Raw genomic sequence first — 112,345 nt, forward strand, 5'->3', positions numbered from 1 at the left:
TGATCGAGCACGCCGGTGACGCACTGCACGGTGGTGGTGATGCCGAGAATGTTGCGCGTGCCGACGGTGCCGTCGGCGTTGCGATAACCCTCGAACGTGAAGCCTTCCAGCGGTGCCTGCGCATCCGGCACATCGGTGGACAGCGGCAAGCTGTCCAGCGGCGGCGCGGTCGGCATGCGCAGTTGATCTTCCTTGACCCAACTGCCGCGACGGATCGGCTGCAAGGCGTAGCCGATGATCTGCCCGTAACGAATCACCGGGCCGCCTTCGGGAATATCCTCCAAGGTGACCTTGTGGCTCTGCGGTACGAAATCCAGGGTGACCAGGCCATCGGCAAACTCGGTACCGGCCGGTACGCCCTGATCGTTGACCACCACTACAACGTTGTCCCGCTCGTGCAGGCGGATGTAGCGCGGAGAGTCGGAATGTTCAATCAACTGCATGACGCCGCTCCTCAGGAATGCGCTTGAGACAAATTGCCGGTGGCTTCATTGCCGCCCTTGGCTGGCGGCTCTTTCAACACCACACGCTTGATCGGGCCGACGATCACCAGATAGCTGAACACCGCGACCAGTGCGTTGGCGCCGACAAACACCAGCGCCCACTTGAACGAGCCAGTGGAGCTGATGATGTAGCCAATGACGATCGGCGTGGTGATCGAAGCGATGTTGCCAAAGGTGTTGAACAGGCCACCGCTCAGACCGGCGATCTGTTTCGGCGAGGTGTCGGAGACCACCGCCCAGCCCAGTGCGCCAACGCCTTTGCCGAAGAATGCCAGCGCCATGAAGCCCACGACCATCCATTCCACTTCAACATAGTTGCACGCGACGATGCTGCTCGAAACCAGCAGACCGGCGATGATCGGCGCCTTGCGAGCGAAAGTCAGCGAATGGCCCTTGCGCAGCAGGTAGTCGGAAATCACCCCGCCGAGCACGCCGCCGATAAAGCCGCAGATGGCCGGCAACGAAGCGATGAAACCGGCCTTGAGAATGGTCATGCCACGCTCTTGCACCAGATACACCGGGAACCAGGTCAGGAAGAAATAGGTGATGCCGTTGATGCAGTACTGGCCCAGATACACGCCAAGCATCATGCGGTTGGTCAGCAACTGACGGATGTAATCCCACTTCGGACCGTCGGACTTCTTGCCCTTCTGATCCATGTCGACCATGCCGCCGTTGTCAGCGATGTGCTTGAACTCGGCCTCGTTGACCCGTGGGTGCTCGCGCGGGCTGTAGATGACTTTCAGCCACACCAGCGAGAACACGATACCGAGGATACCCATGACGATGAACACGTGCTCCCAGCCGAAGCTGTAGACGATCCAGCCCATCAGCGGCGCGAACAACACGGTGGAAAAGTATTGCGCCGAGTTGAAGATCGCCGAAGCGGTGCCGCGTTCAGCGGTCGGAAACCACGCCGCCACGATGCGCGCGTTGCCGGGGAACGATGGCGCTTCCGCCAGGCCCACGAGGAAGCGCAGCATGAACAGCGCAACCACTGCCGTGGACATGCCGAATTCACCGACAAAGCCTTGCAGCACGGTGAACAGCGACCAGGTGAAAATGCTCAGGGCATAGACTTTTTTCGAGCCGAAGCGATCGAGCAGCCAGCCACCGGGAATTTGCCCGGCGACGTAGGCCCAACCGAATGCGGAGAAGATATAGCCGAGGGTGACGGCGTCAATGCCCAGGTCCTTTTGCAGGCTGGAACCGGCAATGGCGATCGTGGCACGGTCGGCGTAGTTGATCGTGGTCACCAGAAACAGCATGAGCAGGATCAAATAGCGGACGTGAGTCGGCTTGGAGGATTGCATGCAGATGTACTCCCACTGATTATTTTTATGCGGGTAAAACATTCTTTGGTCTTGTGCCGCGCAGGGCCTCAGGCGATGGCCCGGCGCGGATGCAGCGGGGTTACGATCCGATGTAACTGGTCTTCACGACCGTGTAGAACTCTTGTGCATAGCGGCCCTGCTCACGGGAGCCGTAGGACGAGCCTTTACGGCCACCGAACGGTACGTGGTAATCCACACCGGCGGTCGGCAGGTTGACCATCACCATCCCGGCTTGGGAGTGGCGCTTGAAGTGGTTGGCGTACTTCAGCGAGGTGGTCGCGATGCCGGCCGACAGGCCGAATTCGGTGTCGTTGGCCATTGCCAGCGCAGCTTCGTAATCGGCCACGCGAACAATGTTGGCCACCGGGCCGAAAATTTCTTCGCGGCTGATGCGCATCGACGCTTCACTGTCGGCAAACAAGGTTGGTGCGAGGAAGTAGCCTTCGGTATCGCAGGTCACCACACCACCGCCGCTGACCAAACGTGCACCTTCGGACTGGCCGATGTCGATGTACTTCATGTCCTGTTCAAGCTGCGCCTGGGAAACCACCGGACCTATGTCGGTGCCCGCTTTCAGCGCGTGGCCGACCTTGATCGACTTCATGCGCTCGGCCATCGCTTCAACGAACTTGTCGTGGATGCCAGCGGTGACGATCAGACGGCTCGACGCTGTGCAGCGCTGGCCGGTGGAGTAGAACGCGCTCTGCACCGACAGCTCGACCGCTTGCTTGAGGTCGGCGTCGTCGAGAATGATCTGCGGGTTCTTGCCGCCCATTTCCAGCTGCACCTTGGCCTGGCGCGAAACGCAGTTGACCGCGATCTGACGACCCACGCCCACCGAACCGGTGAAGCTGATGCCGTCGACTTTCGGGCTGTTGACCAACGCCTCGCCAACCACGCGACCGCTGCCCATTACCAGGTTGAACGCACCGGCCGGGAAGCCTGCGCGGGAGATGATTTCCGCCAGCGCCCAGGCGCAGCCCGGCACCAGATCGGCAGGTTTGAGCACGACGCAGTTGCCGTAGGCCAGGGCCGGAGCAATTTTCCACGCCGGGATGGCAATCGGGAAGTTCCACGGGGTGATCAGACCGACCACGCCCAGCGCTTCACGGGTGACTTCGACGTTGACGCCCGGGCGTACCGACGGCACATAGTCACCGGACAGACGCAGGCATTCACCGGCGAAGAACTTGAAAATGTTGCCGGCGCGGGTCACTTCACCGATCGCCTCCGGCAGGGTCTTGCCTTCTTCACGGGCCAGCAGCGTGCCGAGCTCTTCGCGACGGGCGAGGATCTCGCTGCCGACTTTATCCAGCGAATCGTGACGGGCCTGAATGCCCGAAGTGGAGTACGCCGGGAACGCTGCGCGGGCGGCGTCGATAGCGGCGTTGACCTGGGTCAGGTCAGCCTTGGCGTAGTCGCCGATGGTGTCGCTGAGTTCGGACGGGTTGATGTTGGCCGAGTAATCGGCACCGGCGACCCATTCGCCATTGATGTAGTTGTCGTAGCGTTTTGCAGTTGTCACAGGGCAGCCCTCAACTCTAAAAGCCTTCACGCAAAAAGCCGCTGATTGCTCAGCGGCCTCGCTTTTCTCGTTTACTGCGCGCCTTGCTTGTCGATCAGCGCGGCGAGCATTTCGTACTCTTCGCCGGTCAGGTCGGTCAGCGGCGCACGCACCGGACCTGCGTCATAGCCGGCGATTTTTGCACCTGCCTTGACGATGCTCACGGCGTAACCGGCCTTGCGGTTGCGGATGTCCAGGTACGGCAGGAAGAAGTCGTCGATGATCTTGCCGACGGTGGCGTGATCTTCGCGAGCGATCGCGTGGTAGAAGTCCATCGCGGTTTTCGGGATGAAGTTGAACACCGCCGAGGAGTACACCGGCACGCCCAACGCCTTGTAGGCAGCGGCGTAGACTTCAGCGGTCGGCAGACCACCCAGGTAGCTGAAGCGATCACCGAGGCGGCGACGGATCGACACCATCAACTCGATATCGCCCAGGCCATCCTTGTAGCCGATCAGGTTCGGGCAGCGCTCGGCCAGACGTTCCAGCAGCGGCGCGTTGAGGCGGCAAACGTTGCGGTTGTAGACGACCACGCCGATCTTTACCGATTTGCACACGGCTTCAACGTGGGCGGCAACACCGTCCTGGCTCGCTTCGGTCAGGTAGTGCGGCAGCAGCAACAGGCCTTTGGCGCCCAGACGCTCGGCTTCCTGAGCGTATTCGATGGCCTGGCGGGTCGAACCACCAACGCCGGCGAGGATTGGCACGCTGGTTGCGCAGGTGTCGACGGCAGTCTTGATGATTTCCGAGTATTCGCTGGCGGCCAGGGAGAAGAACTCACCGGTGCCGCCGGCGGCGAACAGAGCCGAAGCGCCATACGGAGCCAGCCATTCCAGGCGTTTGATGTAGCCCGCGCGGTTGAAATCGCCCTGCGCGTTGAAATCGGTCACCGGGAAAGACAGCAGGCCGGCAGAGAGGATGGACTTCAGTTCTTGTGGATTCATTATTCGAACACCCTGGTAGCAACGTTTTATTGTGAGTGGACCGTTCAGCCTTCGCCGAAGTTGTAGGTCATCGTACAACTTAAAAAATAACCGTCAACTGCATTTCATCGCTGGCAGGGCTTTTTTGTCGGACAAGATTGGCTTTTGCGCTTTATGAAATGGCTACAAGGCTCGTGCTTGACGCTTTCGAAGGCTGAAATATCCGGTCTGGATTCGTTTAATTCTGTGGAGACCAGCGGCTCGTAAAGTACGTCGACTGCCACGAAGGATCGTGGCGGACCACTCAAAGGAAGCCGCTATGTCGATGCATTTTCCCGCCCCCACCCTCACCCACGTCGCCCCTGCGCAAGACGATTGCGTGACGCTTCAGCTCTCGCAATTGCCGGACATCCTCACCGTGCAGGTCCCGGATTCCAGCGATTTCGCAGCAAACTGGAGCGTCTACGCGATCCTCGGCAGCGATGGAGAAGAACCCGAATGGGAAGGTGATGAGGTGGACACTGGCGCCTGGGACGACGCCGAGGATGAAATGGAAAAGCTGCTCGACATCGAGGTGCATCTGCCGAAAGAGGCGCTTCAACCGTACCTGAACCGCGAGGTGGAGCTGCGCTACAAATTTCGTGACGAGTCGAGCATGGAGCCGTATTCGCTGCCGCTGAGGTTGTGCATAGAGGCGTAACTCAGCTTCGCTGCGCCTGCGCCTCTTCATGGGCCTGGCGCAGTCTTTCGCGGCTGTTGGTCAGGTGCAACCGCATTGCGGCGCGGGCAGCATCGGAATCCTGACGGGCAATCGCGTCGTAGATTTCCTCGTGCTCGCGGCTCAGGCGGCTCATGTAGTGCTGCTGGTCATCATGAGCCAAACGCGCCGAGTTCAGCCGCGTACGTGGAATGATGCTGGTGCCCAGGTGCGTCATGATGTCGGTGAAATAGCGGTTACCGGTGGACAGGGCGATTTCCAGGTGGAAAGCGAAGTCCGACGACACCGCATCGCTGGCATGGGAGGCGCTTTCGTTCAAGGCGTCGAGCGCGGCGCGCATGGTTGCCAGTTGTTCGGGGCTGCGGCGTTGCGCGGCAAGGCCGGCGGATTCGACTTCGAGGCTGATGCGCAATTCGAGAATTGCCAGCACGTCACGCAGGGTGACAACGGTGGCCGGATCGATGCGGAAACCGCTCGGGCTCGGCGTATCGAGAACAAAGGTGCCGATGCCGTGGCGGGTTTCTACCTGGCCGGCGGCCTGCAGACGGGAAATTGCCTCGCGGACCACGGTGCGGCTGACGCCATGGGCTTCCATGATCGCCGACTCGGTGGGCAACTTGTCGCCACGCTTGAGCAGGCCATCGCGGATCTGCTCGCTCAACACCGTCACCAATTCCTGGGCGAGGCTGCGGCGCTTGCGGGGGAGGCGCGGGGTGTCGATCAGCTTTTCCATGGTCTGCATCTTGTCTCGAAAGTTCGGCTTGGCGCCATCATAGCTCAAGCGGGTTGTACGATCACCGGGCAGATCACATTGCCCCACTGTGGGAGCGAGCCTGCTCGCGAAAGCAGTGGTTCAGACGACAGATTCGTCGACCGATATGACCCCTTCGCGAGCAAGCTCGCTCCCACAGGTGGGTGTTCAGACAGTTATGGCCTGTTCGACCAGACGACCGCTGTCGATCCGCACATGCCGTGGATGGAATCGTTTCAAACTGCTTCGGTGACCGACGCTGACAATGCTCAGCCCCGGAATCTCGTCGATCAACGCCTGATACAACGTCGCCTCGTCCTCTTCATCCATCGCCGATGTAGCCTCGTCCATGTACAGCCATTGCGGTGCGTAGAGAAGCGCGCGGGCGAAGGCCAGGCGTTGCTGCTCACCCGGCGAGAGCATGCGTTGCCAGTGATTGGCTTCATCCAGCCGCCCAATCAAATGTGGCAGACGGCAGGTTTCCAGCACCTGTGCATAACGTTCCGGCGCGTAGGTGTCGCCCGGTTGTGGATAACTCAACGCTTCACGCAATGTGCCGATCGGCAGATAAGGCTTCTGCGGCAGGAACAGATAGCGCGCCGCTGGTAAACGAATATTGCCGTGCCCCGCCGGCCACAAATGCCCCATCGCCCGCAGCAATGTGGACTTGCCGCTGCCGGAACGGCCGCTGAGCATCACGCGCTCACCCGCTTCAACGGTCATGTCGGCGTCGGTCAGCAGGTGACGACCATCGGCCAGATCCAGGCCGAGGTTGTGCACCTGCAATTCGCGGCCCTGATTCTGCACATCGATGGCCGGGGTGCGCTGTTCGTTGTCGCTCATGGCTTGACGGAAACTCAGCAGACGATCACAGGTGGCGCGCCACTCGGCCAGATCCTGATAAGCGCTGATGAACCAACTGAAGTTCTCCTGCACATTGCCGAACGCCGAGTTGATTTGCATCAGCTCACCCAGCTCGATCTTGCCGCTGAAATACCGTGGTGCCGCAACAATGAACGGGAAAATGATCGCGATCTGCCCATAGCCCGAAGTAAAAAACGTCAGGCGCTTGGACACGCGCATGATGTCCCAGAAGTTATGCCAGACCAGCCCGAAGCGATTGCTCAAGCGCCGGTTTTCATTCGGCTCGCCGTTGTACAAAGCGATGCTTTCGGCATTCTCGCGGACCCGAACCATCGAGAAACGCAAGTCGGCTTCGAAACGCTGCTGGTTGTTGTTCAGGCCGATCAGGCGTCGGCCGATCAAATGCGTCAGCCAACTACCGACCGCCGCGTAGACCAATGCACACCAGAACATGTAGCCGGGAATCGTGAAACCGAACACTTCAATGCTGCCGGAAACGCCCCACAGGATGATCGAGAACGACACCAGACTGACCACCGTGCGGATCAAACCCAAGCCAAGGGCCAGCGTGGTCGCGGTGAATTTATTAAGGTCTTCGGAGATTCGCTGGTCAGGGTTATCGGTGTAACCGCCCTGCTCCAGCTGGTAGTAATTCTTGTGTTCAAGCCAACGAGTGAAGTGCTTTTCGGTCAGCCACGCCCGCCAGCGAATGGTCAGCATCTGCGTCAGGTACTGACGATAAACCGCAGCGAGAATCGCCACAGCGGCAATACCGCAGAAGTACAGGATCAACTGCCAGAACGCGGCTTCATCCTTTTTCTGCAGGGCGTTATAGAAATCCTTGTACCAACTGTTCAGCCACACGGCGATCCATACGCTGAACAGCGTCAGCGCAAACACGGCAATCAGCAACGTCCAGGCCTTGCCCTTCTCTTCGCTGCGCCAGTAAGGCGTGGTCATCGCCCAGACCTTGCGAAAAAACTGCCCGCGCACAGCATCGTTGACCGCGCAATATTCAGCGTTCTGATTCATGGATAAGGCTCGATAGTAAAAAGAACGGACACGCGCCGATCATAGATGATCGGCGCGATTTATCGCGAGGGCTGGCGATAGTCGTTCAGCGCAGGTTCAGCGACGCACCGGGCGCTTCTGCAGTTTGCGTTGCAGGGTGCGGCGGTGCATGCCCAGCGCGCGGGCCGTGGCGGAAATGTTGCCTTCGTGCTCGGTGAGCACACGCTGGATGTGCTCCCATTGCAGGCGATCGACCGACATCGGGTTTTCCGGCACCAGACTGTCGAGGTCGGCGTGCTCGGACAGCAGCGCGGCCAGCACGTCGTCGGCATCGGCGGGTTTGCACAGGTAGTTGCAGGCGCCACGCTTGATCGCCTCCACCGCTGTGGCAATGCTCGAATAACCGGTGAGGATCACCACGCGCATTTCCGGATCGAGTTCCAGCAGCTTGGGCAGCAGGACCAGACCGGAGTCGCCGTCCATTTTCAGGTCCAGCGCGGCGTAATCAGGCAGATCGGCCTGGGCGATGGTCAGGCCTTCTTCCGCAGAACCGGCGGTGCTGACGCGAAAGCCACGGCGGGCCATGGCGCGGGCCATGACGCGGGTGAAGGTCGCGTCGTCGTCGACCAGCAGCAGATGCGGCAGTTCTTCGCCTTCGACTTGGATTTCGTCACTCATGTTGGTCTCCTCGGGCGCCGTGGGGCAGGCGCAGCTCGGTGAGCGTGCCGCCTTCCTCATGACTATAGAGTTTCACTGAGCCGCCGGCGCGTGTCACGCTGGCCTTGCTCAAAAACAGGCCCAGGCCGAAACCTTTGCCCTTGGTGGTAAAAAACGGCTTGCCGATCTGCTCGGCGATGGCCAGCGGCACACCGGCGCCGTGATCGCGAATGCTGATGGTCAAAGTCTCTGCGTCCCAGTCCAGCGTCACCTGGAGGTTTTCCGGGCAGGCGTCGGCAGCGTTGTTGAGCAGATTCAGCAAAGCCTGGGTCAGATCCGGCGGCGGCGCCATGCGCGGCACCGCACCCTGGCCGAGACGCTGGAAGCGGTAACTGGCTTCCGGGCGCATCAGGTGCCAGCGGTTCAACGCCTCGTCGAGCCAGTCGGTAACGTCCTGCATCTCCACCGCCAGACGCCGATTGGCCTCAGCGGCGCGGACCAGTTGCTGCAAGGTTTCCTTGCACAGCTTGACCTGATCCTGCAGCACTTTCAGATCGTCCTGCAGCAACGCATCGGGGTGATCCTGCTGCATTTCCTTGAGCAACACGCTCATGGTCGCCAGCGGCGTACCCAGCTCATGCGCAGCACCCGCGGCCTGGGTCGCAACGGCGAGGAGCTGCTGATCACGCAGACCCTCTTCACGGCGGATCGCGCGCAACTCTTCCTGCCGGCGCAATTCTTCAGCCATGCGCGCGGCGAAGAAGGTAATCACCGCAGCAGCCAGGGCGAAGCTCAGCCACATGCCGTAGATCTGCAGATTCTCACGGGCGACCGGCAGGGTTTCCAGCGGATAGAAACGCGTCAGCATCAGCGTGTACAGCGCCAGCGCGATGCCCGACAGAATCACCGAATAACGCCACGGCAGCGTCACCGCCGCGATCGTCAGCGGCACCAGATAATAGGAAACGAAGGGGTTGGTCGAACCGCCGGAGAAATACAGCAGCGCACTGTGAATCACCAGATCGCAGGCCAGTTGCAGCGCGTATTCGAGCTCGGTCACCGGCCACGATGTGCGCAGGCGCACGGCAGTGAACACGCAGAGCAGAATCGAGCAGCCCAGGGTCATCGCCAATTGCACCCACGGCAACGGCAACAATTGCAGCCAGTAGGCCAGGCCCACGGATCCGGCCTGCGCGGCGAGCACCAGGGTGCGGATGAAAGTCAGCCGCCAGAGGTTCTGGCGAGTGGCGGAAGTCAGTTGTACGGGGGCGAGCATGAGCTCTCCTGATGAGCGCTCCAGGCGGATCGCACGGAGTATAACCAACGCGCGGGGTTCAAAGGCGAAAGTGCGGCAAACGACCACATGGCGGCGATGGAGAATTCATCTGAGTTGAAGAAGATGCCGAGGGCTATTGGAGATCAATTGTGGCGAGGGGATTTATCCCCGCTGGGTGGCGGAGCCGCCCCAAGTCATGCGACCTCATTTAACCAGACATACCGCATCAGCCGGATTTGCGACCGCTGCGCAGCCGAACGGGGATAAATCCCCTCGCCACAGAAGCACTCCCCACTGCGCGCAGGTATCTGTATAGAAGTTGTAACTGGGCGAACCGGATCATAGAAGTTAGAGTCTGATGGTTCACGCAGGCCGCGACCCATCACCTGCGCCTCATTCAAGGAGCCTTCATGCACACATTTCGCCGCAGCGCCGCCCTCCTCGCTCTGACCGTCGGCAGCGTCGCCAGCCTTCCGGCGCTGGCCGCCGATGAGCTGCACTACAACCAGATTTCCCTGCGCGCCGAAGTCAGCCAGGAAGTGGCCCGCGACCAGATGATCGTGACGCTCTATACCGAAGAGCAGAACACCGACCCGGCCAAACTCGCCGCCGCCATCAGCACCACCATGAACAAGGCCACCACCCAGGCCAAGCAAGTCAAAGACATCACCCTGCGTACGGGCAGCCGCAACAGCTACCCGATCTACGACACCAAAGGCCAGAAGATCACCGGCTGGCGCGAACGCGCCGAACTGCGCCTGGAAAGCACCGACTTCGCCGCCCTGTCCAAACTCACCGGCGAGTTGCTGACCGACCTGAAAATGGGCGGCATGGACTTCGCCATCGCCGACCCGACCCGCAAGGCCAGCGAAGACCAGTTGCTCAAAGAAGCCGTCACCGCCTTCAAGACCCGCGCCCAACTGGCCACCGATGCACTCGGCGGCAAGGGCTACAAAATCGTCAACCTGAACCTCAACAGCAACGGTTACCCACAACCGTACCTGCGCGCGCCGATGATGATGAAAGCCGCAGCCATGGATTCCGCGCCGGTGACGCCTGAAGTTGAAGCCGGCACCAGCCAGGTCAGCATGACCGCTGATGGCTCGATTGAAGTGCTGATGCAGTGATTTAAGCTTGGCTGAATGAAGGACCGGCAATCAGTAAATGGTTGCCGGTTTTTTTGTGCCCGGGTTTTGTAGTGAATGATCCACCGCTTTCGCGAGCAGGCTCGCTCCCACAGGTTGAACGCATTTGAATGTGGGAGCGAGCCTGCTCGCGAAGAACGATGACGCGGACTCAAGCGTGCGGATCAACCCGATCCAGCGCCCGATTCACCGCCAGCTCCGCCAGCATGATGATCTGCTGAATCGCCAGCGCCGTATTGCGCTGCGGACGACCGAGCTGATCGGCGAAATCGCTGGCCAGGGTGTTGGCTGAAGCGAGGGATTCGCAGGCGTGGGCAGCAGGCTTTCAGTGTCGATGTCGGGCCGGATCAAAAACATCGTGCCGGGTGGATGGGGTTTGCCGGGGGGCGGGCAGAGATAGAAATCGAGGGCACGCTTGATGGCTTCGCGGTTCTTCGCGAGATCGTCGGCGCGCAGCGCGGCTTCAAGGGGGGTTGCGGTTTCTTCGGGTGGGTCGGGGACTGGTTTGCTCATGCGCTTCACCTATGAGGTTGAGCCATCTCGATGCCGTTTCTCACACGGCGAAGAGGTGGCAGCTTTGTGCGGGGTGAGAAAACCGGTCATAGGCACCCGGCCGGACATAAGCCCGCCCGCACAGAGCCGCCATAACGCACTTGCAGGCAGCAAACTTGCTCGCGGCAATTATGCGGATCTGGGCACTGAATGACTATGAATGTCGGGTTCTCACACCCGATCGCTGAACAACCAGCGACGACCCAAGCCTAGAGAGCGCACGTCCGACGGACAACCTGAAAACCTTGTGGGAAGGTTCGGGTTATTTGGCATCGGAATTAAACAAACTCAAGCCCGCGGGAGCCTGGAGGTGCCTCATCGCGAGCAGGCTCACTCCTACAATTGGATCGAGCACAACCTCAAGAAACAGGTCGGCTGTCAGGCCGCCTTCGCGAGCAGGCTCGCTCCCACAGAAAGGCAAAGCAGCGCAGCTGCCCGCGGCGAAGCCGCCCCACTCCACAATGAGCGCAAGCTCGAGTACCGCTTTTGATCTTGATCCACCGGCGACGTCGGAAGGCTGAGTGGAGGGATTGATCCGGGTGTGGGAGCGCAGCGACCGTCTGGCGCAGCCAGACACAGCGGAAGGAGGTGCAGCGAAGCAAACCGGAGCCGCTGCGCCCGGATCAGTCCCGGAGCGAAGGAACCCGAGCCTGCGAGGGCCGAACGCAGGAGCAAGCCTTTTCGGTTACCTTTTTGGCGTTTGAAAAAGGTGACCCGCCGTAAGGGCGGAACCGCAATCCGCAACACCCGCAGAAAAGGATATACACCCAAAACCCAAGAGCCGGGTCGGCCCAAAGGCCGCCAAGGTGCCACCAATCGAAACACCCAGTTGCACCAAGTAAAACTCCCCAATCCCTGCCCCAATCCACCCCACCCTGAGCCACCCCAAAAACCCCTCAAGCCTGCCTATCCCCAAGGGTATAAATAAGTAACACCAAGCCCCACCCAAGCGCACCCGACACCTCAAGCGCACCATTTCAGTGCCCCGAATGCACCGCAAAAACCACCCGCAAACGGTCAAATGCGTCAAAAGTTATACGGATGCGACATTAAGGTACGTTCGTGCCACCGTTTAACGCCGCCGACCGCTCTGGATCTTGCATTGGGTATGGGGCCTGCATAAGTATCCGCAGGCACGACTCACGAGGTCGTACCTCACAACTAAAAAATGACAACAAATCATGAGGCCAACATGCTTAAACACGCGGTCATTCCGTTTCTAGTCGGCGCAGGCTTGTTAGCCTCCGCACCTTTCGCCACCGCTGCGACTAACCTGGTGTTCTGCTCCGAAGGGAGCCCGGCCGGTTTTGATCCAGGCCAGTACACCACCGGAACCGACTTCGACGCCTCAGCCGAAACCATGTTCAACCGCCTGACCCAGTTCGAGCGCGGCGGCACCGCCGTGATTCCTGGCCTGGCGACCAAGTGGGACATTTCCGACGATGGCCTGACCTACACCTTCCACCTGCGTGAAGGCGTCAAGTTCCACACCACCCCGTATTTCAAGCCGACTCGTGAATTCAACGCCGACGACGTGCTGTTTACGTTCAACCGCATGATCAACAAGGACGACCCGTTCCGTAAGGCGTACCCGACCGAATTCCCGTACTTCACCGACATGGGGATGGACACCAACATCACCAAGATCGATAAAGTCGACGACCACACCGTCAAGTTCACCCTGAAAGAAGTCGACGCCGCGTTCATCCAGAACATGGCCATGAGCTTCGCTTCCGTGCAGTCCGCCGAATATGCGGCCCAACTGCTCAAGGATGGCAAAGCCGCCGACATCAACCAGAAGCCGATAGGCACCGGCCCGTTCGTGTTCAAGAGCTACCAGAAAGACTCGAACATCCGTTACACCGGCAACAAGGATTACTGGAAGCCTGAAGACGTGAAGATCGACAACCTGATCTTCGCTATCACCACCGACCCGTCGGTACGTATCCAGAAGCTGAAAAAGAACGAGTGCCAGGTCACCCTGTTCCCGCGTCCGGCCGATCTGAAAGCGCTGAAAGAAGACAAGTCGCTGAAGATGCCGGATCAGGCTGGCTTCAACCTGGGCTACATCGCTTACAACGTGATGGACAAGGTCAAGGGCAGCAACGAGGCCAACCCGCTCGCTGACCTGCGCGTGCGTCAGGCGCTGGACATGGCCGTGAACAAGCCGCAGATCATCGATTCGGTTTACCAGGGCGCGGGCCAACTGGCGGTCAACGCCATGCCGCCGACCCAGTGGTCCTACGACACCACCATCAAGGATGCCAAGTACGACCCTGAGAAAGCCAAACAGCTGCTCAAGGAAGCCGGCGTCAAGGAAGGTACCGAGATCGTCCTGTGGGCGATGCCGGTGCAGCGTCCGTACAACCCGAACGCCAAACTGATGGCTGAAATGCTCCAGTCCGACTGGGCCAAGATCGGCTTGAAAGTGAAGATCACCAGCTACGAGTGGGGCGAGTACATCAAGCGTTCCAAAGGTGGCGAGAACCAGGCCATGATCATTGGCTGGAGCGGTGACAATGGTGATCCGGACAACTGGCTCAACGTTCTGTTTGGCTGCGACTCGCTGAGCGGCAACAACTTCTCCAAGTGGTGCGACAAGAAGTTCGACGGCCTGGTGAAAGAAGCCAAACGCACCACTGACCAGGGCAAGCGCACCGAGCTGTACAAACAGGCGCAACACGTCCTCAAAGATGCAGTTCCAATGACACCTATCGCTCACTCGACGGTGTATCAACCCATGCGCGCCAACGTGCAGGATTTCAAGATCAGCCCATTTGGCCTGAATTCCTTCTACGGCGTCAGCGTCAGCAAGTAAGACATTGCAACGGCGGCGTTTCTGACGTCGCCGTTGCTTTATCTACCGGGAAAAAAGGAAAAGGCCTACACCCAAATCCGCCGCAGATGATTGCTTCGGTATAGGTGCGTCGACTTTTCCTACGAGCATTAAGGCAATTACGTATTTACTGCCAGAGGCACGGTGCCTACCGTCGCGTACTGACCAGTGTCTGCGTGGGCCACCGGTTTTGCCGTACGTATTGGATTGAGCTCAATGCGACCAGAAAGTCCCGGGATAGGGACGCTGACGCATTGCACAACACTAAAAAGAGGGAGCGTCATGCGCCATACCTTGATTTTTTCCGCACTGTTGGGCGCCGGCCTGTTGGCCGCCACGTCTGCAAGCTACGCCGCCAGCGACAGCCTGGTGTTCTGCTCGGAAGGCAGCCCGGCGGGTTTCGATACCGCGCAGTACACGACGGCCACCGATAACGACGCCGCCGAGCCGCTGTACAACCGCCTCGTCGAGTTTGAAAAAGGCGCGACCAATGTCGTACCGGGCCTGGCGACCAAGTGGGACATTTCCGAAGATGGCCTGAAATACACCTTTCACCTGCGTGAAGGCGTGAAATTTCACACAACCCCTTACTTCAAGCCGAGCCGGGATTTCAACGCCGACGACGTGCTGTTCACGTTCAATCGCATGCTCGATGCGCAACAGCCGTTCCGCAAGGCCTATCCCACCGAGTTTCCGTACTTCAACGGGATGAGCCTGAACAAGAACATCGCCAAGGTCGAGAAGACCGGGCCGCTGACCGTGGAGTTCACGCTCAACAGTGTTGACGCCGCGTTCATCCAGAACATCGCCATGAGCTTCGCCGCCATTCTGTCTGCCGAATACGCCGACAAGCTGCTGGCCGACGGCAAGCCGAGCGACATCAACCAGAAGCCGATCGGCACCGGGCCGTTCGTATTCAAGAGCTACCAGAAAGACTCGAATATCCGTTACACCGGTAACCCGCAGTACTGGGATCCGAGCCGGGTCAAGCTGAAGAACCTGATTTTCGCGATCAACACCGACGCTTCGGTACGTGTGCAGAAGCTCAAGGCCAACGAGTGCCAGATCACCCTGCACCCGCGCCCTGCCGATGTTGAAGCGCTGAAGGCCGACCCGAAATTGCAACTGATTTCCAAGCCGGGCTTCAACCTCGGCTACATCGCCTACAACGTGCGCCACAAGCCGTTCGATCAACTGGAAGTGCGTCAGGCGCTGGACATGGCGGTGAATAAACAGGGAATTCTCAACGCTGTTTATCAAGGCGCCGGCCAACTGGCCGTCAACGCCATGCCACCGACACAGTGGTCCTACGACGACACCATCAAGGACGCCGCCTACAACCCGGAAAAAGCCAAGGAACTGCTCAAGGCCGCCGGCGTGAAAGAAGGCACCGAGATCACCCTGTGGGCGATGCCGGTGCAGCGTCCATACAACCCGAACGCCAAGCTGATGGCCGAAATGCTCCAGTCCGACTGGGCCAAGATCGGTCTGAAAGTGAAGATCGTCAGCTACGAATGGGGCGAGTACATCAAGCGCACCAAAAACGGCGAGCACGACGTCAGCCTGATCGGCTGGACCGGTGACAACGGGGACCCGGACAACTGGCTGGGCACGCTGTACAGCTGCGACGCCATCGGCGGCAACAACTACTCCATGTGGTGCGACCCGGCTTACGACAAGCTGATCAAACAGGCCAAGGTCGTCACCGACCGCGACCAGCGCACCGTGCTTTATAAACAGGCCCAGCAATTGCTTAAACAGCAAGTGCCGATCACGCCTGTCGCCCACTCGACGGTCAACCAGCCGTTAAGCACCCGGGTCGAAGGGTTCAAAGTCAGCCCGTCCGGCCGCAACGTGTTCTCGGGTGTCAGTATCGATTAAACCAACCGATTAGCCGCAATGCTGAGGGGAGCCGTCTACTCCCCTCACGCAAGCGCTTTGCCTAAATTCGCCAATCCGGCTTTTTGCAAACGTTTGCGATGTGTGAACGAGTTCTAAACCAATAACCGGCATACCAAAAAAAGCCGGGATAAAAAGAAAGTAAAGGAGCTTCACCCATGAAACTGAGCAGCACCGCGATCCTGGCTCTGGCCATCAGCAGCATCACTGCTACCGCGTACGCCGAACCTGCAAGTCAGGAGTTCGTCCCTACCACATTGGCCGGCAGCAGCGCCCAAAGCGAGGCCAAAGGCTTTATCGATGGACAAAGCCTGGGCGGTACAACCCGTAACTGGTACGCCAACGAACTGAAGCGTCGTGATGACCGTTTCAGCTACGTGAAAAACAGCGACAAGAATACTTCGCCATTGGTCAAGACGCCGACTGCGCGTCGCATCAACTGGGTGCAAGGCACCATCGTCAACTACACCTCGGGCTTCACCCAAGGCACCGTGGGCGTGAGCACCGAAGTCGCCGCTTACAACGCCATCGTGCTCGACCGTGATCGCAAGGACATCGCCGGCGGCTCCAACCGTACTCTGGCGGATTCCGACGGCGACGCCGTTGACCAGTGGAGCAAACTGGGTCTGGCCAACGTCAAGTTCCGCGTGTCGAACACTACCCTGACTGCCGGCCGCCAGAACTTCAGCACGCCGATTGTCGATGTCATCGGTAACCGTCCGCTGCCTTCGAGCTTTGAAGGTATTACCCTGCACAGCGAAGAGTTCAACAACCTGTCGTTCGACGCGGGTGGCTTCGACCGCGTTTCCCCTCGTACCGAGCAGAGCCTGTCGAAATTTCGCACCGAGTATTCAGCCACTGGCGTGGAGACCGACAAGGTTTACGTTGCCGGCGTCAACTACCAACCGTTCAAGAGCCTGAAAACCAGCTTTTACGGTTCCAACGTGGAAGACTTCTGGAACCAGTACTACTTCGGCGCAACCCACGAACTGGGTGACAGCCAGGTGCTGAGCCTGACCACCGGTCTGAACTACTACAAGACCGTCGACGAAGGCAAAAAGCTGATGGGCAACATCGACAACGATACCTACTCGCTGTCGCTGGGTCTGACTCACCAGGCCCATAGCCTGACGTTCTCGTACCAGGAAGTTAACGGTAACGAGTACTTCGACTACCTGCACGAAACCAACGGCATCTACCTGGCCAACTCCCTGCTGTCGGACTTCAACGGCCCGAACGAGAAGTCGTTTCAGATCGCCTACGGCATCAACATGGCCGAGTACGGTGTGCCAGGCCTGAAGTTCAACATCTACCAGGCACGCGGTTGGGGCATCGACGGTACTCACTACCGCGGCACCGCCTACACCGATCCGGGCGCCAAGCGCGGCGACCTGAGCCTGATGGATGGCGAGTCTCACTATGAATACGGTGTCGGGGCTTCCTACGCTGTGCAAAGCGGCCCGCTCAAAGCCACTGCGATTCGCGCGACGTACACCACGCACCGCGCCAGCGAGCATCAGGCTGACGGCAACATCAACGAGTTCCGTCTCGTGACCACCATCCCGTTCAACATTCTGTAAAAACGCCAACCGACGGCTGACTCATGATGAGTCGGCCGTTCGGTTTTCTGTCTTCAACCGATTGCAGAGGGTTATCGATGAAAATGCTTCCCCTACGTGCGGCCATCGCGGCTGCGTTGCTGAGTGTCGCTGTCGGCGCCTCGGCCAAACCCTTGGTGGTCTGCACCGAAGCCAGCCCGGAAGGCTTCGATATGGTCCAGTACACAACTGCAGTCACGGCGGACGCTGTGGCCGAAACCATCTTCAACCGCCTGGCCGATTTCAAGCCCGGCACCACCGACGTGATCCCGGCACTCGCCGAGTCTTGGGACATCAGCGAAGACGGCCTGACCTACACGTTCCACCTGCGCAAAGGCGTCAAGTTTCACACCACCGAATATTTCAAGCCGACCCGCGACATGAACGCCGACGACGTGGTCTGGAGCTTCCAGCGTCAGCTGGACCCGAATCACCCGTGGCACAAACTGTCGAGCGTGGGCTTCCCGTACTTTGAAAGCATGGGCTTCAAGGAACTGCTCAAAAGCGTAGAAAAAGTCGACGACAACACGGTCAAGTTCACCCTGACCCGTCGCGAAGCGCCGTTCCTGGCCGACATCGCCATGGCCTTCTCGTCGATCTACCCGGCCGAATACGCCGACCAGTTGCTTAAGGCCAACAAGACTGGCGATCTGAACAACAAGCCGATCGGTACCGGCCCGTTCATCTTCCAGCGCTACGCCAAGGATGCGCAGGTGCGCTTCAAGGCCAACCCGGATTATTTCCGTGGCAAGCCACCGGCCGACGCGTTGATCCTGGCGATCGCCACCGACAACAACGTGCGCCTGCAAAAGCTCAAGGCCAACGAGTGCCAGGTCGCGCTGTATCCGAAACCGGATGACATCCCGAGCATCAAGAAAGACAGCAAGCTGAAAGTCGACGAGCTGGACGCGATGACCGTTTCGTACATCGCCATGAACACCCAGCACAAGTACATGAGCGACGTACGCGTGCGCAAAGCCATCGACATCGCGTTCGACAAGGAAGCCTACGTCAACGCGCTGTTCGGCAAGGGCAACGCGTCGGTGGCGGTCAACCCGTACCCGCCGACCCTGCTCGGCTACAACCATGATCTGAAGAACCCGCCACGCGACCTCGACAAGGCACGCGCCCTGCTCAAGGAAGCCGGGGTTCCGGAAGGCACTACCTTCACCCTGTTCACCCGTAACGGCGGCGGTCCGACCAACCCCAACCCGATGCTCGGCGCGCAAATGATGCAGGCTGACCTGGCGAAAGTCGGGATCAAGATCGACATCCGCGTGATGGAATGGGGCGAGATGCTCAAGCGCGCCAAGGCCGGCGAGCACGACATGGTCTCGGCCGGATGGGCGGGCGACAACGGCGACCCGGATAACTTCCTGACGCCTATGCTCAGTTGCGAGGCCGCCAAGAACGGCGAAAACTACGCACGCTGGTGCAACGAGAAATTCCAGGCACTGCTGGATGAAGCGCGGGCTAAAGTAGATCCGGCCGAACGCGCCGCGCTCTACGAACAGGCCCAAGTGCTGTTTAATCAGGACCAGCCATGGATCAGCATGGCCCATACTCGGATGTTCACTGCAATGCGCAACAATGTAGAGGGCTACCACATCAGCCCTCTCACCACTAATAACTTCGCCACCACCCAGGTGAAGTAGATAAGAAACGCCCGGCGTCCCTTACCTGAGGGACGCCGGACACGCCTAACCGGCTGATGAGGTACCACACAAGATGTTTAGTTTTATTGCCCGCCGACTGGGGTTGTTGATCCCCACGTTTTTCGGCATCACCTTGCTGACTTTCGCGTTGATTCGCATGATTCCGGGCGACCCCGTGGAAGTGATGATGGGCGAACGTCGGGTCGACCCCGAAATGCACGCTCAGGCAATGGAACGCCTGGGGCTGAACAAGCCGCTGTATGCCCAGTATCTGGACTACATCGGCAAACTGGCCCAGGGCGATCTCGGTGAGTCGTTGCGTACCCGTGAAAGTGTGTGGACCGAGTTCACCTCTCTTTTCCCGGCGACCCTGGAACTGTCCATGGCCGCCCTGCTGTTCGCTGGCATTCTCGGGCTTCTGGCCGGGGTGATCGCGGCACTTAAACGAGGATCGCTGTTCGACCACGGGGTGATGGGCATCTCCCTCGCGGGCTATTCGATGCCGATCTTCTGGTGGGGCCTGATCCTGATCATGTTCTTCTCGGTGAGCCTGGGCTGGACCCCAGTGTCCGGGCGCATCGACCTGCTGTATGACATCGAGCCGAAAACCGGCTTCATGCTGATCGACACGCTGCTGGCCGATGACGTCGGCGCGTTCTTCGACGCCCTGCATCACCTGATCCTGCCGGCCATCGTGCTCGGTACCATTCCGCTGGCGGTGATCGCACGGATGACCCGTTCGTCGATGCTCGAAGTGCTGCGCGAAGACTACATCCGCACCGCCAAAGCCAAAGGCCTGTCGCCGTCGCGCGTGGTGTTCGTGCATGGTCTGCGCAACGCACTGATCCCGGTGCTGACGGTTGTAGGTCTGCAAGTCGGTACTTTGCTGGCCGGTGCGGTCCTGACCGAAACCATCTTCTCCTGGCCCGGCATCGGTAAATGGCTGATCGAAGCCATCGGCGCCCGGGACTATCCGGTGGTGCAAAACGGCATCCTGTTAATCGCCTGCCTGGTGATTCTGGTCAACTTCGTGGTGGACATCCTCTACGGCTTTGCCAACCCACGCATCCGTCATCAGCGCTGAGGTCAATACCCATGAGCACTCCAACATCCTCAGTAGCCACCGCCACGTCCGCCGTGGATCAAAGCCTGCTGTACCCGTCGCCGTACAAAGAATTCTGGCAAGCGTTCTCCAAGAACAAGGGCGCCGTTGCCGGCCTGCTGTTCATGCTGCTGATCATCTTCTGCGCGATCTTCGCGCCGTGGGTCGCGCCGCATAACCCGAGCGAGCAATACCGTGACTTCCTGCTGACGCCACCGGCGTGGCTGGAGGGCGGGCAGATGCAATTCCTGCTCGGCACCGACGAACTCGGCCGTGACCTGCTGTCGCGTCTGATCCAGGGCTCGCGCCTGTCGCTGCTGATCGGCTTGTCGTCGGTGGTGATGTCGTTGATTCCGGGGATCCTGCTGGGTCTGTTCGCCGGTTTCTTCCCGAAAGTGGTCGGCCCGACCATCATGCGTCTGATGGACATCATGCTGGCCCTGCCGTCGCTGCTGCTGGCCGTGGCGATCGTCGCCATCCTCGGCCCTGGCCTGATCAACACCGTGATCGCGATTGCCGTGGTTTCCCTGCCGTCCTACGTGCGTCTGACCCGTGCCGCCGTCATGGGCGAACTGAACCGCGACTACGTCACCGCCGCGCGTCTGGCCGGTGCCGGTCTGCCGCGCCTGATGTTCATCACCGTGCTGCCCAACTGCATGGCGCCGCTGATCGTGCAGGCAACCCTGAGCTTCTCTTCGGCGATTCTCGATGCCGCCGCACTGGGCTTCCTCGGCCTCGGCGTACAACCGCCAACCCCTGAGTGGGGCACCATGCTGGCCTCGGCCCGCGACTACATCGAACGCGCCTGGTGGGTGGTGAGCCTGCCTGGTCTGACCATTTTGCTCAGCGTGCTGGCAATCAACTTGATGGGCGACGGCCTGCGCGATGCGCTGGACCCGAAACTCAAGAACGCCGCCTGAGGAGATTCAAATGTCACTGTTAGAAATCAAGAATCTCAACGTCCGCTTCGGCGACAAGACCGCGACTCCGGTGGTCGACGGCCTCGACCTGAAAGTCGACAAAGGCGAAGTGCTGGCCATCGTTGGCGAGTCGGGTTCGGGTAAATCCGTGACCATGATGGCGCTGATGGGCCTGATCGAGCACCCCGGCATCGTCACCGCTGACTCGCTCAGCTTCGACGGCAAGGACATGCTCAAGCTGAGCAATCGTCAGCGTCGGCAGATCGTCGGCAAAGACCTGTCGATGGTCTTCCAGGATCCGATGACCGCGCTGAACCCGAGCTACACTGTCGGTTTCCAGATCGAGGAAGTGCTGCGCCTGCACCTGAAAATGTCTGGCAAGCAAGCGCGCAAGCGTGCCATCGAACTGCTGGAAAAAGTCGAGATCCCGGGCGCCGCCAGTCGTATGGAGGCCTATCCGCATCAACTGTCTGGCGGTATGAGCCAACGCGTCGCGATCGCCATGGCGATTGCCGGCGAGCCGAAACTGTTGATCGCCGACGAACCGACCACCGCGCTGGACGTGACGATTCAGGCGCAGATCATGGATCTGCTGCTGGCGTTGCAGAAAGAGGAGAACATGGGCCTGGTGCTGATCACCCACGACCTTGCGGTCGTGGCTGAAACCGCCCAGCGCGTCTGCGTGATGTATGCCGGCCAGGCGGTTGAAGTCGGTCAGGTGCCGCAACTGTTCGACATCCCGGCGCACCCGTACAGCGAAGCGCTGCTCAAGGCGATTCCCGAGCACAGCCTCGGCGCCTCACGCCTGTCGACCTTGCCGGGCATCGTCCCGGGCCGTTACGACCGACCACAGGGTTGCCTGCTGTCGCCGCGCTGCCCGTACGTGCAGGACAACTGCCGCACCCAGCGTCCGGGCCTTGATCCGAAAGCCAACAGCCTCGCCCGCTGCTTCTACCCGCTGAACCAGGAGGTGGCGTAATGGCCGTCGTACTTACCGCCCGCGACCTGACCCGTCACTACGAAGTCTCCCGTGGCCTGTTCAAGGGCCACGCCACCGTGCGCGCGCTCAACGGCGTGTCGTTCGAACTGGAAGCCGGCAAGACCCTCGCCGTAGTGGGTGAGTCGGGCTGCGGCAAATCCACCCTCGCCCGCGCCCTGACGCTGATCGAAGAGCCGTCGTCGGGCTCGCTGCAGATCGCCGGTCAGGAAGTTGCCGGCGCCGACAAGGCCGAACGCAAGCAATTGCGTAAAGACGTGCAGATGGTGTTTCAGAGCCCGTACGCGTCGTTGAACCCACGGCAGAAAATCGGTGATCAACTGGCCGAGCCGCTGCTGATCAACACCAAGCTGTCGGCCATCGAACGTCGCGAGAAAGTCCAGGCGATGATGAAGCAGGTCGGCTTGCGCCCTGAGCATTACCAGCGCTATCCGCACATGTTCTCCGGCGGTCAGCGCCAGCGTATCGCTCTGGCGCGGGCAATGATGCTGCAACCGAAAGTGCTGGTCGCGGACGAACCGACTTCGGCGCTGGACGTTTCGATTCAGGCCCAGGTGCTGAACCTGTTCATGGATTTGCAGCAGGAGTTCAACACCGCCTACGTGTTCATCTCGCACAACCTCGCGGTGGTGCAGCACGTGGCCGATGACGTGATGGTGATGTACCTCGGCCGCCCGGTAGAACTGGGACCGAAAAACGACATCTACGAACGCCCGCTGCACCCGTACACCCAGGCCCTGCTGTCGGCGACCCCGACCATTCACCCGGACCCGAACAAGCCGAAAATCAAGATCGTCGGCGAACTGCCCAACCCGCTCAACCCGCCACCGGGCTGTGCTTTCCACAAGCGCTGCCCGTACGCGACCGAGCGTTGCACCACGGAAGAGCCGCTGTTGCGTGAACTGGATAATCGGCAGGTGGCTTGCCACTACGCCGAGCAGTTTCTCGACGGCGCGGCATAAGGCCCGAGAAATATCTCAAGTGGGAGCGAGCCTGCTCGCGAATGCGGTGTAACAGTCAACAACAATGTCGACTGAAATGACGCTTTCGCGAGCAGGCTCGCTCCCACAGGGAGTTCGTGTTGATTCAAGAATTCATGCGATAACAAAACCCCCTCCACCTCGATTGCGCATCAGTCGAGGCAGAAGGGGTTTTTCTTTGGTCGACTATCTACGTCTGGCTATCGCCTTCGTCATCCGGATCATCGCTGTCCGGCTCATCGGTCATCGAGTCGTCGTCATCGGCGCTGCCGCCCTGATTCATGTCCCCCGGCTCCGACTCGGATTTAGCCAGCATCAGCCCGCTATGCCCGACCTGCCCATTGAACGCTTGAGATTCGTGATCCTCGCACTCGGCCCACGCCGTTGCGGTGCCGAGGGATAGCATCACCATCACTTTCAACAACATCAAAACCCGTAGCAATCTGCTTTTCATGGCCGACTCCATCCTGTTGCGCTAAGACATGCTTGCCGGACTGGCTCGATGTGAAATCTAGTTGCGATCCGACCGGCTCACCACTTAGGACGCGACCGCGCAGGCAGAAATGCCATCGACCGCCAGATTGCTTTCGAATAACCCCGATAACTGAAACAGCTAAGCGCCACGCGTGGCCTGCCAGGTCAACGGAATAGAGAGCAGCACCAGCAGCGCACTCATCAGCCACACACTGTGCCCGCCAAACTCGCCGTAGAGTTGACCGCTGAGCACCGGCGACAACAGCGCGCTGGCACTCCAGCTCATGAAGAACAGCCCGAAGTACTGACCGCTCTTGCCGCTCTGGGCAAACTGCATCGCCAGCACATTCAATGGCGGCATGAACAGCGCCTCGCCCAGCGTCCAGATCAGCGTCGACAGGCAGACAAAAGCCAACCCGGAACCGAACGGCAACATGCCCAATCCGCAGGCTAACAGCACACTGCCGACGAGCATTTGCCAACGCGAGCCCCAACGCTCGACCGAATGCGACAGCGGAATCTGCAACGCGATCACCAACAGCGCATTGAGCCCGAACTGCCAACCGATCGCCTCTGTGCTCAGGTGGTAGAAATCACGCAGATAATTGCCCAGCGTGCTGTAGACCGTGTCGAACGCGATGCCGAGCACGGCCGTCGCCGCCAGCAGCCAGAGGAACGGCTTGTCGCGATACGGCAGGCTTGAGCCATAGGTCGATTCGTGTTCAACCACCAGCACCGGCCGCCGCCACGTCGTGCGCACGAACCACAGCAACGCCAGCATCGTCATCGCTGAACTGGCAAAAAACACCCACCGAAAATCCGCCTGCGCCAACACTCCGCCCGCCACCCCGGCAGCGGCCATGCCCAGATTACGCGCGACCCGACTCAGCGCTTGCGCACGGGAACGTTGCGCGACTTCGCAATACTCCATGATCAGCCGCTGATGCAACGTCCGAATCGCGCCGTCGATCACACCGCTGAGCAACAGCAAAGCGGCCAGCCACGGCACCTGCGTCACCAGCCCCAACAGCATCAGCACCCACACCGAAACGAAAAACAACGCCGCCATCAGCCGCGCCGTGCGCACATGATCACTGAGCCAGCCGCCGAGCATCGAACCGACCAGCAACCCGGCGCCATAGGCTGAAAGCAACCAGCCCACGGTTTCAATCGCCAGACCCAGCTCCTGACGCAGGTACAGCGCCATGAACAGCTTGACCATGGCGCTGAGGCGGTTGATGAACAACAGCGCCGCGAGGACCCAGGCCATGGGGGTGAAATAGCCTTTAAGAAGCAACAGGGGATTCAGCCGACTTGTCACTCCATTGACCTCTTCGAACGACTTGCAGGGACTGGAACACTACCGGTCAGCATGGCGGTTGTCGCATACCAGCACATCCAAAACACGGAAAAAAGGATCCGCCCTACAACACACTGTAGGAAATGCCGCAGAGTGCGGGCTTTTGACCTTGCTTTTCAGCTTCGCACTCTCCAACAACCGAAACATGTGCGCTCTACGTGTCGCTTTTTTGAGATTTTGACGACACGTCATGATCTCATGTCGCTGACGACGACATGTGCGCATGTCGTGTCTTCAAAATGGATTTCAAGCGACGTATTGTTCTCCAACCCAGCGCACGTTATGAAGACAGACCATGCTCGGCCCAAAAGCCAAGACCAAAACCGGCAGCCCATAAAAAAGCCCCCAAGGCCTACACCTCAGGGGCTTTCAGAAAAACACCTCAAACCTTAATGATGCTCCCGCGTCGCACGGAATTTCACATCCGGCCAGCGCTCTTCCATCAACGCCAGATTCACCCGCGTCGGCGCTAGGTAAGTCAGGTGACCACCGCCATCCAGCGCAAGGTTCTCCACCGCCTTGTTGGAAAACTCCTCAAGCTTCTTCTTGTCGTCGCACTCGATCCAGCGCGCCGAATACACGGTGATCGGCTCATACGAGCACTCGACTTTGTATTCCTCTTTCAAGCGGCTGGCGACCACATCGAACTGCAGCACACCGACGGCGCCGAGAATGATGTCGTTGCTGCGCTCGGGGAAGAACACCTGCGTCGCGCCCTCTTCCGCCAACTGCTGCAAGCCCTGACGCAACTGCTTGGATTTCAGCGGATCACGCAGACGCACGCGACGGAACAGTTCCGGGGCGAAGTGCGGAATACCGGTGAAACCGAGGACTTCGCCTTCGCTGAAGGTGTCGCCGATCTGGATCGTGCCGTGGTTGTGCAGACCGATGATGTCGCCGGCGTAGGCCTCTTCCAGTTGCTCACGCTCGGAAGAGAAGAAGGTCAGGGCGTCGCCGATGCGCACGTCCTTGCCGGTACGCACGTGGCGCATCTTCATGCCTTTTTCGTACTTGCCGGAGCAGATACGCATGAAGGCGATGCGGTCGCGGTGTTTCGGGTCCATGTTCGCCTGGATCTTGAAGATGAAGCCCGAGAACTTCTCTTCGACCGGCTCGACAGTACGCTCGTTGGCGACACGGGCCAGCGGACGCGGCGCCCAATCGACGACAGCATCGAGCACGTGGTCGACACCGAAGTTGCCCAGCGCGGTACCGAAAAATACCGGGGTCAGTTGACCGTCGAGGAATTCCTGCTGGTTGAATTCGTGGCAGGCGCCCTGCACCAGCTCCAGCTGTTCGATGAAGCGCTCGTACTCATCGCCCAAGTGCGCGCGCGCCTCGTCGGAGTCGAGTTTCTCGATGATCTTGGTTTCGGTGCGCTCGTGACCGTGACCGGCGGTGTAGACAATGATGTAGTCGTCGGCCAGGTGATACACGCCCTTGAAATCGCGGTAGCAACCGATCGGCCAGGTGATCGGCGCAGCCTTGATTTTCAGAACGGCTTCGATCTCGTCGAGCAGTTCGATCGGGTCGCGGATGTCACGGTCGAGTTTGTTGATGAAGCTGACAATCGGTGTGTCACGCAGACGGCAGACGTCCATCAGCGCAATGGTCCGTGGCTCTACACCCTTACCGCCGTCGAGCACCATCAAGGCCGAGTCCACCGCTGTCAGGGTGCGGTAGGTGTCTTCGGAGAAGTCTTCGTGGCCCGGAGTGTCGAGCAGGTTGATCATGTGTTCGCGATAGGGGAACTGCATGACCGACGTGGTAATGGAAATACCCCGCTGCTTCTCCATCTCCATCCAGTCGGATGTGGCATGGCGATCGGATTTACGGGATTTCACCGTACCGGCCACTGCAATCGCCTTGCCCATCAACAGGAGCTTTTCGGTGATCGTGGTTTTACCGGCATCGGGGTGGGAAATAATGGCGAAAGTGCGGCGTTTCGCGACTTCGGCGGCCTGTTGGGTCATGGGAAATCGCCTGGCGGTGATTCAAAAAAGGGCCGCGATTATAGCCCAACTCGCTGCAATAACCGAACCGTTGAGCACATTAAGGGTGGCCAAATGCTGCCTCAGATGGGAACCTTTTAAAGCACGGAGACGTCCATCCCCTGTTACGAACTTTCGTCAGGGGCTGAAAAATCAGCAAGTTAGCCTGACGAGGCTGCGCTCATGGCTCGCTTTCGCACCGCTTGGCCGGTGCTGGAAAACGGCTATTTTTCGCGAACGCTGACTCCGGCAGCCAGGAATGGCTTGCCACGCGGAGCAGCGCTCGCAGACTACAAAAAAAGGAGTCCGCCTGTGGCTATCCGCTATGGCAAAGGGCTGATGGGAGGTGCGGTGGTGATCGCGCTCCTGGCCCTGCTGGTCCACTGGATCGGCATCAACACGATCGAACACTACCGCGACGATTTGTTGTTTTACCTGCAAGCTCATCTGATTCTCGTCCTCGCCTCCATGCTGGCCGCCCTTGTCGTGGGCATCCCCGCCGGTATCTTCCTCAGCCGCCCGAGCATGGTCGGCCGCGCCGAACGCTTCATGCAGATATTCAATATCGGCAACACCGTGCCACCGCTGGCCGTGCTCGCGATTGCGCTGGGCATCCTCGGCATCGGCAGTGGCCCGGCGATCTTCGCCCTGTTCCTCGCCTCGCTGTTGCCGATCGTGCGCAACACCTATGAAGGCCTGAAAAATGTGCAGGGCTCGCTGAAAGAAGCCGCTGTCGGCATCGGCATGACCCCGCGCCAAGTGCTGTGGAAAGTCGAATTGCCCAACGCCGTGCCGATCATCGTCGGTGGCGTGCGGGTCGCACTGGCGATCAACGTCGGCACCGCGCCGCTGGCGTTCCTGATCGGCGCCAACAGCCTCGGCAGCCTGATCTTCCCTGGCATCGCCCTGAACAATCAGCCGCAACTGCTGCTCGGCGCTGCGTGCACCGCGCTGTTGGCGCTGTTGCTCGATGGCGTGGTCACCCTCGCCAGCCGCCTATGGCTGGAACGCGGTTTGCGCCCGTCTTAAGGCTTTGCGAAGGAATATTTATGAAACGACTTAGCTTGATCTTAGGCTGCGTCCTGCTGTTCGCAGGAATCGCGCAAGCCGCTGAAAAACCGGTCATCCGCCTCGGCGCCCGGGTCTTCACAGAGCAGACCCTGCTCGCCGAAATCACCGCGCAATACCTGCGCAGCAAAGGCTACGACGCGCAGATCACCGGCGGTCTGGGCAGCAACCTCGCCCGCAGCGCCCACGAAAGCGGCCAATTGGACCTGCTCTGGGAATACACCGGCGTGTCGCTGGTGGCCTATAACCATGTCACCGAGAAACTCGACAGCGCGCAGTCCTACGCCCGGGTCAAAGAACTCGACGCGAAAAAAGGCCTGGTCTGGCTGACGCCGTCGAAATTCAGCAACACCTATGCCCTCGCGCTGCCGAAAAAAGTCGCCGAGCAATACCCGCAGATCGGCAATATCAGCCAGCTCAACGAAGTGCTGCGCGCCGAGGCCAAAACCAACCACCTGGTGGCGCTGGATACCGAGTTCGCCAACCGCTCCGACGGTCTCGACGGCATGGTCAAGCTCTACGACATGAACCTGACCCGCAAGAACATCCGCCAGATGGACGCCGGCCTGGTCTACACCGCGCTACGCAACGGTCAGGTGTTTGCCGGTCTGGTCTACACCACCGATGGCCGTCTCAATGCCTTCGGCCTGAAATTGCTGGAAGACGACAAGCATTACTTCCCCGACTACACCGCCGCTCCCGTGGTGCGTCAGGCCACGCTCGACGCCAACCCGAAACTGGCCGAACAACTCAAGCCGCTGGCCGAACTGTTCGACGACGAAACCATGCGACAGCTCAACGCGCGGGTCGACGTCGATCATGAAAGTCCATCGTCCGTTGCCGCCGATTTCCTGCGCCAGCACCCACTGAATTAAGAGAGGAGAAGTCATGGAATTTCTGAACGCCTTTTCCCATCTCGACTGGCAGCAGGTGATGCACCTGACCTGGCAGCACATCACTCTGGTCGGCATCGCCGTAACCCTGGCGATCGTCATCGGCGTGCCGCTGGGCATCCTGATGACACGCTTCCCCACCCTCGCCGGCCCGCTGCAAGCCAGCGCCACGGTGCTGCTGACCGTGCCGTCGATCGCCCTGTTCGGTCTGCTGCTGCCGTTCTATTCCAAATTCGGCCAGGGCCTGGGGCCGCTGCCGGCGATCACCGCCGTGTTCCTTTATTCGCTGCTGCCGATCATGCGCAACACCTACCTCGCCCTGACCGGCGTCGAGCCGGGCATCCGCGAAGCCGCGCGCGGCATCGGCATGACCTTCGGCCAGCGCCTGCGCATGGTCGAGCTGCCGATTGCGGTGCCGGTAATCCTCGCTGGTGTGCGCACCGCCGTGGTGATGAACATCGGCGTGATGACCATCGCCGCGACCATCGGCGCCGGCGGCCTCGGTGTGTTGATCCTCGCCTCCATCAGCCGCAGTGACATGTCGATGCTTATCGTCGGCGCGCTGCTGGTCAGTCTTCTGGCGATTTTCGCCGACCTGTTTCTCCAATGGCTGCAACGCTCGTTGACTCCAAAAGGACTCCTGAAATGATCGAACTTCAAAACCTCAGCAAAACTTTCCAAAGCAACGGCAAAGATGTCAAAGCCGTGGATTCGGTAAGCCTGACCGTCAATGAAGGCGAGATCTGCGTGTTCCTCGGGCCATCGGGTTGCGGCAAAAGCACCACGCTGAAAATGATCAACCGCCTGATCAAACCGACCTCGGGCAAGATCCTCATCAACGGCGAAGACACCACCGATCTCGACGAGGTGACCCTGCGCCGCAACATCGGCTATGTGATCCAGCAGATCGGCCTGTTCCCGAACATGACCATTGAAGAGAACATCGTCGTGGTGCCGAAACTGCTCGGCTGGGACAAACAGAAATGCCACGACCGCGCCCGCGAACTGATGAGCATGATCAAGCTCGAGCCCAAGCAGTATCTGCATCGCTACCCGCGTGAATTGTCCGGTGGTCAGCAACAGCGTATCGGCGTGATCCGCGCCTTGGCCGCTGATGCGCCGCTGCTGTTGATGGACGAGCCGTTTGGGGCGGTCGACCCAATCAACCGCGAGATGATCCAGAACGAATTCTTCGAAATGCAGCGCGCGCTGAACAAGACCGTGATCATGGTCAGCCACGACATCGACGAAGCCATCAAGCTGGGCGACAAGATCGCCATTTTCCGCGCCGGCAAGCTGCTGCAGATCGACCATCCGGACACCCTGCTGGCGCATCCGGCGGATGATTTCGTCAGCAACTTCGTCGGCCAGGACAGCACGCTCAAACGCCTGCTGTTGGTGAAGGCCGAAGACGCGGCGGACAACGCGCCGTCGGTAAGTCCGGAGACGCCAGTGGCCGATGCGCTGGAGTTGATGGACGAGCATGACCGTCGCTACGTGGTGGTCACCTGTGCCGAGAACAAGGCGCTGGGTTACGTGCGCCGTCGCGACCTGCATCGCCAGACCGGCACCTGCGCGCAATTCCTGCGTGAGTTCAACGCCACCGCAGCGTACGACGAGCACCTGCGCATCCTGTTGTCGCGCATGTACGAGTTCAACCGCGCCTGGCTGCCGGTGATGGATGCCGAACGGGTATTCCTCGGTGAGGTGACGCAGGAATCGATCGCGGCATACCTCAGCTCGGGACGTTCGCGCGGAATGAAGACCAGTATCGTCTCGCCGGCTGAGACGGTGGTCGCATAATCCGTCTGCGTGGTTGAAACCCGATCCCTGTGGGAGCGAGCCTGCTCGCGAAAGCGCAATATCAGTCGACGCTGATGGCGGCTGTGAAAATGCCTTCGCGAGCAGGCTCGCTCCCACAGGCTCTACGCAATTTTGTTGATCTTCACTGGGTGACAAAGAATCTCAACAGCCTCTCCTGCAAGCGCGTCGTCAATTCAGCTTCTTCAAGGTCCAAATCCCCCTTCAACACCCTCTCTCGACGCCAACGTCGCCGATGTTGCCGCTATCACACTTACCTGCGATCTAGCCGACAAAAGCCACGAACGTGCAGATATGTTTAACACTCGAAAATTCACCGGGAACATCTGCCCGTCATCTCGGTCGGGTAGAAGGAGTGATGAACGCGACGCACGTCAGAAGCGTGCAAAAACGCGACATTTTTAGTTGATCTCGCGCCCCTCACGCCCTAAAGTTCGCGCCGAACGTCCATGCTGGAAACGATCCATCCGGCTCAAGTACTGACGACGAGACAGCGAGGCCAAGGGACAGCTGCACATCCCCAGGCCTTTTTGCTTTCGGCGACATGCCTTGGGAAGTAGGCGAACCAAAGTGGGGATACGGAGGGCGTTCATGCACCCATTGATTAACTTAGTTTGCCAGCAGGAGTTCCCAGCATGTCGATCCAGGTCGAAGACTATTTCGCGCGCGCTACATTCGACAAAATGAAGGCGTTCGCCGACAAACAGGAAACCCCGTTCGTGGTGATCGACACCGCGATGATCGCCCAGGCCTACGACGACCTGCGCGCCGGTTTCGAATTCGCCAAGGTCTACTACGCGGTCAAGGCCAACCCGGCCGTCGAGATCATCGACCTGCTCAAAGACAAGGGCTCGAGCTTCGACATTGCCTCGATCTACGAGCTGGACAAGGTCATGGATCGCGGCGTCAGCCCGGACCGTATCAGCTACGGCAACACCATCAAGAAATCCAAGGACATCCGCTACTTCTACGAGAAGGGCGTGCGTCTGTTCTCCACCGACTCCGAAGCCGACCTGCGCAACATCGCCAAGGCTGCACCGGGTTCGAAAGTCTATGTGCGCATCCTCACTGAAGGCTCGACCACTGCTGACTGGCCGCTGTCGCGCAAGTTCGGCTGCCAGACCGACATGGCCATGGACCTGCTGATCCTCGCCCGCGACCTGGGTCTGGTGCCGTACGGCATCTCGTTCCACGTCGGCTCGCAACAGCGCGACATCAGCGTCTGGGACGCGGCGATCGCCAAGGTCAAAGTGATCTTTGAACGCCTGAAAGAAGAAGACGGCATTCACCTGAAGCTGATCAACATGGGCGGCGGCTTCCCGGCCAACTACATCACCCGCACCAACAGCCTGGAAACCTACGCCGAAGAGATCATCCGCTTCCTGAAAGAAGACTTCGGTGATGACCTGCCGGAAATCATTCTGGAGCCGGGCCGCTCGCTGATCGCCAACGCCGGTATTCTGGTCAGCGAAGTGGTACTGGTTGCGCGCAAGTCGCGCACTGCCGTCGAGCGTTGGGTTTACACAGATGTGGGCAAGTTCTCCGGCCTGATCGAAACCATGGACGAAGCGATCAAGTTCCCGATCTGGACCGAGAAGAAAGGCGAGATGGAAGAAGTCGTCATCGCCGGCCCGACCTGCGACAGCGCCGACATCATGTACGAGAACTACAAGTACGGGTTGCCGCTGAACCTGGCGATTGGTGATCGTCTGTACTGGTTGTCGACCGGTGCGTATACCACCAGCTACAGCGCGGTCGAGTTCAATGGCTTTCCGCCGCTGAAGTCGTTTTACGTTTAAGGAGCAGCTGCAAGTTTTGAGCTGCAAGCTGCAAGCTGCAAGAGAAAAGCCCATGACGTGTCATGGGCTTTTTTGTGATCCAGGAGGTCCCTTGTGGGAGCGAGCCTGCTCGCGAAAGCGGTGAGTCAGTACAGATGTGGGTGACTGACACGACGACTTCGCGAGCAGGCTCGCTCCCACAGGGTTATGCGGTGCGGGTCAGTTCATCTGCACGCCGCTGGTATCGAGTTGCTAAAGCCTGAATCCGCAGATCTGTCGCATCAGCCAGCGTCTGGCTCGCTACCCGCAGGAAATTCAGATTGCCGACGGCCAAGGCTTTCTCAAGCCATATGACAGCATCGTCGATCCGCCCTTCACCCGCCAATACCGCCGCGAAACTGAACTGCCCACGAAAATCCCCTCCCTCAGCCGAACGCCGATACCAGTCACGCGCCGCCAGCGGATCTGCCTGACACACCTGCCCTTCCTCCAGATAGCGCCCCAGCAGATTCATCGATTTCGCATGGCCCAACTCAGCCGCACGCCGATACAGCGCCAGCGCCTGCTGACGATCAACCGTCACCCCGCGCCCGGTGGCCAGTAGATTGGCAAGGTTGTACATCGCCCAGTCCAGCCCCGCCTCGGCAGCGATTCGATAATGCTGCGCCGCGACCGAGGCATCCGCCGCACAACCCCAACCATGCTCATGACAACGCCCGAGCATGTTGCGCGCCATCAGATGCCCGCGCCCGGCGGCGATGCCGAACCAGCGCAATGCAAGCGGTTGATCCTGCGCGATGCCCTGCCCGTCCAGCAGGATCTGCCCAAGCAACGCTTGCGCTTCAACCTCACCCTCGCCCGCCGCGAGCAAAATCGCCTGCGCCGCTCGAGCCGGGCTGTCTTCAAGCATTGCCGCCAACCCGGCTGCATCGAGAACTTCCTCGCGGCGCAGCTGGAAACTCATACCTCGACCCAGCGCCGCAGCAGGTTGTGATAAGTGCCAGTGAGGCGGATCAGCGAAGGGTGATCGGGAACGTCCTGGGTCAGTTGCTGAATCGCCCCGTCCATTTCAAACAGCAGCGCGCGCTGGCTGTCTTCGCGCACCAGGCTCTGCGTCCAGAAAAACGAGGCATAACGCGCACCACGGGTGACCGCATTGACCTTGTGCAAACTGGTGCCCGGATACAACACCATGTCGCCGGCTGGCAGCTTCACGCGCTGAGTGCCGTAGGTGTCCTGAATCTCCAGTTCGCCGCCGTCGTAATCTTCCGGCTCGCTGAAAAACAGCGTCGCCGACAAATCGGTGCGCACCCGCTCGATGCTGCCCTTGGGCTGGCGCACGGCATTGTCGATGTGGAAATCAAAACTGCCGCCGGCCGTGTAGCAATTGACCAGCGGCGGGAAGACCTTATGCGGCAATGCGGCGGACATGAACAGCGGATTCTTCCACAGCCGCTCGAGCATCGCCGCGCCGATTTCCTTGGCCAGCGGGTGGCCTTCGGGCAGTTGCAGATTGTGCTTGGCCTTGGCCGACTGGAAGCCGGCGGTGATCTTGCCGTCGGCCCAATCCGCTTGCTCCAGCGCCTGGCGGATGCGCTGCACTTCATCTTTTGCGAACAGCCCGGGAATGTGCAGCAGCATGGCGATGTCACCTGATGGCAAGAAGGCGGCAATGGTATTGATTCTTATTGACTGTGTAAAACCCCCGAGACGGATGAACAAGCAGAAACCGTAAGGGCAAATTGTAAAGAATGTAAATTCAATGCGAATAACAATGTTTCGCAATTGATACGAATACCTGTTTACCCTATATTCCGCCGCCTCAAATCCTTGGGGAGGGGAATAAAAATGGCACGTCAACACGCACAACTACCGGTCAGTTCACCACGTCTGCTCGCCTCGGCAATCGGTGTCGCAATCACCGCCGGCTCGGCTGGGCAGATGGTCTTCGCGGCGGAAAAAACCGAGAGCAAAACTTCCGGCAACGCCATTGCCCTGGATGCCACCGCCATCACCGGCGAAGCCCAAGACTCGACCTCCTATCAGGTCGAAAAAGCCTCCTCGCCCAAGTACACCGCGCCACTGGTCGACACGCCGCGCTCGGTCACCGTCATCCCGCAACAAGTGCTTAAGGACACCGGCGCGCTGAACATGCAGGACGCGCTGCGCACCGTGCCGGGCATCACTTTCGGCGCCGGTGAAGGCGGCAACCCGCAGGGCGATCGTCCGTTCATTCGCGGCTTCGATGCTCAGGGCGACACCTATCTGGACGGCGTGCGCGACACCGGTTCGCAGAGCCGCGAAATCTTCGCCGTGGAAAACATCGAAGTCAGCAAAGGCCCGAACTCGGCGATTGGCGGTCGTGGCGCCGCCGGCGGCAGCATCAACCTGGTGAGCAAGAAAGCGCATCTGGGCAATTCGTTCGACGGCGGCTTCACCTACGGCTCCGACCAGACCCAGCGCTACACCCTCGACGGTAACTATCAGTTCAGCGACAGCGCTGCCGGCCGTCTCAACCTGATGAGCCACGAGAGCAACGTCGCCGGTCGCGACAAAGTCGATTACGACCGTTGGGGCATCGCGCCGTCGCTGGCCTTCGGCCTGGGCACCGATACCCGTGTAAACCTCGACTACTACCATCTGGAAAGCAACGACACCCCGGACTCGGGCATCCCGTACACCATTCCCACCGGTGGTTCGGCCGCGCGCACCAAATCCAACCCGGACAAGCCGTACGCCGGTGGCGATCACGACAACTTCTATGGTCTGGATCGTGACTTCCGCAAGGGCCGCACCGACACCGCGACCTTCGCCATCGAGCACGACCTCAATGATGCGCTGACCATCAAGAACACCCTGCGCCACGGCAGCAGCATGCAGGATTACATTCTCACCCAGCCGGACGACAGCAAGGGCAACGTCAACAACGGCAGCGTCTGGCGTCGGGCCAACACGCGGGTGAGCAACACCGAAACCACCACCAACCAGACCGACCTGTTCGGCACCTTCTACGTGGGCGGTTTCAAGAACAGCTTCTCCACCGGTGTCGAATACACCCGTGAGCAGAGCGAGAAATCCTCGTACAACGTCAACACCGACACTACGCCGCGTACGACCAATGTGCCTTCCAGCAGTAACTGCACACCGGCGATGATTGGCGCCTCGAGCAATTACAACTGCACCTCGCTGTCGAACCCGAACCCGAACGATCCGTGGAACGGTGCGATCTCGCGCAACTACGCCGGCACCGACACCCAGGCGGACACCTACGCGCTGTACGTATTCGACACGCTGGAGTTGTCCGAGCAGTGGCTGGTGAACATGGGCCTGCGCTACGACCACTTCGACACCGACTACAAAACCTACAACGCAGCAGGCACCACCACCTCGAAGGGCGATGACACCAGCGAATTCGTCACCGGCCAGTTCGGCGTGGTCTACAAGCCGGCGGAAAACGGCAGCATCTACGCCTCTTATGCAACCTCGGCGACACCGCCGGGCAACACCCTGGGCGAAGGTCAGGAAGGCAACCCGCTGGGCGGCACGCCGGATCGCAGCGGCAACCTGCTGAGCAGCGACATGGAGCCGGAAACCACCAAGAACTACGAGATCGGCACCAAGTGGGATCTGCTCAATGATCGCCTGTCGCTGACCGCCGACATCTTCCGCACCGAGAAGGAAAACGCTCGCGTGCAGGTCGACACCAGCTCCTACGAGAACGCCGGCAAGACCCGCGTACAAGGCTTCGAACTGTCGGCCAGCGGCAAGATCACCGACAAGTGGCAGGTGTTCGCCGGTTACGCCTTCATGGACAGCGAACAGGTTGATGGTGGCCCGCTGGGTCGCGCCAACGACGGCAACGATCTGCCGAACACACCGAAAAACAGCGCCAGCCTGTGGACCACGTATCAGGTCACGCCAAAGCTGACGATCGGTGGTGGCGCGTTCTACGTCGATGACGTCTACGGCAGTGTCGCCAACACGACGATGGTCGATTCGTACGTGCGTTACGACGCGATGGCGGCCTACAAGCTGACCAAGAACGTCGACCTGCAACTCAACGTGCAGAACCTGACCGACGAAACCTATTACGACAAAGCCTTCTCGACCCACTTCGCCAATCAGGCGGCGGGACGCACGGCGCTGTTGAGCACCAACTTCCACTTCTGACCGATGTGAATAACTGTGGGAGCGAGCCTGCTCGCGAAGGCAATCTTTCAGCAACATTGATGCTGACTGACACACCGCTTTCGCGAGCAGGCTCTCTCCCACAGAGAATGTGCCGCGAGGCTCGGCCCCGTTCATTCAGTTGAACGGGGCTTTCGTGTGTTACGCAAAACGCTTCTTGATAACCCACGGCATAATGCGCGCCGTGATGACAATTTCCGAACGGACGGCGAGTGACGTGTTGAAGAAAACCCTGTTCCAGTTGCACTGGTTTTTTGGCATCACCGCAGGGCTGGTGCTGGCTCTGATGGGCATCACCGGCGCGGCCTATTCGTTTCAGGACGAGATCCTGCGCGCGCTGAATCCGTCCGTTCTGCAGGTGGAAAAACAGGTCGCCGGAGTGCTGCCGCCGGTGGAACTGGTGGAGCGCATCGAAGCTGCGTCCGGCAAGAAAGTCGCGATGCTCTGGGTCGAGACCGACAGCGGTCACGCCGCACGCGTTTACTTCACCCCACCCAAAGGCGAACGGCGTGGCGAGATGCGCTACTTCGATCCGTACACCGCCGAGTTCAAGGGCGACGCCACCGGTCAGGATTTCTTCGGCCTGATGCTGCAACTGCACCGCTTCCTCGCCATGGGCGATACCGGGCGCAACATTACCGGCGCCTGCACCTTGATGCTGTTGTTCTTCTGCCTTTCTGGTCTGTATTTGCGTTGGCCGCGTCAGTGGAACAGCTGGCGCGTGTGGTTGACCCTGGACTGGAAAAAGAAGGGCCGCGCGTTCAATTGGGATCTGCACTCGGTGGCCGGCACCTGGTGCCTTTTGGTTTATCTGCTGCTGGCGTTGACCGGTTTGTCATGGTCGTACGAGTGGTACAACAAAGGCCTGACCCGACTGCTTTCCGACGCGCCGCAAAACGAACGCGTACGCGGCGGTCGCGGCCCGGCGCCGGAAGGCCCGGCACCGACCGCCGACTACGCAGCGATGTGGAGCAGCATCTACAGCGCTGCCGGCCCGGGTCTGGCCGCGTACAACATTCGCATGCCGGCGGTGGCCGGCCAGCCGGCGACGGTGTTCTACCTGCTCGACAGCTCACCCCATGACCGCGCGCTGAACCAGATCACCCTCGACCCGACCACCGGCGTGGTCAAACGCGTCGACCGCTATGCCGACAAAAGCTTCAAGGCCCAACTGCTGACCAGCATTTATGCGCTGCACGTGGGCAGCTACTTCGGCCTCGTCGGGCGCATCATCGTGACGATCGCAGCGGTGTGCATGCCGCTGTTTTTCATCACTGGCTGGCTGCTGTATCTGGATCGTCGGCGCAAGAAAAAGCAGATCAAGGATGCCCGCCAAGGCCTCGCGCAACCGTCCGCCGAGGCTTCGGCCTGGCTGATCGGCTTCGCCAGCCAGAGCGGATTCGCCGAGCAACTGGCGTGGCAGACCGCCGGACAACTACAGGCCGCCGGGCTGCCGGTCAACGTGCAGCCGCTGGCCAATCTGAGCGAACAGGATCTGCGTGAGTCGAACAACGCATTGTTCGTGGTCAGCACCTTCGGTGACGGCGAAGCGCCGGACAGCGCGCGGGGTTTCGAACGCAAAGTGCTGGCCAAAGCCTCGACACTCGACAGCCTCAACTACGCCGTGCTCGGCCTCGGCGACCGGCAGTATGCGCACTTCTGCGGCTTCGCCAAACGCTTGCATCAATGGCTCGGCGAGCACGGCGGCAAGACCTTGTTCGCCCCGGTGGAGGTCGACAGCGGCGATCCTTACGCGTTGCGTCACTGGCAAACGCAACTCGGCCAGCTCACCGGACAGGCGCCGAGCGAAACCTGGCAAGCACCCAGCTACGACAACTGGACGCTGGTCCGTCGCGAACTGATGAACCCCGACAGCAGCGGCGCGCCGGTCTATCTGCTCGGCCTCAAAGCCCCGGACACCCGCAGCTGGCTGGCCGGTGACCTGGTCGAAGTGTTGCCACGCAATTGCCCGTGGGCCATCGAGCACTTCCTCGACGGCCTCGGCATTCGTGGCGAGACCCCGGTGAAGGTCAACGGCATCGACGAGCCACTGGAAGTGGCCCTCGCCTCACGCCAACTGCCCGAACACCGCGCGCATCTGGTCGGCCTGCATGCGCAGTCGCTGGTCGACGCGATGGTGCCGCTGGCCATGCGCGAATACTCCATCGCCTCGATTGCCGCTGACGGCGTGCTGGAGCTGATCGTGCGTCAGGAACAGCACAACGACGGCAGCCTCGGCATAGGCTCCGGCTGGCTCACCGAGCATGCGCCTGTGGGCGGCAGCATCAGCCTGCGCGTGCGGCGCAACAGTGGTTTCCACCTGCCGAACGAACCCGTGCCGATGATCCTGCTGGGCAACGGCACAGGTCTCGCCGGCCTGCGCAGCCTGCTCAAGGCACGCATTGCCGATGGTCAGCAACGACAGTGGCTGCTGTTCGGCGAGCGCAACCGCGAGCACGACTTCCTCTGCCGCGCCGAGCTCGAGGAATGGGTGGTCAATGGTGATCTGGCGCGGCTGGATCTGGCGTTTTCGCGGGATCAGGCTGAGAAGGTTTATGTGCAGGATCGCTTGCGTGAGTCGGCGGATGAACTGAAGAAGTGGTTGGCTGATGGTGCCGTCATTTATATCTGCGGCAGCCTTCAAGGGATGGCCTCAGGCGTAGACCAGGCGCTCAACGATATCCTCGGCAGCGCCGAAGTCGAACGTCTGATCGAACAGGGCCGCTATCGCCGGGACGTTTACTGACCCAACACCATCCCCTTGTGGGAGCGAGCCTGCTCGCGAAGGCGATTTAACAGTCAACATTGGTGTTGGCTGTAAGTCCGCTTTCGCGAGCAGGCTCGCTCCCACAGGGGACGCGCTGCTCAGTCCGGTTGGAGTTTCTGTTCGTAAACAGCGATGCCATCCAGATCCCGCAACACCACACTCATCTCGCCGCTCTGCCCTTCGATATTCACCTCACCAAAAAACTGAAACCCGGCAAACGGCGAGGAGTTCTGTGCGGGCGGTGCTTTCTCGAACACCACCTCTGGGCCAAACGTCTTGTCCAGTGGATTCGGCCCGAAACTGCCGGCGTTCAACGGCCCGGCAACAAATTCCCAGAACGGTTCGAAATCCTGGAACGCGGCGCGGTCCGGATGATAGTGATGCGCCGCGCAGTAGTGCACGTCCGCCGTCAGAAACACGAAATTGCGCACCTGCTGCGCGCGCAGGAATCCGAGCAGCTCGGCAATTTCCAGTTCACGCCCCTGCGCCGGGCCGGGGTCGCCGTTGGCCACGGCTTCCCAGCGTGCAACCCCCGGGCTGACCTCGCCGTCCGGGACGCCCAGGCCGATGGGCATGTCGGCGGCGATGACTTTCCACTGCGCCGTCGACGCCTGCAATTCACGCTTGAGCCAGTCCAGTTGCTCACGGCCGAGAAACGGTTTTGCCGCGCCGAGGTTGTCGTCGTTGGCTTCGCGATAGCTGCGCATATCCAGCACGAACACATCGAGCATCGGTCCGTAGCTGAGCTTGCGATAAATCCGCCCGCCGCCGTCCGCCGCTTGCAAACGCATCGGCGCATATTCCAGCCACGCCTGCCGCGCGCGGCCGACCAGCTTGTGGATATCTTTCTCCTGATAACGCTCATCCAGCTGCTTGCCCGGTGACCAGTTGTTGACCACTTCGTGATCGTCCCACTGCCAGATCTGCGGCACTTCGGCGTTGAAGCGGCGGATGTTTTCGTCCATCAGGTTGTAGCGATAGTTGCCGCGATAATCGTCGAGGGTCTGCGCGACTTTGCTCTTGGCTTCGGTGGTGACATTGCGCCAGATGCGCCCGCTTTCGGTGGTCAGTTGCGCGGGCACCGGGCCGTCGGCGTAGATGGTGTCGCCGCTGTGGATAAAGAAGTCCGGCAGGCGCAGGCGCATGGCTTCGTAGATGCGCATGCCGCCGATATCCGGGTTGATCCCGAAGCCTTGGCCGACGGTGTCACCGCTCCAGACAAAACGGATGTCGCGTTTTGTCGTTGGCACACTGCGCAGATGGCCGAACCACGGTTCGCTGGCGACGCCGCTCTGGGCGTCTTCGAAGTGCACGCGATAGAAAATTGCCTGGTTGGCCGGCAGGCCGGTGAGTTCGACGCGGGCGGTGAAATCACTGCGCGCATCGGCCAGTGGCGAGACGAATTTGCGCGGGTTGCCGAACAGGCTGCCGGTGTCCCACTCGACCACCATGCGCGCCGGGCGATCGCTGCGACTCCAGATCATCGCGCGGTCGCCGAGCAGGTCGCCGGACTGCACGCCGTCGGTGAGCTGCGGACGATCCTTGACCGAGGCGATCACCGCCGGCGCCAGCCCCGGCAGCAACAGCCCGGCGCCGACCGCTTGCATGACGCGACGCCGACCGAGATTGAAATCGCTCATGGTGTTCTCCCTGCAAAAGGGAAAACTTAAGCACGGGTGTATGAACCCGCTATGACAATGCAGACTCCTGTGGGAGCGAGCCTGCTCGCGAAGGCGTCCTGCCAGTTACCACATCTTCAGCTGGCACTCCGCGTTCGCGAGCAGGCTCGCTCCCACAGGGTTTGGCGGGTGTCAGGCGTTGACGGGTTCGACTGCCAACTCGACAGCCTCAGGCCGTTTAAGCAGCGCATACACCACCGCCGTAACCAGGCTCCCCGCAACAATCGCCAGCAGATACAGCAGCGCATGGTTGATCGCATTCGGGATCGCCAGCACGAACAAGCCACCGTGCGGCGCCATCAGTTTGCAGCCGAAGTACATCGACAAGGCACCGGTCAGCGCACCCCCGGCGATGCTCGCCGGGATCACCCGCAGCGGGTCTTTCGCGGCAAACGGAATCGCCCCTTCGGAGATAAAGCACAGGCCCAGCACGAAAGCCGCTTTGCCGGCCTCGCGTTCAGTCTGGGCAAACTTGCGCCGGGCAATGAAGGTGGCGATGCCCAGACCGATCGGCGGCACCATGCCGGCGGCCATGGTCGCGGCCATCGGTGCGTAACTCTGCGAGGCCAGCAGCCCCACCGAAAACGCATAGGCAGCCTTGTTGATCGGCCCGCCGAGGTCGACGCACATCATGCCGCCGAGCAATACGCCGAGCAGAATCGCGTTGGTGGTACCCATGCTGTCGAGGAACTGGGTGAGCGCGGCGAGCATGCCGGCGACCGGTTTGCCGACCACGTAAATCATCACCAGACCGGTGACCAGACTGGCCAGCAACGGGATGATCAGAATCGGCTTCAACGCTTCCAGGCTCTGCGGCAATTTCACATAGCGGGCGATGGCTTTGGCGGCATAACCGGCGATGAAGCCGGCAATGATCCCGCCGATGAATCCGGCGCCCAGAGTGCCTGCGAGCAAACCGCCGATCATCCCCGGCGCAAGGCCCGGGCGATCGGCGATCGAGTAGGCGATGTAACCGGCGAGCAGCGGCACCATCAGCTTGAACGCGGTGTCGCCGCCGATCTGCATCAGCGCCGCCGCCAGCGTGCCTTCTTCCTTGTACGCGGTGATGCCGAACACGAACGACAATGCGATCAGCAAACCACCCGCCACCACCATTGGCAGCATGTACGACACACCCGTGAGCAGGTGCTTGTAGACGCTGGTTTTCTCCGACTTGGCCGGAGCCTTGCCGTCGCTTGCCGCGCTTTCGACAGCGCCTTCGGCCAGGGCTTTTTTCAGGGTCGCTTCGGATTGCTTCAGGGCAACGCCAGTGCCGCAGCGATAGATTTTCTTGCCGGCGAAACGCTCGGTAGCGACGTCGATATCCGCCGCCAGCAGCACCACGTCAGCCTCGGCGATGGCCGTTGCGCTGAGCGGGGTTTTCGCGCCGACCGAGCCTTGGGTTTCGACCTGCAATTCATAGCCCAGACGCTTGGCAGTCTGCTGCAACGCTTCGGCGGCCATGAAGGTGTGGGCGACGCCGGTCGGGCAGGCTGTGATGGCGACGATGCGTGGCGCACGTGGCGCGTCAATCGCCGGTTCGACTGCGCTGGCCACGTAGACTTCGGCTTCTTCAGCACCGCGACGCAGTACCGCTTCGACATCCTGCAGCGCCTGCGCCGGAGCGATCTGGAACACGCGCTTGCCGACAAACCGGCTCATGTCCACCGCGCCGGTGGTGACCAGCAAGACCCACTCGGCGGCTTCGATGGTCGCCGCCGACAATTCGCGTTCCGGGTGTGCCGGATCGACCACTTCAACGCTGGTGCTCCAGCCCTGGCGCTGCGCCGCTGCATCGAGCAGGCGCGCGCACAGCACACTGGTGACCATGCCGTTCGGGCAAGCCGTAACAATGGCTAACTTCATGACAAACCCTCTTATTGTTCTGTCAGGGGGCGCACGCGCACGCCCTGTTCGAGCTGCGCCAGTTGCGCTGCGTCGTTGATGCCAAAACCGATCTGGGTCACCGCCATCGCCGCAATCGCGGTGGCGGTGCGCAGGGTTTGCTCGGGGGTGTCGGCGCTGAGCAGACCGTGGAGCATGCCGGCCAGCAAGGAATCGCCGGCACCGACCGTGCTGGCCACGCTGACCTTCGGCGGCGAGGCATGGAGGGCCGAGCCGACACTGAACCAGTTGACCCCGTCGGCGCCGTGGGAAATCACCACGTGCTCGATGCCTTGCGCATGCAAACGTGCGGCGGCTTGTGCTTCGGCGATCGGCGACACCACTTCGCAGCCGAGGGCGTGGGCCAGTTCTTCGGTGTTCGGCTTGATCAGCCAGGGGCTGGCCTGCAACGCGACGCGCAAGGCTTCGCCGCTGGAATCAAGGGCGACTTTCAAGCCGAGCGCGTTCAAGCTTTCAATCAGCTCGCGCAACCACTGCGCAGTGACGCCGCGCGGCAGACTGCCGGCGACCACCACCGCATCGTGCCCCGGTGCGATCTTCTGCAAGCGATCAAGCAAGGCTTGCTGCGCCGTTGCATCGACCACCGGGCCGGGGCCGTTGATGTCGGTGATGCGTCCGTCCTGTTCGGCGACCTTGATGTTGCTGCGCGTCTCGCCCGGCACGCGGATGAACGCGTCGACGAAACCGCGCTTGGCGAACAGGGTTTCGAACGCTTGCTGATTGTCTTCGCCGAGAAAGCCGCTGACGGTGACCTGATGGCCGAGATCCGCCAGCACCTGGGCGACGTTGACGCCTTTGCCCGCAGCGTGAGTGTGCATCTCCTCGCTGCGATTGACCTGACCGGCATCCAGCCGTGACAGCTCGACGGTGAGGTCGAGAGCCGGGTTGAGGGTCAGGGTGAGAATCTTGGCCATTTACAGGGCCTCCACTAATGCGCGTACTTCATTCGCGCTGCCCACGGCCAGGGCCTGTTGGGCGAGGGTTTGCGCCTGGGTCAGGCTGAGTTCACGGATGCGCGCCTTGACTTCGGCAATGCTGCGCCCGGACACGCTGAGTTCGTCGACACCGAGGCCGACCAGCACCGGCACCGCCAGCGGGTCCGCCGCCAGCTCGCCGCAGACCCCCACCCATTTGCCATGGGCATGGGCGGCACGCACGGTGATGTCGATCAGTTGCAGGACCGCCGGGTGCAAGCCGTCCGCTTGTGCAGACAGGGTCGGGTGACCACGGTCGATGGCCAGGGTGTATTGGGTCAGGTCGTTGGTGCCGACGCTGAAGAAGTCGACTTCCTTGGCCAGTACCGGCGCAAGCAACGCGGCGGACGGCACCTCGATCATGATCCCCAGCTGAAGATCGGCGACTGGAATTTCCAGACGCAGGCGTTCGGTCATGTCACGGGCCTGGCGCCACTCTTCGACACTGCCGACCATCGGGAACATGATCCGCAGCGGACGGTTGTCGGCCGAGCGCAGCAAGGCGCGCAGTTGCGCTTCCATGATCTGCGGCCTCTGCAGGGTCAGGCGAATGCCGCGCACGCCGAGGAACGGGTTTTCTTCCTTGGCGATCGGCCAATACGGCAGCGGTTTGTCGCCGCCGACGTCGAGCGTGCGCACCACCAGCGGCCGCCCGGCCAGACCATCAAGGACGCGACGGTATTCGGCTTCCTGGGTCGCCTCATCCGGCGCCTGTGGGTGGGCCATGAAAATCAGTTCGGTGCGCAGCAGACCAATGCCTTCGGCGCCCTGCTCCACCGCGCTGGTCACGCCTGCGCTTTCGCCGATGTTGGCGAACACTTCGACGGCGTGGCCGTCGGTGGTGTGCGCCGGTTGATGACGTTGTTCGGCGGCGATCTTCAGGCGTTGCTCGCGGGTGTCGCGCTCTTCAGCGGCACGCTTGAGGGTCGCGGCATCGGCGTCGACATGCAGACGGCCACGCTGACCGTCGAGCAATAGCGGCGTGCCCGGCTCGAGCAACAGCACCGCTGCACCCGCGCCGACCAGTGCTGGAATACCGAGCGCGCGGGCGACGATTGCGCTGTGCGCGGTAGCGCCGCCGCGTGCGGTGAGAATCCCTGCCACTCGCGCAGGATCCAGGCGCGCGACATCGGACGGGCCGACTTCGTCCATCACCAGAATGTACGGTTGCTCAGGTTCGTTCGCGGTCTGCACGCCACACAATTGCGCCAGCACCCGGCGACCGATGTCGCGCAGATCGGCGGCACGCTCGGCGAGCAAAGCGTCCTGCAGCGATTCCTGCTGTTTGGCCGCAGCTTCGATCACCGCCATCCACGCCGCTTCGGCGCTTTCGCCTTGCTTGAGGCGGGTGTCGACTTCGTCGGTCAGATCCGGGTCGTCGAGCATTTCCTGGTGAGTGATGAAAATCTCGCGAATCGCCTTGGCCTTGCTGCGTTCGATCAAGCCCTGAATGTCGCGGCGCACGTCGCTCAGCGCTTGCTTGAGGCGCTCGCGCTCGATCGCGGCAGATTCGCCGCGCAACGGATAATCGATGGCTTGCAGGACCTGAATGTGCGCCGGGCCGATGGCGATGCCCGGTGCGGCAGGAATCGCCTGCAACAGGCTGCCGGAGGCCGGGGCGATCAGCACTTCGGCGATGTCGGCGATCACTTCGCGCTGCTGACTCTCGGCCGGCAGCGGCTCGACTTCCTCACCGAGGCCTTCTTCAATCGCCGCGAGCAAGGCCGGCAAGGCATCGCTGGCGATGCTCGGTTCGGCAATCAGCTCCAGCACCTGACCGCGCCGGGCGCCGAGGCTGAGCAGTTTGCTCAGGCTCTTCACCGACACGGCGCTGTCCTGGCTATCGACGATGCGCACGCGTATTTCGCCATCAAAACTCTTCGCCAGTTGCGCGAGGATCTTCGCCGGCCGTGCGTGCAGACCGTGGGCATTGGCCAGGGCAATACGTGCACTCGGCCAGTCGGCAGGCAATTCACCGCCGAGCACTTCAAGGACTTTGCGACTGCTGGTGGCGCGGCCCAGTTCGTGGCCACGACCTTCGATCAGCAACGCGCACAAACGCTCGAGCAGCGCCTGATGCGCTTCGCCCAGACTCGCCAGGCAGAACAGACCACTGAGCGGCTGGCCGAGGTAGCGCATCGGTTTATCCGGGGTGACGAACGCCAGCCCCGGACGCTTCACTGTCTGCTCGCTGTGCAGCCACCACAGGCCGTCGCCCAGGGGCAGCGCTTCGACTTGCTGCAACACGCCGGCAAAGCCGTTGCTCACACAATCGGCCTGACGCAGCAGACGTGCGCCGCGCCAGACCAGTTCTTCGAAATCATCGGCCGACACGCCGAGGCCGATCATCTGCGCATCGAGCGCCAGTTCCTGCGGCGCGCCTTGCAGCAGCTTCAGCAGCGCTTCGGGCGAGCTGGCGCGACGCAGGGCCTGGCCCAGATCGGTCTCGCCGAGGGCGCGGGTCAGCAGTTGCAGCAGGCGCAGGTGTTCATCGGATTTCGCCGCGATGCCGATCGCCAGATAGACGATCTGGCCATCGCCCCAGTCGACGCCGTCGGGAAACTGCATCAGGCGCACGCCGGTGGCGAATACCTGATCGCGGGTTTCCGGGGTACCGTGGGGAATGGCGATGCCTTGACCGAGAAAGGTCGAGCCCTGGGCTTCCCGGGCCTGCAGGCCGGCGAGGTAGCCGTCAGCTACCAGACCATCGGCGACCAGATGACTGGCCAGCAATTGCAGGGCAGCGGGTTTATCCACGGCCGACTGGCCCATGGATATCTGCTCTATAGTGAGCTCGAGCATGCGATCTCCTTTTTGGCGCAGTTCAACGCCAGGTATTGTTTTGAATGGTTCACAGCTTAGGCGCTCTGCCGCGCTTTTCAGCGGCAGTTTTGGCGGTTTCACGGCAGGACCGGCCAAAGGCGTCTAAAACGTAGAAAATACGCTTGCTGAAACGTTTAATCTAGATTGATCGGCACGTTACTCGATAATGTCTCATCCTTGAAGTCCAACTGGTCGGATCTGCCCAGGCAATAAGTCGACTGCCCTTATCGGGTAGGATTGGCGAAAATGTCGCGGCATGCTCGAAAAAACAAGGAAATACCGGGTTGAAACTCAGTGATATCGCGCGGTTGGCCGGCGTCTCCGTCACCACCGCCAGCTACGTCATCAACGGCAAGGCCGAACAGCAACGCATCAGCAACGCGACCGTCGAGCGCGTGCGCGCGGTGGTCGATCTGCACGGCTTCACGCCCAATCCGCAAGCGGCCGGCCTGCGCAGTCGGCACACGCGTACCCTGGGCTTTATCCTGCCGGATCTGGAAAACCCCAGTTACGCGCGGATCGCCAAGTTGCTCGAACAAGGCGCGCGGGCGCGCGGTTATCAATTGCTGATCGCCAGCTCCGACGACGCACCGGACAGCGAGCGCCAGTTGCTGCAACTGTTCCGCGCGCGTCGTTGCGATGCGCTGATCGTTGCCAGTTGCCTGCCGGCCGGTGATGACAGCTATCGGCAGTTGCAGGCCAAGGGGCTGCCGATCATCGCCATCGACCGGGTCATGGAACCGGAGCATTTCTGCTCGGTGATCAGCGACGACCGCGAGGCCAGCCTGCATCTGACCCAAAGTCTGCTCGATCCGCAGCCAAAGCAGATCGTGCTGCTCGGCGCACGCCCGGAGCTGAGCATCAGCCAGGAACGTGCCGCCGGTTTCCGCGCAGCGCTCAACGATTTCAAAGGTGAGGTGCTGGTCGAGCACGCCGAGTCGTTCAGCCGTGAGTGCGGCAAGCAATTGATGGAAGAACTCCTGCAGCGTCTGGGGCATTTGCCTGACGCACTGGTGACCACTTCCTACGTGCTGCTGCAGGGCGTGTTCGATGCGCTGCATGATTTCCCGCTGAAATCGCGGCCGCTGCGCCTCGGCACCTTCGGCGACACGCAACTGCTGGATTTCCTGCCGCTGCCGGTCAATGCCATGTCCCAGCAACACCAGTTGATCGCCGACAAGGCCCTGGAACTGGCCCTGGCCGCCGTCGAGCAGGACGACTACCAACCGGGCGTGCAAGCCATCGCGCGGACCTTCAAGCAGCGTATTCATCGGGACTGAATCGTGGAGCTGATCGACAGCCACACCCACCTCGACTTTCCCGACTTCGACGCCGATCGCGCGGCGCTGCTGGCCGAAAGCCGCGCCCTCGGCGTGCGGCGCATCGTCGTGCTGGGGGTGCATCAGGGCAACTGGCAACGGGTGTGGGATCTGGTGCAGAACGATGCCGACTTGTACGCGGCGTTCGGTCTGCACCCGGTGTTTCTCGATCAGCATCGCCCCGAAGATTTAAGCGCGCTGGGGGACTGGCTGACGCGCTTGCGCGGGCATCGGCAGCTGTGTGCGGTGGGCGAGATCGGTCTGGATTATTTCATCGAAAACCTCGATCGCGAGCGGCAACAGTCGTTGTTCGAAGCGCAGCTGCAACTGGCGGCGGACTTCGAGTTGCCAGCGCTGATCCACGTACGCCGCAGTCATGCAGCAGTGATCGCCACGCTCAAGCGCTTCAAACTCAAACGCGCCGGCATCATCCACGCCTTCGCCGGCAGTCGCGAGGAAGCGCGGGAGTACATCAAGCTCGGGTTCAAACTGGGCCTCGGCGGCGCACCGACCTGGCCGCAGGCATTGCGCATGCATCGGGTGCTGCCGGAACTGCCGCTGCAATCGGTGGTACTGGAAACCGACTCACCAGACATGGCCCCCGCCATGTTCCCCGGCCAGCGCAACAGCCCGGCGCATCTGCCGGCGATTTGCGCGGCGCTGGCCGAGCTGATGAATATCACGCCTGAACAACTGGCCAACGCCAGCACCGCCAACTGCTGCGAAGTCTTCGGCTGGTAACACCGCAAATCCCCTGTGGGAGCGAGCCTGCTCGCGAAAGCAATCTGTCAGTGACATCGCCAGTGCCTGACCCACCGCCTTCGCGAGCAGCCTCGCTCCCACATTTTTGATCCGGTTCCAGCCTTTCAGACACGAAACGCACTGATCAGCTGTTTGAGCTCAACCACCTGCGCCGACAGCGCGCGGCTGGCATCTTCGGTCTGGTGTGCGCCTTGTGCTGTGCGTTCGCCAGCGCGGTTGATCTCGACGATGTTCTGATCGATGTCGTGGGCCACGGCGGTCTGCTGTTCGACGGCAGCGGCGATCTGCTGGTTCTGATCGACGATCATGCCCACCGCGCCAAGGATGTTTTCCAGCGCCTGCTGGACCTTCTCCGACTGGCCCACCGTGCCGTTGGCCATCTGATGGCTGACGCCCATGGCCTTCACCGCCGCGCCGACCCCGCCGTGCAGCTTGGCGATCATCTGCTCGATTTCTTCGGTCGATTGCTGGGTACGCTTGGCCAAGGTGCGTACTTCGTCGGCGACCACCGCAAAACCGCGCCCCTGCTCGCCGGCCCGGGCCGCTTCAATGGCGGCGTTGAGCGCCAGCAGATTGGTCTGTTCGGCGATGCTCTTGATCACCTCAAGCACACGGCTGATCGACTGGCTGTCGCTGGCCAGTTGATTGATCACCAGCACCGACTGATCGATTTCGCTGGCCAGCGCGGCAATGCTGCCCTGCTGCGATTCCACCAGCCCGCGCCCGCTGAGGGTTTCGTCGTTGACGCTGTGGGCGCTGCTCACCGCCGCAGCAGCACTGCGCGCGACTTCCATTGAAGTCGCCGACATCTGGTTCATCGCCGTCGCCACTTGTTCGATCTGCGAGCGCTGCCCAGCGACAGCCTGATTGCTCTGCGCCGACACGCTTTCGACCTGGCCGGCCTGACGCTCGACCTCGCCGACGGTATGACCGACACGTTCGATCAAGTCGTGAATCTTCTTCACCGTGCCGTTGAACACCTCGCCCAACTCGCCCAGTTCATCGCGGCTGCTGGCCTTGAAGTTGACGGTCATGTCACCAGCCGCGACCTTGTCCATCATGGCGCCCAGGCTTTTCAGGGTGGTGCGGGTCGAGGCGTAGAAACCGCCATAAAGATAGAAAATCAGCACGAACACCACCGACAGTGCCGAGGCTTGCAGAATCATGTGCGTGCGGTTCTGCGCCAGACGCTGCTGCAATTGGCTGTCGAGGAATTTCAGCGTGGCCTGATTGAGCTGGTAGGTGTGTTCCATCAGCCCGGTCACTTGGTCGTAAAACGCCTGCCACGGCGCATCGAGGGTGTCGGCCATCACCACTTGTTCTTCGAACAGCTCGCTGGCCTGCTTGAGCGAGGCCTTGCTGATGTCAGCCTGGGCACTGAGGGATTCGCGTGCAGCGCTGCTGGAACCGAGGGCGTCCTGCAGTTTCAGGGCGTACTCGGCCTGGAGCTTTTCGATCTGCACCAGCAGCTCGTCAAAACGCGTGCTGGAGGAACTGTTGAGAAAACCCTGACCCAACGAATACGAACCCATCGCCCGGCCTTCGCCGAGGGTTTGCGTGACGTTAGGGGTAATCAGCGTGACCAGTTCGCTGAGCTGGCGAATGTCGCTCTGGTTATCGCGACTGAGGCCGGCCTGACTGGTGATAATCTGGCTGAAAATCTGCGCACTGGCCAGCAACTTGCCGATCAACGCGCTTTTGCTTTGCAGCGAGCTCTCCGCTTGCTGGGCCTTGAACGCGGCGATCATTTCATCGCGCTTGGCCTCGAACTGCTTGATCTGCTCGGGGTCTTCGGTCATCGCCGTCAGCCCTTCGAGCCGCGCGAGCACGGCTTGCTCCAGCGCCTGGATCTGCGCCTCGACATTGCCGGCCTTGCCGGACTGGCCGAGGGTGACGTCGATCTGCACCAGATTATTCAGGGTCTCCAGATCCCGGCGCAGGCTCAGGCTGCTGCCCAACAGGTCGAGGCTCTGCAGTTCGACGCGGGTGCCCTGAAACTCGCGATAGGAATCGCGCACCAGGTAGAAATTGGTCACCAGCATCGGCACCAGGAACAGCACGCTGATCAGGCTGAACTTCATGCCGAAGCTCAGACGGTTCATCAGCGAGACGGCGGGATAGAGCAAGCTCTTCACTGGAAGTCTCCCTTGGTTTTTCTTGTTTTTATTGGCAGGCGCGGGACGACAGCAGATAGCCACTATCGGGCGCTATCTCTGTATAGCGTAAATCGGCGGGAGGTTTTGTAACTTATGGTTACTGATGAATGGTGGAACAGGGTTTTCAGGGCTGCGGCGCAGCCCCTCGGGGATAAATCCCCTCGCCACAATGAGTTTCACTCTGGCTTATCAGTGAACCAGAACCGTCCACAAGGCAAACCCGGCATACCACAGCACCGCCGCGCGCAGCAGCAGTTCCCACAGGCAATCGAGAGTGTTGATGCCGTCCGGGCCGACCACTGGCGGTGGAACTTCCCCGGCGGCCAGGCCGACCTTGTTGATCAACTGCGCAGCGCTGATGTTCCAGTTCAGCAGCTCATGCAGCATCACTCGGCTGACCGCGACGAAATTGCCGACCAACGCAAGACTCGCCGCCAGCAAACGCACCGGCACCCAATCGAAAGCGTGACGCAATTGCGCAGCACGCTCGACCAGCGCCGGATTGCTGCCGTGCTCTTCGGCCAGCGCCAACAGGCGATAAGCCAATGCCGCCACCGGACCGAGGAGGAAGTACCAGAAGATCACCGCAAAAAAACTCTGATAGGCCTGCCACAGCAGATGCCCCTGCACTTGCTCAAGCAATTGCTCGCCGCTGTCGGCGCAGATGTCCAGGTCGCGCTTGGCGACGTGCGCCGCCGCTTGCAGATCCTCACGGCGCCAGGCATCGCGGAACGGTCCGAGGCCGCCGAGCAGATCGCCGCGTCCGAGGCTGTAAATCACCACCAGCAAATGCACCGGCAGCGCCAGCAGACCGTACGCCACCGGTTCCAGCACCAGCAGCAACAGCGCCAGCAACGCCACCGGGCACAGCACCAGAATCGTCAGCACCAGCCACGGTTGCCTGGCCAGCCGTTTGCTGTTTTCGAGTTTGTGCAGTTCGCGGATCCATCCGCCGTCGCGTTGAAGCCGATGACGCAGGGCCGAAAACTTCTCGATCCACACCGCCAGCAGTAACACCAGAAAACTCATTGTCCTTCCTCTTTTGCCAGGGCTGCGCGGTAGCGTGCCCAGTCGAATGCCGGTCCCGGATCGGTCTTGCGCCCCGGCGCGATATCGCTGTGGCCACAGATACGCTGATCGGTGATCGCCGGAAAACGTTTCTGCAACTGCCGGGTCAGCGCAGTCAACGAACAATACTGTTCGTCGGTGAACGGCAGATCATCGGTGCCTTCCAGCTCGATGCCCACGGAAAAATCGTTACAGGTTTCACGGCCCTCGAACACAGAAACGCCTGCGTGCCACGCCCGCTCCAGACAGGAGACAAACTGGGTGACCTTGCCGTCACGTTCGATCAGAAAATGCGCCGAGACGCGCAGGTCAGCGATGCCTGCAAAGTACGGGTCTTCGGTGACATCCAGACGATTCTGGAAAAATTCCTGAACCTTGCCCGTGGCGAATTGCGCCGGCGGCAGGCTGATGTTGTGGATGACCAACAGGGACACTTCGCCCGCCGGGCGCTCATTGAAGTTGGGCGACGGGCAGATCTGCACGCCATGACACCACCCGCTCGCGGGATCCAACTGCATACCGATTCCTTCAACGCCGACCATGTGGGCGCCCAGTATGCCGCGATCCGCCCTCACCGCGCGATCACTTGCCGCGATTGAGTCGCCGCAGGTCGCCCAGCACCGATTCCAGTGCGCGGTCGAACAGCAAGGTGTCATCCAGTGCGCGCGCGGCGCCACGGCTGAAAGCCAAGGCGAGGTCGGTGCGGCTGTGCTCCAGCACTTTCGTCCCGGTGCGGTCGACGAAGACATATTTGCCGGTCTCTTCGATGATCGCGGCGAGTTTGCAACGCAAGGTCTGTTCCTCGTCTGCGTCGAACACCACCCAGTGGCCCACACGCAACTGCTCGACCTGAGACAGACCGGCAGCGTCTTGCGCCAGGCGCGGCGCCGGGGTGGCTGTTGCCTGGCCGGCGCTGTGCTGCAAGACCTCGGGCGTGACTTCGATCAGCGGCGTAACGCTGTGCTCGGCATCGTCGGAACGCTCCAGCACGCGTACGTGCAGAGCCTCCAGTTCGCTGAAAAATTCGCTGGTGGCAAACGGGTCGAACGCGGTACTGCTCAGGCCATCGCGCAGCGACTTGAGCAAGCCCGGCACCAGCGCCAGCAGGCGCAGGCTGGATTCGCCGTCGTCATGGCGCTGCACGCTCCAGACCAACTGCTCCATGGTCTGCACGTCGGCGTGCCATTCGGCGGACTGATCACCGTGCTTGAGGCAGGTCAGCAACAGCACTTTGCTCCAGGCCTGCTGGACGAAACTCACTACCGTCGCCGGCAGCACTTTGCCCAGTAGCGCCTGTTGCAACGCCTGCGCGACACGCCGCTGAGCCAGCTCGGCCTTCGCCCGGCCTTCCTCGGCGTCCCGCAAGCGTTGTTCCAGCAGTTCGGTGCGGCGGCGCTCTTCCTGAGTGAAGGCGAGGAAGTCGGCGAGCAGTTCGGAGAAGATCGCCGGGTCGTCGACAAACTCGCTGAGCAAGCGCTGTACCACTTGCTCGATGCGCACATAGAGGTTGTCGCGCTCAGCGCCGTCGCAATCGCTCCAGCCCATTGCCGCCTCGGCGATTTCATTGAGCAGGCGCCGCGCCGGGTGGGTGCTGCGGCTGAAGAAACTCTTGTCCAGCACCGCAACCTTGAGCATCGGAATCTGCAATCGGCCGATCAGCGCCTTGAGCGCGTCAGGCACATTGCGATCGTCGAGGATGCAGTCGAAGACCATGGCAATCAGGTTGATCACATCTTCGTCGGCAGTCGCGACGACGCGGGAGCGGCCGCTCCTGACGCTGACCCGGGTCAGCAGTTGCTCGAGCTGATGGCGCAGATCGAAATCTTCCTGAGCCTCAAGCGCCGGTACGTATTGCTGCAAGTGCGACAACAAACGCAACAGGTCGCGGGTGTTGATCGGATGCGCCGGCGCGCCGGGCTCCAGGGTCGGTGTGACGCGGCCGCGCACTTGGGCGAGCAATTGCTGCATCGCGGCGAACACTTCCTCGATGCCTTCGTCCACTGGCGGCTCGTCGAGATCTTCAATCAATGTGTCGCTGTCCGCAGGCTCGACCATGCGACGAGCCACGGCGGGCTTCAGATGTGGCAACACGCCGGTCGCGAGCAACAGCTGATTGGCCTCGCCATACAGCTGCTCGGTGTCAGCCAGCACATAGCGTTCGAACAGCTTGAGCAGGATCAGCTTGACCTTGATCTCGACGCCGAGGTTACGCCCGGCCTGCAGGAAATATTCGCAGAGCATCGCCGGACTCAGCGGGTTGTGCTGATCGTCCAGACGCTTGCCGAGCATCGAGCTGAAGCGGGCGGTCAGTTGATCGAGAGCGAAGCCGTCGCGCTTGAGCACGCGACTGACCATGGTCTGCACGGCGACGGTACGCTCCATGGCATCGGTGCGCGGCGCCGACTCTTCGACCACCGGCGTGCGTGGCAGGGTATTGGCGGCGGGGTCGTATTGGGTAAGGCCGGCGAAGGCTTCAAAGAACAGTTCAAGAAAGCCGCGCTCGATATTCTTGCGCTTGAGGCGCAGGTCGCGCATGGCTTCGAAAAAGATGTTCTGATCGACGTCGTTGCGCGCCCGGTCGGCCATTTCGAACAGCGTGTCGTCGGCGTTATCGAACAGCTCCTGCAAATCGTGGCGCAGCTGCTGCGCAGCCTTGTCGCGGACCTGCAGCAGAATCACCGGCAAGCGGGCAAGCGGCGAGTGGTCCGCCAGATCGGCAGTCGCCCGGTGCAAAGGCACCACTTTCCCGTCGTTGCGCATCCAAGCCTCCTGGAACGGTGATTCGGTTCGTCGCTTTCGACACTGCCCCAGCGGAGTCGTTCGTCAAAGCCATGACGTCAAATACAAGGCGGATTATCTGGCAAAAGAGGCCGACGATGCTATAGGCCTCAGGGTTTCCCCTATACGCCATACACCTCGCACTCAGCGCAGGAAAATCGACCAGATGCGCCAGGCACGCACGATCTCGCCTTGGGTTGGCTCGCGCCCTGCCCCTATAATCGAACCACTTTGTTTGTGGAGTCCGTTATGCCGAATCTACGTCTCGCCGATCTGACCGCCGAAATCGAAAACAACGTGCGCCGTGCGTTGCTCGAAGACGTCGGCAGCGGCGACATCACCGCGCAACTGATCCCGGCCGAACGCCTGGCCAAAGCCACCATCATCACCCGTGACGACGCCGTCATCTGCGGTACCGCGTGGGTCGATGCGGTGTTTCGCCAGCTCGATCCGCGCGTGGCGGTGCATTGGCAAGTGGTCGACGGCCAGCGGGTCAAAGCCAATCAGCCGCTGTTTCACCTGGAAGGCCCGGCTCGCTCACTGCTGACCGGTGAACGCAGCGCGTTGAACTTCCTGCAGTTGCTGTCCGGCGTAGCCACGCGCGCGCAGTACCTGGCGGACTTCGTCGGCGAGACGCAGGTCAAGTTGCTCGACACGCGCAAAACCTTGCCGGGCCTGCGGATGGCGCAGAAATACGCAGTGACCTGCGGCGGCTGCCACAACCATCGCATCGGTCTTTACGACGCCTTCCTGATCAAGGAAAACCACATCGCCGCAAGCGGCGGCATCGCCGAAGCCGTGGCCGCCGCACACAAGATCGCCCCGGGCAAACCGGTGGAAATCGAAGTGGAAAGTCTTGAGGAATTGAAGCAAGCGCTGGAAGCCGGCGCCGACATCATCATGCTCGACGAACTGAGCCTGGACGACATGCGCGAAGCCGTACGCCTGACCGCCGGCAAAGCGAAGCTGGAAGCCAGCGGTGGCATCAACGAAAGCACGCTGCTGCCGATCGCCGAAACGGGCGTGGATTACATTTCGATTGGTGCGATGACCAAGGATGTCAAAGCGGTGGACCTGTCGATGCGACTGAGCCTCTAGACGCAACGGCAAGCTACAAGCTACAAGCCAAGCGACTCTGCTTTGACTTGCAGCTTGTAGCTAGAAGCTCGCAGCTGCTCTTATACGACGAGATTGTTCATCTCGCAGTACTCTTCCCACTCGACACCCAAGACTTCCGCCGCTTCCTTGTGCAGCACGAGGCGCTGCGCCTCGAACTCCTCCGGCGTGCTCGTGTACTTGAGGGTCAGCTCCCACGGCTGCAAGCCCTGCGCTTCGGCTTCGTCTTCGAAGGCCCACTGGATCTGGTCTTTCTGATCATCGGGACTCAGGTCCTTGATCTCTTCCTTCAGGTCCGGCACATCCAGAAGGTATTTTTCCAGCGCTTGTTCGTGGCGTTGCTCTTGGGTCAATTCAGTCATGGGGTTCTCGCTGATCTTAGGAATGGAGGATGGATCTGGATCATCAAGGATCTCTCTGACGCAGGAAGCCATTGGAAGCTCGGTTTTTCCTGGCCTTCAGGACCATTCGTGGATCATATGAAAACAACGGTGCTTGCTTGTCTGGTACGAAGGAATCCTAACAGAGACGCAAGCCAGTGCAACCGGGGGAATGAAATGAAGGGTGGTATGCGCTTGGTTACAGTTTCCTGTTTCCATGCGCGAAATTCACTGCGTATAAATCCTCGCCATCGCCTTTGAGGCCAAGGCGAACGAAACCTTCACATTGACCGCCCAAAAACAGGCAACTATATTCAGTTGCAATCATAGGCCAGCATGTCAACGACTGAAAAACTTCTCGCCAAACTAGTCAACGGCCAAAGCGCATTCACATGGTCCGAGCTTGTCACTCTGTTGGCGCGTCTTGGTTACTCTCAGCTGGAAGGATCCGGTAGCAGGATCAAATTCGACAACGGGAATCCGAGCGCAATGATCAACCTGCACAAGCCACTTCCCGGAAATGAAATCAAAACATACGCAAGACGCCAGATTATCGAGCAACTGAAAACAGGAGGCCTGATTCCATGAGTTCCCAGCTGCACTACAAAGGCTATGTTGGCTCTATCGAGGCGAGCACGGAAGATAAGTGCCTGTTCGGAAAACTCCTTTTCATCAGGGCGCTGGTTAATTATGAAGGACAAACGGTGGCTGAACTGGAAGCAGCCTTTCGCGAGGCGGTAGATGACTATTTACAAACCTGTCAGCAGCTCGGGCAGAAGCCTGAAATCCCATGCAAAGGATCGTTCAATGTTCGCATAGGTCACGATCTGCATTTAGCAGCGGCTCTGGCGGCAACCCGTCAAAATGTGTCGTTGAATGATCTGACACGTCAAGCACTGAACGAATACCTCCAACACCACGCATAAAACCGACGGCGAAAATTTTTTGCCCGAGACAGGAATCGAACCTGCGACCTTCGCGTTACGAGTGCGCTGCTCTACCGGCTGAGCTACACGGGCGGTGGGCTAAACCTAGCACCGGTCTCGAGCTGCGGCAAATTTGTGGGTTGTCTGATGGTTTTCTTTTGAGAACTACAATTTCTTTATTTCAGATAAAAAAATGCCCCCGCCGTTTGCACGGCGGGGGCATCTTCATTGCGCTAAAGCGTTGGGGTGATTAAACGCCCGAAGCCTTGGCAGCTGCCACGTCTTTGATGGACAGCTTGATACGGCCGCGGTTGTCCACGTCCAGTACCAGCACTTCCACTTCCTGACCTTCTTTCAGAATGTCGGTGACTTTCTCTACGCGAGCGTCGCTCAGCATCGAGATGTGCACCAGACCGTCCTTGCCCGGCAGGATGTTGACGAATGCGCCGAAGTCGACGATGCGCTCAACCTTGCCGACGTAGATCTTGCCGATCTCGGCTTCTGCAGTGATGCTCAGAACGCGCTGACGAGCAGCTTCTGCAGCATCCTTGGTTTCGCCGAAGATCTTGATCGAGCCGTCGTCTTCGATGTCGATCGAAGCCTTGGTTTCTTCGCAGATCGCACGGATGGTCGCGCCACCTTTACCGATAACGTCACGGATCTTGTCGGTGTCGATCTTCATCGCGATCATGGTCGGAGCGTTGGCCGACAGTTCGGTACGCGACTGGCCAATGATCTGGTTCATCTGGCCGAGGATGTTCAGGCGCGCTTCAAGGGCCTGGCCCAGAGCGATTTCCATGATCTCTTCGGTGATGCCCTTGATCTTGATGTCCATCTGCAGCGCAGTAACGCCTTTGGCGGTACCGGCTACCTTGAAGTCCATGTCGCCCAGGTGATCTTCGTCGCCGAGGATGTCGGTCAGGACGGCGAACTTCTCGCCTTCTTTAACCAGACCCATGGCGATACCGGCCACCGGTGCCTTCATCGGTACACCAGCGTCCATCAGTGCCAGGGATGCACCGCACACGGAAGCCATCGAGCTCGAACCGTTGGATTCGGTGATTTCCGATACCACGCGGATGGTGTACGGGAACACGTCAGCGGCTGGCAGCATGGCCGAAACCGAACGACGGGCCAGACGGCCGTGACCGATTTCGCGACGACCGGCGCCACCCATGCGACCACACTCGCCTACCGAGAACGGCGGGAAATTGTAGTGCAGCATGAACGGGTCTTTCTTTTCGCCTTCCAGGGTGTCCAGCAGTTGTGCGTCACGGGCGGTGCCCAGTGTTGCAACAACCAGTGCCTGGGTCTCGCCACGGGTGAACAGAGCCGAACCGTGAGTCTTTGGCAGAACGCCGACTTCGATGTTCAGCGGACGTACAGTCTTGGTGTCGCGACCGTCGATACGTGGCTTGCCGTTAACGATGTTTTCGCGAACGGTGCGGTATTCGATTTCGCCGAAGGCTGCTTTGACTTCAGCAGCGCTTGGCTGGCCTTCTTCACCGGACAGCTTGGCAACCACTTGGTCCTTCAGCTCACCCAGGCGAGCGTAACGGTCGGCCTTGATGGTGATGGTGTAAGCCTGGGAGATCGCTTCGCCGAACTCGGCACGGATAGCGCCCAGCAGTTCGGTGGCTTCTGGCGCAGGAGCCCAGTTCCAGGTTGGCTTGGCGGCTTCGGCAGCCAGTTCTTTAACAGCGTTGATCACAACCTGGAATTCGTCGTGAGCGAACAGTACCGCGCCCAGCATCTGGTCTTCGGTCAGCTCTTTGGCTTCCGATTCAACCATCAGCACGGCGTCGGAAGTCCCGGCAACGACCATGTCCAGGCTCGAAGCGGCCTGCTGCTCGTAAGTCGGGTTCAGCAGGTAGCCGGTGCTTTCGTGGAAAGCCACGCGAGCAGCGCCGATCGGGCCGTCGAATGGAATGCCGGAGATGGCCAGGGCAGCCGAGGTACCGATCATCGCAGCGATGTCCGGATCGGTCTTCTTGCTGGTGGAAACGACGGTGCAGACAACCTGCACTTCGTTCATGAAGCCTTCTGGGAACAGCGGACGGATCGGACGGTCGATCAGTCGGGAAGTCAGGGTTTCTTTCTCGGAAGGACGGCCTTCACGCTTGAAGAAACCGCCAGGGATCTTACCGGCAGCGTAAGTCTTTTCCTGGTAGTGCACGGACAGAGGGAAGAAACCCTTGCCCGGATCGGCTTGCTTTGCACCGACAACAGTCACCAACACGCTGACGTCGTCGTCAACGGTGACCAATACTGCGCCGGAGGCCTGACGGGCAATACGGCCTGTCTCGAGGGTAACGGTCGATTGACCGAACTGGAATTTTTTGATTACCGGGTTCACGGTGTCCTACCTTCTTTGTGGCTCTTGGGGGAAACGGTTTCTTGCGAATTCTTGGGCAATTTCGGGAATCGGCCCGATGGCAATTGTCCGGGTGCTACAGGTAAAGCCATGCTGCAGATAAAACTTGAGGCTGGGAGCCTGCAAGGCGCCAGCGGAAAACCGCTGACGCCCGACAGACCACCAACCTCATAGCGCAATCGCTGATTAGCGACGCAGACCCAGGCGAGCGATCAGCGCGGCGTACCGGCTTACGTCCTTGCCTTTCAGGTAGTCCAGCAGCTTGCGACGCTGGTTAACCATGCGGATCAGACCACGACGGGAGTGGTGATCTTTACCGTTGGCCTTGAAGTGACCTTGCAGTTTGTTGATGTTGGCAGTCAGCAGTGCAACCTGCACTTCTGGCGAACCAGTGTCACCAACAGCTTGCTGGTAGTCAGCAACGATTTGAGCTTTTTCTTGAACGTCGAGAGCCATGAGGCAATCCTTCCTTATCAGGAAACTGTTTCAGGGAAACAGCTTCAACAGGCCAGGGACAAATCCCTGTATCTATAAATGAGTAGTGACCATGCCTGTTAACAGCCACACTCGCCGGCCCGCTTAACGCAGACCGGTTCCGGTCATTCTGACCGAATCAAGCGACGCGGCGCGATACGCCCGTCTTCGCTCACTTCACCGATACCGATGAAGCGACCATTGTGATCCTGTACTCGTACCATGCCGAACTTCGGTGCATCCGGGGCACGTACCGGCTGGCCGTTGAGCCAGTAGAACGCGCTCGCTTCCGAGAAGTGCAGCAACGGCCAATCCTGCAGGCCGCTGTCCGATGGCATCAGGAAGCGGTCGACCGCTTCATTGCCGCCTTCGGCATGTACCGCTTCCAGCTCTTCGAGGGTAACAGTCTGCGCCAGGGTGAAAGGCCCGGCCTGGGTCCGGCGCAATTCTGCGACGTACGCACCACAACCGAGTTGCTCACCGATATCCTCCACCAGGGTCCGAATATAGGTGCCCTTGCTGCAGTCCACCGCAAGCCGCGCAGTATCGCCTTCGAAGGCCAGCAATTCCAAGCGCGCAATAGTAACAGAACGCGGTTCGCGCTCCACTACTTCGCCTGCACGTGCCAGTTTGTACAGCGGCTGGCCATCACGCTTGAGTGCCGAGTACATCGGCGGTATCTGACTGATTTGCCCACGAAATTTCGGCAGAACCGCTTCGACATCGGCGCGACCAACGGTCACCGGACGCTCCTGCAAAACCTCACCTTCGGCATCGGCCGTGGTGGTGGTCTTGCCCAGTTGTGCCAGGGTCTCATAGCCCTTGTCGGAATCGAGCAGGTATTGCGAAAACTTGGTCGCCTCGCCGAAGCACAGCGGCAACACGCCGGTGGCCAACGGGTCGAGGCTGCCGGTGTGCCCGGCCTTCTCGGCATTGAGCAGCCAGCGCACCTTCTGCAAGGCAGCGTTGGAGGTGAACCCCAATGGCTTGTCGAGCAGAATGATGCCGCTGACGTTACGACGGATACGTTTGACCTGAGCCACCGAATTACTCCTTGGTGTCTTCAGGTGCTGGAGCGGCAACGTGCTGATTGTCTTCAGCCACGGCGCGCTCGATCAATGCCGACAGGTGCGCGCCACGCACGACGGATTCGTCGTAGTGGAAGTGCAGTTGCGGCACGCTGCGCAGCTTCATTTCGCGGGCCAATTGCATGCGCAGGAAGCCTGCGGCGGCATTGAGCACCTTGATGCTTTGCGCGATGTCTTCAGCGTTGTCCTGACCCATCACGGTAATGAAAATCTTCGCGTGACCGACGTCACGGGACACTTCCACAGCGGTGATGGTGACCAGGCCGACGCGCGGGTCTTTGACTTCGCGACGGATCAGTTGCGCCAGCTCGCGCTGCATCTGATCGCCGATACGTTGGGTACGGCTGTATTCTTTTGCCATGATTTGTTACCTGTTACTGCCCAGCGGTGAAACCCGCAAGGTCTGAAAGCGGCAAACGCCCGGCCTGACAAAAGCCAGACCGGGCGTTGCGTTTAGAGTCCGGACGCTGTGCCGTGCATTTGCATGCTACGACCCATCGTGGCCCTTGAAGTGCGCGAGTCAGAGGCTGCGAGCAACCTGAACCTTCTCGAAGACTTCGATCTTGTCGCCGACTTTGACGTCGTTGTAGCTCTTCACGCCGATACCGCATTCCATGCCGGCACGTACTTCGGAAGCGTCATCCTTGAAGCGGCGCAGGGATTCCAGCTCGCCTTCGAAGATAACGATGTCTTCACGCAGTACACGGATCGGGCGATTACGGTGCACGACACCTTCGATCACCATGCAACCGGCGATCGCGCCAAACTTCGGCGAACGGAACACATCACGCACTTCGGCCACACCAAGGATGTTCTCGCGAACATCGCTGCCGAGCATGCCGGTCAGGGCTTTCTTGACGTCTTCGATGATGTCGTAGATCACGTTGTAGTAACGCATATCCAGACCTTCCTGCTCGACGATCTTGCGAGCGCCGGCATCGGCACGCACGTTGAAGCCGAACAGTACAGCGTTGGAAGCCAGTGCCAGGTTGGCGTCGGATTCGGTGATACCACCGACACCGCCACCCACGACGCGCACTTGGACTTCGTCGTTGCCCAGGCCATTCAAGGCACCGTTCAACGCTTCCAGCGAACCACGGACGTCGGATTTGAGGACGATGTTGAGCGTCTTCTTCTCGGCCTGACCCATGTTTTCGAAGATGTTTTCCAGCTTGCCGGCGTGAGCGCGAGCCAGTTTGACTTCGCGGAACTTGCCTTGACGGAACAGAGCCACTTCACGGGCTTTCTTCTCGTCGGCAACCACGCTCATCTCGTCGCCAGCGTCCGGGGTACCGTCCAGGCCGAGGATCTCGACAGGGATGGATGGACCGGCTTCCTTGATCGGCTTGCCGTTCTCGTCGAGCATGGCACGCACGCGGCCGTAGTTCGAACCGACCAGAACCATGTCGCCTTGACGCAGCGTACCGTCCTGAACCAGCACGGTTGCCACCGGGCCACGACCCTTGTCGAGACGCGATTCAACCACCACACCACGGCCAGGAGCCGACGGTGTAGCTTTCAGTTCGAGAACTTCGGCCTGCAGCAGAACGGCTTCAAGCAGCTCGTCCACGCCAGTACCCATCTTCGCCGAAACCGGAACGAATGGTGTGTCGCCACCCCAGTCTTCGGAAGTCACGCCGTGAACCGACAGTTCGCTGCGGATGCGATCGAGATCAGCGCCCGGCTTGTCGATCTTGTTCACTGCAACCACCAGCGGCACGCCAGCTGCCTGCGCATGCTGAACCGCTTCGATGGTTTGCGGCATCACGCCGTCGTCCGCTGCAACCACGAGGATCACGATGTCGGTCGCTTTGGCACCACGGGCACGCATTGCGGTAAACGCAGCGTGACCCGGGGTGTCGAGGAAAGTGACCATGCCGCGATCAGTCTCAACGTGGTATGCACCGATGTGCTGGGTGATACCGCCGGCTTCGCCAGCAGCTACCTTGGCACGACGGATGTAGTCGAGCAGGGAAGTCTTACCGTGGTCAACGTGGCCCATTACGGTCACGACTGGTGCACGGGAGAACGACTCACCTTCAAACTTCAGGGACTCGGCCAGGGAATCTTCCAGAGCGGTGTCGCTGACCAGGGTCACTTTGTGGCCCAGTTCTTCGGCTACCAGTTGAGCAGTTTCCTGATCAAGCACCTGGTTGATGGTCGCTGGGGTACCCAGTTTGAACATGAACTTGATGATTTCAGCCGCTTTGACCGACATCTGATTGGCCAGATCGCCAACCGTGATGGTCTCGCCGATCTGCACATCACGCACGACAGGGCCGGTCGGGCTCTGGAAACCGTGGGCGTTGCGCTTCTTCAGCTTGGCCTTACCGCGACCACCACGACGGAAGCCATCGCTTTCTTCGTCGGTAGTGCGTGGCGCCACACGTGGCGCCGGAGCTTTTTCTTTGACCGATGCGCGATGCGGAGCGTTTTTGCGCTCGCCATCACCGCCACCGCTGCGACGATTGTTATCGTCGGCACGTGGCTTGTCCGGACGGCGCTGTTCGTTCTGCTTGTTGCGAACGTCAGCCGATGGAGCAGGAGCAGCAGCCACCGGTGCGCTTTCGCGAACAGGTTCGGCAGCAGCCGGTGCCGCAACGGCGTCGCTGGCAGCGGTTTGCGCAGCAGCAGGCTGGCGACGCGCTTCTTCTTCGGCGCGCTGCTTGGCTTCTTCTTCAGCCTTCTGACGGGCAGCATTTTCTACTGCGCGACGCTCATCCAGTTCACGCTTGCGCTCGGCTTCGATTTCTTCCGGGCTGCGCTGTACGAAAACTTTCTTTTTGCGAACTTCAACGCTGATGCTCTTGCTACCAGCCACACGCAGGGTGCTGGTGGTTTTACGCTGCAGCGTGATCTTGCGTGGTTCTTCCACTTTCGCCTTGTGACTGCTCTTCAAGTGAGTCAGCAGGGATTGCTTCTCACTGTCAGTCACATTTTCGTCGGCGGCGGTGTGCGGCAGACCTGCCTCACGCATCTGCTGCAACAGGCGCTCTACCGGTGTTTTGACCTCATCGGCCAGTTGTTTCACCGTGACTTGCGTCATGCACTTCTCTCCTCAGGCCGCGCCTAATTACTCGAACCAGTGGGCTCGGGCGGCCATGATCAACTTGCCGGCACGATCATCGTCAATGCCGTCGATGTCGAGCAGGTCGTCAATAGACTGCTCGGCCAGGTCTTCGCGGGTAATTACGCCGCGCACCGCCAGTTCCATCGCCAAATCCTTGTCCATACCCTCAAGCGAGAGCAGGTCTTCGGCCGGATGGGCGTCTGCCAGCTTTTCCTCAGTAGCGATGGCTTTGGTCAACAAGCGATCCTTGGCGCGAGCACGAAGCTCGTTGACGATGTCCTCGTCAAAGCCGTCGATGTTGAGCATTTCCTCCACCGGTACGTAGGCAATCTCTTCCAGGCTGGTGAAGCCTTCATCTACCAGCACCTGAGCCAGTTCTTCGTCGACTTCCAGCTCGTCGATGAAGTTGCGCAGGATGTCGCCGGTTTCTGCTTGCTGCTTAGCCTGGATGTCCGATTCGGTCATCACGTTCAGGGTCCAGCCAGTCAACTGGCTCGCCAGACGCACGTTCTGACCACCGCGACCGATGGCCTGAGCCAGATTGTCTGCGCCAACGGCGATGTCCATGGCATGGGCATCTTCGTCAACGATAATTGCCGCAACCTCGGCCGGGGACATGGCGTTGATAACGAACTGGGCCGGGTTGTCGTCCCACAGCACGATATCAACACGCTCACCGCCCAACTCACCCGATACCGCCTGGACGCGCGAACCGCGCATACCGATGCAGGCACCTTGCGGGTCGATGCGCTTGTCCTTGGAGCGGACGGCGATCTTGGCACGCGAACCCGGATCACGGGAGGCGGCCATGACCTCGATGAGGCCTTCGGCGATTTCCGGCACTTCGATACGGAACAGCTCGATCAGCATTTCCGGCGCGGTACGCGACAGGATCAGCTGCGGGCCGCGGTTCTCGGTGCGGATTTCCTTGAGCAGCGCACGCAGACGCACGCCGACACGGAAGGTTTCGCGAGAAATGATGTCTTCACGGGCCAGCAATGCTTCAGCATTGTTGCCCAGATCGACGATCACGTTGTCGCGGGTAACTTTTTTCACGGTGCCGGAGATGATTTCTCCCAGGCGCTCGCGATAGGCGTCGACCACTTGAGCGCGCTCGGCTTCGCGAACTTTCTGCACAATGACCTGCTTGGCAGTCTGTGCAGCGATGCGGCCGAACTCGATGGATTCGATTTTCTCTTCGACGACGTCACCGACCTTGGCACCAGGATGCGTTTCGGCAACCTTGCTTGGCCAGGTCTCGATGGCCGGATCGTCGAGATCATTCTCTTCGACGACCGTCCAGCGACGGAAGGTTTCGTAAGAACCGGTGTGGCGGTTGATTTCCACACGCAGGTCCACTTCGTCTTCAAAACGCTTTTTGGTAGCAGTGGCCAGAGCCAGCTCCAGCGCTTCAAAAATTACGCTTGCCGGTACACCCTTTTCATTGGATACCGACTCAACAACCAGCAGTACTTCTTTGCTCATCGTACGCCTCGCCTTTCGCAAGCCATTGGATCCGCGGGATCCGCGTCTCAGTCAAAACTGGGAATAATGTTGGCCTTGTCGATCATATCGATCGGCAACAGGAACTCGTGGTCTTCTACCTGCACCACGACGTCCTGCTCTTCTACACCGCGCAGAAGGCCCTGAAAGTTGCGTCGACCTTCGAAAGGCGAGCGCAGCTTGATCTTCACTTGTTCACCGGCAAATTTGGCAAACTGCTCAAGAGTGAACAGCGGGCGCTCCATGCCAGGCGAGGAAACTTCAAGGGTGTATTCAACGGAGATCGGATCTTCAACATCCAGAACGCCGCTGATCTGACGGCTGACAATGGCGCAATCGTCCACCAGCACGCCACCCTCTTTATCGATATAAACGCGCAACATCGAGTGACGACCCTGAGCCGAAAACTCGATACCCCAGCATTCATAGCCCAGGGCCACGACCACCGGGGCCAGCAAGGCCTGCAACTCTTCTAGCTTGCTCGACACCTGAACCCCCTAGTGCATGATATGTGCATGCTTTGCAAAATAAAAAAATGGGCATAACGCCCATCCTTGAAACGCCGTCGAACAGCGGCGTTGAAAGTATCCAGCTAACAAAAAGCCCCTTAAAAGGGGCTCCTTAAACTGGTTGCGGGGGCCGGATTTGAACCGACGACCTTCGGGTTATGAGCCCGACGAGCTACCAGACTGCTCCACCCCGCGACAAAGCTGGGGCGGAAGTATACGACCGATCCCTTTTAGGGTCAATGTAACCTTCCACCTGCAAGAAAGCCCGCAACAGCGGGCTCTCCTGACTAATTGGTACCGAGAAGGGGACTCGAACCCCTACACCCTATGGGCACAACCACCTCAAGGTTGCGTGTCTACCAATTCCACCACCTCGGCAATACTACGTTTGAAACCCTTCTTACTTCTGCTCTTGAGCTGGAGGCACGTCAGTCGCTGGAGTAGCCGACTTTTGCTCTTGAAGCACCGGAACATCATCAGAAGCCGGTTGTTGCTTAGGTACTTCCAACACTGCTGGATCTGGAAGACCTGCTTGAGTCAGCTGATGAGCTTTCTCTTTAGCAAAGTAACCTAACCCCAAGCTGGTTATGAAGAAACCGGCGGCAAGTATAGCAGTAAACTTACTAAGAAAGGTAGAGGAACCTTGGCTTCCGAACACAGTATTTGAAGCACCTGCTCCGAAAGACGCGCCAGCGTCCGCACCCTTACCCTGCTGCAGCAAAACCAGAGCAACTACGCCCAATGCACCCAGCAGATGAAAAACGACTACGACTGTTTCCAGCATTTTTTCAGTTTCCCGCGGCGCGACAGATCGCACCGAACTCATCTGCATTCAGGGAAGCTCCACCAATGAGCCCCCCATCGATATCCGGCATGCCGAACAGTTCGACCGCATTGGCCGCCTTCACGCTGCCGCCGTATAGAAGCCGCACACCTCGTGCGACTTCAGAATTCTCTGCCGCCAACTGCTCGCGAATGGCTTTATGCACATCCTGAGCCTGTTGCGGCGTTGCAGTCAGCCCGGTACCAATGGCCCAGACCGGCTCGTATGCAATCACTGCCTTGGCAAAGGCACCGACACCCAGCTCCTCAATGATGCTGCCCAGCTGACGCCCGACAACTTCAAGAGTTTTTCCGGCTTCGCGCTGCTCGAGGGTTTCCCCTACACACAACACCGGAATCAAGCCACATGCCTGTGCCGCTGCGAACTTGCGATTCAGCATCCCCTCTCGCTCGCCCATAATCTGGCGGCGTTCGGAGTGCCCGACAAGCACCAGGGAACAACCTGCATCCACCAGTTGGCTGGGAGCAATCTCACCAGTCAACGCACCCTGCATGGCTTCCACCGCAGAATTCTGCGCGCCGACCGAAATCGACTTGCCTTTCAAGCCATCAATCACTTGATTGATATACAAGCAAGGCGGGAACACCGCGACATCAACACCGCTAGGCAAGGCCAGATGACGAAGGCCGTTGATCAGCTCAGCGACGCTGGCGCGGGTACCGTGCATCTTCCAGTTACCAGCTACCATAGGGCGACGCATGCTGTACCTCGTCGGTCAAAGTGGGCGCAGATGTTACCCAACACAATCATGGCTTGCAAGCCGTATCAGGCAGAAACTTCGGTTACCAGTTTTGCCAGCTCTTCGGCATAGCCGCGAACCTGGTTTTCGTCCTCGCCTTCAACCATGACGCGCACCAAAGGCTCTGTGCCGGACTTGCGCAGAAGCACGCGACCGCGCCCCGCCATCGCCTGAGTTACACGGGCACTGGCTTCCTTGACAGCCGGATGCTCCAGCGGGCTTTCACCGCCGCCAAAGCGAACGTTGATCAGCACCTGAGGGCACTTGCGCAAAGCCTGCCGCGTTTGCGCCAGACCTTCGTTGCGGGATTTCAGAGCCATCAACACCTGCAGAGCCGCGATGATCGCATCGCCCGTGGTGGTGTGGTTGAAGCAGACCACATGTCCGGAGTTTTCCCCGCCAACGAGCCAGTTGCGCTCTTGCAGTTCGGCAATCACGTAGCGGTCACCGACATTGGCGCGAACGAACGGGATCGACAGATCCGCCAGTGCCAGCTCGAGACCAAGATTGCTCATCAATGTACCGACGACGCCACCCTGCAACTTGCCACGCTCATGCAGATCGCGAGCAATGATAAACAGCAGGTCATCACCATCGACGATGGTGCCGGTGTGATCGACCATCAATACCCGATCACCATCACCATCGAAGGCGATACCCAGGTCCGCATGCTCGGCCAGAACGGCGGCCTGCAACGGCCCCATATGCGTGGAACCGCAGTTATCGTTGATGTTCAGCCCGTTCGGCTGAGCGGAAAGCACGACGACTTCGGCACCCAATTCACGGAAGACGCTCGGCGCTACCTTATAGGTCGCACCATGCGCGCAGTCGATCACGATCTTCAGGCCGGCGAAATTGGTCCCGGTAGGCACGCTGCTTTTGCAGAACTCAATGTAGCGACCCGATGCGTCATTGATTCGCGACACCTTGCCGATCTTGCTCGACTCGACGACAGTCATTGGCGTATCCAGCAACTCTTCGATCATCAGTTCCAATTCATCTGGCAGCTTGGTGCCTTTGCCGGAGAAGAACTTGATGCCGTTGTCGTCATGCGGGTTGTGCGAAGCACTGATCACGATCCCGGCCTCTGCCTGGAAAGTGCGCGACAGATAGGCGATGGCAGGTGTCGGCATCGGACCGAGCAGCATCACATCGGCACCCGCCGAGGTCAGCCCGGCCTCGAGTGCCGATTCGAACATATAGCCAGAGATCCGCGTGTCCTTACCGACCAGCACCTTGCAGGTACCCATCTTGCGGAAAGCCATGCCAGCCGCCCAACCGAGCTTGAGCATGAAGTCAGGTGTGATCGGGTATTCACCTACGCGACCGCGAATGCCGTCGGTACCAAAATATTTCTTGCTCATAAGTGCTCCATCATTCTTATTCGGCTGACTCTACGGCCGCGATCATTCGTACCACATCGACAGTTTCCGCCACATCGTGAACCCGCAAGATCCGCGCACCCTTGACCGAAGCCAGCGCAGCAAGCGCCAGGCCGCCGTGCAGACGCTCGCCCACGGGACGGTTCAACGCGTGACCAATCATACTCTTGCGCGAAACACCTACCAGCAATGGCCGCCCCAGCGCATGCAGGGCCTCCATGTGCTTGAACAAGCTTAGATTGTGCTGCAAGGTCTTGGCGAAGCCGAAGCCGGGATCAAGAATGATCCGCTCGGCGGGAATACCCGCCTGCGCGCACTGTTCCATGCGCTCGGCGAGAAACTCGCCGACCTCGCGGGTGACATCCTGATACTGCGGATTATCCTGCATATCGCCCGGCTCGCCGAGCATGTGCATGAGGCAGACCGGCAACCCTGTCGCCGCCGCCGCATCCAGCGCGCCATCGCGACGCAACGAACGCACATCATTGATCAGGCCGGCACCGAGCCGTGCGGTTTCGCGCATGACTGCCGGGGTGGAAGTATCGACCGAGATGATGACATCCAGCTCGCGATTGATCAGCTCGACAATCGGCGCGACGCGCTCGAGCTCCTCCAGGGGAGAAACCGCTCGCGCGCCTGGCCGGGTCGATTCGCCGCCGACATCAATCAGCGTCGCGCCAGCCAGCACCATGGCTTCGGCATGGCGCAGCGCCGCATCGAGCTGGCTGTAGCGGCCGCCGTCGGAAAAGGAATCAGGAGTGACATTGAGAATGCCCATGACATGCGTCTGGGCCAAATCAAGAACCCGGTTGCCGCAAGGCAACCGGGTCAGGGACTGTACAGAAGTCATTTCAAGCCTTAAACGTCAGCAGCCGGACCGCCAATCGGTTTCTCCGGACGCTCGTCCTGCACGACAGGCGGCGGAGGCGTACCGGTGCCACCCGACCAGTCGCGAGGTTCGCGAGGTGTGCGGCCGGCCATGATGTCGTCAATCTGCTCGGCATCGATGGTTTCGTACTTCATCAGCGCATCAGCCATGGCATCCAGTTTGTCACGGTTATCCGTGAGGATCTGCTTGGCGGTGCCGTAGCACTGATCGATGATGCTGCGCACTTCGGAGTCGATCAGCTTGGCTGTCTCACCGGAGAAGCTGGCAGCCTGACCACCACCACCGCGACCGAGGAACACTTCGCCCTCTTCTTCGGCATACATCAGCGGACCGAGTTTTTCCGACAGGCCCCATTTCGTCACCATGTTCCGGGCAATCTGACTTGCACGCATGATGTCGTTGGACGCACCGGTGGTTACACCATCGAAGCCCAGGGTCATTTCTTCAGCGATACGGCCACCGTACAACGAGCAGATCTGGCTGATCAGCGCACGCTTGGACAGGCTGTAGCGGTCTTCTTCCGGCAGGAACATGGTCACACCCAGCGCACGACCGCGCGGGATGATCGACACCTTGTAGACCGGATCATGCTCAGGCACGACGCGACCAACGATGGCGTGGCCGGCTTCGTGGTAAGCAGTGTTCTGCTTTTCTTTCTCGGACATGACCATGGATTTGCGCTCGGCGCCCATCATGATCTTGTCTTTCGCCAGTTCGAACTCTTTCATCTCGACGATGCGTTTGCCGCTACGTGCAGCGAACAACGACGCTTCGTTGACCAGGTTGGCCAAGTCAGCACCGGAGAAGCCCGGAGTACCTCGTGCGATCACTGCCGGAGCAACGTCGTCGCCCATTGGCACTTTGCGCATGTGCACTTTCAGAATCTGCTCACGACCGCGAATGTCCGGCAAGCCAACCACTACCTGACGATCGAAACGGCCCGGACGCAGCAGCGCAGGGTCGAGTACGTCCGGACGGTTGGTCGCAGCAATAACAATGATGCCGTCATTCATTTCAAAGCCGTCCATCTCCACCAGCAACTGGTTGAGAGTCTGCTCACGCTCGTCGTGGCCGCCACCCATGCCGGCGCCACGATGGCGACCTACGGCATCGATTTCGTCGATGAAGATGATGCAAGGGGCGTGCTTCTTGGCCTGCTCGAACATGTCACGGACGCGGCTCGCGCCGACACCCACGAACATTTCAACGAAGTCAGAACCGGAAATGGTGAAGAACGGCACTTTCGCTTCGCCGGCAATCGCCTTGGCCAGCAAGGTTTTACCGGTACCCGGCGGGCCGACCATCAGCACGCCGCGCGGGATACGACCGCCCAGACGCTGGAACTTGCCCGGATCACGCAGGAACTCGACCAGCTCGCCGACTTCTTCCTTGGCTTCGTCGCAACCGGCAACGTCAGCCAAAGTGGTTTTCACCTGATCTTCGGAGAGCAGGCGTGCCTTGCTCTTGCCGAAGCTCATCGGCCCGCCCTTGCCACCGGCGCCGCCCTGCATCTGGCGCATGAAGAACATGAACACCGCGATGATCACCAGGATCGGGAAGCTGGCCACCAGGAGCTGGGTCCAGATGCTTTGCTGTTCAGGCTGCTTGCCTTCAACCACAACGTGATTGTCGACCAGATCGCCGATCAGGCCATTGTCCTGAATTGCCGGACGAATGGTCTTGAAGCTGTCGCCATCGGTGCGCTTGCCGGTAATCACATAGCCGTCAACAGCTACGCGCTCGACCTTGCCATCCTTGACCTGCTGGATGAAGTCGGAATAGTTGAGGGTCTGCGGCTCGTTAGGGCTGGAGAAGTTGTTCATCACCGTCACCAGGACTGCCGCGATGATCAACCACAGGATCAGATTCTTTGCCATATCGTTCAATTAACTACCCTCTGAAGCAAGCTCCGCTACTGGCGCGCGCTTCGCATGATATTCACCGGCCTAACTTACTACATTACCTACAACTCTGGCAGGCGCCGTCTGTAACCCTTTGTGAAACACTTTCTACACAATATTCGCTTATGCCTGCAGAGCGAAATATGAAAAACCTATCGCCCTGCCGAAAAACCTCGTTTTACGCATCACCGCCGCGATAACCCCAGGCCAGCATGTACTGCTCACGGGAGCTGCCACGGGAAGAGTCTGGCTTGATCATCTGGATCTTGTCGAATTTCTTCCGAGCGTCCTTCAGATAAACGTCGAAACCTTCGCCCTGAAAAATCTTGATGACGAAATTGCCACCGGGCTTGAGGATCCGTTCCGCCAGGTCCAGCGCCAGCTCACAGAGGAACATGGCCTTGGGCATGTCCACTTCGGGCGTACCACTCATATTGGGGGCCATATCGGAAATCACAAGGTCCACCTGCGAATTACCCACGGCCTGCAGGATTTCAGCGAGCACCGAATCCTCCGTGAAGTCGCCCTGGATGAAATGCACGTCCGGAATGCTGTCCATTTCCAGGATGTCCGAAGCGATCAGACGACCCTGACCGCCGATCAGCCGACTGGTGACCTGGGACCAGCCACCCGGCGCCGCGCCGAGGTCGACCACGCTCATGCCCGGACGGATGAGTTTGTATTTTTCCTGGATCTCCAGAAGCTTGTAACTTGCACGCGAGCGGTAGCCATCCTTCTGCGCCTGCTTCACATAAGGATCGTTGACATGTCTTTTCAGCCAACCAAGGCTTGTCTTGGAACGCGCCATTGGGCACCTCGATGATTAGGGTCGTGATTAGTTGGGCGGATCCACGAACCCTCGGGTAAAATGGCCGCCATTTTACAGAATCCAGACGAAAGGGTCAGATTATGCCGCTCACTCCAGAGCAGAAGAAACAGTACAAATCCATCGGCCACCACCTCAAACCAGTGTTGACGGTAGCGGACAACGGTTTGACTGAAGGTGTTCTAGCCGAACTTGAACGCGCCTTGGCCGATCACGAGCTGATCAAGATCAAGCTCAATATCCTCGATCGCGAGTCGCGCCTGGCGCACATCGCCGAACTGTGCAAGGTCGGCAAAGCGGACCTGGTTCAGGTCATCGGCAAGATGGCTCTGGTCTACCGCAAGAACTTCAGCGCCAACAAGCAGCTGTCGAACGTTCATCGCTTCAAGTGATGCGCAGGGTCAAGGGTGTGCTTCGCGCACCCTGCCACTCCATCCCGGCACCGGCTGCATGACCAGCACCAGCCCGGAAAATCCCAGCACCAGATAACTGAATACCTGCCAGCGCTGCGCATCCGGCCAGCCGACACGCACAGCGACATACATCGCGCACGCGTACAACGCCATCAACAGCACCTGCCCGCGAAAATCCCGCCATAGACTGGCAAGGCCCTCGGCCTGTACCAGCACCAAAGCCTGAAAGATCACGCACAGAGCGGCGAATCCCACCACCAGCACTTCGAAAGCACTGGCCACTTCGTTGATCAACAGCGGCGCCAGACCGATCCGACCCAGCGCCGGCTGCAAACCGATATGAATCAACCATAGGCCACCAACCCAAAGCATCTGGGTCAGTTGCCAAAGCATGGCGCCCGCATGCAGCGGGCGCCTTATTTCAGATGTGACGAACTTCGACAATCTCGTACTCGATCACGCCGCTTGGCGTTTTGACGGCGACGACGTCACCCTCTTCCTTGCCAATCAAGGCGCGGGCCAGCGGCGAACCGACGGAGATCTTGCCGAGTTTGAAGTCAGCCTCATCCTCACCCACGATGTGGTAAGTGACGCTTTCATCAGTCTCGACGTTGGCGATCTCGACGGTGGTACCGAAAATCACTTTGCCGGTATGAGGAATGGTCGTGACATCGATGATGACCTGATTCTGAATCCGGCCCTCGATATCACGAATACGCGCTTCAACCATGCCTTGCTGTTCGCGGGCAGCATGGTATTCAGCGTTTTCCTTCAAGTCACCCAACTCGCGGGCCGTACCGATGTCCTGGCTGAGCTTCGGACGGACGACCTTGGTCAGGTGAGCATGCTCCTCTTCCAGGGCGCGAGCGCCCTGAACAGTCATTGGGTACTTGGTTATGCTCATGCCTTCAATCCTGCGTGTAGATCCTGCAAGCGGCGCACGGTCTTTTCCGGACCGAACTTCAGCGCTTCGCAGATCGCTTCGCCCGCAGCAATAGTGGTGGTGCAGTAGATCTTGTGCTGCAGGGCGTTGCGACGAATGGAGTACGAATCGGCGATCGACTGACGACCTTCGGTGGTGTTGATGATCAGCGTGACTTCGTCATTCTTGATCATGTCGACCACGTGTGGACGACCCTCGGTCACCTTGTTCACGCGGCGCACTTTCAGGCCTGCGGCTTCGATCAGCTTGGCAGTGCCGGCAGTGGCGACCACTTCGAAGCCCAAGTTGATCAGATCACGGGCCACGCCTGCAACCAGTGGCTTGTCGTCATCGCGCACGCTGATGAACGCGGTACCGCCGGTCGGCAGCACTTCACTGGCGCCCATCTGCGCCTTGGCGAATGCTTCACCGAAGGTGTCGCCGACGCCCATCACTTCACCGGTGGACTTCATCTCTGGGCCGAGGATCGGGTCAACGCCAGGGAATTTGGCGAACGGGAACACCGCCTCTTTCACGCTGTAGAAGTTCGGGATGATTTCTTTGGTGAAGCCGATTTCCTTCAGGGTCTTACCGGCCATCACGCGTGCAGCGATCATCGCCAGGGAGACACCGATGCACTTGGAAACGAACGGCACGGTACGCGAGGCGCGCGGGTTGACTTCGATGACGTAAATGTCTTCACCCTGCAACGCCAGCTGCACGTTCATCAGGCCGACAACGCCCAGCTCCAGGGCCATTTTCTTGACCTGTTCGCGCATCTCGTCCTGGATGTGCGCCGGCAGCGAGTACGGCGGCAGCGAGCACGCGGAGTCACCGGAGTGAACGCCCGCCTGTTCGATGTGCTGCATGATCGCGCCGATCACTACATCTTTGCCGTCGCAGACCGCATCCACGTCCATTTCGATGGCGCAGTTGAGGAAGTGGTCGAGCAGCACCGGGCTGTCGTTGGACACTTGCACCGCGTCACGCAGATAGCGCTTGAGTTCGTCTTCCTTGTATACGATTTCCATCGCACGGCCGCCCAACACGTAGGACGGGCGCACCACCAGCGGATAACCGATCTTCGCCGCAGCGCGAACAGCTTCATCTTCGCTACGCACAGTGGCGTTTGGCGGCTGACGCAGGTTCAGGCGCTCGACCATTTGCTGGAAGCGCTCGCGGTCTTCGGCGCGGTCGATCGCGTCAGGGCTAGTGCCGATGATCGGCACGCCAGCAGCTTCCAGAGCACGAGCCAGTTTCAGCGGAGTCTGGCCGCCGTACTGGACGATCACGCCTTTCGGCTTCTCGACGCGGCAGATTTCCAGTACGTCTTCCAGGGTTACCGGCTCGAAGTACAGACGGTCGGAAGTGTCGTAGTCGGTGGAAACGGTTTCCGGGTTGCAGTTGACCATGATGGTTTCGTAGCCGTCTTCGCGCAGGGCGAGAGCAGCGTGAACGCAGCAGTAGTCGAACTCGATGCCTTGGCCGATACGGTTCGGACCGCCGCCCAGAATCATGATCTTGTCGCGACCCGACGGCGCTGCCTCGCACTCTTCCTCGTAGGTCGAGTACAGGTAAGCAGTGTCGGTGGCGAATTCGGCGGCGCAGGTGTCAACGCGCTTGTAGACCGGGAACACTTCCAGCTTCTGACGGTGCGTACGCAGGTTTTTCTCGGTGACGCCCAGCAGCTTGGCCAGACGCTGATCGGAGAAGCCTTTGCGCTTGAGCTTGAACATCAGGTCGCGGTCGATCGAGGACAGACCGAGGGTCTTGACCTTCTCTTCGTCCTTGATCAGGTCTTCGATCTGCACCAGGAACCACGGGTCGATCATGTTCATGCCGAAGATATCTTCGACCGACAGACCGGCGCGGAAGGCGTCAGCCACGTACCAGATACGCTCGGCGCCGGGCACGGTCAGTTCGCGCTTGAGCACGCTCATGCTGTCCGGGTTGCTCAGATCGAGCTTCTCGTCCAGACCGCAAACGCCGACTTCCAGACCGCGCAGAGCTTTCTGCAGGGATTCCTGGAAGGTCCGGCCGATGGCCATGACTTCACCGACCGACTTCATTTGCGTGGTCAGGCGCGCGTCAGCCTTGGCGAATTTCTCGAAGGCGAAGCGTGGCAGCTTGGTGACGACGTAGTCGATCGACGGTTCGAAAGACGCCGGGGTCTTGCCGCCGGTGATGTCGTTCGACAGCTCGTCGAGGGTGTAACCCACAGCCAATTTGGCCGCGACCTTGGCGATCGGGAAACCGGTGGCTTTCGAAGCCAGGGCCGAGGAGCGCGAAACACGTGGGTTCATTTCGATCACGACCATGCGGCCAGTGTTCGGGCAGATACCGAACTGCACGTTCGAACCACCGGTCTCGACGCCGATCTCGCGCAATACCGCCAGCGAGGCGTTACGCAGGATCTGGTATTCCTTGTCGGTCAGCGTCTGGGCTGGCGCTACGGTGATCGAGTCACCGGTGTGCACGCCCATCGGGTCGAAGTTTTCGATCGAGCAGACGATGATGCAGTTGTCCTTTTTGTCGCGGACAACTTCCATTTCATATTCTTTCCAGCCGATCAGCGATTCGTCGATCAACAGCTCTTTGGTCGGCGACAGGTCCAGACCACGGGCGCAGATTTCTTCGAACTCTTCACGGTTGTAAGCGATACCGCCACCGGTGCCGCCCATGGTGAAGGACGGACGGATGATGCACGGGAAACCGAGGGTTTCGAGGACCGCGTTGGCTTCTTCCATGCTGTGGGCGATGCCGGAACGCGGGCACGCCAGGCCGATGGATTTCATCGCCTTGTCGAAACGCGAACGGTCTTCAGCCTTGTCGATGGTGTCGGCGTTGGCACCGATCATCTCTACGCCGAACTTCTCCAGAACGCCTTCGCGCTCTAGGTCCAGAGCGCAGTTCAGAGCGGTCTGGCCACCCATGGTTGGCAGCACGGCGTCCGGACGCTCTTTTTCGATGATCTTGGCCACGGTCTGCCATTTGATCGGCTCGATATAGGTGGCGTCGGCCATGTCCGGGTCGGTCATGATGGTGGCCGGGTTGGAGTTCACCAAGATGACGCGGTAACCCTCTTCGCGCAGGGCTTTGCAGGCTTGGGCGCCGGAGTAGTCGAATTCGCAGGCCTGGCCGATCACGATCGGGCCAGCGCCGAGAATCAGGATGCTTTTAATGTCTGTACGTTTTGGCATGGTTTGTCACTCAAATCCGCAGGTCAGTCGGCAAGCCGTCTTGATCGATTTCTGAAGTCCCGAAGGGGCCGCCGGAACCGGGGCCGCCCTCGAGGGCTTCTCTCTACAGTCTCAAGACGAACGCTTAGCGTCGCTTGGCCATCTCGTTGATGAAGCGGTCGAACAGTGGCGCGACATCGTTCGGGCCCGGGCTCGCTTCAGGGTGACCCTGGAAGCTGAACGCGCTCTTGTCGGTGCGCTCGATGCCTTGCAGGGTGCCGTCGAACAGCGATTTGTGGATCGCGCGCACGTTGGCTGGCAGGGTGGCTTCGTCTACTGCAAAACCGTGGTTCTGGCTGGTGATCATCACCACGCCTGTGTCCAGATCCTGCACCGGGTGGTTGGCACCGTGGTGGCCGTGGCCCATTTTCAGGGTCTTGGCGCCGGAGGCCAGAGCCAGCAACTGGTGGCCGAGGCAGATGCCGAATACCGGAGTCTCGGTTTCCAGCACTTCCTTGATCGCCTGGATCGCGTAGTCGCATGGCTCCGGATCACCAGGGCCGTTGGACAGGAACACGCCGTCCGGCTTCAGCGCCAGCACATCGGCGGCTGGAGTCTGCGCAGGCACTACGGTAACGCGGCAGCCGCGCTCGACCAGCATGCGCAGGATGTTGACCTTGACGCCGTAGTCGTAGGCGACCACGTGATATGGCAGCTCGGAAGCTTCGATGGTCGCGTGGCTGTCGGTTTTCAGATCCCAGACAGTCGAGCGCCATTCGTATTGGGTCTTGGTGCTGACGACTTTCGCCAGGTCCATGCCCTTCAGGCCCGGGAAGCCTTGCGCAGCGGCGATGGCCGCTTCTTCGGAGATGTTGTCGCCGGCCATGATGCAGCCGTTCTGAGCGCCTTTTTCACGCAGGATGCGGGTCAGGCGACGGGTGTCGATACCGGCGATTGCCACCACGTTGTTGGCTTTCAGGTAATCGGACAGGGACATCGTGTTACGCCAGTTGCTCGCTACCAGCGGCAGGTCACGGATGACCAGGCCAGCGGACCAGACGCGGTCGGACTCGGCATCTTCCGGCGTGGTGCCGGTGTTGCCGATGTGCGGGTAAGTCAGGGTAACGATCTGCTGGGCGTAGGAAGGATCGGTAAGGATTTCCTGATAGCCGGTCATTGCGGTGTTGAACACCACCTCACCAACGGTCTGACCGTCGGCTCCAATGGCTTCGCCGCGAAAAATGCTGCCATCAGCAAGGGCGAGTATGGCTGGCTTAGTCAAGAAGACCTCCCGTAAATAACGCATGAAAGGGCAATCGCAGGTTGTAAAAAAGCGGAGTGACGTATGGACACGTCACCCCGCTTCTTCACTGAAATTATTCTGCGCGCTTTTAGTGGACACACTAAAGCTGTAGCTTACAGAAAAGGGCGTTTTTGGTCCACCGCTAAAGAGCCTTAAAGGCCGGAGAATGCGACAGGTCGTCGCCAAGCGGTAAAAACCGGCGCAAAACGGGACGTTTGCGCCGGATTCAGCAACGACTCAACGCAGGTCGAGCACGTCTTGCATGTCGTACAGGCCCGGCTCGCGACCGTCCAGCCACAGCGCCGCACGCACCGCGCCCTTGGCGAAGGTCATGCGGCTCGATGCCTTGTGGGTGATCTCGACGCGCTCGCCATCGGCAGCGAACAGCACGGTGTGATCACCGACGATATCGCCAGCACGCACGGTGGCGAAACCAATGGTTTCACGCTCACGCGCACCGGTCTGGCCTTCCCGACCGTAGACCGCGACCTTCTTCAGATCACGCCCCAGCGCATCGGCAATCACTTCACCCATGCGCACAGCCGTACCGGACGGAGCATCGACCTTGTGCCGGTGATGGGCTTCCATGATCTCGATATCGACATCGTCGCCCAGCACGCGCGCAGCGGTGTCGAGCAACTTCAGGCACAGGTTGACGCCGACGCTGAAGTTGGCGGCGAAGACGATCGGAATGTCCTTGCCCGCCTCGGCCAGCAATTGCTTCTCTTCAACACTGAAACCGGTGGTGCCGATGATCATTGCTTTGCCGTGTTTGCGGCAGAACGCGAGATTCTTCAGGGTCACGGTCGGGTGAGTGAAGTCGATCAACACATCGAACTCTTCAACCACACGATCCAGATCACCGGACAGCGGCACGCCGATACGGCCCAGCGCTGCCAGCTCACCGGCATCCGCGCCGACCAGCGTGCTGTCGGGACGATCGACCGCCGCCGTCAGACCGGCGCCCGGCGTCTGCTGCACCGCTTCAATCAGGGTCTTGCCCATGCGCCCGGCGGCGCCCATCACTGCAATACGTCGCATGCCGACTCCTTACAAATCGCCGAAGAAACGCTTTACACCGTCAAACCAACCGGTGGTTTTCGGCGAGTGGCTGTTGTCGTCGGCCAGGGAGCTGCGGAATTCTTCCAGCAATTCACGCTGACGACGGTTGAGGTTGACCGGCGTTTCCACAGCGACACGGCACATCAGGTCGCCGGCACCGCCGCCGCGCACCGGCGCAACGCCTTTGCCGCGTACGCGGAATTGCTTGCCGGTCTGCGTGCCTTCGGGGATTTTCAGTTTGACGCGACCGTCGAGGGTCGGAATTTCCAGCTCGCCGCCCAGTGCAGCGTCGACGAAGCTGATCGGCACTTCGCAGAACAGATGCTTGCCGTCACGTTGGAAGATGTCGTGTTCGCGCACATTGATCACAACGTACAGGTCGCCAGTCGGCCCGCCCTGGGTACCCGCCTCGCCTTCGCCGGACAGACGAATACGGTCGCCAGTATCAACACCGGCAGGCACTTTGACCGACAGGGTTTTGTATTCTTCGACACGACCGTCGCCGTGGCAGGAGTCGCACGGATCGGAAATGATCTTGCCCTGGCCATGGCAGCGCGGGCAGGTCTGCTGCACCGAGAAGAAGCCCTGCTGCATGCGCACCTGGCCGATGCCACCGCAAGTCGGGCACGTCGTCGGCGAGGAGCCCTTCTTGGCGCCGGAACCATCGCACGGCTTGCAGTTGACCAGTGTCGGAACGCGGATATTCACCGACGTGCCGCGCACCGCTTCTTCCAGATTCAGCTCCAGGGTGTAGCGCAGATCGCTGCCACGCTGAGCGCCGCCACGGGCACCGCCGCGACCGCCACCGAAGAAATCACTGAAAACATCGCCGAAGATGTCCGAAAAGTTCTGGCCACCGAAACCGGCACCGCCGCCGCCCATGCTCGGATCAACGCCGGCATGACCGTACTGATCGTATGCCGCGCGTTTGCTGGCGTCGGACAACACTTCATAGGCCTCGTTGGCCTCTTTGAATGCTTCTTCGGAAGCTTTGTCGCCGGGATTACGGTCGGGGTGGTGCTTCATGGCCAGACGGCGATAGGCCTTCTTCAGGTCCGCTTCGCTCGTGCCCCGCTCGACACCCAATACTTCGTAATAGTCACGCTTTGCCATAAGTTCTTTGCACTCTTAAGGACGTTCGGCAAACCCCTCCTGAGCCTCGCCAAACTCGTTGAGCCCCCATTAAGGCCCGGACCCAACTCACGTCAATTCAACGATCCTGGTCTTGATTGATGCGGTATCTGCGGCGCGAAAAGCAGGAGCATTCCCGGCCATACCGCCAGCATCCGAACGGTGTCGCATGCTGTAAAAATTCGCGTATTCCAGATACGCCAACGCGGGAGGCAAGCTCCCGCGCGGCGACATCCTACCAGTCACCGCCGCAAGGCAGTCAACCGGGCGACCAACAACTTACTTGTGGTCTTTGACTTCTTCGAACTCGGCGTCGACAACGTCGTCAGCCTTCTCAGCCGATTCGCCTTGCGGGGCCGCGCCATCAGCTGGCTGAGCCTGTTCGGCGTACATCTTCTGAGCAACCGGAGCGGAGACTTTCGACAGCTCTTCAACCTTGGATTCGATGGCAGCCTTGTCGTCGCCTTTGACGGCGGCTTCCAGAGCAACCACTGCAGCTTCGATTGCAGTCTTCTCTTCGGCGGTGACCTTGTCGCCTGCGTCAGCGACCATCTTGCGAGTCGAGTGCACCAGTGCATCACCCTGGTTACGGGCAGCGGCCAGTTCTTCGAACTTGCGGTCTTCCTCGGCATTCGCTTCGGCGTCACGCACCATGCGCTCGATTTCTTCGTCGGACAGACCGGAGTTGGCCTTGATCACGATCGACTGGGTCTTGCCGGTAGCCTTGTCTTTCGCGCCGACGTGCAGGATGCCGTTGGCGTCGATGTCGAAGGTCACTTCAATCTGCGGCACGCCACGTGGAGCTGGTGGAATGTCGGCTAGGTCGAACTTGCCCAGCGATTTGTTCTGTGCGGCTTGCTTGCGCTCGCCCTGCAGAACGTGAATGGTCACAGCACCCTGGTTGTCATCGGCAGTCGAGAACACTTGCGATTTCTTGGTAGGAATCGTGGTGTTTTTCTCGATCAGCGCGGTCATCACGCCACCCATGGTTTCGATACCCAGGGTCAGCGGGCTGACGTCGAGCAGCAGCACGTCTTTCACGTCACCGGCCAGAACAGCGCCCTGAATCGCAGCACCCATGGCAACAGCTTCGTCCGGGTTGACGTCTTTACGCGCTTCTTTACCGAAGAAATCGGTAACCAGCTTCTGCACCAGCGGCATACGAGTCTGACCACCGACCAGAATCACGTCGTTGATCGCGCTGACGTCGATACCGGCGTCTTTCATGGCAATGCGGCAAGGTTCGATGGTGCGCTGAACCAGGTCTTCAACCAGTGCTTCGAGCTTGGCACGGGAGATCTTCACGTTCAGGTGCTTAGGACCGGTCGCGTCTGCAGTGATGTACGGCAGGTTGACGTCGGTCGACTGAGCGGACGACAGCTCGATCTTGGCTTTCTCAGCGGCTTCTTTCAGGCGCTGCATGGCCAGCGGGTCACCTTTGAGGTTCATGCCGCTTTCTTTCTTGAATTCGTCAACGAGGTAGTCGATCAGACGAATGTCGAAGTCTTCACCGCCGAGGAAAGTGTCACCGTTGGTGGCCAACACTTCGAACTGGTGCTCACCGTCAACTTCAGCGATTTCGATCACGGAAACGTCGAAGGTACCGCCACCCAGGTCATAAACGATCACGGTGTGATCGCCCTTGGCCTTGTCCATACCGTAAGCCAGAGCGGCTGCGGTTGGTTCGTTGATGATACGTTTTACGTCCAGACCAGCGATGCGGCCGGCGTCTTTGGTGGCCTGACGCTGGCTGTCGTTGAAGTAGGCCGGAACGGTAATCACCGCTTCGGTCACTGCCTCGCCGAGGTAGTCTTCGGCGGTCTTCTTCATCTTCTTCAGAATTTCAGCCGAGATCTGTGGCGGTGCCATTTTCTGGCCGTTCACTTCTACCCAGGCGTCATTGTTGTCAGCCTTGACGATCTTGTAAGGGACCATCTGGATGTCTTTCTGCACAACTTCTTCGTCGAAACGACGACCGATCAGACGCTTTACCGCGTACAGGGTGTTGTGCGGATTGGTTACAGCCTGACGCTTGGCCGACTGACCTACCAGAATTTCGCCATCGTTGGCGTAAGCGATGATCGACGGCGTGGTACGCGCGCCTTCAGCGTTTTCAATAACTTTGGCTTTGCCGTTTTCCAGCACGGAGACGCAGGAGTTGGTAGTCCCCAGGTCGATACCGATAATTTTGCCCATGTTCACTCTCCCGAAACTTTGGATTTTGTTGCCGCAGCAGTGGTGGCTGACTGCGGTAGCACTTAAACGCTTGACTTCTAAATGGGGGCCTTGCGGCTAATTTCAAGCCTGCTCGTCAATCGAAGGCGAAACCGGTGCCGGCGCCTTGCTGACCACGACCATCGCCGGGCGCAGCAGGCGACCATTGAGCTGGTAGCCCTTCTGGAAAACCTTCAACACGCTGTTCGGCTCGACGTCGGCACTTTCCTGCATGGCCATCGCCTGATGGTGAACGGCGTTGAACGGTTCGCCATGCGGATCGATCGCTTCAAGCTGGTAGCGCTTGAGGGTGTCGTGGAACATTTTCAGGGTCAGCTCGATGCCTTCGCGCATCGGGCGGATGCTTTCGTCGTCCGGGCTCGACAGCTCGAGGCCGCGCTCCAGGCTGTCGACGATCGGCAGCAGGTCGCTGGCGAATTTTTCCAGGGCAAACTTGTGCGCCTTCTCGACGTCCTGCTCGGCACGGCGGCGAACGTTCTGCAGATCGGCAGCAACACGCAGAGACTGATCCTGCGCGGCGGCCAATTGCTCTTCGAGCACTTGCACACGGGTCGCCAGGTCGTCACCCGAACCTTCGGGCGCCTGATTGGCATCTGGGTTTTGCGTATCTACTGTCTGTTCGTCAGCCATAGAATTCTCCTTTCAATTTCGTCCGCGAGCCTGACTCGCGCTTCTGCCCCGATATATGGGGCCGCAAAATCAGGCTTCAAGGGCTGGAAACAATTGTCCCTACAAAAAAGTGCTGAATACTCATTCTTGAATGCGCTAAGAAAACCCTCAGATCAAGCAAATCGAGCTAAGGGCGGGCATTGTCAGGCCTGAACAAAACACTGTATAAATAACCAGACCTCAAGCCTGGGAGCTGCCTTTATGCTGGTGCACCTGTCCGTACACAACTACGCCATCGTTGAACATCTCGATCTTGAACTCGATCGCGGGATGAGCGTGATCACAGGGGAAACCGGCGCCGGCAAGTCGATCATGCTCGATGCCCTGGGCCTCACCCTGGGTGATCGCGCCGACAGCGGCGTGGTTCGCCCAGGCGCTGATAAAGCCGACATTCTCGCGACGTTCGATCTGGTTGATATTCCCGAAGCCAGCGCCTGGCTGGCCGAGCGCGATCTGGAAAACGACGGGCCGTGCATCCTGCGCCGGGTCATCACCTCGGAAGGTCGTTCGCGCGGTTATATCAACGGCACGCCCTGCCCGCTTGGCGACCTCAAAGCCCTCGGCGAGCTGCTGATCGATATCCACAGCCAGCACGAACATCAGTCGCTGTTGAAGACCGACACCCATCGCCGCCTGCTTGACGAGTACGCCGGTGCCACCGATCTGGCGCGTCAGGTGCAGCTTGCCGCTCAACGCTGGCGTCAGACCCGCCAGGAACTGGAGCGGCTCTCCAACTCCGGCGACGAACAACGCGCACGTCATCAGTTGCTCAGCTATCAGCTTGAGGAATTGGAGAACCTCGGCCTCGGCGAAAATGAACTGGAGCAGCTGGAGCAGGAACACAAGAACCTGACCAACGCCGAAACCTTGCTGGGCATTTGCCGGCAAGTGGTCGAGCAATGCAGCGAAAGCGACTCCGGCAATGTGCTGAATGCGCTGACCGCCAGCCTCAATCGACTTTCCAGCGTGAACAGTTCGGTGGGTGCGCTGGGTGAAGCCAGCAGTCTGCTGACCAGCGCACAGATTCAGGTGGAAGAAGCGGTCGGCGAGCTCAACCGCTTCCTCGACAACTTTGATGCCGACCCGGCTCGCCTGCAGTACCTCGAAGAACGTCTCGACGCAATCTACACGCTGGCGCGCAAACACCGGATTCAGCCGACTGAAGTCGGCGAGATGCAGCAGAAGCTGCTCGATGAAATCGAAACCCTCAATGCCAACGATGAATCCGTCGAACGTCTGGGTGAAGAATTGGCGTCCTATGCCCGCCACTATCAGGAGAAAGCGCGCGAGCTGAGCGACCTTCGTCATCAGGCGGCCGGCAGCCTCGCCAGTGCAGTGGAGCAGGAAATCCAGCGCCTGGGCATGCCCGGCGGCCGCTTCACCATCGAACTGAAAGCCAACAGCAGCGACGAGTTGCTGCCGAACGGGCTGGAACAGGTCGAACTGCTGGTCAGCGCCAACCCCGGCCAACCGCTCAAAGCGCTGGCGAAAGTCGCCTCCGGCGGTGAGCTGTCGCGGATCAGTCTGGCGATTCAGGTCATTACCGCCCAGACCTCCCGCGTGCCGACGCTGGTGTTCGACGAAGTGGACGTAGGTATTGGCGGTCCGACTGCCGAGATTGTCGGCCAGTTACTGCGCCGTCTCGGTGATCGCGGCCAGGTCCTGACCGTGACGCACTTGCCGCAAGTGGCGGCGCAAGGGCATCAGCATCTGTTCGTGCACAAGGTTCGCGACGAGAAGGCGACTCACACCGCTGTCGCGAAGCTCACGAAGAACGAGCGAATCGAAGAAGTCGCGCGCATGCTCGGCGGCATCGATCTGACCAAGGAATCCTTGGCTCACGCGAAAAAAATGGTGGTGACCGCCAAGGCGTAACAAATAGTAGAAAGCACGAAGGCGACCCTTGGGTCGCCTTCGTTCGTTTCGCGAATGTGAAATTCGCGCGACATGCTTACTTTTTCTTGCGCACGTACAGCACCAGGTTGTGATCAACCATCTCGAAGCCATGCTTCTCGACGATCGACTTCTGAAGTTTTTCGATTTCTTCGTCGAAGAATTCGATCACTTCACCCGATTCCACGTTGACCATATGGTCGTGGTGGCCACCGTCAGCCAGTTCGAAGACCGCGTGGCCGCCGTCGAAGTTGTGGCGGACCACGAGGCCGGCCGCTTCGAACTGGGTAAGAACACGGTAAACCGTGGCCAGACCAACGTCCTCACCAGCTTCCATCAACGCCTTGTAGACGTCCTCGGCACTCATGTGGCGCTGTTCGGTAGAGTCGAGCATTTGCAGGATCTTGACCCGTGGCAGGGTCACTTTGAGGCCGGCTTTGCGTAGTTCGCTATTTTCAACCATGGTCAGCTTTCTCGCGATGCTGCTTCGCAGCTTCTCTTAATGCGGGTATGATCGGCGTTTACGTTGTCCCAGCCAAGATAGTGGAAGTCGCCCACCGATGCAAAACACCAAGCTCTTGCTAACCAGTTTCACCTTTGTGGGACTGCTCGCACTCGCCGGTTGTTCATTCCCCGGGGTTTACAAAATCGACATCCAGCAGGGCAATGTCGTCACGCAGGACATGATAGACCAGTTACGCCCGGGAATGACCCGGCCGCAAGTACGGTTTATCATGGGCAACCCTCTGCTTGCCGACACGTTCCATGCCGATCGCTGGGATTATCTGTACAGCCTGCAACCGGGTGGCGGTGAACGCCAGCAGGAACGAATCAGCGTTATCTTCAATTCCAACGACCAACTTGTCAGCCTGTCCGGTGACTTCATGCCCGGCGTGAGCCGTGATGAAGCCATTCTCGGCAAGGACAGCGGTACTACCGTGACCGCGCCTGCTGAAAACGCCGACAAGCCAGAAGCTGAAAAGCCAGCCAAACCAGGCTCCTTGCTGGATCAGATCCAGAAGGACGTCGATGGTGTAGAAACCGTACCGGTTCCGACACCAGAGCCGCTGGACACCTCGCCGCAGTAATAGGCGAGGCAATAAAAAACCCGGACATTCCGGGTTTTTTATTGCCTGCCGTTTGGCCTGATCAAGAATTGCGTGCTTTGGCCTCGGCAGCCTTGGCCGCGCGCAAACGTCGAACCTCTTTGGGATCAGCCAGCAGCGGTCGATAAATTTCGATGCGATCGCCCGCCTGAACAGGGCGAGAATCCGCGTCAGTCACAACCTTGCCAAAAATCCCCAGCGGGCATTGCGCCAGATTCAGCTCAGGAAACTCGGCCGCGATGCCCGATACGTGCACCGCCGCCCGAACGCTAACGCCTTCAGCGACGCTGATCGCACGCAGAACCTGCCGATCAACCGCCGCGTAGACGACTTCTATCTCGATCACCGGCTCAACCATGCATCTGCTTGGCGCGCTGGCAGAAAGCATCCACCAATTGATTGGCCGCCTGATTGAACAACGGCCCCAGAGTTGCGCGCACCAGCGGCCCGGCATAATCGAACGACAGATCCAGACTGATCTTGCAGGCCTTTTCATTCAGTGCCTTGAATACCCAGATGCCGTGCAACTGAGTGAACGGGCCTTCTTCGAGATTCATCTCGATCGACTGCCCCGGCACCAGCGTATTGCGCGTGACGAAATGCTGACTGAGGCCGCCCTTGGCAACGCCGACACTGGCGCGCATGTGTTCCGGCGAGCTTTCCAGCACTTCAGCCTCCGAGCACCACGGCAGAAACTCCGGGTACCGCGCGACGTCGTTGACCAGGTCGTAGAGAAACTGCGCCGGGTACGGCAGGAGCGCGGATCGTTGGATATGTGTCGTCATGTAAGCGTTACTTCCAGAGCTGAGCGGCAAAGACTACAAGAATGCCGATAGGCGCCACGTAGCGCATCAAGAACAGGGACAGAGCAAACAGAACCGGGTTACGGATGGACAATTCATCCCGTACCGCTTCACGCCCCATCACCCATCCTGCGAACAGCACGAAACACAAGCCACCGAGGGGCAACATGATCCGCGAGGTGAAGAAATCGATCACGCCAAAGAAGTCGAGACCGCTCTGCGCACCCCATTGATAGAGGCTGAACGCCCCGCCTTCGTTCACGAAAAACTTGGCTTCCTTCCAGATATTGAAAGAAAACACGGTGCCCAGACCAACAAACCAGCAGGTGAATGCCAGCCAGAAAGTTACCCAGATGCGGCTGATTTTAGTGCGTTCAACCAGGTAAGCCACCATCGGTTCGAGTAGCGAAATAGCCGAACTCCAGGCAGCCACCGCGACCAGCACAAAGAACACCACGCCCATCAACTGGCCGAAAAATACATTACCAAAAGCAAATGGCAGGCTGACGAACATCAGTCCCGGACCTTCGCTTGGGTTCAGGCCAGCAGCGAACACAATCGGAAACAGTGCCAGACCGGCCACCAGCGATACGAAAGTATCCAGCAGCGCGACACCGACCACCGTGCCCGACAGCGAGGTGTTCTTCGGCATGTAGGCGCCGTAGATCATGATGGAGCCGACGCCGACGCTCAGCGAGAAGAACGCGTGCCCCATCGCCGGCAGCAGGCCGTCGAGGACTTTTTCCGGGTGGAAGTCGAACATGAAATGCACGCCTTCCATGAAATGCCCGGTGGTCATGCTGTAGCCCAGCAGCACCAGAATCATCACGAACAGCAGCGGCATCATGATCCGCAGGCTGCGCTCAAGCCCGGCGACCACGCCTTTGGCGATCACGAAGGCCGACAGCAGCATGAAAATCGTGTGCCAAAGTGTCAGGCGCCATGGATTGGAGATGACATTGCCGAAATAGGCGCCGACCTGATCGGCCGTCGCGCCCTGGAAATCGCCACGGCCCATGTCGACGATGTAATCCAGCGACCAGCCGCCGACCACACTGTAGAAAGACAGAATCAGCAGGGCCGTGATCATCCCGGCGAACGCGCCCCACGACCATTTCGCCGAGTGCCCGGCTTCCAGTGCCAGCACCTTCAGGGCATTCGCCGGACTTTGCCGGGCACGCCGGCCGATCAGGGTTTCCGCGAGCATGACCGGCACGCCGATGAGCGCGATGCACGCCAGGAACATCAGCACAAAGGCGCCGCCGCCGTAGACCCCGACCATGTAGGGGAACTTCCAGATACTACCCAGTCCCACGGCCGAACCGGTCGCGGCGAGTATGAATACCCAGCGGCTAGCCCAACTGCCGTGGACAGAAACCTTGTCTGTCGACATCGTTTATCACGCCCAAGCGTTAGAAAAAGAGGCCGCATTGTCCGGGATTCACTCAACCTGCTCAAGCACGCAGCAACACCGTAGCCGACAGCCGAACAACTCCATATAATGCCGCCCCTATGGCTAAACAGAAGAAACACCCAACAGGGACCATCGCGCAGAACAAAAAGGCGCGACACGATTACTTCATCGAGCACAAGTTCGAGGCTGGTCTGGTCCTGGCCGGCTGGGAAGTAAAAAGTCTGCGGGCGAGCAAGTTGCAGCTGGTCGACAGCTATGTGCTGCTCAAGGACGGCGAAGCATGGTTGCTTGGCAGCCACATCACGCCGTTGATGACCGCGAGCACTCACGTCATCGCCGACCCGGTGCGCACTCGCAAACTGCTGCTCAACCGCCGCGAGCTGGACAAGCTCGCCGCCGCCGTGCAGCAAAAGGGTTACGCCTGCGTCTGCCTGTCCTGGTACTGGAGCAAGCACATGGTCAAGTGCGAGATCGCTCTGGGCAAGGGCAAGAAGGAATACGACAAGCGTGACACCGAGCGCGAGCGCGATGCCGGTCGTGAATTGCAGCGTGCGGTGCGCAACAAGGGCAAGGAAGACTGATCTTCCTCCTTTAGCGCCAATTCGCGAGCAGGCTCGCTCCCACCTTGGAATGCATTTCAAAGGTGGGAGCGAGCCTGCTCGCGAAAGCTATTTCAGCATCAACACAAACACACCTGATCACATCCCCTTGCGCCGCTCCGCCCGAGCCATGCGCTGCACCTCCTGACGCACCTCTTCCAACACCTCCTGCACATACAAAATATGTCGGCTGGACACTTCTCGCGCCTGCTCGGCACGCCCTTCGATAATCGCCAGATACAATTCCCGATGCTGCGAGATCAGCATGTCGCGGGTTTCCGTACGCTGCTTGTACATGCCGCCGATGTTGGTCACGACGTTGCGCTTGAGCAGATCGAACAGTCCGCGAATCGTATGCAGCAACACCGCGTTGTGGCTGGCTTCGGCAATCGCCAGATGAAACTTTGCATCCGCCGCGCCCTCTTCCGCCCGGCTGACTTCTTCATGGCGCGAGTAGCAATCCTGCAGCTCTTCGAACGCAGCGGTCAGGCGCTCGCGATCAACATCGGTGGCGCGCAATGCGGCGTAATAGGCGCACGATGCCTCCAGGGTGTGCCGGAATTCGAGCAAATCACGTTGCGCTTCGGGATTGCTTTCAAGCAATTGCAACAGCGGATCGCTGAACGTCGAACCCAGGCCCTCCACCACATAATTGCCGCCGCCCTGGCGACTGACCAACAAGCCTTTGGCTGCCAGTTTCTGAATTGCCTCGCGCAACGACGGGCGTGATACGCCAAATTGCTCGGCCAGCGTGCGCTCGGCCGGCAGACGTTCGCCCGACTTCAGCGTGCCCTCAAGGATCATCCCCTCGAGGCGCTCGACAATATCGTCAGACAAACGGCGCTGACGTATCTGATCAAAGCCCATAACTCATTTCTCCACGATCCCGACCGCTCGCCGGGGTGTCTATTCTGGCCTATCCGCGCGCCGCCGACACCTGCCAGACGCCACTTCGCCAAAGCGGATCAGTTGCCCTCTGCACCGCATCTTCGACGAAAGTTTCAGAGCGGCAAATTGACACACCGCCACCAAGGCTTTTACCCTAGCCAACAGCGCTTGTAAATTGGTCTTACCAATTATCCAAGATTGCTCACAGTGCCTGACCAACAACAATTAGGGGCCACCCCACCATGCAAACCTGGCAACAGCTCTACAGCCCGCTCGGCAGCCTTGGCGTCTCCGCTCTCGCGGCCGTCATTCCCATCGTGTTCTTCTTTCTCGCCCTGGCGGTGTTCCGCCTCAAAGGCCATGTGGCCGGCAGCATTACCCTCGCGCTTTCGATTGCCGTGGCGATTTTCGCCTTCCAGATGCCCGTGGACATGGCTTTCGCCGCCGCCGGATATGGCTTCGCTTACGGTCTGTGGCCAATCGCCTGGATCATTGTCGCGGCAGTGTTCCTCTACAAGCTGACGGTGAAGAGCGGTCAGTTCGAGGTCATCCGCAGCTCGGTTCTGTCGATTACCGATGACCAGCGCTTGCAGGTGTTGCTGATCGGTTTCTGCTTCGGCGCATTTCTGGAAGGTGCCGCCGGATTCGGCGCGCCGGTCGCGATTACTGCCGCACTCCTTGTAGGACTGGGCTTCAATCCGCTGTACGCCGCCGGCCTGTGCCTGATCGCCAACACCGCTCCGGTGGCGTTCGGCGCGCTGGGGATTCCGATCATCGTGGCGGGCCAGGTCACTGGCATCGACGCCTTCAAGATCGGCGCCATGACTGGTCGCCAGTTGCCACTGCTGTCGCTGTTCGTGCCGTTCTGGCTGGTGTTCATGATGGACGGCCTGCGCGGTGTGCGCGAAACCTGGCCAGCCGCGCTGGTGGCAGGTCTGAGTTTCGCCATCACCCAATACTTCACCTCCAACTTCATCGGCCCGGAACTGCCGGACATCACCTCGGCACTGGCCAGCCTGATTTCCCTGACCCTGTTCCTCAAGGTCTGGCAACCACGTCGCGCCGCCGGCCAGCACATCGTTGGTGCCGTATCCGCTTCGGTGGTCAGCGCCAGCGTCGGCGGTTTCGGCCAGAAGCGCACTACCGTCGCGTCGCCCTACAGCCTCGGGGAAATTTTCAAGGCGTGGTCGCCGTTCCTGATCCTCACCGTGCTGGTGACGATCTGGACGCTGAAGCCATTCAAAGCCATGTTCGCCGCCGGCGGTTCGATGTACAGCTGGGTATTCAATTTCGCGATTCCGCACCTTGATCAACTGGTGATCAAGTCTGCGCCAATCGTGGCCAACCCGACCGCGATTCCAGCGGTGTTCAAGCTCGATCCGATTTCCGCCACCGGCACGGCGATTTTCTTCTCCGCGCTGATTTCGATGCTGGTACTGAAGATCAACTTCAAAACTGGTCTGACCACTTTGAAAGAGACCTTCTACGAACTGCGCTGGCCGATCCTGTCGATCGGCATGGTGCTGGCATTCGCCTTCGTCACCAACTACTCCGGCATGTCCTCGACAATGGCCCTGGTGCTGGCGGGTACTGGCGCGGCGTTCCCGTTCTTCTCGCCGTTCCTCGGTTGGCTGGGCGTGTTCCTCACCGGTTCGGATACTTCGTCGAACGCCCTGTTCAGTTCGTTGCAAGCGACCACCGCCCACCAGATCGGCGTCAACGACACTTTGCTGGTGGCGGCCAATACCAGCGGCGGCGTGACCGGCAAGATGATCTCGCCGCAATCGATCGCCGTGGCCTGCGCCGCGACCGGTCTGGTCGGCAAGGAATCGGATCTGTTCCGCTTCACCCTCAAGCACAGCCTATTCTTTGCAACGATTGTCGGTTTGATCACCTTGGCTCAGGCCTACTGGTTCACCGGCATGCTGGTGCACTAAGACTACAAGAAGTATGGAAATAACCGACGCCGGCCCGTGATCCGGCGTCAGCAATTCACCACCGGGTCTGTAAGGCTGCTGAAAGCAATGCGCTTTATATTCGGCAGCCGCAGCAGACGGATAACCGGGCCTCCCCGGAGACACGCCTGATGAGCGAGCTTTTTTACAACGCCGTGCCGAACGCGACCCGCGTGGCACCGCCACTGCCCGAACCTCGGCAATACCCCAGCGAAAAACCGTCGCGGGTCTACCTGTTCGGCACGTGTGTGGTCGACCTGTTCTACCCCGAAGCCGGGATGGACGCGATCCATCTGCTGGAGCGTGAAGGGATCCGGGTCGAGTATCCGCAAGGGCAGAGTTGCTGCGGCCAACCGGCCTACACCTCGGGTTACACCGAGCAGGCGCGGACGGTAGCGCGCTCGCAACTGGCGTTGTTTGCCGGGGATTATCCGGTGGTAGTGCCCTCGGGCTCCTGCGCCGGCATGCTGCGTGAGCATTACGCCGACTTGTTCAAGGACGAGCCGGAAACGTTGAAACAGGTGCAGGCCCTTGCGGCTCGCACTTATGAGCTGGCCGAGTTTCTGCTGTTCGTCTGCAAGGTGCAGCTCAAGGACAGCGGCGAACCGGTGAAAGTCGCGCTGCACACCTCGTGTTCGGCACGCCGCGAAATGAACACCCACCTGCACGGCCGCGAGTTGTTGGCGCAGTTGAGCAATGTGGAACGGGTCAATCACGACCATGAAAGCGAATGCTGTGGCTTCGGCGGGACATTCAGCGTCCGTATGCCAGACATTTCCGGCGCGATGGTGGCTGACAAGACCCGCGCGCTGAAGGAGTCCGGCGCGCACAAGGTACTGAGTGCCGACTGCGGCTGTTTGATGAACATCAACGGCGCGCTGGAGAAACAGCAGGAGGCGTTGCGCGGACAACATCTGGCGAGCTTCCTCTGGCAGCGAACCGGAGGTGCGCAATGAGCACCTCAACGATTATTCCTACGGTCGCCGTAGAAGAAGATTTCCGCACCCGGGCACACAACGCCCTGGGTGATCAGCAGCTGCGGAACAACTTCCGCACTGCCATGGATTCACTGATGACCAAGCGGGCAGCGGCTTTCAGCGATGCCCACGAAAGAGAACACTTGCGCGCACTGGGCAATTCGATCAAGGCCCGCGCGCTGTCCAAGTTGCCCGACCTGCTCGAGCAACTGGAACAGAGCCTGACCCGCAACGGTGTGACAGTGCACTGGGCGGAAACGGTGGACGAAGCCAATGGCATCGTCCTGTCGATCATCCGCGCTCACGAGGCGCGGCAAGTGATCAAGGGCAAATCGATGGTCAGCGAAGAGATGGAGATGAACCATTTCCTCGAGGCTCGGGACATTGAATGTCTGGAGTCCGACATGGGGGAGTACATCGTCCAGCTCGACCACGAGAAGCCTTCACACATCATTATGCCGGCGATCCACAAGAATGCCGGTCAGGTCGCGTCCTTGTTCCACGACAAACTTGGCGTGGAATACACCAAGGACGTTGACCAACTCATTCAGATCGGTCGCAGGGTCCTGCGGCAGAAATTCTTCGAAGCCGACATCGGCGTCTCCGGCGTCAACTTCGCCGTCGCCGAAACCGGCACCCTGCTGCTGGTGGAAAACGAAGGCAACGGGCGCATGACCACCACCGTTCCCCCGGTGCACATCGCCGTCACCGGCATCGAAAAAGTCGTGGAAAACCTGCGCGACGTGGTGCCGCTGCTGTCACTGCTGACGCGCTCGGCGCTGGGCATTCCGATCACCACTTACGTCAACATGATCTCCGGCCCGCGCAAGGAACACGAACTCGATGGCCCGCAGGAAGTGCATCTGGTGCTGCTCGATAACGGTCGCAGCCAGGCCTTCGCCGACAGTGAATTGCGCCAGACCCTGAACTGCATCCGCTGCGGCGCCTGCATGAATCATTGCCCGGTGTATACCCGAGTGGGCGGCCACACTTATGGCGAGGTCTACCCGGGGCCGATCGGCAAAATCATCACCCCGCACATGGTCGGCCTGGCCAAAGTCCCGGACCACCCGAGCGCGTCCTCACTGTGCGGCGCCTGCGGTGAAGTCTGCCCGGTGAAAATTCCAATCCCGGCCATCCTGCGCCGTCTGCGCGAGGAAAACGTCAAAGCCCCGGACGCACCGAATCAGGTGATGCGCGGCCAGGGCAGCAAGTATTCGCGCAAGGAACGTTTCATCTGGAACGCCTGGGCCAGACTCAACAGCTCGCCGACGCTGTACCGCTTGTTCGCTTTTTTCGCCACGCGCCTGCGCGCCCTCACACCGAGCAACGTCGGCCCATGGACGCAAAATCACAGCGCACCAAAACCGGCCGCGCGTTCGTTGCATGACATGGCCCGCGAGCATCTGGCCAAACAGGGAGAGCGTCGATGAGCGCCAAGCAAAATATCCTCGGCAAGCTGCGGAAAAGTCTGACCGGCACCACGCCAATTGCCGACAACTTCGATGTCGATCTGGTCACCCAGCCCTACACCTACAGCGCCGAGCAACGCATCCCGCAACTGCGCAAACTGATGGAAGCGGTGCACACCGAAATCCACCTGACCTCGGGCGCCGAGTGGCCGGCATTACTGGCGCAACTGCTGCGCGACCGCCAGTTGCCGAGCCTGCTGATCGCACCGACCACACCGCACGGGCAACGCATCGCACAGCACTGGGCGAACAATCCCGAGCTGCCTGCACTGAAATCCTACGACCGGCCGATGGAAGAGTGGAAAGCCGAACTGTTCAACGACACCCCGGCCAGCCTCACCGGCACCCTCGGTGCCATCGCCGCGACCGGCAGCCTGATCATCTGGCCAACCCGTGAAGAACCGCGCTTGATGAGCCTGGTGCCGCCGGTGCATTTCGCCCTGCTCAAGGCCAGCGAAATCCGCGACAACTTCTATCAGGTGCAAGAGGAATTCGAATGGGCGCAAGGCATGCCGACCAACGCGCTGCTGGTGTCCGGCCCGTCGAAGACTGCCGATATTGAACAGGTGCTGGCGTATGGTGCGCATGGCCCGAAAGATCTGGTCGTGCTGATTCTGGAGGATCAATGAGTCTTCCTGCTGCTTTCCTGCGTGATGCCGAGCGACTGATTCCAGCAGACCGGCGCTTCGACGATCCGCTGTCGACCCTGGCCTTCGGCACCGACGCCAGTTTCTATCGACTGATCCCAAAACTGGTGATCCGCGTCGAGTCTGAAGACGAAGTCGTGGCGCTGCTGCAACTGGCCCAGCGCGACCACGTGCCGGTGACCTTCCGCGCCGCCGGCACCAGCCTGTCCGGGCAGGCGATCAGCGACTCGGTGCTGATCGTGCTTGGGGATAACTGGAACGCCCGCGAGATTCGCGGCCAAGGCACGCAGATCCGCCTGCAACCGGGCGTGATCGGCGCGCAGGCCAACGCATGGCTGGCGCCGTTCGGGCGCAAGATCGGCCCGGATCCGGCGTCGATCAATGCCTGCAAGATCGGCGGCATCGTCGCCAACAACGCCAGCGGCATGTGCTGCGGCACCGCGCAAAACACCTATCACACGCTGGCTGGGATTCGCTTGGTGCTGGCCGACGGCACGCGCCTCGACAGCGAAGACCCTGCCAGCGTCGCGGCATTTCGCTCCAGCCACGGCGACCTGCTCGAACGCTTGGCGACATTAGGTCGCGAGACCCGCGCCAACACCGAACTGGCCGCAAGAATCCGCCACAAATACCGTCTGAAAAATACCACCGGCCTGTCGCTCAACGCCCTGGTGGATTTCGACGAGCCTGTGGATATCCTGAGCCACCTGCTGGTCGGCTCCGAAGGCACGCTCGGCTTTATCAGCGCGGTGACTTACGACACCGTCATCGATCACCCGAACAAGGCCTCGGCGCTGATCGTGTTCCCCGATGTCGAGACTTGTTGCAACGCGGTGACCGTGCTGAAAAGCCAACCGGTGTCAGCGGTGGAGTTGCTCGACCGACGCAGTCTGCGTTCGGTGCAGGACAAAAAAGGCATGCCCGCTTTCGTACAGCGGCTGTCGGAAAATGCCTGCGCACTGCTCATCGAATCCCGCGCCGCTTCGTCGACATTGCTGCAGGAACAACTAGGGCAAATCATGGCGTCGCTGCGCGATTTCCCCGTCGAGAAGCAGGTCGACTTCACTGAAGACCCGGTGGAAAACGCCCGCCTCTGGGCCATCCGCAAAGACACCTTCCCCGCCGTCGGCGCCGTGCGCAAAACCGGCACCACAGTAATCATCGAAGACGTGACCTTCCCGGTCGAACAACTGGCGATCGGCGTCAATCGCCTGATCGAGCTGTTCGACAAACATGCCTACGACGAAGCGATCCTTTTCGGACACGCACTGGAAGGCAATCTGCACTTCGTCTTCACCCAAGGCTTCAACAGCCCGGAAGAAATCGCACGCTACCAAGCGTTCATGGACGACGTCGCGCAACTGGTCGCGGTGGAATTCGGCGGCTCGCTGAAAGCCGAACACGGCACCGGCCGCAACATGGCGCCGTTCGTGGAACTGGAATGGGGCAGCGACGCCTATCAACTGATGTGGCAGCTTAAACGCCTGCTCGACCCCAACGGCATTCTCAATCCCGATGTGGTACTCAGCGAAGATCCGCAGATCCACCTCAAGCACCTGAAACCGCTGCCGGCGGCGGACGAGATTGTCGACAAGTGCATCGAGTGCGGTTTTTGCGAACCAGTCTGCCCATCGAAGGGCCTGACCCTGAGCCCGCGCCAGCGCATCGTGATCTGGCGCGATATCCAGGCGAAAAAACGCGCCGGCGTCGACACCACCGAACTGGAAAAAGCCTACGACTACCAAGGCATCGACACCTGCGCCGCGACCGGTCTGTGCGCGCAACGCTGCCCTGTAGGCATCAACACCGGCGAACTGGTGAAAAAGCTCCGTGGCCGACACGCAACGCATCAGAAAACCGCTGACTGGATCGAAGGAAATTTCGCCAAGACCCTGCAAGGCGCACGCTTCACCCTGCATGTCGCCAACGGCGCGCGGATGATGCTCGGCGCACCGCGTCTGGCAAAGTTGTCGGCGACGCTGACGCGCTTGTCCAAAGGCCAGGTACCGTTGTGGACCAACGCCATGCCCCAACCGGAAAAAGCCATTCGCTTCAGCCCGAGCGTGGCCGACGAGCGCCCGCGCGTGGTTTATCTGGCGGCGTGCGTCTCGCGGGTCATGGGCCCGGCGGCGGGCGACAAAGAACAGATGTCGCTGTACGACAAAACCCGTGGCCTGCTGGAAAAGGCCGGTTACCAGGTCGTCTTTCCCGACAATCAGGACAACCTCTGCTGCGGCCAGCCGTTTGCCTCCAAAGGCTACGCCGAACAGGCCGAGCACAAACGCCAGGAACTGATCAGCGCCCTGCTCCACGCCAGTCGCGGCGGCCTCGACCCGATCTATTGCGACACGAGCCCATGTACGTTGCGGCTGGTCCAAGACATCGGCGAAACACGACTGGATCTGTACGATCCGGTGCGCTTCATCCGTACGCATCTGCTGGATCGCTTGGACTTCACACCCCAGGAAGCGCCGATTGCCGTGCACGTGACCTGCAGCACTCAGCACTTGGGCGAAAGCCAGGCGCTGATCGATTTGGCGCGCAAATGCAGCACCACCGTGGTGATTCCTGAAGGCATACATTGCTGCGGATTTGCCGGCGACAAAGGCTTCACCACACCGGAGCTGAACAGCCATTCGCTGCGTACGCTCAAGGACGCCGTGCAGCACTGCAGCGAGGGGATATCCACCAGCCGCACCTGCGAAATCGGCCTGACCCAGCACGGTGGCATCGACTACCACGGGCTGGTTTATCTGGTGGATCGGGTGACACAGGCCAAAGTCCGCTGAAGAGAAAATCAGAACCCTTGAGCGAGGCGGTAGTCCACTGCACATGCCCCGGACGATTCGGGGCCTGTTCAACGGTCAGCGAAGTCTGAACCCTCAGTTCAAGGAGATACACATGAACCGCTCTGTAATCTTAGGTCTGTTTGTCACTGCCTCGATGATGGCGTCCACTTCGTTCGCCGCTGAAAAACCCGCCGATTTGTGCGATGCCAATCTGCAGAGAATCGATAGCGCCAAGACTCAATACCAGACTTCACCGGATCTGAATGCGCGCGTCTCGGCCAGTGTCAGCAAAGCCCGCGCCCTGAAAGCACAAGGCAAGATTGACGACTGCCTCGCTGAAACCCAGCAAACCCTGCTGGACATTCAAAACGCTACCGGTGACACCAAAAAATGATTCATGCGCCGACCTTTTACAGGTCGGCTGCATCGGCACCTGGCCGACCGATCTGGCCTTTTGACATTCGTTGCAAATAAAACCGAATTCCTGCGCAGCGAAGCGGTCAACCAGACAGGTCCTATACTGACCTCGCTTGTCTTGACCTCGGCATCGCGGCCAGACCGTCCGGCAGCACCGAGCCCCCATCGTTCAAGGAGATACCCATGAAGCATTCTGCAATTGCTGGATTGTTTATCACTGGTGCACTTCTGGCCTCGCCGGTGTTCGCGGCGGACAAAGACCTTTGTGCCGGGAATCTTCAAAGCATCAAAGACTTCGTCACCAGCCAGCCGTCCCTTCCTGAAAGCTCCATGAATAACATCAAGGAAGCACAGGAAAAAGCCACTGCGGCCCAGGCGTCCGGCAACGACAAGGAATGCATCGAGGTTACCAACGGCATCATCAGCAAGATGCAGATCCGTAACCCGACGCGTAACTGATGTCCCGCAGGCCAACCTTCGGGTTGGCCTGCCAAGCGTTTTGACGTACACTGTGCACGCTTGTTGCCCGAACAGATTCACCGGGCAATGAGTTCGGGGCCGTTTAGGATTCGACGCCGGTTGCGAAACTCTAGGTGCATGCCGACTTGGTAACAGAAGTCGTAAATCCACTGTTGCAACTACTTATAGTTGCCAATGACGACCAATACGGTGTTGCTCTCGCTGCTTAATTGCAGCTGACAATGCTCCTGGTACCTTCGGGTCCAGCAATCATCAGGGGATGTCTGTAAACCCGAAATGATTGTCATATAGAACAGAATCGCCGTGCAGTACGTTGTGGACGAAGCGGCTAAAACTTACACAACTCGCCCAAAGCACCCTGCCCGTCGGGTCGCTGAGGGTTAACTTAATAGACACGGCTACGCATGTAGTACCGACAGCGGAGTACTGGCGGACGGGGGTTCAAATCCCCCCGGCTCCACCACTTCATCATCTAAAGACGTCCACGGACGTCTTTTTTTGTGCCTGAAATCCATTAAATACGGGGGTTTCAGGGCCATTGAGCTCCACAGCGCTTCAGGCAGATCCATTTTGAAATGTATTCCAAGGCGTATTCCAAGCCCGTGACTGGTAAATTTTGGAATACACAAACAGCGTTGGAGTACCCATGGGAGCCCGAGCCACACGCCTTTCAGACCTAAAAATCAAAGCCGCCAAGCCCAAGGACAAAGACCCACCAACTCTCAACGACAAAGCCCGCCCAGTGCGGGCTTTGTCGCATCTGGGGAATGGCCGCCCATTTCCTTCACATTCTCAAGCCTGCCGGTGGCTGTGAATGTTCGACGTTGTACTAAAAGGACGCTGGGGCGGCACCGCTTCGGCTCATTCTCCAATTGAACGAAACCAGTTTGGCTGTAAGACGAGTGCGCTTGTGTGATAGCCAAACCACACCCATCCCCTTACCATTCCGCGGCTGGCTGGACGCCTCGCAGAGAAACCCGGTTCGCACGCGGAAACACTCAACCTGCACAAGGAAGGCAATAAAACATGAGCTTCATCGATACCATCCAATCCAAGGAAGTCGATATCTACATATCGGCGTTCTTCACTATCCTCGGCCTGATTCTGGGAGCCATTCTGGATCGGGTCCTGAAAGGCGATTCTCCACAATCCGCCAATCAGCCGGGCCATTCGGTAAACCTGACCTTCAACACGGTGGTCAATCCACCGCCGGGCGTGAACGCCGCCAGCACGAGCCAGGACATGACTCCAGTCATCTGCATGATGATGGTGATTGCCGGGCTGATTTATGTTTTTTTCCGGGCCGAGATACTCAACCTGCTTTCCTGGATCACGCTGTTCACCATTTCGCTGTGGGCCGGCGGAACCTTGCATAGCCTTTACCGGGGCTTCTTCGCGGGCATTAAGTGGGTCGTTGCGCTGTCGTTTTGCTTGGCATTTTGCGTGGCCGCGACGTATGTCACCGACGAAGCTTTTATACCCACACAGGCGCCGCCAAATTTCGAAAACAGCCAGCGAATCATCAATGAGCAGGGAATGACGGGGATAAAGGAAAATTTCGTCTTGCTAGATATGCATTGGTTTTTGCTGCACCTGTCGGGCGTGATCCTGCTTATTTACACAAGCCTTCGGATGATGCTTTTTTCAACGTACTTCATAGTTGCGGGTGCACATGCCAATAACAACGGTACTCACGAACCTTGGCTTTCCAGAAAAACCCGCAAGTACGCCAATTTGCGCAAAAACATCATCTTCATGCCCATCCTGCTGGTTCTCGCGTACCTGCTTACCTCGGGTCTTGCTTTCGACTGGTTCATCCACACGATGCCAAATCAGGTCAATGCGTTGATGAAAACGGTGCTGTATGGGCGCTGATATTTTCATCGTGCGCTAAAGATCGACTGTCGGGACATCAACCCGGTCGGCAGAAGCGAGATGAACTTTTCTTCACCACGCCCACCCGACCAATCCCATAAAATCCCCCCGCTCATTCAAGAAACTACGGTTCGCCCGCGCTCCTAGCGGGCTTTTTTTCGCCTCGGCTTCTCCATATCTTGCCGCTCCCCACCATATGCGCGACTCTGCCAGCAGATCCCTCGCCAAGGAGCGCTCGATGCCGCTGTTATCCCTGCCCTGCCCGCGCCTGACACTTGCCATCCTCTCCCCCGATCAAGCCGAGCTCGAAAGCGCGTTCTACCAGCGCAACCTCCGCCACCTGGCGCCATGGTCGCCCATCCGCACCACCGACTATTTCTCCACCGCCAACATCCGCCGTCGCTTGGAGATCCAGGCCAGCGCCTTCGAAGCCGGGTTAGCCATGCATTTCGCGCTGCTGTCGGCGGACGGTCAGCAGATGATCGGGGCGTGCAATTTCAGCGGGATTATTCGCGGGGCGTTTCAGGCGTGTTATCTGGGTTATCACATCGATGAGGCGCATCAGGGGCAGGGTTTGATGCAGGAGGGGCTGGAGGCGGGGATTGGTTATATGTTCGATGTGCAGAATCTGCATCGGATCATGGCCAATTACATTCCGGGCAATGAGCGCAGTGCGCGTTTGCTTGAGCGCTTGGGTTTTGAGCGCGAGGGGTATGCGAAGGCGTATCTGAATATCGCCGGGCGTTGGCAGGATCATGTGCTGACGGCGCTGGTCAATCCGGGGTTCGAGGCGCCGGATCAGCGCTGGTCGCGGCGCCTGGGTTGAGTTGCGCGAAATCTGTCCGACAAAAATCCTTTCAGCTCTCGGGTTTGCGGCCGATACAGACCTGCTAACACCCCTGCTGGCTCAAAAGAACAACAATCTTCCAGCTTAACTGACGACCAAGAAACCCAACGTTTCTGGAGGATTTGCATGAATAGCTGGTTCGGTAACATCAGCGTGAACATGAAACTCGGCCTGGGCTTCGGCCTGGTGCTGGCCCTGACCTGCGTTCTGGCGCTGACCGGCTGGACCAGCCTCGGCGGCCTGATCGACCGCAGCAACTGGATGAGCGACATCACCCAGCTCAACGCTGGCCTGACCAAACTGCGCGTGGTGCGCCTGCAATACATGCTGACCAACGGCGACGAAACCGCCGCGCAGAATGTGCAGACCACCCTGGAAAGCTTCGCCGCACAGCAACAGGCGTTGATCAGCAAATTCAAGAGTCCGGAGAACGTCAAACTGCTCAAGCAGCAGGCCGCGACCATCGCTGAATACCAGACCTCGCTGAACAAAATGCGCAACGCCTATCGCACCGGCAACAGTGCGCGCGACACCATGAGCGTCAACGCCCAGAACGCCTACAACCTGATCGAATCGATCAGCCAGCGTGTGCAGCAGTTGGAGTTGAGCGATCAGCGTTTCGAGCAGTTCCAGGCTGTCACCGCCGCCAAGGAAGCGTTCATCCTCGCGCGCTATGAAGTGCGTGGTTACACCGCGACCAGCAACGCCGAGACCGAGCAGAAAGCCGTCGGCCAGATCGACGCGGCCATCGCCAGCCTCAAACCGCTGAACGCGCAATTTGCCGCGACTCAGCAGGAAGCCCTGCGCCAATTGGAAACCGCGCTGAACAGCTATCGCAGTGCGTTGATGGCGTACAAGAACGCCAACACCGATGCGGTGCAGGCGCGTAAGGAAATGACCGATCAGGGCACCACCATCGTCGCCCTGAGCGAGCAGCTGTACCAGATTCAGCTTGATCGCCGTGACGCCGAAAGTGCCCAGGCGCGCACCTTCCAGTTGATCAGCACGTTGTTGGCACTGCTGGTTGGCGTGATTGCGGCGGTGATCATCACCCGTCAGATCACCCGTCCGTTGCAGGAAACCCTCGCCGTGGTCGAGCGCATCGCCAGCGGCGACCTGACCCAGAACGTCACCGTCACCCGTCGCGACGAACTCGGCGTGTTGCAGCAAGGCATCGCGCGCATGGGCGTGACCCTGCGTGATTTGATCAGTGGCATCCGCGACGGCGTCACTCAGATTGCCAGTGCCGCCGAAGAACTCTCGGCCGTGACCGAGCAGACCAGTGCCGGTGTGAACAGCCAGAAAGTCGAGACCGATCAGGTCGCCACTGCCATGCACGAAATGACTGCCACCGTGCAGGAGGTTGCGCGCAATGCTGAGGAAGCGTCGCAAGCCGCCGCCGCGGCGGATGGCGAAGCCCGTGAAGGCGACAAGGTGGTGAATGAGGCCATCGCACAGATCGAGCGTCTGGCCAGCGAAGTGGTGCGTTCGACCGAAGCGATGAGCGTACTGCAACAGGAAAGCGACAAGATCGGCAGCGTCATGGACGTGATCAAGGCTGTCGCCGAACAGACCAACCTGCTCGCACTCAACGCCGCGATTGAAGCAGCGCGTGCCGGTGAAGCCGGGCGTGGGTTTGCCGTGGTCGCCGATGAGGTGCGCGGTTTGGCTCAGCGTACGCAGAAATCCACCGAGGAAATCGAAGGTCTGGTCGCTGGTCTGCAGAACGGCACCCAGCAGGTTTCGGCGGTGATGAACAACAGCCGCGCGCTGACCGACAGCAGCGTCGCCCTGACGCGCAAGGCCGGCGCCTCGCTGGAAAACATCACCCGCACGGTGTCGAACATCCAGTCGATGAACCAGCAGATCGCCGCTGCTGCCGAACAGCAAAGCGCCGTGGCCGAAGAGATCAGCCGCAGCATCATCAACGTCCGCGACGTGTCCGAGCAGACCGCAGCGGCGAGTGATGAGACGGCAGCGTCGAGTGTTGAACTGGCGCGGTTGGGTGGTCAGTTGCAGCAGATGGTCAGCCACTTCCGCGTATGACGTTCGTTTTGCGCTGAGGCTGAAACCGAATCGCGGGCAAGCCCGCTCCCACAGGTTTTCGTGGTCGAGCACTGTTGATGTGTTCACCTCGATAACTGTGGGAGCAGGCTTGCCCGCGATGGCGGTGGGTCAATCAAATCAAAGTTGCCTGACGCTGCGCCTTCGCGAGCAGGCTCGCTCCCACACTGGATTTGTGTGCCACGCTGGATTTTGAGCACACCGCAAAACCTTGTGGGAGCGGGCTTGCCCGCGATGGCGGTGGGTCAATCAAATCGACGTTGCCTGACACTGCGCATTCGCGAGCAAGCTCGCTCCCACATTTGGATTTGTGTGACTCACCGGATTTTGAGCGCACAGCAAAATCCCTGTGGGAGCGAGCCTGCTCGCGAAAGCGGTGGATCATTCAGATCATCATTGACTGACACTGCGCACTCGCGAGCAGGCTCGCTCCCACAGGGGGCTAGGGTGTCAGGACTAGGCGGGATACCCGGTGATTTTGCGGATGCTTTGGTACAGCGGTTTGAGCTGCCGGTACATGTGCAAATACACCTCTTTATACAACTGCTCATAAACCTTCTGCGCCTCAGGCTGCGGTGTGAAAACCGCTCCAACCCGAGTCATCGCCGCAATGGCCGATGGGAAATCCCGATGCAGTCCCAATCCCACCGCACAGCAAATCGCCGCCCCCAACCCGGACGCTTCATACACATGCGGGCGTTCTGCCGGCAGGCCGAAGATGTTGGCGGTCAGTTGCATGGCGGCGTCGCTTTGTGAGCCGCCGCCGGCAACGCGCAGGCGTTTGATCGAGACCTTTGAACGCCGCTCGATGTTCTCCATGCCCTGGCGCAACGCATAGGCCAGGCCTTCGAGAATCGCCCGGTAGATGTGCGCACGGGTGTGTACGTCGCCGAAGCCGATCATCGCGCCCTTGGCTTCCACGCCCGGTTCGCGGATGCCCGGTGACCAGTAGGGTTGCAGCATCAAACCCATCGAACCCGGGGGCACTTCGTTGACTAGTGCATCGAACAGTTGCTCCGGTTCGATGCCCTGCTCTTTCGCCTGCTGCATCTCGCGCAGGCCGAATTCGTTCTTGAACCAGCTGACCATCCAGTAGCCGCGATAGATCATCACTTCGCAGTTGTACTGATCAGGCACGGCCGAGGGATACGGCGGGATCAGCGGGACGATTTCCAAATAGCGCGAGCGGGTGCTGGTGATGGTCGCGGTGGTGCCGTAAGACAGGCACACGGTGCGCGCATCGACCACGCCGGAGCCGATCACTTCGCAGGCCTTGTCCGCGCCAGCAGCAATCAGCGGCAACCCTTGGGGAATGCCGGTGTGCCGGGCGGCTTCGGCGCTGATGTAGCCGAGGGTTTCGCCGGGTTTATGCAGGGTTGGCAACTGCTCGGGGCGCACCGCCAGTGCTTGCCATTTCCAGTCATGCGGTGCCGCCCACTTCAGCCGTTTGAAGTCGAAGGGCAGATAGCCGACGCAGCAGCCGACCGAATCGACGAAGCGCCCGCACAGGCGATGAGTAAGAAAACCCGAGAGCAGCAAAAACTTGTCGGTCGCCGCCCACACCTCGGGTTGATGCCGGGCGATCCAGTTGGCCTCGGCCTGGGCGCGAAAGTAATCCACCGTTGCCTTGGCGCCGACCAGTTTGAACAGCCAGCCCCACGGCCCTTTGATGCCGCCCTCGACCTCAGCCTGACGTTGATCGAGCCAGACAATCGCCGGGCGCAGCGGTTTGCCGCTGGCATCGACATTGATCACGGTGCCGCGCTGAGTGGTCAGGGACACGCCGGCAATCTGCGTACGGTCGATGCCGGTTTGCTGCCAGAGTTGCTGACAGGCCTCGCCGAGTCTCGCCCAGTAGTACTCCGGATCCTGCTCGGCCCAACCGGGTTGCGTCGAGTAGTACGCCTGCAGATCGACTTTGCCTTTACCGAGCAGATTGCCCTGCTGATCGAAGAGCAATGCGCGCACGCTCTGAGTGCCGTTGTCGATCGCCAACAGGTATTTTTTCTGCGTCATGGCGTGATCTCCGGCAAGCCGTGATCGCGCAGCCACAACAATCGATAACGCTCAATTTCCGCTTGCCAGCGCTCATCGTCCCAGGCCAATCGTGGCTGGCAGAGCGTGCGAATCGCGGGAAGATAGTCCTCGCCACCGCGCGGCAGCAACAGGCCCAAACGGGTGCGGCGCAGCAGCAAATCATCCAAATGCAGAATCATTTCCGCCTCGCAGGCGAACGCCAGCTCTGCCCACAAAGTATCGCTGGCGCCAACCGTTTCCAGACCGAGTTCGCCGAGCAATTGCGCCAGCCTCGGCAGGTCTCGACCGTGACGTCCGGCCAAGCGTCGCCATTGATTGCCGCTCAGTCCCGCAATCGTCAGCGGCGGCACAGCGGCGAACACCGGCGCGCCGTCATCGACAAAAGAGCGCCCGAGCATCACCGCACACGCCTTGAGCACTTCGATCGCTTGCGGGCGAAATGTGGTCAGTTTGCCGCCGGCCAACGTCACGCAACCGGGCTCTTGCCACAGCACATGTTCGCGGGTTTCGTTGGACGGTTTGTCCTGCTGCGCTCCCGCCGCGCTGCCGACCACCGGGCGCACGCCTGACCAGGTCGACAGCACGTCGTCGACGCCCACTTCGGCGCCGGGAAATTGCTGCTGGCACGCGGCGAGCAGATAGTCGAGCTCTTCGCTGGAAATGCGTGCGCTGTGGTCGAGGTCCTCGCGGTGATCGAGGTCCGTGGTGCCGACCACCGTCGCGCCTTCCCACGGAAACACGAACACCGGGCGCCGATCACGCTGATGCAGAAAAGTGAACGCCTGCGCCACCGGCAAGCGCCAGCCCGGCAGTAACAGATGACTGCCGCGCAACGGTCGCAATTGCTTCGCAGCGTCAGCGGGACGCAGGCGCTCAGCCCACGCGCCTGTGGCCACGGCCAACACAGCGGAGCGCAATTGCAGCGTCGCCCCGCTCTCGCCATCTTCGATCTGAACCCCGCACACCCGCCCGCCTTCACGCAGCAGTTGCGTGACCCGCACACCATTGAGCACCACCGCGCCATCGGCCCGGGCCTCGCGCAGTACGCGCATCACCAGCCGCGCATCATCGGTCAGTGCATCGACAAAACAGCTGCCGCCGAGCAGGCCGTTTTCCTTAACCCCCGGCGCAAGAAAACGCAGTTGCTGGGCGTCATGAAAAGCATGGTTGCGCCGCCCCGCCAGCGCGTCGTACACCGAGAGCAGGCCGCCCATGACGCGCGGCCCGGGAAAGCCGCCGCGATAGTGCGGCATCATGAAACTCATCGGCTCGACCAGCCCCGGCGCCTCGTCGAGCAGGCGCTGACGCTCGCGCACCGAATTGCGGGTCAGGCGCCACTGGCCCTTGGCGATGTAACGCAAACCGCCGTGGACCATTTTCGATGATCGGCTGGAGGAGCCCCAGGCAAAATCGCGCTGTTCCAGCAGCAGACAGCGCCAGCCCCGGCGCGCGGCTTCGCGGACGATTCCGGCGCCGCTGATGCCGCCGCCGATGACGATCAGGTCCCAGGTTTCATCCGCCAGCGTCGGCAGAATCTGCTCGCGCCACTGCGCGTTCCAGTTCGCCGTCATGGCCGCGACTCTGGCAATAACGTGCCCGGGTTGAGGCGCCCTTCCGGGTCGAAATGTTCGCTCAGCGCCTGCAACGTCTGCATCGCCAGCGGGCCTTTTTCGCGCAGCAGATACGGTGCGTGATCCTTGCCGACGCCGTGCTGATGACTGATGGTGCCGTGGTTGTCGACGATGGTCTGGCTGGCCGCGTGTTTGAGCATCCGCCAGCGCGCCAGCGTCGCGGCATAGTCGGCTGCCGGGCGAAACACGTAGGTGGTGTAAATGCTCGAGCCTTCGCCGTAAACGTGCGAGAGATGAGTGAACACATGCACGCGCTCGCCCTCGGCGGCCAGGGCATCGCGCAGGCTGTTTTCGATCAGGCTGAGCAAGTGATCGACGTTGCTCCAGTCGGTGGCCGTTTCGAGGGTGTCGACCACGTAACCGGCGTTCCACAGGTTCTCGCGCAGGTAGGGAAAGCGGAAGCGGTTCTGCGCCCACTTCTTGCCCAGCAGGGTGCCGGTGAACACGCCGCCGAAGGCTTTCAGATGCTGGCGCGCGTGTTTCAGTGACAGTGCGTTTTGCTGCCGATTGCCGGTGACGCCGAAGGTCAGCAGGCATTTGCCGGCGCCGGCGCCGCGCAGCTTGAGGTACTTTTCCAGCCAGGCGATCTGCTGCGGATGGCCGGCCAGCGCCAGTTGTGTTTCGGTTTCCACCGCGTTGGACAGACGCAGCATCGACAGCGGTACGCGCGCCTGCGCCAGTTGCCGGATTGCTTGCAGCGCCTGCGGCCAGTCGGGCAGGAACACACCGTAGAAACGTTCGTCCGCCGGCAACGCACTGACTCGCACCTTGACCTCGGAAATGATCCCGAAACGGCCCTCGCAACCGAGCACCATTTCACGCAGATCGGGACCTGCCGCCGACGCCGGAAACGTCGGAATCTGCAGAGGCCCGGCGAACGTTTCCAGGGTGCCGCCGGCGAACAATTGCTCGATCCGCCCGTAGCGCAACGACTGCTGACCACTGGAACGGCTGGCCACCCAACCGCCCAGGGTCGAGAGCTCCCACGACTGCGGGAAATGCCCCAGCGTGTAGCCGCGCGCGCGCAATTGGCTTTCGACTTGCGGCCCGCTGGCGCCGGGGCCGAACGTCGCCAGCAGGCTGTGTTCGTCGAGGTCGGTCAGGCGATTCATCCGCGCCAGCGACACCGTCAGCACCGGGCGTGCGGAGTTTGGCGGATTGATGTGTCCGGCCACCGACGTGCCGCCGCCGTAGGGAATCAGGCACAAATCCTGATCATGGGCGAGCGCCAGCAATTGGCGGATCTGCTCAGCGGTTTCGGGAAAGGCCACGGCATCGGGATACGTGCCCAGTGCGCCTTCGCGTAATGCCAACCAATCCGGCAGGTTCTGGCCGCGCGCATGCAGCAGGCGATCGTGAGTGTCGATGCTGTACAAGCGGTGCGGCACCAGGCGCGAGGTCGGCACTTGCGCCAACGCCGCTGCCAACGTCGCATCGGGCAATGCCCGGCCAGCGCCCAAGCGTTCGTGGAGAAATGTCGTGCCCTGGGCCGGCAGTTCGACCACCGTGCCTGCCTCTCCCCAGCCGTTCCAGCGTCGCATGCGTGTGTCCTTTTTCTGCCGTTGGATCAAGCTTGCATACTAGTCAGCGCTGGAGATCTGTCACGGTCGCATCCGGCCAGATCCTGTAGCGAATGGCGCCAAACGTCCGGGCATTTACTTTCGCCGGGCAATCCACTTACCTTGCGGCATTCATTCGCTCACGCGCCGTCGATCAAAGGACCGCGACCATGCCATCGCTCGGCTTCACTTCCGTTCCGCCGCTGCTCAAATACCTGCGCCATGCCGAACAGTTGGGCATGGCCATCGAGCCTGCGTTGGCGGCGGCCGGGTTGCAGGCGCAGCAGTTGAGCGACAACACCTTGCGCCTGCCGGGTGAGGTTCACGAGCGCTTGCTGGATTATTTCTGCGAGCACTCGGGCGATGGGTTGTTCGGCCTGCATGCGGCGAATTTCGTCCTGCCCAATTCGTGGAGCGTGCTCGGTTACATCACCATGAATTGCGCGACGCTGGGCGATGCGATGAGCCGGATCATGCCGTTCGAAAAACTCGTCGGCGACATGGGCGTCAGCCGCGCCGAGGTGCAGGGCGAGCATGTGCATCTGATCTGGACCTGCCGCTACCAGCGGCCACGGATTCGTCGGCATCTGGTGGAAAACGTGCTCGGTTCGTGGCTGCACTACGCGCGCTGGATCGCCGACACGCAGCTGTCGCCGGCCTGCGTATGGCTGGAGCATGCGCAGCCGGATGCGGTGACGCAGGCCGAGTACGAGGCGTTTTTTGGTTGCCCGGTGCGGTTCGATCAGGCGTATTCGGCGCTGGTGGTGCCGCTGGCGTATTTGCAGTTGCCGCTGCGCCAGGCCGATGCGCAATTGCTGCGAACCCTGGAAGAACACGCGATGGGTTTGCTGGCGACGCTGGAAGATGCGTCGCTGGCGCAGCAGGTGAAAAACATTCTGCGCGGTTTGCTCAAGGAGGGCCTGCCGCGCAAGGAGCAAGTGGCGGAGCAGCTCAGCGTCTCGGTGCGCACGTTGCAGCGGCAATTGCAGCAGGCGGGGACGTCGTATCAGCAGATTCTTGATGAGCTGCGTCAAGAGTTGGCGGAGCACTATTTGCTCAACAGCACGTTGCCGATTCAGGACATTGCGCAGTATCTGGGCTTCACCGAACCGCGCTCGTTTCATCGCACCTTCAAGAGCTGGCGCGGGATGCCGCCGGGGGAGTTTCGGTTGCGGAATCGGCGGTGATGCTGATGGCCTCTTCGCGAGCAGGCTCGCTCCCACAGTAGTTCTCGGTTGCCTGCATTTCCGAGCTCACCGCAGATCCCCTGTGGGAGCGAGCCTGCTCGCGAAGGCGTCATTCGCCACACCGATTAAACACGTCTTGGCACAACTGTTTAAAGCGACACGGCATTCCGCGAAACCACCCACAATTCCTTGCGCCGCTGCCTACGCCTGCGCCAGAATCCGCCGGCTTGTGCGCCTTGGGGCCTGCCGGTAACTTGATTCGGTCACTGATTTCTCAGTGATCGAGCTTAGCGGCTCGGACAGCATTCCGGTTGTACAAGTCCAATCCGGTCAGGCTCACGCCTGCACTCGATGGTGGCTGTGCGCATGGCATCTTCGGATGCACCGGGTTGAATGCTTACCGGTCCGCTAACTTGCGCACAGCTGCCTCCCTTTGCTTAGCGGCGAAACGGATGCAGCTTCATAAGAGGCAAGCATTCATGTTCAAAGTAACGCCAAACCCGCCACCCACAGACCCGGCATCCCCCTACGAATCCGCCGACTCAAAGAAATTCCACGAAGCCGCCGACCGCGCCCTCGACCATTACCTCGCCCATCCAGCGCTGAATTCATGGCCCCGCCCTACAAGTCCAACACGCTGTACATGGCCAATCCCGACGCCGACAACGAATCGCTGTTGGCCGACGCCTGCGAAACACTAGGGTCGGCGACGGTGATGCTCAACGATCAGGCAGGGCTGGTGAACGGCTCGCAGCGCAAGACGTTGCAGGGCATTGCGCAGATTGTGATGGTCGCGGAGATGGCGGTGAATCGGGTGCTGGATCGGTTGGTGCCGACTGATTGAGGGTTTTTGAGGAATTTGGTGTGGGCTGGTTTTGTGGGGTGTCAGGGGTTGCCCTCACCCCAGCCCTCTCCCAGAGGGAGAGGGGGCCGACCCAGCTGTCTTGCGTTGTCCGTCGACCTGAAAGACCAAGTCGATTATGGATTCGACGCCATGCATTCAATTCGATTATGGATTCAGCACAGCACATTCAGGTCGGCGTAACTCCCGAGCATCCCCCAATCGGTCCCCTCTCCCCCCGGGAGAGGGCTAGGGTGAGGGGCTTTTGATCTTGGGCGCCAAGCTCAAAGACTGATCGCATTGGTAAACACCAACCGATTGCCAAACGGATCGGCAATGGTCATGTCCTGACTGCCCCACGGCATCGCCTGAATCTGCGGATGGGAAAACTTATAGTCCTTGGCCATCAGTTGCTGCTGAAACGCCTCCAGCTCATCGGTCTCGATACGTAGCGCCGAACCCGGGCAGGCATCGCCGTGATGCTCGGACAGATGCAGCACACACTCGCCCCGCGACACCTGCAGATACAGCGGAAAATTCGCTTCGAAGCGATGCTGCCAGTCGATCTTGAAACCGAGAAAATCGACGTAAAACTCGACAGCCTTGGCCTCATCGAAGATCCGCAGGATCGGGGTGGTTTTGCCGAAGCTCATGGGGTGCTCCCTGACTGATTGACCCCACAGTGTAGACGGGGAGGATGTCAGCAAATCGGCTTGAGGATGGCTTTCTTTAATCTCATAGTGCCATCACTTTAGAAAATCAAAAGATCGCAGCCTTCGGCAGCTCCTTGTATGTTCCCCACACACCAGCATGAATGAGATCTAAGCTCGCTGGTGCGAC

General features: G+C 60.0%; 89 protein-coding genes, 3 tRNA genes, 1 other RNA gene and 4 pseudogenes (1 of these 97 only partly in view). 40 read left to right on the top strand and 57 right to left on the bottom strand.

The window, feature by feature from the left end; all coding sequences use genetic code 11:
- From garD to kdgD, 4 genes are all read right to left on the bottom strand, one after another.
- Positions 1 to 443, bottom strand: partial view of a galactarate dehydratase gene (garD, locus tag KVG87_RS20585; RefSeq protein ID WP_016771706.1) — the start only. It extends 1,111 nt beyond the left edge of the window; only the first 443 of its 1,554 coding nucleotides appear in the window; it begins with the start codon at positions 441 to 443; its stop codon lies off the left edge, out of view.
- A gap of 11 nt (positions 444 to 454) precedes the next feature.
- Positions 455 to 1,816: an MFS transporter gene (locus KVG87_RS20590; protein WP_217852327.1), complete on the bottom strand. Its 1,362-nt coding sequence runs from the start codon at positions 1,814 to 1,816 to the stop codon at positions 455 to 457.
- Between the two features lie 100 nt (positions 1,817 to 1,916).
- The gene (locus KVG87_RS20595) at positions 1,917 to 3,362 is read right to left on the bottom strand and encodes an aldehyde dehydrogenase family protein (protein ID WP_122881954.1); all 1,446 of its coding nucleotides are present in this window, start codon (positions 3,360 to 3,362) and stop codon (positions 1,917 to 1,919) included.
- A 71-nt stretch (positions 3,363 to 3,433) separates the two neighbouring features.
- The gene (gene kdgD, locus KVG87_RS20600) at positions 3,434 to 4,345 is read right to left on the bottom strand and encodes a 5-dehydro-4-deoxyglucarate dehydratase (RefSeq protein WP_016771708.1); all 912 of its coding nucleotides are present in this window, start codon (positions 4,343 to 4,345) and stop codon (positions 3,434 to 3,436) included.
- A 298-nt stretch (positions 4,346 to 4,643) separates the two neighbouring features.
- Between kdgD and KVG87_RS20605 the strand changes: the two genes are divergently transcribed.
- Entirely contained in the window at positions 4,644 to 5,024 is a 381-nt protein-coding gene (locus KVG87_RS20605; protein WP_217852329.1) for a hypothetical protein, read from the top strand.
- A 1-nt stretch (position 5,025) separates the two neighbouring features.
- Here the strand turns inward: KVG87_RS20605 and KVG87_RS20610 are convergent, their stop codons facing one another.
- The 4 genes from KVG87_RS20610 to KVG87_RS20625 form a co-directional block, all read right to left on the bottom strand.
- On the bottom strand, positions 5,026 to 5,775 hold the full coding sequence (locus KVG87_RS20610) for a FadR/GntR family transcriptional regulator (protein WP_177327011.1): 750 nt from the start codon (positions 5,773 to 5,775) through the stop codon (positions 5,026 to 5,028).
- 186 nt (positions 5,776 to 5,961) lie between these two features.
- On the bottom strand, positions 5,962 to 7,689 hold the full coding sequence (locus tag KVG87_RS20615) for an ABC transporter ATP-binding protein/permease (protein WP_217852330.1): 1,728 nt from the start codon (positions 7,687 to 7,689) through the stop codon (positions 5,962 to 5,964).
- 96 nt (positions 7,690 to 7,785) lie between these two features.
- Positions 7,786 to 8,346, bottom strand: coding sequence for a response regulator transcription factor (locus KVG87_RS20620; RefSeq protein WP_003221630.1), 561 nt, complete (start codon positions 8,344 to 8,346; stop codon positions 7,786 to 7,788).
- Complete coding sequence (locus KVG87_RS20625; protein WP_016771713.1) at positions 8,339 to 9,601, bottom strand: ATP-binding protein; 1,263 nt, start codon at positions 9,599 to 9,601, stop codon at positions 8,339 to 8,341. The genes KVG87_RS20620 and KVG87_RS20625 overlap by 8 nt, the downstream gene beginning before the upstream one ends.
- 410 nt (positions 9,602 to 10,011) lie before the next feature.
- On the opposite strand from KVG87_RS20625, the gene KVG87_RS20630 reads away from it, so the two are divergent.
- A complete protein-coding gene (locus KVG87_RS20630; RefSeq protein WP_076565834.1) occupies positions 10,012 to 10,728 on the top strand; it encodes an SIMPL domain-containing protein in 717 nt (238 codons plus the stop codon).
- 169 nt (positions 10,729 to 10,897) lie between these two features.
- Here KVG87_RS20630 and KVG87_RS20635 read toward each other — a convergent pair.
- Positions 10,898 to 11,259 (bottom strand): annotated as a pseudogene (locus KVG87_RS20635) (DUF6124 family protein).
- Between the two features lie 1,231 nt (positions 11,260 to 12,490).
- Here KVG87_RS20635 and KVG87_RS20640 point away from each other — a divergent pair.
- From KVG87_RS20640 to KVG87_RS20675, 8 genes are all read left to right on the top strand, one after another.
- Positions 12,491 to 14,116 (top strand): ABC transporter substrate-binding protein, encoded by a 1,626-nt coding sequence (locus KVG87_RS20640; protein WP_016771716.1) that lies wholly within the window; start codon positions 12,491 to 12,493, stop codon positions 14,114 to 14,116.
- A 300-nt stretch (positions 14,117 to 14,416) separates the two neighbouring features.
- Positions 14,417 to 16,015 (top strand): ABC transporter substrate-binding protein, encoded by a 1,599-nt coding sequence (locus tag KVG87_RS20645; protein ID WP_217852332.1) that lies wholly within the window; start codon positions 14,417 to 14,419, stop codon positions 16,013 to 16,015.
- Positions 16,016 to 16,191: 176 nt separating this feature from the next.
- Positions 16,192 to 17,613 carry an OprD family porin gene (locus KVG87_RS20650; protein WP_217852333.1) on the top strand — a complete coding sequence of 474 codons (1,422 nt, stop codon included), beginning with the start codon at positions 16,192 to 16,194 and terminating at the stop codon, positions 17,611 to 17,613.
- A gap of 77 nt (positions 17,614 to 17,690) precedes the next feature.
- Complete coding sequence (locus KVG87_RS20655) at positions 17,691 to 19,286, top strand: ABC transporter substrate-binding protein (RefSeq protein ID WP_122699945.1); 1,596 nt, start codon at positions 17,691 to 17,693, stop codon at positions 19,284 to 19,286.
- 73 nt (positions 19,287 to 19,359) lie between these two features.
- Positions 19,360 to 20,370: an ABC transporter permease subunit gene (locus tag KVG87_RS20660; RefSeq protein ID WP_016771720.1), complete on the top strand. Its 1,011-nt coding sequence runs from the start codon at positions 19,360 to 19,362 to the stop codon at positions 20,368 to 20,370.
- Between the two features lie 11 nt (positions 20,371 to 20,381).
- Entirely contained in the window at positions 20,382 to 21,308 is a 927-nt protein-coding gene (locus tag KVG87_RS20665; RefSeq protein WP_016771721.1) for an ABC transporter permease subunit, read from the top strand.
- Between the two features lie 10 nt (positions 21,309 to 21,318).
- The gene (locus KVG87_RS20670; protein ID WP_217852335.1) at positions 21,319 to 22,287 is read left to right on the top strand and encodes an ABC transporter ATP-binding protein; all 969 of its coding nucleotides are present in this window, start codon (positions 21,319 to 21,321) and stop codon (positions 22,285 to 22,287) included.
- Complete coding sequence (locus tag KVG87_RS20675; RefSeq protein WP_217852337.1) at positions 22,287 to 23,267, top strand: peptide ABC transporter ATP-binding protein; 981 nt, start codon at positions 22,287 to 22,289, stop codon at positions 23,265 to 23,267. Before KVG87_RS20670 ends, KVG87_RS20675 begins: the two co-directional genes overlap by 1 nt.
- A 208-nt stretch (positions 23,268 to 23,475) precedes the next feature.
- Here KVG87_RS20675 and KVG87_RS20680 read toward each other — a convergent pair whose 3' ends face one another.
- The 3 genes from KVG87_RS20680 to KVG87_RS20690 all read right to left on the bottom strand — a co-directional run bounded on the left by KVG87_RS20680 (position 23,476) and on the right by KVG87_RS20690 (position 27,092).
- Positions 23,476 to 23,739, bottom strand: coding sequence for a hypothetical protein (locus KVG87_RS20680; protein WP_217852339.1), 264 nt, complete (start codon positions 23,737 to 23,739; stop codon positions 23,476 to 23,478).
- A 159-nt stretch (positions 23,740 to 23,898) separates the two neighbouring features.
- A complete protein-coding gene (locus KVG87_RS20685; RefSeq protein WP_225930951.1) occupies positions 23,899 to 25,029 on the bottom strand; it encodes an MFS transporter in 1,131 nt (376 codons plus the stop codon).
- A gap of 479 nt (positions 25,030 to 25,508) precedes the next feature.
- On the bottom strand, positions 25,509 to 27,092 hold the full coding sequence (locus KVG87_RS20690) for a peptide chain release factor 3 (protein ID WP_016771727.1): 1,584 nt from the start codon (positions 27,090 to 27,092) through the stop codon (positions 25,509 to 25,511).
- A gap of 357 nt (positions 27,093 to 27,449) precedes the next feature.
- Here KVG87_RS20690 and KVG87_RS20695 point away from each other — a divergent pair, with 357 nt between their 5' ends.
- The 5 genes from KVG87_RS20695 (at position 27,450) to KVG87_RS20715 (ending at position 32,691) form a co-directional block, all read left to right on the top strand.
- Entirely contained in the window at positions 27,450 to 28,139 is a 690-nt protein-coding gene (locus tag KVG87_RS20695; RefSeq protein WP_166554532.1) for an ABC transporter permease, read from the top strand.
- 20 nt (positions 28,140 to 28,159) lie between these two features.
- Positions 28,160 to 29,053 (top strand): glycine betaine ABC transporter substrate-binding protein, encoded by an 894-nt coding sequence (locus tag KVG87_RS20700; RefSeq protein WP_016771730.1) that lies wholly within the window; start codon positions 28,160 to 28,162, stop codon positions 29,051 to 29,053.
- A 13-nt stretch (positions 29,054 to 29,066) separates the two neighbouring features.
- A complete protein-coding gene (locus KVG87_RS20705) occupies positions 29,067 to 29,720 on the top strand; it encodes an ABC transporter permease (protein ID WP_039759484.1) in 654 nt (217 codons plus the stop codon).
- Positions 29,717 to 30,874, top strand: coding sequence for an osmoprotectant ABC transporter ATP-binding protein OsmV (locus tag KVG87_RS20710; protein WP_016771732.1), 1,158 nt, complete (start codon positions 29,717 to 29,719; stop codon positions 30,872 to 30,874). The genes KVG87_RS20705 and KVG87_RS20710 overlap by 4 nt, the downstream gene beginning before the upstream one ends.
- 653 nt (positions 30,875 to 31,527) lie before the next feature.
- Positions 31,528 to 32,691 carry a type III PLP-dependent enzyme gene (locus KVG87_RS20715; protein ID WP_016771733.1) on the top strand — a complete coding sequence of 388 codons (1,164 nt, stop codon included), beginning with the start codon at positions 31,528 to 31,530 and terminating at the stop codon, positions 32,689 to 32,691.
- Between the two features lie 184 nt (positions 32,692 to 32,875).
- On the opposite strand, the gene KVG87_RS20720 is transcribed toward KVG87_RS20715, so the two are convergent.
- Positions 32,876 to 33,634, bottom strand: coding sequence for a tetratricopeptide repeat protein (locus tag KVG87_RS20720; protein ID WP_217852343.1), 759 nt, complete (start codon positions 33,632 to 33,634; stop codon positions 32,876 to 32,878).
- Complete coding sequence (locus KVG87_RS20725; RefSeq protein ID WP_024011586.1) at positions 33,631 to 34,311, bottom strand: Fe2+-dependent dioxygenase; 681 nt, start codon at positions 34,309 to 34,311, stop codon at positions 33,631 to 33,633. Before KVG87_RS20725 ends, KVG87_RS20720 begins: the two co-directional genes overlap by 4 nt.
- Before the next feature lie 207 nt (positions 34,312 to 34,518).
- On the opposite strand from KVG87_RS20725, the gene KVG87_RS20730 reads away from it, so the two are divergent.
- Both KVG87_RS20730 and KVG87_RS20735 read left to right on the top strand, forming a co-directional pair.
- Positions 34,519 to 36,840 (top strand): TonB-dependent receptor, encoded by a 2,322-nt coding sequence (locus KVG87_RS20730; RefSeq protein ID WP_122699949.1) that lies wholly within the window; start codon positions 34,519 to 34,521, stop codon positions 36,838 to 36,840.
- A 235-nt stretch (positions 36,841 to 37,075) separates the two neighbouring features.
- Positions 37,076 to 39,604 (top strand): PepSY domain-containing protein, encoded by a 2,529-nt coding sequence (locus tag KVG87_RS20735; RefSeq protein WP_217852392.1) that lies wholly within the window; start codon positions 37,076 to 37,078, stop codon positions 39,602 to 39,604.
- A 119-nt stretch (positions 39,605 to 39,723) separates the two neighbouring features.
- Here KVG87_RS20735 and KVG87_RS20740 read toward each other — a convergent pair whose 3' ends face one another.
- The 4 genes from KVG87_RS20740 to ptsP form a co-directional block, all read right to left on the bottom strand.
- Entirely contained in the window at positions 39,724 to 41,265 is a 1,542-nt protein-coding gene (locus KVG87_RS20740; RefSeq protein WP_217852345.1) for an alkaline phosphatase D family protein, read from the bottom strand.
- 171 nt (positions 41,266 to 41,436) lie between these two features.
- A complete protein-coding gene (locus tag KVG87_RS20745) occupies positions 41,437 to 43,170 on the bottom strand; it encodes a PTS fructose-like transporter subunit IIB (RefSeq protein WP_217852347.1) in 1,734 nt (577 codons plus the stop codon).
- Positions 43,171 to 43,181: 11 nt separating this feature from the next.
- Positions 43,182 to 44,123, bottom strand: coding sequence for a 1-phosphofructokinase (pfkB, locus tag KVG87_RS20750; protein WP_217852348.1), 942 nt, complete (start codon positions 44,121 to 44,123; stop codon positions 43,182 to 43,184).
- Entirely contained in the window at positions 44,124 to 46,985 is a 2,862-nt protein-coding gene (ptsP, locus tag KVG87_RS20755) for a phosphoenolpyruvate--protein phosphotransferase (RefSeq protein WP_217852350.1), read from the bottom strand.
- Positions 46,986 to 47,290: 305 nt separating this feature from the next.
- On the opposite strand from ptsP, the gene cra reads away from it, so the two are divergent.
- Both cra and KVG87_RS20765 read left to right on the top strand, forming a co-directional pair.
- Complete coding sequence (gene cra / locus KVG87_RS20760; RefSeq protein WP_024011578.1) at positions 47,291 to 48,286, top strand: catabolite repressor/activator; 996 nt, start codon at positions 47,291 to 47,293, stop codon at positions 48,284 to 48,286.
- A gap of 3 nt (positions 48,287 to 48,289) precedes the next feature.
- Positions 48,290 to 49,066: a TatD family hydrolase gene (locus KVG87_RS20765; RefSeq protein ID WP_217852352.1), complete on the top strand. Its 777-nt coding sequence runs from the start codon at positions 48,290 to 48,292 to the stop codon at positions 49,064 to 49,066.
- A gap of 125 nt (positions 49,067 to 49,191) precedes the next feature.
- Here the strand turns inward: KVG87_RS20765 and KVG87_RS26310 are convergent, their stop codons facing one another.
- From KVG87_RS26310 to KVG87_RS20785, 5 genes and pseudogenes are all read right to left on the bottom strand, one after another.
- On the bottom strand, positions 49,192 to 50,121 hold the full coding sequence (locus tag KVG87_RS26310) for a methyl-accepting chemotaxis protein (RefSeq protein WP_371915159.1): 930 nt from the start codon (positions 50,119 to 50,121) through the stop codon (positions 49,192 to 49,194).
- Positions 50,098 to 51,189, bottom strand: a pseudogene (locus KVG87_RS26315) (methyl-accepting chemotaxis protein); the annotation flags it as partial. The gene KVG87_RS26310 and the pseudogene KVG87_RS26315, both read right to left, overlap by 24 nt.
- Before the next feature lie 243 nt (positions 51,190 to 51,432).
- Complete coding sequence (gene ampE, locus KVG87_RS20775; protein WP_076565795.1) at positions 51,433 to 52,272, bottom strand: regulatory signaling modulator protein AmpE; 840 nt, start codon at positions 52,270 to 52,272, stop codon at positions 51,433 to 51,435.
- The gene (gene ampD / locus KVG87_RS20780) at positions 52,269 to 52,829 is read right to left on the bottom strand and encodes a 1,6-anhydro-N-acetylmuramyl-L-alanine amidase AmpD (protein ID WP_056782883.1); all 561 of its coding nucleotides are present in this window, start codon (positions 52,827 to 52,829) and stop codon (positions 52,269 to 52,271) included. Before ampD ends, ampE begins: the two co-directional genes overlap by 4 nt.
- A gap of 64 nt (positions 52,830 to 52,893) precedes the next feature.
- Entirely contained in the window at positions 52,894 to 55,071 is a 2,178-nt protein-coding gene (locus KVG87_RS20785) for a DUF1631 domain-containing protein (RefSeq protein ID WP_217852355.1), read from the bottom strand.
- A 267-nt stretch (positions 55,072 to 55,338) separates the two neighbouring features.
- Here KVG87_RS20785 and nadC point away from each other — a divergent pair, with 267 nt between their 5' ends.
- Complete coding sequence (gene nadC / locus KVG87_RS20790) at positions 55,339 to 56,187, top strand: carboxylating nicotinate-nucleotide diphosphorylase (protein ID WP_076565789.1); 849 nt, start codon at positions 55,339 to 55,341, stop codon at positions 56,185 to 56,187.
- An 80-nt stretch (positions 56,188 to 56,267) separates the two neighbouring features.
- Here nadC and KVG87_RS20795 read toward each other — a convergent pair whose 3' ends face one another.
- Positions 56,268 to 56,567, bottom strand: a complete 300-nt coding sequence (locus KVG87_RS20795) for a DUF6388 family protein (RefSeq protein WP_024011573.1) — start codon at positions 56,565 to 56,567, stop codon at positions 56,268 to 56,270.
- Between the two features lie 354 nt (positions 56,568 to 56,921).
- Between KVG87_RS20795 and KVG87_RS20800 the strand changes: the two genes are divergently transcribed.
- Both KVG87_RS20800 and KVG87_RS20805 read left to right on the top strand, forming a co-directional pair.
- On the top strand, positions 56,922 to 57,173 hold the full coding sequence (locus KVG87_RS20800; protein ID WP_217852357.1) for a type II toxin-antitoxin system HicA family toxin: 252 nt from the start codon (positions 56,922 to 56,924) through the stop codon (positions 57,171 to 57,173).
- A complete protein-coding gene (locus tag KVG87_RS20805; protein ID WP_056782875.1) occupies positions 57,170 to 57,511 on the top strand; it encodes a type II toxin-antitoxin system HicB family antitoxin in 342 nt (113 codons plus the stop codon). The genes KVG87_RS20800 and KVG87_RS20805 overlap by 4 nt, the downstream gene beginning before the upstream one ends.
- 20 nt (positions 57,512 to 57,531) lie before the next feature.
- Here the strand turns inward: KVG87_RS20805 and KVG87_RS20810 are convergent.
- The 16 genes from KVG87_RS20810 to rlmE form a co-directional block, all read right to left on the bottom strand.
- Positions 57,532 to 57,604: transfer RNA gene (locus KVG87_RS20810), tRNA-Thr, on the bottom strand.
- Positions 57,605 to 57,761: 157 nt separating this feature from the next.
- The gene (gene pnp / locus KVG87_RS20815; protein ID WP_024011572.1) at positions 57,762 to 59,867 is read right to left on the bottom strand and encodes a polyribonucleotide nucleotidyltransferase; all 2,106 of its coding nucleotides are present in this window, start codon (positions 59,865 to 59,867) and stop codon (positions 57,762 to 57,764) included.
- Positions 59,868 to 60,071: 204 nt separating this feature from the next.
- Complete coding sequence (gene rpsO / locus KVG87_RS20820; protein ID WP_016771751.1) at positions 60,072 to 60,341, bottom strand: 30S ribosomal protein S15; 270 nt, start codon at positions 60,339 to 60,341, stop codon at positions 60,072 to 60,074.
- A gap of 143 nt (positions 60,342 to 60,484) precedes the next feature.
- On the bottom strand, positions 60,485 to 61,402 hold the full coding sequence (gene truB, locus KVG87_RS20825) for a tRNA pseudouridine(55) synthase TruB (protein WP_024011571.1): 918 nt from the start codon (positions 61,400 to 61,402) through the stop codon (positions 60,485 to 60,487).
- A 4-nt stretch (positions 61,403 to 61,406) separates the two neighbouring features.
- Entirely contained in the window at positions 61,407 to 61,808 is a 402-nt protein-coding gene (gene rbfA, locus KVG87_RS20830; protein WP_016771753.1) for a 30S ribosome-binding factor RbfA, read from the bottom strand.
- A gap of 159 nt (positions 61,809 to 61,967) precedes the next feature.
- A complete protein-coding gene (gene infB / locus KVG87_RS20835; protein ID WP_041477933.1) occupies positions 61,968 to 64,493 on the bottom strand; it encodes a translation initiation factor IF-2 in 2,526 nt (841 codons plus the stop codon).
- A gap of 27 nt (positions 64,494 to 64,520) precedes the next feature.
- Positions 64,521 to 66,002 (bottom strand): transcription termination factor NusA, encoded by a 1,482-nt coding sequence (gene nusA / locus KVG87_RS20840; RefSeq protein WP_024011569.1) that lies wholly within the window; start codon positions 66,000 to 66,002, stop codon positions 64,521 to 64,523.
- A 47-nt stretch (positions 66,003 to 66,049) separates the two neighbouring features.
- On the bottom strand, positions 66,050 to 66,508 hold the full coding sequence (rimP, locus tag KVG87_RS20845; protein WP_007973115.1) for a ribosome maturation factor RimP: 459 nt from the start codon (positions 66,506 to 66,508) through the stop codon (positions 66,050 to 66,052).
- A gap of 139 nt (positions 66,509 to 66,647) precedes the next feature.
- Positions 66,648 to 66,724 (bottom strand) — tRNA-Met (locus KVG87_RS20850).
- A gap of 97 nt (positions 66,725 to 66,821) precedes the next feature.
- A tRNA-Leu gene (locus KVG87_RS20855) sits at positions 66,822 to 66,907 on the bottom strand.
- Between the two features lie 22 nt (positions 66,908 to 66,929).
- Positions 66,930 to 67,313 carry a preprotein translocase subunit SecG gene (secG, locus tag KVG87_RS20860; RefSeq protein ID WP_016771756.1) on the bottom strand — a complete coding sequence of 128 codons (384 nt, stop codon included), beginning with the start codon at positions 67,311 to 67,313 and terminating at the stop codon, positions 66,930 to 66,932.
- Positions 67,314 to 67,317: 4 nt separating this feature from the next.
- Positions 67,318 to 68,073, bottom strand: a complete 756-nt coding sequence (gene tpiA / locus KVG87_RS20865; protein WP_217852359.1) for a triose-phosphate isomerase — start codon at positions 68,071 to 68,073, stop codon at positions 67,318 to 67,320.
- A gap of 65 nt (positions 68,074 to 68,138) precedes the next feature.
- On the bottom strand, positions 68,139 to 69,476 hold the full coding sequence (glmM, locus tag KVG87_RS20870; RefSeq protein WP_217852361.1) for a phosphoglucosamine mutase: 1,338 nt from the start codon (positions 69,474 to 69,476) through the stop codon (positions 68,139 to 68,141).
- Between the two features lie 16 nt (positions 69,477 to 69,492).
- Positions 69,493 to 70,344, bottom strand: a complete 852-nt coding sequence (folP, locus tag KVG87_RS20875) for a dihydropteroate synthase (protein ID WP_076565786.1) — start codon at positions 70,342 to 70,344, stop codon at positions 69,493 to 69,495.
- 8 nt (positions 70,345 to 70,352) lie between these two features.
- Complete coding sequence (ftsH, locus tag KVG87_RS20880; protein ID WP_016771759.1) at positions 70,353 to 72,260, bottom strand: ATP-dependent zinc metalloprotease FtsH; 1,908 nt, start codon at positions 72,258 to 72,260, stop codon at positions 70,353 to 70,355.
- 202 nt (positions 72,261 to 72,462) lie between these two features.
- Complete coding sequence (rlmE, locus tag KVG87_RS20885) at positions 72,463 to 73,092, bottom strand: 23S rRNA (uridine(2552)-2'-O)-methyltransferase RlmE (protein WP_217852363.1); 630 nt, start codon at positions 73,090 to 73,092, stop codon at positions 72,463 to 72,465.
- Positions 73,093 to 73,193: 101 nt separating this feature from the next.
- On the opposite strand from rlmE, the gene KVG87_RS20890 reads away from it, so the two are divergent.
- Entirely contained in the window at positions 73,194 to 73,502 is a 309-nt protein-coding gene (locus tag KVG87_RS20890; RefSeq protein WP_016771761.1) for a YhbY family RNA-binding protein, read from the top strand.
- Between the two features lie 9 nt (positions 73,503 to 73,511).
- Here the strand turns inward: KVG87_RS20890 and KVG87_RS20895 are convergent, their stop codons facing one another.
- The 8 genes from KVG87_RS20895 to grpE form a co-directional block, all read right to left on the bottom strand.
- The gene (locus KVG87_RS20895) at positions 73,512 to 73,916 is read right to left on the bottom strand and encodes an MFS transporter (RefSeq protein WP_217852365.1); all 405 of its coding nucleotides are present in this window, start codon (positions 73,914 to 73,916) and stop codon (positions 73,512 to 73,514) included.
- Between the two features lie 28 nt (positions 73,917 to 73,944).
- Positions 73,945 to 74,421 carry a transcription elongation factor GreA gene (gene greA, locus KVG87_RS20900; protein WP_038861135.1) on the bottom strand — a complete coding sequence of 159 codons (477 nt, stop codon included), beginning with the start codon at positions 74,419 to 74,421 and terminating at the stop codon, positions 73,945 to 73,947.
- A 2-nt stretch (positions 74,422 to 74,423) separates the two neighbouring features.
- Positions 74,424 to 77,645 (bottom strand): carbamoyl-phosphate synthase large subunit, encoded by a 3,222-nt coding sequence (carB, locus tag KVG87_RS20905; RefSeq protein WP_016771764.1) that lies wholly within the window; start codon positions 77,643 to 77,645, stop codon positions 74,424 to 74,426.
- A gap of 124 nt (positions 77,646 to 77,769) precedes the next feature.
- On the bottom strand, positions 77,770 to 78,906 hold the full coding sequence (carA, locus tag KVG87_RS20910; RefSeq protein ID WP_016771765.1) for a glutamine-hydrolyzing carbamoyl-phosphate synthase small subunit: 1,137 nt from the start codon (positions 78,904 to 78,906) through the stop codon (positions 77,770 to 77,772).
- Positions 78,907 to 79,164: 258 nt separating this feature from the next.
- Positions 79,165 to 79,968, bottom strand: a complete 804-nt coding sequence (dapB, locus tag KVG87_RS20915) for a 4-hydroxy-tetrahydrodipicolinate reductase (protein ID WP_016771766.1) — start codon at positions 79,966 to 79,968, stop codon at positions 79,165 to 79,167.
- A 9-nt stretch (positions 79,969 to 79,977) separates the two neighbouring features.
- Complete coding sequence (gene dnaJ, locus KVG87_RS20920) at positions 79,978 to 81,102, bottom strand: molecular chaperone DnaJ (protein WP_016771767.1); 1,125 nt, start codon at positions 81,100 to 81,102, stop codon at positions 79,978 to 79,980.
- Between the two features lie 297 nt (positions 81,103 to 81,399).
- On the bottom strand, positions 81,400 to 83,316 hold the full coding sequence (gene dnaK, locus KVG87_RS20925; RefSeq protein ID WP_217852367.1) for a molecular chaperone DnaK: 1,917 nt from the start codon (positions 83,314 to 83,316) through the stop codon (positions 81,400 to 81,402).
- A 102-nt stretch (positions 83,317 to 83,418) separates the two neighbouring features.
- A complete protein-coding gene (gene grpE, locus KVG87_RS20930; protein ID WP_039759570.1) occupies positions 83,419 to 83,985 on the bottom strand; it encodes a nucleotide exchange factor GrpE in 567 nt (188 codons plus the stop codon).
- A gap of 240 nt (positions 83,986 to 84,225) precedes the next feature.
- Between grpE and recN the strand changes: the two genes are divergently transcribed.
- Entirely contained in the window at positions 84,226 to 85,899 is a 1,674-nt protein-coding gene (gene recN / locus KVG87_RS20935) for a DNA repair protein RecN (protein WP_217852369.1), read from the top strand.
- Between the two features lie 76 nt (positions 85,900 to 85,975).
- Here the strand turns inward: recN and fur are convergent, their stop codons facing one another.
- On the bottom strand, positions 85,976 to 86,380 hold the full coding sequence (gene fur, locus KVG87_RS20940) for a ferric iron uptake transcriptional regulator (protein WP_016771770.1): 405 nt from the start codon (positions 86,378 to 86,380) through the stop codon (positions 85,976 to 85,978).
- Positions 86,381 to 86,477: 97 nt separating this feature from the next.
- Here fur and KVG87_RS20945 point away from each other — a divergent pair, with 97 nt between their 5' ends.
- Positions 86,478 to 87,005: an outer membrane protein assembly factor BamE gene (locus KVG87_RS20945; protein WP_016771771.1), complete on the top strand. Its 528-nt coding sequence runs from the start codon at positions 86,478 to 86,480 to the stop codon at positions 87,003 to 87,005.
- A 61-nt stretch (positions 87,006 to 87,066) separates the two neighbouring features.
- Here the strand turns inward: KVG87_RS20945 and KVG87_RS20950 are convergent, their stop codons facing one another.
- The 3 genes from KVG87_RS20950 to KVG87_RS20960 are packed head-to-tail and all read right to left on the bottom strand — an operon-like array spanning position 87,067 to position 89,219.
- Positions 87,067 to 87,381, bottom strand: coding sequence for an RnfH family protein (locus KVG87_RS20950; protein ID WP_217852371.1), 315 nt, complete (start codon positions 87,379 to 87,381; stop codon positions 87,067 to 87,069).
- Positions 87,374 to 87,808 (bottom strand): type II toxin-antitoxin system RatA family toxin, encoded by a 435-nt coding sequence (locus KVG87_RS20955; protein WP_016771773.1) that lies wholly within the window; start codon positions 87,806 to 87,808, stop codon positions 87,374 to 87,376. Before KVG87_RS20955 ends, KVG87_RS20950 begins: the two co-directional genes overlap by 8 nt.
- A gap of 7 nt (positions 87,809 to 87,815) precedes the next feature.
- On the bottom strand, positions 87,816 to 89,219 hold the full coding sequence (locus KVG87_RS20960) for a sodium-dependent transporter (protein ID WP_016771774.1): 1,404 nt from the start codon (positions 89,217 to 89,219) through the stop codon (positions 87,816 to 87,818).
- 119 nt (positions 89,220 to 89,338) lie between these two features.
- Here KVG87_RS20960 and smpB point away from each other — a divergent pair, with 119 nt between their 5' ends.
- Positions 89,339 to 89,821, top strand: coding sequence for an SsrA-binding protein SmpB (gene smpB / locus KVG87_RS20965; protein ID WP_007953781.1), 483 nt, complete (start codon positions 89,339 to 89,341; stop codon positions 89,819 to 89,821).
- Positions 89,822 to 89,938: 117 nt separating this feature from the next.
- On the opposite strand, the gene KVG87_RS20970 is transcribed toward smpB, so the two are convergent.
- Positions 89,939 to 90,706 (bottom strand): FCD domain-containing protein, encoded by a 768-nt coding sequence (locus tag KVG87_RS20970; RefSeq protein ID WP_016771775.1) that lies wholly within the window; start codon positions 90,704 to 90,706, stop codon positions 89,939 to 89,941.
- A gap of 263 nt (positions 90,707 to 90,969) precedes the next feature.
- On the opposite strand from KVG87_RS20970, the gene KVG87_RS20975 reads away from it, so the two are divergent.
- From KVG87_RS20975 to KVG87_RS26325, 12 genes and pseudogenes are all read left to right on the top strand, one after another.
- On the top strand, positions 90,970 to 92,664 hold the full coding sequence (locus KVG87_RS20975; protein WP_217852373.1) for a lactate permease LctP family transporter: 1,695 nt from the start codon (positions 90,970 to 90,972) through the stop codon (positions 92,662 to 92,664).
- 149 nt (positions 92,665 to 92,813) lie between these two features.
- Positions 92,814 to 93,638 carry a (Fe-S)-binding protein gene (locus tag KVG87_RS20980; RefSeq protein ID WP_041477925.1) on the top strand — a complete coding sequence of 275 codons (825 nt, stop codon included), beginning with the start codon at positions 92,814 to 92,816 and terminating at the stop codon, positions 93,636 to 93,638.
- Positions 93,635 to 95,092 carry a LutB/LldF family L-lactate oxidation iron-sulfur protein gene (locus KVG87_RS20985; RefSeq protein ID WP_217852375.1) on the top strand — a complete coding sequence of 486 codons (1,458 nt, stop codon included), beginning with the start codon at positions 93,635 to 93,637 and terminating at the stop codon, positions 95,090 to 95,092. Before KVG87_RS20980 ends, KVG87_RS20985 begins: the two co-directional genes overlap by 4 nt.
- Positions 95,089 to 95,760, top strand: a complete 672-nt coding sequence (locus tag KVG87_RS20990; protein ID WP_130928118.1) for a LutC/YkgG family protein — start codon at positions 95,089 to 95,091, stop codon at positions 95,758 to 95,760. Before KVG87_RS20985 ends, KVG87_RS20990 begins: the two co-directional genes overlap by 4 nt.
- Positions 95,757 to 98,567 carry an FAD-binding and (Fe-S)-binding domain-containing protein gene (locus KVG87_RS20995; protein ID WP_217852376.1) on the top strand — a complete coding sequence of 937 codons (2,811 nt, stop codon included), beginning with the start codon at positions 95,757 to 95,759 and terminating at the stop codon, positions 98,565 to 98,567. The genes KVG87_RS20990 and KVG87_RS20995 overlap by 4 nt, the downstream gene beginning before the upstream one ends.
- Positions 98,568 to 98,679: 112 nt before the next feature.
- Positions 98,680 to 98,961, top strand: a complete 282-nt coding sequence (locus KVG87_RS21000) for a PA2433 domain-containing protein (RefSeq protein ID WP_217852378.1) — start codon at positions 98,680 to 98,682, stop codon at positions 98,959 to 98,961.
- A gap of 206 nt (positions 98,962 to 99,167) precedes the next feature.
- On the top strand, positions 99,168 to 99,443 hold the full coding sequence (locus KVG87_RS21005; protein WP_016771781.1) for a PA2433 domain-containing protein: 276 nt from the start codon (positions 99,168 to 99,170) through the stop codon (positions 99,441 to 99,443).
- A 95-nt stretch (positions 99,444 to 99,538) separates the two neighbouring features.
- Positions 99,539 to 99,927, top strand: a transfer-messenger RNA (tmRNA) gene (gene ssrA, locus KVG87_RS21010).
- Between the two features lie 563 nt (positions 99,928 to 100,490).
- Positions 100,491 to 101,339, top strand: coding sequence for a hypothetical protein (locus KVG87_RS21015; RefSeq protein ID WP_217852380.1), 849 nt, complete (start codon positions 100,491 to 100,493; stop codon positions 101,337 to 101,339).
- Positions 101,340 to 101,577: 238 nt separating this feature from the next.
- Positions 101,578 to 102,165, top strand: a complete 588-nt coding sequence (locus KVG87_RS21020; protein ID WP_076565657.1) for a GNAT family N-acetyltransferase — start codon at positions 101,578 to 101,580, stop codon at positions 102,163 to 102,165.
- Positions 102,166 to 102,447: 282 nt separating this feature from the next.
- A pseudogene (locus KVG87_RS26320) lies at positions 102,448 to 103,326 on the top strand (methyl-accepting chemotaxis protein); the annotation flags it as partial.
- A 201-nt stretch (positions 103,327 to 103,527) separates the two neighbouring features.
- Complete coding sequence (locus KVG87_RS26325; RefSeq protein WP_370593651.1) at positions 103,528 to 104,232, top strand: methyl-accepting chemotaxis protein; 705 nt, start codon at positions 103,528 to 103,530, stop codon at positions 104,230 to 104,232.
- Positions 104,233 to 104,706: 474 nt separating this feature from the next.
- Here the strand turns inward: KVG87_RS26325 and KVG87_RS21030 are convergent, their stop codons facing one another.
- Genes KVG87_RS21030 through KVG87_RS21040 form a run of 3 tightly spaced genes read right to left on the bottom strand, consistent with a single transcriptional unit; the run spans position 104,707 to position 109,459 of the window.
- Positions 104,707 to 106,266 (bottom strand): FGGY-family carbohydrate kinase, encoded by a 1,560-nt coding sequence (locus tag KVG87_RS21030; protein WP_217852383.1) that lies wholly within the window; start codon positions 106,264 to 106,266, stop codon positions 104,707 to 104,709.
- Positions 106,263 to 107,858, bottom strand: coding sequence for a glycerol-3-phosphate dehydrogenase/oxidase (locus KVG87_RS21035; RefSeq protein ID WP_217852385.1), 1,596 nt, complete (start codon positions 107,856 to 107,858; stop codon positions 106,263 to 106,265). Before KVG87_RS21035 ends, KVG87_RS21030 begins: the two co-directional genes overlap by 4 nt.
- Positions 107,855 to 109,459 carry an FAD-binding oxidoreductase gene (locus tag KVG87_RS21040; RefSeq protein WP_217852386.1) on the bottom strand — a complete coding sequence of 535 codons (1,605 nt, stop codon included), beginning with the start codon at positions 109,457 to 109,459 and terminating at the stop codon, positions 107,855 to 107,857. The genes KVG87_RS21035 and KVG87_RS21040 overlap by 4 nt, the downstream gene beginning before the upstream one ends.
- A gap of 188 nt (positions 109,460 to 109,647) precedes the next feature.
- On the opposite strand from KVG87_RS21040, the gene gliR reads away from it, so the two are divergent.
- Entirely contained in the window at positions 109,648 to 110,664 is a 1,017-nt protein-coding gene (gliR, locus tag KVG87_RS21045; protein WP_122692808.1) for an AraC family transcriptional regulator GliR, read from the top strand.
- 479 nt (positions 110,665 to 111,143) lie between these two features.
- Positions 111,144 to 111,508 (top strand): annotated as a pseudogene (locus tag KVG87_RS21050) (DUF6124 family protein).
- A gap of 281 nt (positions 111,509 to 111,789) precedes the next feature.
- On the opposite strand, the gene KVG87_RS21055 reads toward KVG87_RS21050, so the two are convergent.
- On the bottom strand, positions 111,790 to 112,158 hold the full coding sequence (locus KVG87_RS21055) for a glyoxalase superfamily protein (RefSeq protein WP_016771789.1): 369 nt from the start codon (positions 112,156 to 112,158) through the stop codon (positions 111,790 to 111,792).
- Between the last annotated feature and the right edge of the window lie 187 nt (positions 112,159 to 112,345).

The sequence above is a fragment of the Pseudomonas siliginis genome, from assembly GCF_019145195.1.
Lineage (GTDB): Bacteria > Pseudomonadota > Gammaproteobacteria > Pseudomonadales > Pseudomonadaceae > Aquipseudomonas > Aquipseudomonas siliginis.

Excerpts from the sequence above, each read along its gene's own strand:
- KVG87_RS20590 (WP_217852327.1), bottom strand. The coding sequence starts at position 1,816 with ATGCAATCCTCCAAGCCGACTCACGTCCGCTATTTGATCCTGCTCATG.
- kdgD (WP_016771708.1), bottom strand. The coding sequence starts at position 4,345 with ATGAATCCACAAGAACTGAAGTCCATCCTCTCTGCCGGCCTGCTGTCT.
- KVG87_RS20605 (WP_217852329.1), top strand. The coding sequence starts at position 4,644 with ATGTCGATGCATTTTCCCGCCCCCACCCTCACCCACGTCGCCCCTGCG.
- KVG87_RS20610 (WP_177327011.1), bottom strand. The coding sequence starts at position 5,775 with ATGGAAAAGCTGATCGACACCCCGCGCCTCCCCCGCAAGCGCCGCAGC.
- KVG87_RS20615 (WP_217852330.1), bottom strand. The coding sequence starts at position 7,689 with ATGAATCAGAACGCTGAATATTGCGCGGTCAACGATGCTGTGCGCGGG.
- KVG87_RS20620 (WP_003221630.1), bottom strand. The coding sequence starts at position 8,346 with ATGAGTGACGAAATCCAAGTCGAAGGCGAAGAACTGCCGCATCTGCTG.
- KVG87_RS20625 (WP_016771713.1), bottom strand. The coding sequence starts at position 9,601 with ATGCTCGCCCCCGTACAACTGACTTCCGCCACTCGCCAGAACCTCTGG.
- KVG87_RS20630 (WP_076565834.1), top strand. The coding sequence starts at position 10,012 with ATGCACACATTTCGCCGCAGCGCCGCCCTCCTCGCTCTGACCGTCGGC.
- KVG87_RS20640 (WP_016771716.1), top strand. The coding sequence starts at position 12,491 with ATGCTTAAACACGCGGTCATTCCGTTTCTAGTCGGCGCAGGCTTGTTA.
- KVG87_RS20645 (WP_217852332.1), top strand. The coding sequence starts at position 14,417 with ATGCGCCATACCTTGATTTTTTCCGCACTGTTGGGCGCCGGCCTGTTG.
- KVG87_RS20650 (WP_217852333.1), top strand. The coding sequence starts at position 16,192 with ATGAAACTGAGCAGCACCGCGATCCTGGCTCTGGCCATCAGCAGCATC.
- KVG87_RS20655 (WP_122699945.1), top strand. The coding sequence starts at position 17,691 with ATGAAAATGCTTCCCCTACGTGCGGCCATCGCGGCTGCGTTGCTGAGT.
- KVG87_RS20660 (WP_016771720.1), top strand. The coding sequence starts at position 19,360 with ATGTTTAGTTTTATTGCCCGCCGACTGGGGTTGTTGATCCCCACGTTT.
- KVG87_RS20665 (WP_016771721.1), top strand. The coding sequence starts at position 20,382 with ATGAGCACTCCAACATCCTCAGTAGCCACCGCCACGTCCGCCGTGGAT.
- KVG87_RS20670 (WP_217852335.1), top strand. The coding sequence starts at position 21,319 with ATGTCACTGTTAGAAATCAAGAATCTCAACGTCCGCTTCGGCGACAAG.
- KVG87_RS20675 (WP_217852337.1), top strand. The coding sequence starts at position 22,287 with ATGGCCGTCGTACTTACCGCCCGCGACCTGACCCGTCACTACGAAGTC.
- KVG87_RS20680 (WP_217852339.1), bottom strand. The coding sequence starts at position 23,739 with ATGAAAAGCAGATTGCTACGGGTTTTGATGTTGTTGAAAGTGATGGTG.
- KVG87_RS20685 (WP_225930951.1), bottom strand. The coding sequence starts at position 25,029 with ATGGCCTGGGTCCTCGCGGCGCTGTTGTTCATCAACCGCCTCAGCGCC.
- KVG87_RS20690 (WP_016771727.1), bottom strand. The coding sequence starts at position 27,092 with ATGACCCAACAGGCCGCCGAAGTCGCGAAACGCCGCACTTTCGCCATT.
- KVG87_RS20695 (WP_166554532.1), top strand. The coding sequence starts at position 27,450 with ATGGGAGGTGCGGTGGTGATCGCGCTCCTGGCCCTGCTGGTCCACTGG.
- KVG87_RS20700 (WP_016771730.1), top strand. The coding sequence starts at position 28,160 with ATGAAACGACTTAGCTTGATCTTAGGCTGCGTCCTGCTGTTCGCAGGA.
- KVG87_RS20705 (WP_039759484.1), top strand. The coding sequence starts at position 29,067 with ATGGAATTTCTGAACGCCTTTTCCCATCTCGACTGGCAGCAGGTGATG.
- KVG87_RS20710 (WP_016771732.1), top strand. The coding sequence starts at position 29,717 with ATGATCGAACTTCAAAACCTCAGCAAAACTTTCCAAAGCAACGGCAAA.
- KVG87_RS20715 (WP_016771733.1), top strand. The coding sequence starts at position 31,528 with ATGTCGATCCAGGTCGAAGACTATTTCGCGCGCGCTACATTCGACAAA.
- KVG87_RS20720 (WP_217852343.1), bottom strand. The coding sequence starts at position 33,634 with ATGAGTTTCCAGCTGCGCCGCGAGGAAGTTCTCGATGCAGCCGGGTTG.
- KVG87_RS20725 (WP_024011586.1), bottom strand. The coding sequence starts at position 34,311 with ATGCTGCTGCACATTCCCGGGCTGTTCGCAAAAGATGAAGTGCAGCGC.
- KVG87_RS20730 (WP_122699949.1), top strand. The coding sequence starts at position 34,519 with ATGGCACGTCAACACGCACAACTACCGGTCAGTTCACCACGTCTGCTC.
- KVG87_RS20740 (WP_217852345.1), bottom strand. The coding sequence starts at position 41,265 with ATGAGCGATTTCAATCTCGGTCGGCGTCGCGTCATGCAAGCGGTCGGC.
- KVG87_RS20745 (WP_217852347.1), bottom strand. The coding sequence starts at position 43,170 with ATGAAGTTAGCCATTGTTACGGCTTGCCCGAACGGCATGGTCACCAGT.
- pfkB (WP_217852348.1), bottom strand. The coding sequence starts at position 44,123 with ATGGCCAAGATTCTCACCCTGACCCTCAACCCGGCTCTCGACCTCACC.
- ptsP (WP_217852350.1), bottom strand. The coding sequence starts at position 46,985 with ATGCTCGAGCTCACTATAGAGCAGATATCCATGGGCCAGTCGGCCGTG.
- KVG87_RS26310 (WP_371915159.1), bottom strand. The coding sequence starts at position 50,121 with ATGACCGTCAACTTCAAGGCCAGCAGCCGCGATGAACTGGGCGAGTTG.
- ampE (WP_076565795.1), bottom strand. The coding sequence starts at position 52,272 with ATGAGTTTTCTGGTGTTACTGCTGGCGGTGTGGATCGAGAAGTTTTCG.
- ampD (WP_056782883.1), bottom strand. The coding sequence starts at position 52,829 with ATGCAGTTGGATCCCGCGAGCGGGTGGTGTCATGGCGTGCAGATCTGC.
- KVG87_RS20785 (WP_217852355.1), bottom strand. The coding sequence starts at position 55,071 with ATGCGCAACGACGGGAAAGTGGTGCCTTTGCACCGGGCGACTGCCGAT.
- nadC (WP_076565789.1), top strand. The coding sequence starts at position 55,339 with ATGCCGAATCTACGTCTCGCCGATCTGACCGCCGAAATCGAAAACAAC.
- KVG87_RS20795 (WP_024011573.1), bottom strand. The coding sequence starts at position 56,567 with ATGACTGAATTGACCCAAGAGCAACGCCACGAACAAGCGCTGGAAAAA.
- KVG87_RS20800 (WP_217852357.1), top strand. The coding sequence starts at position 56,922 with ATGTCAACGACTGAAAAACTTCTCGCCAAACTAGTCAACGGCCAAAGC.
- KVG87_RS20805 (WP_056782875.1), top strand. The coding sequence starts at position 57,170 with ATGAGTTCCCAGCTGCACTACAAAGGCTATGTTGGCTCTATCGAGGCG.
- rpsO (WP_016771751.1), bottom strand. The coding sequence starts at position 60,341 with ATGGCTCTCGACGTTCAAGAAAAAGCTCAAATCGTTGCTGACTACCAG.
- rbfA (WP_016771753.1), bottom strand. The coding sequence starts at position 61,808 with ATGGCAAAAGAATACAGCCGTACCCAACGTATCGGCGATCAGATGCAG.
- infB (WP_041477933.1), bottom strand. The coding sequence starts at position 64,493 with ATGACGCAAGTCACGGTGAAACAACTGGCCGATGAGGTCAAAACACCG.
- nusA (WP_024011569.1), bottom strand. The coding sequence starts at position 66,002 with ATGAGCAAAGAAGTACTGCTGGTTGTTGAGTCGGTATCCAATGAAAAG.
- secG (WP_016771756.1), bottom strand. The coding sequence starts at position 67,313 with ATGCTGGAAACAGTCGTAGTCGTTTTTCATCTGCTGGGTGCATTGGGC.
- tpiA (WP_217852359.1), bottom strand. The coding sequence starts at position 68,073 with ATGCGTCGCCCTATGGTAGCTGGTAACTGGAAGATGCACGGTACCCGC.
- glmM (WP_217852361.1), bottom strand. The coding sequence starts at position 69,476 with ATGAGCAAGAAATATTTTGGTACCGACGGCATTCGCGGTCGCGTAGGT.
- folP (WP_076565786.1), bottom strand. The coding sequence starts at position 70,344 with ATGACTTCTGTACAGTCCCTGACCCGGTTGCCTTGCGGCAACCGGGTT.
- ftsH (WP_016771759.1), bottom strand. The coding sequence starts at position 72,260 with ATGGCAAAGAATCTGATCCTGTGGTTGATCATCGCGGCAGTCCTGGTG.
- rlmE (WP_217852363.1), bottom strand. The coding sequence starts at position 73,092 with ATGGCGCGTTCCAAGACAAGCCTTGGTTGGCTGAAAAGACATGTCAAC.
- KVG87_RS20890 (WP_016771761.1), top strand. The coding sequence starts at position 73,194 with ATGCCGCTCACTCCAGAGCAGAAGAAACAGTACAAATCCATCGGCCAC.
- KVG87_RS20895 (WP_217852365.1), bottom strand. The coding sequence starts at position 73,916 with ATGCTTTGGCAACTGACCCAGATGCTTTGGGTTGGTGGCCTATGGTTG.
- carB (WP_016771764.1), bottom strand. The coding sequence starts at position 77,645 with ATGCCAAAACGTACAGACATTAAAAGCATCCTGATTCTCGGCGCTGGC.
- dapB (WP_016771766.1), bottom strand. The coding sequence starts at position 79,968 with ATGCGACGTATTGCAGTGATGGGCGCCGCCGGGCGCATGGGCAAGACC.
- dnaJ (WP_016771767.1), bottom strand. The coding sequence starts at position 81,102 with ATGGCAAAGCGTGACTATTACGAAGTATTGGGTGTCGAGCGGGGCACG.
- dnaK (WP_217852367.1), bottom strand. The coding sequence starts at position 83,316 with ATGGGCAAAATTATCGGTATCGACCTGGGGACTACCAACTCCTGCGTC.
- grpE (WP_039759570.1), bottom strand. The coding sequence starts at position 83,985 with ATGGCTGACGAACAGACAGTAGATACGCAAAACCCAGATGCCAATCAG.
- recN (WP_217852369.1), top strand. The coding sequence starts at position 84,226 with ATGCTGGTGCACCTGTCCGTACACAACTACGCCATCGTTGAACATCTC.
- fur (WP_016771770.1), bottom strand. The coding sequence starts at position 86,380 with ATGGTTGAAAATAGCGAACTACGCAAAGCCGGCCTCAAAGTGACCCTG.
- KVG87_RS20945 (WP_016771771.1), top strand. The coding sequence starts at position 86,478 with ATGCAAAACACCAAGCTCTTGCTAACCAGTTTCACCTTTGTGGGACTG.
- KVG87_RS20950 (WP_217852371.1), bottom strand. The coding sequence starts at position 87,381 with ATGGTTGAGCCGGTGATCGAGATAGAAGTCGTCTACGCGGCGGTTGAT.
- KVG87_RS20955 (WP_016771773.1), bottom strand. The coding sequence starts at position 87,808 with ATGACGACACATATCCAACGATCCGCGCTCCTGCCGTACCCGGCGCAG.
- KVG87_RS20960 (WP_016771774.1), bottom strand. The coding sequence starts at position 89,219 with ATGTCGACAGACAAGGTTTCTGTCCACGGCAGTTGGGCTAGCCGCTGG.
- smpB (WP_007953781.1), top strand. The coding sequence starts at position 89,339 with ATGGCTAAACAGAAGAAACACCCAACAGGGACCATCGCGCAGAACAAA.
- KVG87_RS20970 (WP_016771775.1), bottom strand. The coding sequence starts at position 90,706 with ATGGGCTTTGATCAGATACGTCAGCGCCGTTTGTCTGACGATATTGTC.
- KVG87_RS20975 (WP_217852373.1), top strand. The coding sequence starts at position 90,970 with ATGCAAACCTGGCAACAGCTCTACAGCCCGCTCGGCAGCCTTGGCGTC.
- KVG87_RS20980 (WP_041477925.1), top strand. The coding sequence starts at position 92,814 with ATGAGCGAGCTTTTTTACAACGCCGTGCCGAACGCGACCCGCGTGGCA.
- KVG87_RS20985 (WP_217852375.1), top strand. The coding sequence starts at position 93,635 with ATGAGCACCTCAACGATTATTCCTACGGTCGCCGTAGAAGAAGATTTC.
- KVG87_RS20990 (WP_130928118.1), top strand. The coding sequence starts at position 95,089 with ATGAGCGCCAAGCAAAATATCCTCGGCAAGCTGCGGAAAAGTCTGACC.
- KVG87_RS20995 (WP_217852376.1), top strand. The coding sequence starts at position 95,757 with ATGAGTCTTCCTGCTGCTTTCCTGCGTGATGCCGAGCGACTGATTCCA.
- KVG87_RS21000 (WP_217852378.1), top strand. The coding sequence starts at position 98,680 with ATGAACCGCTCTGTAATCTTAGGTCTGTTTGTCACTGCCTCGATGATG.
- KVG87_RS21005 (WP_016771781.1), top strand. The coding sequence starts at position 99,168 with ATGAAGCATTCTGCAATTGCTGGATTGTTTATCACTGGTGCACTTCTG.
- KVG87_RS21015 (WP_217852380.1), top strand. The coding sequence starts at position 100,491 with ATGAGCTTCATCGATACCATCCAATCCAAGGAAGTCGATATCTACATA.
- KVG87_RS21020 (WP_076565657.1), top strand. The coding sequence starts at position 101,578 with ATGCCGCTGTTATCCCTGCCCTGCCCGCGCCTGACACTTGCCATCCTC.
- KVG87_RS26325 (WP_370593651.1), top strand. The coding sequence starts at position 103,528 with ATGACTGCCACCGTGCAGGAGGTTGCGCGCAATGCTGAGGAAGCGTCG.
- KVG87_RS21030 (WP_217852383.1), bottom strand. The coding sequence starts at position 106,266 with ATGACGCAGAAAAAATACCTGTTGGCGATCGACAACGGCACTCAGAGC.
- KVG87_RS21035 (WP_217852385.1), bottom strand. The coding sequence starts at position 107,858 with ATGACGGCGAACTGGAACGCGCAGTGGCGCGAGCAGATTCTGCCGACG.
- KVG87_RS21040 (WP_217852386.1), bottom strand. The coding sequence starts at position 109,459 with ATGCGACGCTGGAACGGCTGGGGAGAGGCAGGCACGGTGGTCGAACTG.
- gliR (WP_122692808.1), top strand. The coding sequence starts at position 109,648 with ATGCCATCGCTCGGCTTCACTTCCGTTCCGCCGCTGCTCAAATACCTG.
- KVG87_RS21055 (WP_016771789.1), bottom strand. The coding sequence starts at position 112,158 with ATGAGCTTCGGCAAAACCACCCCGATCCTGCGGATCTTCGATGAGGCC.